The sequence below is a fragment of the Rhizobium laguerreae genome, assembly GCF_019778565.1.
In the GTDB taxonomy this organism is placed as follows: Bacteria; Pseudomonadota; Alphaproteobacteria; order Rhizobiales; family Rhizobiaceae; genus Rhizobium; species Rhizobium laguerreae.
Genome location: NZ_JAAXQT010000004.1, coordinates 287,108 through 400,659, shown reverse-complemented (window position 1 = coordinate 400,659; position 113,552 = coordinate 287,108). Strand labels below are relative to the sequence as shown.

Here is a 113,552-nt window from a genome sequence, read left to right as displayed (position 1 = left end):
GCGTGACAGCATCGGGAAAATTTGCCGAAAACAAGCTTGATTTCAACGCGGCAGTCAGCGGCGACAAAGAGCTCTCGCTGAAGGCCAAGGGCAATGTCGCATTGGCCGGAAATACGATCGACAGCATCAAGCTCGATGCCGAAATCATAAAGCTTCCGGCCAGTCTGGCAAATGCCTTCGTTCCCGAACTGGCGGCCGGCGGCACGATATCAGGCACCATGTCCGCCGCCGGGACAGCCACCGCACCGAAAGCCGACTTCAAGCTCGACTGGACGGATGCTGCAACCAGCCAGACGCGAAGCGCTCATCTCTCAGGCCTGGCACTTGCCGCATCCGGACGCTTTGCCGACAACCGGCTCGACTTCGATGCCAATCTCGCCGGCCAGGGCGGCCTTTCGCTGAAGGCCGCCGGCAACGTCGCGATTTCAGGCACGTCGGTTCGCAACCTTGACGTCAAGGCCGATCTTGCCAACCTGCCTGCAGGCCTCGCCAACAGCTTCGTCCCGGGTCTTGCCGCCGAAGGCACCGTCTCGGGGACGGCATCCGCTTCTGGCGCGCTTCCGAAGCCGGCGGTCGACTTCAAGCTCGACTGGAAGAACGCCGCGACCGCCCAGACCAAGAGCAGCGGCCTTTCTGGCCTGAGTGCTGCGGCTTCCGGCAAGTTCGTCAATGACAGGGTCGATTTCGACGCCAATCTCGCCGGCAAGGACGGCGTGCTGGCCAAGGCGACGGGCGGCGTGACGATCGCCGGAACGGCCATCCGGGACCTTTCGATCAATGCCGATATTCCGGCGCTGCCGGCAAATATCGCAAATGCCTTCGTTCCTGGTCTCGGCGCCGAAGGCACGCTTTCGGCAAACGCCGTGACGTCGGGAACCCCGGCAAATCCGATCGTCGATTTCAAGCTGAACTGGAAAGATGCCGCGACCAGCCACACCAAGGCTGCCGGCCTCTCCCGCCTTGCGTTGGCGGCGACGGGAAAATACGCCGGTGACAGGCTGGATTTCGATGCCGCCCTCAACGGCGGTGGCGGCATTGCGCTGAAAGCAGCCGGCAAACTTTCGATCGCAGGCACCTCGATCCGCTCGGTCGACGTCACGGCGAACGCCACCAATGTTCCGGCCGGCATCGCCAACGGCTTCGTTCCCGGCCTTGCCGCCGAAGGCGCAGTCTCGGCAACCGCAAAGGCCACCGGCGCGCTGTCGGCGCCCTCCGTCGACTTCAAGGTCGACTGGAAGAACGCAGCGACGAGCCAGACAAAAGGTGCCGGCCTTTCGCCGTTCAGCATCGGCGCATCAGGCAAACTTGCCGAAAACAGGCTGACGGTCGACACCAGCCTTGCCGGTGACGCTGGCATGTCGCTTAAGGGCGGCGGCAGCGTCGTCATCACCGGCGCTCGCGCCATCGACATGCGCTTCACAGGCAATCTTCCTTTCGCCGTGCTTGGCGCCCCGCTTGCGCAACAGGGCTTTGTCGCGGACGGCGTCGCCACCGTCAACCTGCAGATCAGCGGAACGGCCGCAGCACCCGTCATCAACGGCACTGTCTCGACCAATGGCGCAAAGCTGGTCGACGTCCGGCGCAATCTGGCCGTCAACAATCTGACGGCGACCGTGACCTTCAATGGCAACCAGGCCGTGATATCGCGCCTCAGCGGCAGCCTTGGCGGCGGCGGCACGATTTCTGTGAGCGGCACCATCGGCATTCAGCCGGCCGGAGGCTTTCCCGCCGACATTTCGATCAAACTCGACAAGGCGGTCTATGTCGATGGAACCCTTGTCGTCTCCACCGTCAACGGCACACTCGGCCTGCGCGGTCCGATCACCAATGCGACGCTGAGCGGCAAGTTGCGGCTGGACAAGACCTCGATCACCGTCCCGGAAAAACTGCCGACCTCGCTGAGAGAAATCGACATCCGCCATAAGAATGCGCCGCGCGCGGTGCTTGCGCAGTTGCGCGATGACGGCGAGCGTAAACCCGGCGAGAAATCCTCGGTGATCACGCTGGATCTCGAAATCGACGCGCCCTCGCATATCTTCGTGCGCGGCCGCGGCATCGATGCCGAGCTTGGCGGCCTGGTAACGATCCGCGGAACGGCGGCAGCGCCCATCGTCACCGGCGGGTTCACCATGCGACGCGGCCGCCTGACCATTCTGAACCGCCGCCTCGATTTCTCCGACAAGAGCAGGATAACCTTCGTCGGCGATCTGACGCCGGCGCTTGATATGGAAGCGACCTCGGCCTCCGGCTCGACGACGCTGACCGTCGACGTTGCGGGCCTTGCCACCGATCCCGCGATCACCTTCTCCTCCTCGCCCGAACTGCCGCAGGACGAAGTGCTGGCGCAGCTGATCTTCGGCCAGTCGATGTCGAAGCTCTCGCCGGTGCAGATCGCCCAGCTCGCCGACGCCGTCAGTCAGCTGGCCGGCAACCGCTCGACATCGCTTTTCGAAGGCCTGCGCAACCAACTCGGCGTCGACGATTTCGACGTCAGCACCGATTCCAAGGGCCAGACGAGCGTCAGCGTCGGCCGCTATCTCAACGACCGCACCTATTTCGAATTGCAGCAGGGCGGTTCGGCCGGCGCCAAGGCGGTGATCAACCTCGATGTCGGCCGCGGCGTCAAGCTGCGCGGAGGGGCCGGTGGCAACGGTGAGGGCGAAGCCGGGATTGTCTACGAACGGGAATACTGATGCATCTCGCCCGAAGCTGTGCAGCGGCTTTGGACCGACGGCATGCAAAAGCTCTAGCCCGGCTTAGAAACCGGTTTTGCTGGTCTTGAGAAGGATGTTGGTCTCGGTCGAATTGATGCCGTTGATCAGCCGGATGCGGCGCAGCGTCTCGTCGAAGGCGGCAAGGTCGCGGTCCTCGAGTTCGGCGACGAAATCCCATTTGCCGTTGGTGCTGTGAAGCGCGCGCACCTGCGGCAGGCCCCGCAACTGATCGGCCACCCTGTCGGCGAGCTTGCCGAGCACCTCGATCATCACGATGGCGCGCACGCCGGCGGAGCGCGTCTCATGGCCGGTGCGGATGGTGAAGCCGACGATGGTGCCGCTGGCCACCAGCCGGTCGATACGGGTGGCAACCGTTGCCCGCGATGCGCCGGTCATCGCTGCAAGCGAGGAGACGGAAATCCGGGCGTTATGGCGAAGTGCACTCAAAAGTTCGGTGTCGAGATCGTCCACGCTGATCACTTTGTCAAAAGTGGTTTATCAATCTGCGCAATCATAGTCCATTTCTGACACTTTTCCATCTTTTTGCCGCCAGCCCTTTATCCCACTATCGGTCGAAATAGGCCTCAACACGGAGCCCTCCAAAATGAATGCGCAATCGCGATCTGTCACCCTCATCGGCGCGCCGCTGGAAGAAGGCTCCGGCCGCAGAGGGGCTGCCATGGGCCCTGCGGCCCTGCGCATTGCCGGCGTCGACCAGACGCTGATCGAGCTTGGCCATGACGTTGCCGATCTCGGTGATCTCAGGATCGTACCGGCGATGGACCTGCCGAACCACCCGAAGGCCCATAATCTGAGGATCGTCGGCGCCTTCACCCGCGCGCTCGAAAGCAGCGTCCACGACGTCGCCGCCGCCGGGCGTTTCCCGCTCATTCTCGGCGGCGACCACAGCCTTTCCATGGGCAGCGTTTCCGGCATGGCCCGTTATGCCGCCAGCAAAGGCCGCCCGCTCTTCGTCCTCTGGCTCGATGCCCATGCCGATTTCAATTCTCCGGCGACGTCGCCCTCCGGCAATATTCACGGCATGCCGGTCGCCTTCTTCTGCGGCGAGGCGGAGTTCGCCGACATCCTGCCGAAGGACCGTCCGTTCGTCGACCCGAAGAATGTCTTCCAGGTCGGCATCCGTTCGGTCGATGCGCGCGAGCGCGAGGAAATCCACGAACACGGCGTCAACGTCTTCGACATGCGCGCAATCGACGAGCAGGGCATCGGCGCCATCATGCGTGAGATCCTCGATGTCGTCACCAAGGCGAACGGCCTGCTGCATGTCAGCCTCGACCTCGATTTCCTCGATCCCGAGATTGCCCCCGGCGTCGGCACGACGGTGCCTGGCGGTGCGACTTTCCGCGAGGCGCATCTGGTCATGGAAATGCTTTCGGACAGCGGCCTCGTCTCGTCGCTCGATCTCGTCGAGCTCAATCCGTTTCTCGACGATCGCGGCAAGAGCGCCCGCATCCTGGTGGAGCTGACGGCAAGCCTGTTTGGCCGCCGCATCTTCGATCGCCCGACACGCGCTGCATAAGAGCATGTCGAGCAAAAGTGTGCAGCGGTTTTGCGATAACGACATGCGTTGAAATAAGATTAGAGGGAGAACGGCCATGAACACTTCGGAAAAACTGATCGCCACTGAACAGCGGCTCGGCGCCCATAACTACAAGCCGCTCGACGTGGTGCTGACGCGCGGCGAAGGTGTTTATGTCTGGGATACCGACGGCAACCGTTATCTCGATTGCCTCTCGGCCTATTCCGCCGTCAACCAGGGCCATTGCCATCCGAAGATCCTCGCCGCCATGGTCGAGCAGGCGGGCAGGCTGACGCTCACCTCCCGCGCCTTCCGCAACGATCAGCTCGCCTATCTCTACGAAGAGCTCGCGGCTCTCACCGGATCGCACAAGATCCTGCCGATGAATTCCGGTGCCGAAGCGGTGGAGACTGCTATCAAGGCGGTGCGCAAATGGGGATATGAGGTCAAGGGCGTGCCGGAGGGCAAGGCGGAGATCATCGTCTGCGCCGATAATTTCCATGGCCGGACGCTGAGCATCATCAGCTTCTCGACAGATCCCGACGCCCGCAGCGGTTTCGGCCCCTACACGTCAGGTTTCCGCATCATTCCCTTCGGCGATGCCGAGGCTTTCGCCGCCGCAATCAACGGCAATACCGTGGCCGCCCTGATCGAGCCGATCCAGGGCGAAGCCGGCGTCATCATCCCGCCGGCGGGCTATTTCACCCGCATCCGCGAGCTTTGCACGACAAACAACGTCACCCTCATCCTCGACGAGATCCAGACGGGCCTCGGCCGTACCGGCAAACTGCTGGCCGAGGAGCACGAAGGCATCGAGGCCGACGTGACGCTGATCGGCAAGGCGCTGTCCGGCGGCTTCTATCCGGTGTCGGCCGTGCTTTCGAATTCCGAGGTTCTGGGCGTGCTGCAGCCCGGCCAGCATGGCTCGACCTTCGGCGGCAATCCGCTAGCCTGCGCAGTGGCGCGCGCAGCACTCAAGGTGCTGACGGAAGAGGGCATGATCGAGAACGCCGCAGTTATGGGCGACTATTTCCTCGAAGGCCTCAGGTCGATCCGCTCGAATATCGTCAGGGACGTGCGCGGCCGCGGCCTGATGATGGCCATCGAGCTGGAACCCGAAGCCGGCGGCGCACGGCACTATTGCCATGCGCTGACGAAGCGCGGTCTTCTCGCCAAGGACACCCACGACCACACGATTCGCCTCGCTCCGCCATTGGTCATATCAAGAGAGCAGGTCGATTGGGCGGTCTCGCAGATCGAAAAGACGATAAGCTGAGTAAATCGGCGCAATTCTTCTTTGGGATCACTGATAAGCCTGGAATACCCTGACTGCGAAAATATCGGCTCGAGGAGATCGGCAGCAAAACTGCCTCGCCTTCATCCGAGCTTAAAAACCTTCTCAATCTCGTCTTTCAATTTAGATTTGGGCAACACTCTTTCGCTAAAGTCATCGATAACCGTAACGATGCTTCGCCGAGCGCAAAGCCATCGCGTGGTATGAAGGCAAAGCTTGTCCGCGCCAATGGTGGCGCATCCGCTTCTGCCCTGGCTTACGATAGTTGGGAAGAATTCTAATGGCCACGATCAATTCGACTAACTTCAGCGGCGATACGCTCGAAATTATTGCCTTCCGCCTGCATGATCAGGAATTCTGCGTCAAGACCACGACCATCCGCGAAATCCGCGGCTGGGCACCATCGACGCCGATCCCGCATGCGCCGGCCGATGTCATCGGTGTCATGAACCTGCGCGGCTCGGTGATCCCGATCATCGATCTTGCTTTCAAGCTCGGCATGAAGAGCACGGTCGCCAACGAGCGCAGCGCCATCGTCGTTGCCGAAGTCCACAGCATGGTCATCGGCATGCTCGTCGACCGCGTCTCGGATATTCTCACCATCTCCTCCAGCCAGGTCCAGCCGGTGCCCGAGGTGACCGCCTCCTTCGACCGCGCCTATTGCGAAGGCATTATTGCTTCGGAAAATGGCATGATCTGCTTCCTGAACCTCGCCAAGATGTTCAAGGAAAACGAAACGGACGAACTGGTCGCCTGATCCGGCCAATATAATCTGGACATTTGCACAATTCGGATATTCGAAAACCGCCCGGTAACGGGCGGTTTTTTATTGCGGAACAAGCAGCAGGCTGCAGGAAAACGGCAGCCTCACTGGATTGGTTGTGCCGCCGCGAGGCGGCACTTTTGCTTATCCGAACAGCGCGAAAGTCGCCCTCAGCGTCACCCAGACACCCCACAGCAGCGGAATGCCGACGACGGCCCAGGCAAGCATCGCCTTGGCGTCCAGCCCGCCTGTGCCGATGCCGAAGGAACCGGTCGGCCCGGCATTGACAGCTGCCGACTTCGCCTGCAGCGCAGCGACCTCGTCATCCGACATGAACCATTTGTCCGAAAGCGGCTTGATCAGCGCATTGGCGATGAGCCCGAGCGCCAGCATTCCGGCGAGGATATACATGGTGCCGGTATAGAGGGTTGGCCCGGGCGCAACGCCGGCGGCGATCTGCGCTTCGCGGATATAGTTGACGACGACGGGGCCGACGATGCCTGCCGTTGCCCAGGCCGTCAGCAGCCGGCCGTGGATGGCGCCGACGAACTGCGTACCGAAAATATCGGCAAGATAGGCCGGGATCGTCGCAAAGCCGCCGCCGTACATCGACAGGATGATGCCGAAGGAGAGAACGAACAGCGCCTTGTTGCCCATGCCTGCGAAAGTGGGCGCCAGTGCATAGAGCACGATGCCGAGGACGAAGAAGCAATAATAGGTATTCTTACGGCCGATCTTGTCGGAGAGCGACGCCCAGAAGAACCGCCCGCCGATATTGAAGAGCGACAGCAAACCGGCGAAACCGGCGGCGATCGTGGCGATCGATGCCTTCTGCCCGGCGTCGAGCTGGGCGAAGCCGACATCCGGCAGGCCGATCAGCGAGCCGGCGAAGATCTCCTGCAGCATCGGCGAGGCCATGCCGAGAACGCCGATACCGGCCGAAACATTGAGGCAAAGCACCGCCCAGATCAGCCAGAACTGTTTTGTCCTGTGGGCATTGCGCAGGTGCACATGTTTGGTGGTGATCATCGTGCTCTTGGCTGCAGGCGGCGTCCAACCCTCGGGACGCCAGCCGGCCGGCGGAATGCGATAGCCGAAGGCGCCGCCCATCATGAAGACGAAATAGATCACCGCCATGACGATGAAGGTCTGCCAGACGCCGACCGAACTGTCGGTCTTGAAGGTATTCATCAACAGGTTGGCCAATGGGGCGCCGATCATCGCACCGCCGCCGAAGCCCATGATCGCCATCCCGGTCGCCATGCCGCGCCGGTCGGGGAACCATTTGATCAGTGTCGAGACCGGCGAGATGTAACCGAGGCCGAGACCGATGCCGCCGATGACGCCGGCGCCGAGCCACATCATCCAGAGCTGATGCGTGATGACGCCGATCGCGGCAAGAATGATGCCGCCGCACCAGCAGCAGGCGGAAACGACGCCCGCCTTGCGCGGACCGGCCCGCTCGAGCCAGCCGCCCCAGATGGCGGCGGACGAACCAAGCAGAACGAAGAACAGCGTATAGATCCAGCCGAGGTCGGCAACGCGCCAGTCGCAGGTCGTGGTGAACAGCGCCGAGGCAAGTGTCAGATCGGGGCAGGCCGTCGAGGCCGTGATCCCGAGCGACTTAGAAAGCGGCAGCCAGAAGACGCTGAAACCATAGGCCATGCCGATGCAGAGATGAATGGCGAGCGCCGCCGGCGGCACCAGCCACCGATTGAACCCGGGCCTTGCGACGATCCTTTCACGATCGAGCAGGCCGCCCCCCGCCAACGCCCCGTCTGTACGTGTTCCCGCTGCTGTCATGAACAACTCCTCCTTGATTCAGACCTGGCTTGATTCAGACTTAGTGTGACCGGCATACGCAGGCAGCTTGCTCCTGCCTCCCCTCCCGCATGGGCCCGATACTGGCTATGGGACCTGGTGTGTCACCGGCTCCGGTTTTCGGATCAGAGGAACGGCCTGAACCACGAGCGCGTCCAGGCCATTCTCCTCATTCTCCAGAATTTCGAACAATTGCCGCCGCATGCGCGGGTCCCAGAATTTATTGATATGGCTGGCGACCCCCAGCGCAGCCTCGCTTTCCGGCTGACTCTTGAAGAAGGTGGCGATTTGGTTTGCCATATAGACGAGCTTGGTCTTGGTATCATGCGACATCGGCAATGCTTCCGGGCGAGATGCGGTGCGGGTGGGTGAAAATCTCGAAATCCTCGCCACGCACCAGCGCGACGAGCGTCATGCCGGCTTCTTCGGCCGTGCGGATGGCGAGAGCCGTCGGCGCCGATATGGCGATGAGCACCGGGCTGCCGAGGATCGCCGCCTTCTGCACCATCTCGACGGAAAGCCGGCTGGTGACGACGACGGCGCCGTCCTCGCCTCTTTCGCTGGCGCCGATGACGGCGCCGCAGAGCTTGTCCAGCGCATTGTGCCGGCCGACATCTTCGCGCACGGCAATCAGCCCCCTGCCGGGAAGATAGAACCCGGCGCCATGCACCGCCCGCGTCTCACGATGCAGCGGCTGTGCCTCGTTCAGAAGCGAAATGGCCCGCACGATATCCGCATGCGACAGCGCCAACGGCGATGTCGAAACGTCAGGCACCGGCCGTACCGCCTGTTCGATCGATTCGATGCCGCAGAGCCCGCAACCGACCGGTCCCGCCATGCTGCGGCGTCGTGCCCGCAGCCGATCGGCGACGTCGTCGACCAGGCTCACCTGCACATCGATCCCTTGCTCGCCCTCGACCACCTCGATGCCTGATATCTCCGCCGGCCCGGCAATGATCCCTTCGGTCAGGCTGAAGCCGACGGCAAAATCCTCGAGATCCGCAGGCGTGGCCATCATCACCGCATGCGAACTGCCGCCATAGGAAAAGGCGATCGGCACCTCTTCCGGCACGATGCGCGAACCGGTCTGGAGGATGCCGTTGCGGCGGGTGGTCTCGGGAGCGTGCGCGGTGATCGTGAATTTTACCATGCGGCAATAGGATGAGAGGCATCCTCCTCCGCAGCTCGGCCCATCGGGAAGAGAACGTCAGCCGCTTGCGCCCTCTTCTCCCCAGCGGGGAGAAGTGCCGAGCAAAGCGAGGCGATGAGGGGGGCGAGCGACGGCAGGAGCGAGCGCACCGAGCGCAAACGAGGGGCAGCACCATATGCCGAACCGCCCTCCTCATCCGCCCTACGGGCACCTTCTCCCCGCTGGGGAGAAGAGGGAGCCTCGCCGACAATGCCAGACTGCCTCTCCACCATCACTCCGCAGCCTCGAGCTTGCCGGCGATGCGGCGCGATTGCCGCGCCTGCTCGTCATATTCCAGCTGCCATTCGCTCGGCCCGTTGGAGGGCGAGATCTGCACCGCCGTCACCTTGTATTCCGGGCAGTTCGTCGCCCAGTCGGAGAAATCGGTGGTAATGACGTTCGCCTGCGTCGTGGGATGATGGAAGGTCGTATAGACGACACCCGGCGCGACGCGATCGGTGATCAGCGCCCTGAGCGTGGTGTCGCCGGAACGGCTGCCGAGCTTCACCCAGTCGCCGTCGCGAACGCCGCGCTGCTCGGCATCATGCGGATGGATTTCCAGCCGATCTTCCGCATGCCAGACGACATTCTCGGTCCGCCGCGTCTGCGCCCCGACATTGTACTGGCTGAGGATGCGGCCGGTGGTGAGAAGCAGCGGGAAGCGCGGGCCGGTGCGCTCGTCGGTCGCCACATATTCGGTGCGGATGAACTTGCCCTTGCCGCGCACGAAGCCGTTGACATGCATGATCGGCGAGCCGAGCGGGTTCTTCTCGTTGCAGGGCCACTGCACCGAGCCCATTTTGTCGAGATAGTCGTAGGAGACCATCGCGAAACTCGGCGTCGTTGCGGCGATCTCGTCCATGATCTCCGACGGATGGGTGTAATTCCAGTCGAGCCCCATCGCCTGGGCAAGCTTCTGCGTCACTTCCCAGTCGCCATAGCCGTTGCGCGGCGACATCACCTTGCGCACGCGATTGATGCGGCGCTCCGCATTGGTGAAGGTGCCGTCCTTCTCGAGGAAGGTCGAGCCCGGCAGGAAGACATGAGCGTAATTGGCAGTCTCGTTGAGGAACAGGTCCTGCACGACGACGCATTCCATCGCCGCAAGCCCGGCCGCGACATGTTTGGTATCGGGATCGGACTGCAGGATGTCTTCACCCTGGATGTAAATGCCTTTGAAGGAGCCGTCGACTGCTGCATCCAGCATGTTCGGAATACGCAGGCCCGGCTCGTTGTTGAGCTTCACGCCCCAGAGCTTTTCGAAGATATCGCGCGTCGCATCGTCGGAAATGTGCCGGTAGCCCGGCAATTCGTGCGGGAACGAGCCCATGTCGCAGGAGCCCTGCACATTGTTCTGGCCGCGCAACGGGTTCACGCCGACGCCGGGACGGCCGATATTGCCGGTCGCCATCGCCAAATTGGCGATCGCGATGACCGTGGTCGAGCCCTGGCTGTGTTCGGTGACGCCGAGGCCATAATAGATCGCGCCATTGCCGCCCTTGGCATAGAGCCCTGCCGCGCCGCGCAGATCCGCCGCCGGCACGCCGGTGAAGATCTCGGTCTCTTCGGGACTGTGCTGCGGTTCGGCGACGAAGGCCGCCCAGTCCTCGAACTCCGACCAGTCGCAGCGCTCGCGGATGAACGCCTCGTCAAAGAGCCCTTCGGTGACGATCACATGCGCCAGCGCCGTCATGACCGCGACATTGGTACCGGGCTTCAACGGCAGGTGATAGGAGGCCTCGATATGCGGCGAGCGGACGATATCGGTGCGGCGCGGGTCGATGACGATGAGCTTGGCGCCCTGGCGCAGCCGCTTCTTCAGCCGCGAGCCGAACACCGGATGCCCATCGGTCGGATTGGCGCCGATGACGATGACGACGTCGGAATGCTCGACGCTGTCGAAATCCTGCGTGCCCGCCGACGTGCCGAAGGTCTGGCCGAGGCCGTAACCCGTCGGCGAATGGCAGACGCGGGCGCAGGTGTCGACATTGTTGTTGCCGAAGCCGGCGCGGATCAGCTTCTGCACCAGATACGTTTCCTCATTGGTGCAGCGCGACGAAGTGATGCCGCCAGTCGCCTCGCGGCCGTATTGATACTGGATGCGGCGGAACTCCAGCGCCACATGCGCGAAAGCCTCGTCCCAGCTCACTTCCCGCCAGGGATCGCTGACCTTTTCGCGGATCATCGGATTGAGGATGCGGTCCTTGTGGGTGGAATAGCCATAGGCGAAACGGCCCTTGACGCAGGAATGGCCGCGATTGGCCTGACCGTCCTTCCACGGCACCATGCGCACCAGTTCCTCGCCGCGCATCTCCGCCTTGAAGGAACAGCCGACGCCGCAATAGGCGCAGGTGGTGACAGCCGAATGCTCGGGCTGGCCGATCTGGATCACCGACTTCTCCGTCAGCGTCGCGGTCGGGCAGGCCTGGACGCAGGCACCGCAGGAGACGCATTCGGAATCGATGAAATGCTCGTGCATGCCGGGCGAAACGCGCGAGCCGAAACCACGGCCCTCGATCGTCAGCGCGAAGGTTCCCTGCACTTCCTCGCAGGCGCGCACGCAGCGCGAACAGACGATACATTTCGAGGGATCATAGGTGAAATAGGGATTGGACTCGTCCTTCGGCATCCATTTCAGATTGATGTCGCCATTGCTGCGCGCCTTGACGTGGTTGTCGCCCTCATAGCCGTAGCGCACGTCGCGCAGGCCGACGGCGCCCGCCATGTCCTGCAATTCGCAATCGCCGTTGGCCGCGCAGGTGAGACAGTCGAGCGGATGGTCGGAGATATAGAGTTCCATCACGCCGCGGCGGATATCCTTCAACCGCCCCGTCTGCGTGTGCACCACCATGTTCGCCGCCACCGGCGTCGTGCAGGAGGAGGGCGTGCCGTTGCGGCCTTCGATCTCGACGAGGCAAAGCCGGCAGGAGCCGAAAGCGTCGACCATATCTGTGGCACAGAGCTTCGGCACCTTTATGCCGGCCTCCATCGAGGCGCGCATGATCGAGGTGCCCTCCGGCACGCTGATCTGCTGACCGTCGATGGTAAGCGTCACCATGGCCTCTGACTTCGAAGCGGGGGTGCCGTAGTCGATTTCATGGATGAGAGACATGATTGGTCTCCTTGCTTGAGATGGTGAGGTCAGCGCAGGCGTTCCATGAAAAACGCGTCATTCCGCCGCCTCCACCAGAGGTGCCGGCGAAAAATCCTCCGGGAAATGCGTCATGGCGCTCATCACAGGATAGGGCGTGAACCCACCCAGCGCACAGAGCGAGCCGAACTTCATCGTGTTGCAGAGATCGGCAAGCAGCGCCCGGTTCTTCTCCGGCTCGATACCGTGAGCGATCTTGTCGGCCGTCTCCACGCCGCGCGTCGAGCCGATGCGGCAGGGCGTGCACTTGCCGCAACTTTCGACGGCGCAGAATTCCATGGCGAAACGCGCCTGCTTCAGCATATCGGCGGTGTCGTCGAAGACGACGATGCCGGCATGGCCGATCAGCCCGTCCCTGGCGGCGAAGGATTCGTAATCGAATGGCGTGTCGAACAGCGCCCGCGGGAAATAGGCGCCGAGCGGTCCGCCGACCTGTACGGCCTTGACCGGCCGTCCCGTCACTGTACCGCCACCGATCCTGTCGACGATATCTCCGAGCGAAAGACCGAAGGCCGTCTCAAAGAGGCCGCCATATCTGACATTGCCGGCAATCTGCAGCGGGATGGTGCCGCGTGAGCGGCCCATGCCGAAATCGCGATAGAAGGCCGCGCCCTTTTCCATGATGACGGGCACCGAAGCCAGCGAGATCACATTGTTGATGACGGTCGGACAGTTAAACAGCCCCTTATGCGCCGGCAGCGGCGGCTTGGCACGCACGATGCCGCGCTTGCCTTCGAGGCTGTTGAGCAGCGCGGTCTCCTCGCCACAGACATAGGCGCCGGCGCCGGTGCGCACTTCGATATCGAAGGCGCGGCCAGAGCCGAGCACCGATGGTCCGAGAATGCCGGCCTGGCGCGCAATGCCGACGGCCTCGGTCATGACTGAGATCGCATGCGGATATTCCGAACGCGTATAGACGAAACCCTTGGTCGCCCCGGTCGCGAGCCCTGATATCGCCATGCCCTCGATCAACACGAAGGGATCGCCCTCCATGATCATCCGGTCGGCAAAGGTGCCGCTGTCGCCCTCATCGGCATTGCAGACGATATATTTGCGTTCGCCGGCGGCATCGAGAACGGTCTTCCACTTGATGCCGGTGGGAAAGCCGGCGCCGCCGCGTCCGCGCAGGCCGGAATCGGTGATTTCCTTGACGATATCGACTGGTGTCATCGAGATGGCGCGACGAAGGCCGGCAAGACCGCCATGCGCCTCGTAATCGCCAAGCGAAAGCGGATCGGTGACGCCGCAGCGGGCGAAGGTCAGGCGGGTCTGTTCCTTGAGGAACGGGAGGTCTTCAACCTCCCCGAGACAGAGCCGATGCTCGCCTCCATCAATCATCCCGGCATCGAACAAACCAGGCACATCCTTCGCCTTCACCGACCCGTAGCCGATGCGCTTGCCGGCAACCTCGACCTCGACCAACGGCTCCAGCCAGAACATTCCGCGCGAGCCGTTGCGCACGATCTCGGCATCGAAGCCGCGGGCGGCGATCTCCTGGGCAATCGCCTTTGCCACCTTTTCGGCTCCGAGCGCCAGCGCTGCGGCATCGCGCGGAACATATATCCTGACCGTCATCGGCGTGCCTCCGCGACGAGTTCCGCCGCCGTCTGATCGTCCACCCGGCCATAGACCTCGCCGTCGAGCATCGCCGCCGGCGCGCAGGCGCAGAGCCCCAGACAATAGACCGGCTCCAGCGTCACGCCGCCATCGAGCGTCGTTTGATGAAAATCGATGCCGAGCAGCGCCTTGACGCGTTCGGCCAGCGCATCGGCGCTCATCGACTGACAGGCTTCGGCGCGACAGAGCTTCAGCACATGCCGTCCGGCGGGATGGTCGCGATAATCATGATAGAAGGTCACCACGCCATGCACCTCGGCACGGGAGAGGTTCAATTCCTCCGCGATAACAGGCATGGCTTCCTGCGGCACATAGCCGAATTCCTGCTGAACCTCGTGCAGAATTGGAAGCAGCGGCCCTTCGAGAAAGCGAAGATCGGCGACGATGGCTCGGGTGCGCTCTGCAATATCGCCTTCGGCGATATGAATGGTCATAAGGCAGCCCTCCCAGCGGCTTGCTCGTTGCGAAATAGCGGGCCTCCCCCGGCCGAGTGCTATTCCGTAACCACCATCTCAGGGAAGCAGCCGGCGATCAATAAAGCTATCTCGTTGCTTGATAGGTTTTTTCTATCAAAGTTCTTCATCTTGTACGAGCACTCTCGCTTCATGCAGCAAGGCCGAGACAAGCGGCGTGAAGGGCTCGCGATAAGGCGCAACAAGGCCGACCAGATGATGCGCCTCCGGCTCAACGATTGGAATCATGCGAATTTCCACTGGAAATCCGAAGGATTTGGCGACGTTGCGCGGCATGATGCTCGCCCAGCGTCCGGTCCTGACATGCGAGAACAGCACGATCATCGAGTTGGATTCGAGTGTCGGATGCGCTGTGGCGCCTGCTTCCGTCAAGTGGCGGTTGATGATCCGGCGGTTCTGCATGTCGGCAGTCAATAGACAAAGCCGAAGGTCGCCGATCTCCCGCCAGGTCACGTTGTCGCGATCGGATAGCGGGCTGCCGGCAGCCGTGATCAGATTATAGCGCTCGGCATAGAGGGGAACGGTCGTAACGCGGCCGAGCGGCTCGTTTTCGAGGTAGGTGACGCCTGCATCGATTTCGAGGTTTTCGAGCATGCTCAACACCTGCAGCGAATTCCGCGAGACGATCGAGAAGGTCACGCCGGGATGCCGCTCCTGAAAGGGCGTGGTGATGCGCGACAGCATGGCAAGGGCGGTCGGAATGGCGGCGAGGCGGATGTGGCCGGAAAGACCGCGGCGCGCGGCGCGCATCTCCTCGCGCATGGTGCGGGCATCGCCGACGATGCGCCGGGCCCATTCGAGCACCCGCTGCCCCTCCGGCGTCAGCCCCTGGAACCGCGAACCGCGCTGCACCAGCATGACGCCGAGCTGATCCTCGAGCTGCCGGATGGCCGCCGAAAGCGTCGGCTGCGAGATCCCGCACTCCTCCGCGGCACGGCCAAAATGCTTTTCATTGGCAAGGGCGATGAAGAATTCCAGCTTGTCGATCATCCGGTCTCCCGATCCGGCGTGACATCATCCGGGTCAGTTCATCTTTGACGCAGCAGCCGCGCGCCGCAAGGGCGATCTCTAGATCAGGATGATTTTAGGCCCGATCGGCCTAAAATCTGAATCCTGATCTAAATCAAAGAAATAGAGCATGATGTCGTCCGAAAACCGCGCACACTTTTCGGCATCATGCTCTAACTGTTTTCTGCAGCCGGAAAAAGATCGAACAGCGATTCGAGAAAGGCAAGCACGCTGACATTGCCGATGCTGTAATAGACCAGCCTGCCCTGGCGGCGCGTATGGACCAGGCTTTCGAGCCTTAACCGCGCCAGTTGCTGCGAGACCATTGCCTGCTGGATGATATGTCAAAAAACGTCCAAACAAATCAGCAGATAAGCTGACCTCCATTAATCTCGACCACCTGTCCGGTGATGTAGCCCGAGAGCGAGGGAGCCGCCAAGAACAGATAGGCGGGAGCACAGTCCTCCGCCGTGCCGAGCCGCTGCAGGGGGATGGATTTTCTCGTCTGCTCCAGCTTTTCGCGAGAGGAATAGCGCTCATGGAAATCCGTCTCGATCGTTCCCGGCGACACGCAATTGACGCGGATTCCGTCCGGTGCAAGCTCACGGGCAAGCGCCTTGGAATAGGTCGCAACGAAGGCTTTCGAGGCCGAATAGATCGAGGAACCGGGGCTGCCGCCGGTCAGCGCCGAAATCGAAACGGTGTTGACGATGGCAGCACCACCAGCCGCCTTCAATGCCGGCAGCAGCGCCCGCGTCAGCGCCACCACCGATGTCTGGTTGAGCCGCACGACCGCCTCATATTCTGCATCGGTGAGTGTGGCAGCGGGAAAACGACCAAGCATGGTGCCGGCGTTGTTGACCAGCACATCGACCTTATCGAAAAAGGCGAGAGTATCCTCGGCAAATTGCGCTGCCCCACCGACTGCAGAGAAATCGGCATTAAGCAGCAGCGCCCGTCTTTCGGATTCAGCCGTCAGCAGGAAATCCGGCAGGTCGCGTCCCGGCTTGCGCCCGGTATGGACGATCACCTTCGCGCCGCAGTCCAGGAACTGCCGGGCCACTTCAAGGCCGATGCCGCGGCCGGCGCCGGTCACCACGACATTGCGATTTTCGAACAGTCTGGGATGGAACACGAAGCCGTCCTCCTCGCGGACAGTGCCGCCGGTTGTGTCATTCGCCCTTAACATATGAGCGCGCCGACTGAAAGAAAGGCGCGCATCGATCTTTCCCGGCGAAAACAGGGGTTAGTTTTCGGTCTCCAGAAGCCGCGCGCCCGGCCCCTCCTTGCCGAGCCGGTCGCAGGGATTGCGCAACGGACAGCTTTCGATCGACAGGCAGCCGCAGCCGATGCAGCCGGTCAGACGGTCGCGCAGCAGGCTAAGCCGCCTGATTCGCGCGTCGAGATCATCCTTCCAGCGCGCCGAAAGCGTCTGCCAGTCGGCCACTGTCGGCGTGCGTCCCTGCGGCAGGGACTCGAACGCCGCCTGGATTTCCGAAAGCGGAATGCCGACACGCTGCGCCACCTTGATGATGCCGAGCCGGCGAAGCACATCGCGCCCATAGCGCCGCTGATTGCCGCGGGAGCGGATGCTTGAGATCAGCCCCTTGGTCTCGTAAAAATGCAGCGCCGAGACAGCCAGGCCGCTGCGCTCCGCCACTTCACCGACCGTCAGGAGCTTGCCGAGCGGCGCTGCCGGAATTGTATCCATGCCTCTTGACCTCAAGATTAGTTGAGGTTTTATAACCCTTGCTCCTGCAATCGTAAAGTCCAATCGCAATAAGGAGCGACGCATGCAAACACCCACCAGGCTGGCTGTCATCTACGGAAGCACGAGAGAGGGCCGCATCTGCGACCGGGTGGTCAAATGGCTGACTCAGGAGCTCATCCGCTTCCCACAATTTGATATCGACATCATCGACCCATTGGATTTCGCACTGCCGGCCAACCGTGACATGGCGCATCCCGAAGTCGACAGGCTCGCAGGACGGCTTGGCATGGCCGACGCCTTCATCATCGTCACGCCGGAATACAATCACAGCTTCACTGCCTCGTTGAAGTCGATCATCGATTTCTTCTTCGAGCCCTGGCAGGGCAAGCCGGTCGCCTTCGTTTCCTATGGCGGCATATCCGGCGGCCTGCGCGCCGTCGAACAGCTGCGGCTGGTCTTTGCCGAACTGCACGCCGTCACCATCCGCGATTCGGTGAGCTTTGCCGCACCTTGGAACCGCTTCGACCCAGACGGACAACTCGATAATCCCGCCGATACAATGCGTTTGCTCGATCGGATGATGGCGAGGCTGGAATGGTGGACGCAAGCGCTCGTCACCGCCCGCAGCGATCGTCCCTATGCCGACATGGAGCGCCGCGCGTCTTTTCAGACGTACGCATAAGCCAGAAAGCTCCGGTTCCGTTCCCGGCAGGTACGGAACCATTGGGAACACCCGGGCAGATCCTCCGCCCGGGTGTTTTCCCTCACATCCGGTTCATTCCGACCGCACGGACGGGTTCGCAATTTTGCTGTTGCGGGGAGAAAACCCCGGTGGTAGTTTCCGCGCAAATAACAGGGGAGCTCCGTATTGCCGGGGCTGAGATGTGAGGCGCAAGCCTCTGGACCCTTCAAAGCTGATCTGGGTAATGCCAGCGGAGCGAGGTTCAGATGTTCTCAGGCGCACAAGTGTCACTCTATCCGATGTCCGACAATTTCGTCGGCATCATTCTCGATGCCGTCACGGCGCTCGACCCCTATCGCGACCGGCTGCGCATCGAGACCGATGACATCTCCACTTTGCTGGTCGGCCCGCCTGACATTCTCTTCGCCGCCATGCACGATCTTTTCGTCGCCGCCACAAAGACCGGCGAGCATTGCGTGCTGTCCGCTGCCGTTTCACGCGGCTGCCCCGGCGAGCCCGACGACGCCATCTGCGGCGTCAACCCCTCCCTCGGCCAGGCGGAGCCGCTTGCCGAGCGTATAACAGCCGCACTTGCCGCCGTTGAAATCACCGCCGAAACTGGACAGCCGACCGCTGCGCAATTCTCGCTCAATGTCATGGGAACCGGTACCCATATGGACGAGATCTATGGCTGCATCGACTTTCTGAAGCGCTCCGGCACCTTCGACCGCGCCAAGAATTTCTGCACCAGGCTCTCTGGCGACGCTGGCGCCGTCTTCGCCACCATTCGTGAGGCCTTCTCGCGCTTCGGCGAACCCGAAGGGCATGTGACCCTCGACATCACGGTGTCGGCCAACAGCCCGACGAAAGCTTGAAATCGAACGCTGATGACACCGTCAAAACCATCGGAATCGCGCCTTGCCGCGCTCCGCGCCGCTCTCTACCGGGGCATACCCGCCTTGCTCGCCGGCTGCATCTTCTTGGCGGCATGGGAACTCTATGTCGATCTCTCCGGCATCAAACCGTCCATCCTGCCGGCGCCTTCGCGCATCGTCATCCAGGGTTGGCTGAACCGCGAGGCACTGATATCAAACACCTGGCCGACGCTCGGCGCGACACTCGGTGGTTTCGCCCTGTCGCTTGCCTTCGCCTTCGCCGCCTCGATCCTCATGGATTTCGTGCCCTTCATGCGCCGGGCATTGCTGCCGATCTTCATCGCCAGCCAGACCCTGCCGCTGGTGGCGATCGCCCCCCTCGTCGTCCTCTGGTTCGGCTTCGGCCTGTTGCCGAAGATCCTGCTGGTGGCGCTCGTCACCTTCTTCCCGCTGCTCGTCGCCTTGCTGCAGGGCTATGAATCGACCGACCGCGACATCGCCGAATTGCTGAATTCGATGAAGGCGAGCCGCTGGCGCATTTTCCGTCTGGCACGGCTTCCCTCCTCGCTGCCCTATTTCTTCGCCGGCCTGCGGATCTCGATCACCTATGCCGTCGTCGGCGCGATCTTTGCCGAATATGCCGGCGCCGCCCGCGGCCTCGGCATCTATATCCTCAACGCCAAGAACAACTTCCGCCCCGATCTCGTGCTCGCCGCCGTCGTCGTCAGCGCCGTGCTGACGCTCTGCCTCTTCGGGTTGACGCTGATGATCCAGCGCCTCGTCATGCCCTGGCAACAATCCGGGGAGCAGCGCCGATGAGCGATGGAATGGTTGAACTCACCAACATCTCGAAGTCCTTCGACGGCATGAAGGTGCTGGGCGATATTTCGCTCGCCGTCGCAGACGGCGAGTTCGTCTCGATCGTCGGCCCGTCCGGCTCCGGAAAATCGACGGTACTGAGATTGCTGACACAGGCGCTTCGGCCCGATTCCGGCACCATGCTCTTCAAGGGCGCGCCGCTGGAACAGGCGCCGCATTCCTTCGCCTTCATGCCGCAACGCGATGCGCTGATGCCCTGGCGCCGGATCATCGACAATGCCGCACTCGGCCTTGAGGTGCGCGGCATGAGCCGCCGCTCGGCCCGTGCCGCCGTCGCGCCTCTGTTCGAGCGCTTCGGCCTCGCAGGCTTCGAGCATCACTATCCCTCCGAACTGTCAGGCGGCATGCGCCAGCGCGCCGCGCTGCTGCGCACCGTCGTTCAGACCCAGGACATGCTGCTGCTCGACGAGCCTTTCGGCGCGCTGGACGCGCTCACGCGCACGCAGATCCAGGAATGGCTGCAGGGCATGTGGACCGAACACCGCTGGACGGCGCTGTTGATTACCCATGATGTTCGCGAGGCCGTGTTTCTCTCCGACCGTATCTACGTGCTCTCGGCTCGTCCGGCGCGTATCATCCGCGAATTCCGCGTTCCTCTGCCCCGTCCGAGAAGCATTGCCGATCTCGGCTCGCCGGCGGCCCAGGCGATCGAAACCGAAATCCTGCAAACCCTGCTTCATCCGCTAGAACAGGATGATTTTAGGCCGGTCGGCCTAAAATCTGAATCCTGTTCTAATTTAAAGAGTTAGAGCATGATGTCGTCCGAAAACAGCTCACACTTTTCGGCATCATGCCCTAGAGACCTGAGGAGGTCACCATGCTGCTTCTCACCCGTCGCCAGACGATCTTCGCCGCCATCGCGGCAAGCCTCGCCGGCCGCACCGCCTTCGCCCAATCGGCGCCCGCAAAGGTCCGCATCGCGCTCGACTGGACGCCCAACACCAACCATATCGGCATCTATGTCGCTAAGGAGAAAGGCTTCTATGCCGATGCCGGCCTCGATGTCGAAATTCTTCCCTTTGCCGATACCAGCGCCGGAACGCTGGTGTCCAACGGCGTTGCCGATTTCGGCATCAGCAGCGAGATCGAGACCCTCACGCAGCGCGCTGGCGGCGGTGACGTGAAGATGGTCTACGGCGTCGTCCAGACGGAAACCGCACGCCTGATCTTCAAGGGCGGACGTGACGACATCAAGAGCCCGAAAGACCTCGACGGCAAGACCTATGGCGGCTTTGGCGGCACCTGGGAGAGCGCGCTGATCTCCGCAATGATCCGCAATGATGGCGGCAAAGGCGACGTCAAGACCGTCACCCTCGGCACCTCCGCTTACGAGGCGCTGGACAATGGCTCGATCGACTTCACGCTGGAGATCTACACCTGGGAAGGCATCGCCGCCGAACTGGAAAACCGGAAAATCGGCCGCTTCCACTATTCCGATTATGGCATTCCCGACGAGCAGACGACGGTCATCGTCTCCAGCGACGCCTATCTCTCCGCAAGTCGGGAACACGCCCGCGCCTTCATCCAGGCGACACGAAAGGGTTATGCCTACTCCGTCGACCATCCCGACGAAGCCTGCGACCTGCTGATCTCTGGAAGCAACGGCGCACTGATGAATACGGAACTGGTGAAGGCCTCCCAGAAGGCATTGATCGAGGGGCACTTTCTGAAATCCGAGGCCGGCGTGATCGGTAGGCTCGACCCGGCAAAGGCCGAGGCCCTCGGCGGTTTCCTGATGGAGAATGGCATTCTGGTCGATGCCAATGGCGCCGCACTCAAGGAGAAGCCGGACTTTTCCACCTATTATACCAACGATCTTCTCGACTGAGCCCAACGCCTGCCTTGCCCGTCGCGGCTTTCCGCTGCAAAATCCGAGACCCGGAGCATGATGTCGTCCGAAAACCGCTCACACTTTTCGGCACCATGCTCTGGGCAGAGCGGGGAACAAGATGCGACAACAAGAGAGACTGGCCGGAGCGGACTTTCTGCGCGTAACGGCCTGTCTGCTGGTGCTCGCCCACCACTTCGCGCTGCGGCTGGATATGCACAGAATCCCTGATGAACTCGGACAGGCCGCAAACATCCTCCGCTTCGGCAATTTCGGCGTCGCCGTGTTCTTCGTGCTCAGCGGCTTTCTTCTTGCCCATCCCTTCTGGCGCGCGCTCGACGCGGGCAGCGACATGCCGAGCCTACGGCACTACACGATCCGCAGGATGGCCCGCATCGCTCCGGGCTTCTGGTTCGCCGCCACCATCGGCTTCGCCCTCAGCCTGACGCTGCTTGCCCTGCCGCTGACGCCTGAGCTTGTGCTCCGCTACGTCTCCGGGCTGCTGTTCATGAGCCAGTGGCATTGGCGCACCTTTTTTCCTGTCGAAGCCGACGGGCCGCTCTGGTCCATTCCCTTCGAGGTCACCAGTTATGTGCTCCTGCCGGTCTGCTTTCTCCTGCTGTTTCGTTTGCCATTCCTGAGGCAGCGCCCGTTGCTTGCCCGCTTCGCCTGGCTTTGCGTCATCACGAGCGTACTCCTCGCCCATCTGCTGATCCTGACCGTCTTTCCGCTCGACGACATCGAACGCGGCTGGCAGTACGGCCTGCAAGGCGGGGCGAAGGAGTGGATGCCGAGATATAATCCGATCGGCTTCTTCGCCGTCTTCGCGCTCGGCGCGCTTGCCGCCGGCGTCGAGGTCATGCTGCCAAGAAGGCGCTCCTCCTGGTTCGATGCCGCAGCGCTCCTCGGCCTCGCCATTGCCGCCTACCGCCTCGTCATATCGCCCGGCGGCTCCTCCGAAGCTTACGGCTGGCTCGAAATCCCCTATGGCTTTCCGGTCTTTCCGCTGGCGGTCGCAACGGCGCTCGTTTCGCTCAGTCATTCGCAACACCTGGGCAGGCTCCTCGACAATGCTCCGGTACGCTATATCGCGAAGATCTCCTTTGGCATCTATATCTGGCAGGAGATCATCCTGTTATTGATCCAGAGGCTCGATCGGGGCTCGTTCGGCTTTTCCTCTGAAAATGTGGTCACCGGCTGGCTGCAATCTTGCGGACTGGCGGCAGCGCTCATCCTACTCATCGCAAGCCTCAGCTACCACCTGTTGGAAAGACCGGCGATCCATTTCGGAAACCGGCTGACATCTCGTCAACCCAATCGGGCTACTCCTTTCAAAGTATAAATTCCCGGTAATCGCAACTACAGGCATTAAGGTTAACGCCGAATACTCCCATTTTTGGCGTCTTTAGGGTTATCAAATTCTTATTTATACCGATGACAAACGATACGTGACCATGTATTTGTCTCCATGTTGCTCAGTATCGCATATAAACTTGTGGACCTTGCGTAATGAATGCTTTTACTTCGAAGACGAATCCACGCTTCGATCCGTCTCAGCGTCACGACAAAACCAAGACCCTGGTTATAGCGAACTCCAACATTCGCCAGCCGGATAGCTTTTCCATTATCGAAAGAAAGATGGCTGTGCGGCTCGGCGTGAAGCGGTTGATCGACATCGTCGCCTCAGTCAGCGCTCTCATCGTGCTGGCGCCGCTTTTTCTGGCAATCGCTCTTTTCATCAAACTCGACGATGGTGGTCCGGTGTTTTTCCGCCAAATCCGCTGGGGGCTGAACGGTCGGAAGATCACAGTCTTCAAGTTCCGGTCGATGCGCGCGGAAGCTTGCGATCCGAGCGGCATTCAACAGACCGTCAAGGGCGACAGCCGGGTGACCGGCATCGGCGCGCTGCTCCGCAAGACCAATATCGACGAGCTGCCGCAGCTTTTCAACGTTCTCAGGGGTGAGATGTCGTTGGTCGGCCCGCGCTGCCACGCCATCAATATGCGGGCGGCCGGCCGGCTCTACGAGGAACTGGTGCCGGACTACCACCACCGCCACATCATGCGCCCCGGCATCACCGGTCTTGCGCAGACACGCGGCTGGCGCGGCCCGACGGCACGCCCGCTGGAAGCGCGCGCTCGCATTGCCTGCGATATTTATTATGTCAGGAATTTCAGCCTGCTGCTCGACTTGAAGATCCTGTTCAAGACGGTCGTCATCGAGCTGCGGGGTGGCACCGGCTTCTGAGACGATCCGGCACGTCGGCAAGCGGCCTATCGGCCGCTTCTTCATTTCATTTCAAGCCAGAGAAACAGACACAAAAAAAGGCGGCCGTGAAGCCGCCTTTCATCGTCGCAGCCGGTTGCGATCAATCCTGTTGAACGACGCCGCGCAGATGCGTCAGTTCCATGATGAAGTGCTCGAGCTTCGACTTGTGCTCGTGCAGTTCGGCATGTTCGAGTTCCTTGCGGGCGGCCTCGATGCGGCGCGTCAGTTCGTCCTTATGGAGTTCCTCGACCGGAACCGCGGATTCGGCAAGCAATGTGCAGCCGGTCGGCAGGATATCGGCAAAACCGCCGAATACCACGTAGTCCTGCTTCTTGCCGGAGGCCGAACGCACGCTCACGACACCCGGCTTGATCGTCGTCATCGTCGGCGCATGGTTTGCCATGACCGTCATCTCGCCTTCAGTCGCGGGGATGACGACCTCGGTCACCATCTCCGACAGCAGCAGACGCTCCGGCGAAACGAGCTCAAAGTTGAAATTGTCAGCCATCAGTGACTTACCTTCTCGGCTACGGCTTTCGCATCTTGCAATTTAGTCCCGCAGAACGGGCAGTGCATTATCGCTTGGTCGAGATAACCGAGGCCTTCCTCGCTTTGGACCAGACCCACCACCATCATCAGCACGCCATTATCGGCGCGATAGACGGTCGGCGCTGCTGGTTCCGGAAGATCCGCCACGACCCCTTTCAAGGAGTCGCAGCAGAATATCTCGTCTAGCGCATCGCTCATTAAGCAGCTGCGAGCTTCTTGGCCTTTTCGACCGCTTCTTCCATCGAGCCGACCATGTAGAAGGCAGCTTCCGGCAGATGATCGTATTCGCCGTTGACGAGGCCCTTGAAGCCCTTGATCGTGTCTTCGAGAGCAACCAGCTTGCCCGGCGAACCGGTGAAGACTTCGGCGACGAAGAACGGCTGTGACAGGAAACGCTCGATCTTGCGGGCGCGGGCGACGGCAATCTTGTCCTCTTCGGACAGTTCGTCCATGCCAAGAATGGCGATGATGTCCTGCAGGGCCTTGTAGCGCTGCAGCGTCGACTGGACCTTACGGGCGACGTCGTAATGTTCTTCCCCGACGACCATCGGATCAAGCATGCGCGACGTGGAGTCGAGCGGATCGACCGCTGGGTAGATACCCTTTTCCGCGATCGAGCGCGACAGAACCGTCGTTGCGTCAAGGTGAGCAAACGAGGTCGCCGGCGCCGGGTCGGTCAAGTCGTCGGCCGGAACGTAAATGGCCTGAACCGAGGTGATCGAGCCGGTCGTCGTCGTCGTAATGCGCTCCTGCATCTGGCCCATGTCGGTTGCAAGCGTCGGCTGATAACCGACGGCAGACGGGATGCGGCCGAGCAGAGCCGACACTTCGGAACCTGCCTGCGTGAAGCGGAAGATGTTGTCGACGAAGAACAGAACGTCCTGGCCTTGGTCGCGGAAGTGTTCGGCAACCGTCAGGCCGGTCAGGGCGACGCGGGCGCGGGCACCCGGCGGTTCGTTCATCTGACCGTAAACAAGTGCCGCCTTCGAGCCTTCGCCGCCGCCATGCTTGTTGACGTTCGATTCGATCATTTCGTGGTAGAGGTCGTTGCCTTCGCGGGTGCGTTCACCGACGCCTGCGAAAACCGAGTAACCACCATGCGCCTTGGCGACGTTGTTGATCAGTTCCATGATCAGAACGGTCTTGCCGACGCCGGCGCCGCCGAAGAGGCCGATCTTGCCGCCGCGTGCGTAGGGAGCCAGAAGATCGACGACCTTGATGCCGGTGACGAGGATCTGCGATTCCGTCGACTGCTCGACATAGGACGGCGCATCCTGGTGGATGGCGCGCTTGTGAGCGGTGACCAGCGGACCGGCTTCGTCGACCGGCTCGCCGATGACGTTCATGATGCGGCCGAGCGTCTCGTTGCCGACCGGAACCATGATCGGAGCGCCGGTATCAGCGACTTCCTGGCCGCGAACGAGACCTTCGCTCGAATCCATCGCGATCGTACGGACGACATTTTCGCCAAGGTGCTGCGCAACTTCGAGAACCAGGCGGTTGCCGTTGTTGCTGGTTTCCAGCGCGTTCAGGATCTTCGGCAGTTCGCCTTCGAACGCAACGTCGACGACGGCGCCGATAACCTGGGTGACTCTGCCGACAGAGCCGATCTTGGGGGTAGCTGCCTCAGCCATTTTCTGACCCTCTTTTCCTAGCCTCAGAGCGCTTCCGCGCCCGAAATGATTTCAATGAGTTCCTTGGTGATCTGCGCCTGACGCTGGCGGTTGTAGCTCAGCGTCAGCTTGTTGATCATCTCACCGGCATTACGCGTCGCATTGTCCATAGCGCTCATCTTGGCGCCCATCTCGCCCGCGACGTTCTCAAGGAGCGCGCGGAAGACCTGGACGGAGATGTTGCGCGGGATCAGATCTTCGAGGATCGATGCCGGATCCGGCTCGTATTCGTAGACGGCGCCTGCATGTGCGGCATCTTCGGTCTGCACAGCTCCCGTTGAAGCCGGGATGAGCTGCTGCGCCGTCGGAATCTGGCTGATCACCGATTTGAACTCGGAATAGAACAGCGTGCAGACGTCGAACTCGCCGGCAGCATACATCTCGATGACGCGCTTGCCGATCTGGTCCGCATTCTCGAAGCCGACGCGCTTGACGTCGCGCAATTCCTTGCGCTCGATGATCAGCGAGGCGAATTCGCGGCGAAGGATGTCGTGACCCTTCTTGCCGACGGTGAAGATCTTCACCGTCTTGCCTTCGGCAAGCAGCTTGCGGACATGTTCGCGTGCAAAGCGTGCGATCTGCGAATTGAAACCGCCGCAAAGACCACGTTCGGCCGTGCAGACCACCAGCAGATGGACCTTGTCCTGGCCGGTGCCGGTCATCAGCGTCGGTGCGCCGTCGGCATCGGTGACGGCCTTGGCGATGTTCGCCAGAACCGCACCCATGCGCTGCGAATAAGGCCGGGCGGCCTCGGCCGCCTCCTGCGCACGCCGAAGCTTCGCCGCGGCGACCATTTTCATCGCCTTGGTGATCTTCTGCGTCGCCTTGACGGAGGCGATCCGGTTTTTCAGATCCTTAAGTGAAGGCATCCGTGATCCGTCCTAACTTAGGGCCTGATTATGAGAAAGACTTTGCGAAGCTATCGAGAGCAGCGGTGAGCTTGCCCTTGGTATCGTCGCTGATTGCCTTTTCCGTGCGGATCGCGTCGAGGATGGCGGAGCCTTCCGAACGCAGATATGAGAGGAAGCCCTGCTCGAACTTGCCGACCGAAGCGACCGGCAGCTTGTCGAGATAGCCGTTGACGCCAGCAAAGATCACGGCGACCTGCTCTTCCGTCTTCAGCGGCGAGAACTGCGGCTGCTTCAGGAGTTCGGTCAGGCGTGCGCCGCGGTTCAGCAGGCGCTGCGTCGCAGCGTCGAGGTCCGAACCGAACTGGGCGAAGGCGGCCATTTCGCGATACTGGGCGAGTTCGCCCTTGATCGAGCCGGCAACCTGCTTCATCGCCTTGATCTGCGCCGACGAGCCGACGCGGGAAACCGACAGACCGACGTTCACGGCCGGGCGGATACCCTGGTAGAACAGGTCTGTTTCAAGGAAGATCTGGCCATCGGTGATCGAGATGACGTTGGTCGGAATGAAGGCCGACACGTCGTTGCCCTGCGTTTCGATGACCGGCAGAGCGGTTAGCGAACCGGCGCCCTTGTCGTCGTTCATCTTCGCAGCACGCTCGAGCAGACGCGAGTGCAGATAGAAAACGTCGCCCGGATAGGCTTCGCGGCCCGGCGGGCGGCGCAACAGCAGCGACATCTGGCGGTAGGACACGGCCTGCTTGGACAGGTCGTCGTAACCGATCAGCGCATGCATGCCGTTGTCACGGAAATATTCGCCCATGGCGCAGCCGGCAAACGGAGCCAGGAACTGCATCGGCGCCGGATCGGAAGCGGTGGCGGCAACGATGATCGAATACTTCAGCGCGCCGCGCTCTTCGAGCACCTTGACGAACTGGGCGACGGTCGAACGCTTCTGACCGACGGCGACGTAGACGCAGTAAAGCTTTTCGCCTTCCGGACCGTTGTCGTGAATGGCCTTCTGGTTGAGGAAGGCATCGAGAAGGATCGCGGTCTTGCCGGTCTGGCGGTCACCGATAACCAGCTCGCGCTGGCCGCGGCCGACCGGGATCAGCGCGTCGATGGCCTTGAGGCCGGTCGACATCGGCTCATGAACCGACTTGCGCGGAATGATGCCGGGAGCCTTGACGTCGACGCGCGAACGGCGCGTCGCGTTGATCGGGCCCTTGCCGTCGATCGGATTGCCGAGCGCGTCGACGACGCGGCCGAGCAGTTCCGGACCGACCGGAACGTCAACGATGGCGCCGGTCCGCTTGACGGTGTCGCCTTCCTTGATGTCGCGGTCGGAGCCGAAGATGACGACGCCGACATTGTCGGATTCGAGGTTCAGCGCCATGCCGCGGATGCCGCCCGGGAACTCGACCATTTCGCCGGCCTGGACATTGTCCAGACCATAGACACGAGCGATACCGTCACCGACGGAGAGAACCTGGCCGACTTCCGAGACTTCTGCCTCTTTGCCGAAATTTTTAATCTGGTCTTTGAGAATTGCGGAAATTTCCGCGGCGCGGATATCCATCAGCCAACCTCTTTCAATGCGAGCTTAAGGGTAGAGAGTTTGGTACGAAGAGACGTATCAATCTGACGGGACCCGACCTTCACGATCAGACCACCAAGAATTGACGGATCAACCGTGACGGCAATCGTCACGTCTTTGCCGGTAACGCTCTTGAGTGCCACCTTCAATTCGGTTTCCTGCGCTTGCGAAAGCGCATGCGCCGAGGTGACCTCGGCGGAGATTTCACCGCGATGGTTCGCGGCGATGATGCGGAAGGCCTTGATCATGCCCGGCAGGGCGAACAGGCGGCGGTTACGCGCCACGACCTTCAGGAAATTGGCGAAGAAACCGCTGATGCCGGCCTTCTCGCTGATGGCGACGATCGCCTTCAGCTGGTCTTCAGCGGAAAAAACCGGGCTTGCGACGAAGCGCTTCAGATCGGCGCTCTCATCCAGCATCGCCTGGAAACGGTCAAGATCGGCGGTGACGCTATCGACGGCGCCCTGCTCGAGCGCCAATTCGAAAAGCGACGAGGCATAGCGCTCTGTAACACCAGAAGTAAGCTGGGACGTGTCTGCCACTGGCACAAATTTCCCTGATTTCAACCCAAAATCCGGCTCTCGGCGGGCGCCGAACCTATGATCTTGAATTCGTTTTGATTTCCCCCAGAAATCACAAGAGAAGCCTCTTGCTTCTTCCGAAATTCGGGGTCCGTCTAACATAGGATGTTCGGACTCGCAACACGCGTAATGCCCGAATACGCCTTTCACATGAATTTCTGTCTGCAAAATCGCGCAATGGCCTGAAAGCAGGCCGAAGACGCCGTCTGCCGGCAGCGAGAGTCACGTCTGGATGAAGCCGAAAACGTAGAGCAGCGGTAGCGCGGCCAAAGCGATCTGTACAACCAGGAGTAAATAGTTGACGAGATTACTCCCCTTATCGGACAGGATCGAGATGACGCGGGCAAAGGCAGCCATCGCGAAGGAGGCGCCGAGCGCCATATAGATCCAGTCCTGGGCGAGCATGATCGCCGACAGCCCGAAGCCGAGATAGAAACCGCCCATCGAGCGCCCCTCGCCGAAGCCTTCCGGCCGCCCCTCCTGCGCCTGCAGACCGAGAAGACGGAAAGCCTGGCCCGGCGCGAACATCATGATGAAGCCGGCGAGCGCCGTGAAAGCGGCGGAGCAAAAGGCAAGCTGCTCGCCAAACTCGGTCGGAAAGTAAAACTCCATGCATCAGCCCCAAATCACCCGGATGAATCAGTGTTTTATGGCATGCGCCGAAAAAGGAGGGAATGGCGGCCTTATTTGATTTAGAGAAAACTCTGCGGATCGATATCCAGCTGCACCTGCACCGATCCGCGCTCTTTGGGCGATTGCGACAGCATCGCCCGCAGGAACCCTTGCATGTCAGAGTTCCGCCGGCCGTGCACTAATAGACGGAAGCGGTGGCGGCCGCGCACCAGCGCGAGCGGCGCTTCGGCCGGGCCGAGCACCGAGATGCCCGACACCTGCGGCGCGGCGTTGCGCATGCCGCGCGCGTGGTTTTCGGCGTCGTGGCGGGTTTCGGCCGAAACGATGATCGAGGCGAGCCTGCCGAAGGGCGGCAACAGGGCGCGTTCGCGTTCGGTGATCTCGCGCTCGTAGAAAGCGTCGGAATCGCCGGAAACGATCGCCTGCATGACAGGATGCTGCGGCTGGTAGGTCTGCAGCAACCCATGACTCTTGAGGCCGGTGCGCCCGGCCCGGCCCGTCACCTGCGATAAAAGCTGGAAGGTGCGCTCGGCCGCGCGCGGGTCGCCATTGGCAAGGCCGAGATCGGCATCGACGATGCCGACCAGCGTCATCAGCGGAAAATTGTGGCCCTTGGCGACGAGCTGGGTGCCGATGACGATATCGGCCTCGCCCTTGGCGATCGCTTCCAGCTCCAGCCGCAGCCGCTTCACCCCGCCCATGATATCGGACGAGAGAACGATCGTTCGCGCCTCCGGGAAATGCCGTTCCACCTCCTCGGCGATGCGCTCGACGCCTGGCCCGCAGGCGACGAGATGGTCGAGCGTGCCGCATTCCGGGCAGGCCTCCGGCGTGCGCTCGGCATGGCCGCATTGATGGCATTGCAGCTGCTTGCGGAAACGATGCTCCACCAGCCAGCTCGAACATTGCGGGCATTGGAACCGGTGGCCGCAGACCCGGCAGAGCGTCAGCGGCGCATAACCGCGCCGGTTGAGAAACAGCAGCGCCTGTTCGCGCTTTTCCACCGTCTTGCCGATCGCCCGGATCAGCACCGGCGACAGGAAGCCGCCCCGCTCCGGCGCGTGCCTGCGCATATCGACCAGATGCAGGTCCGGCATCGCCGCATCGCCGAAACGCGTCGGCAGGTGGACGGTGCTGTAGCGGCCGCTCTGGCCGTTGACCTGACTTTCGACCGACGGCGTCGCCGACACCAGGATGACGGGGAAATCGCCGATGCGGCCGCGCACGACGGCCATGTCGCGAGCGTTGTAGAAGACGCGATCCTCCTGCTTGTAGGCGGGATCGTGTTCCTCGTCGACGATGATCAGGCCGAGATCCTCGAAGGGCAGGAAGAGCGCCGAGCGGGCGCCCGCCACGACGCGCACTTCGCCGGTCACCGCCTGGCGCCAGACCTTTTCGCGCATACGCGGCGCAAGATCGGAATGCCATTCGGCCGGCTTTGCCCCGAAGCGGTCCTGAAAGCGCTCCATGAAACTGGCCGTCAGCGCGATCTCCGGCAGCAGGATCAGCACCTGCTTGCCGCGTTTCAGCGTCTCGGCAATCGCCTCGAAGTAGACCTCGGTCTTGCCGGAGCCGGTTACCCCGTCGATCAGCGACACCGAAAATTCGCACTTGCGGACGTCGGAAACGATCTCCTCGGCCGCTTGCCTTTGCGGCCCTTCGAGACGTGCTGCCGCAAAATCCGGATCCGGCATCGCAACCACCGGGGGCGGCGGCAGGAATATCGCCTCAAAAATGCCGAGCGTGATCAGCCCGTCGACGACACTCGTCGAGACACCCGCCGCATGCGCAAGGCCGCTGCGTGTCCAGGAAAAGCCGTCGGAGGCCGTATCGAGCACCCGGGCGCGCGCCGGCGTCATCCGCTCCGGTTCGCCGCCGACGAGCTTCAACCCCTCCACCATCGGTTCCGGTTCGAAAGCGTTCGGCGCCCGGAGCGCCATGCGCGCGACGAGGCCGGGCGGCGAGAGCGTATAGGTCGCCACCCAATCGATGAAATCCCGCATTTCCCTGGCAAGCGGCGGGCAGTCGAAGACATGGCTGATCGGCCGAAGCTTCTTCGGATCGACGCCGTCCTCGCCGCCGTCCCAGACGACGCCGATCACCTGCCGCGGCCCGAGCGGCACCTGCACGACCGAGCCGGGCTCGACCGCCATGCCATCCGGCACCGAATAGGAATAGGGTTTTGGCGCCGGCATCGGCACCAGCACGGGAACCGTTCGGTTCGCGGGCGGTGCCTCGAAAAGCGCGCCAAAGAGATCGGACGAATCTGTGCTCATCGCGCGAGACCATGCCCGCAAATTGACGGAATTGGAACCGCAAAGACGCAGCGACGCGTTCCGGGTCGTCTCGACGATTTAAACAGTGAAGGTCAGGAATTGCGCTTCACCTGGCAAGGCGGGCGCCACTGCCGGAAGTGGCTTCACTTGTCTCGGCGTTGCGCTGCCGCAGTCGCAGGATCGCCGATGCCTCGCGCGGATTGGGCGGCAGGACAGCGTTCTTCAACGCGATCGAATAGGCGTGTTTCGGATGTTCGAGCACGTCCCTGGCATCGCCGCTCTCCACCACCACGCCCTTGCGCATGATCACCACGCGGTCGGAAATGTAATAGGCGGTCGCAAGATCATGGGTGATGTAGACGATCGAAACGTTGAGAGCATCACGCAGATCGCGGAAGAGATTGACGATCGACATGCGAAGCGATGCGTCGACCATCGAGACCGGCTCGTCCGCCACGATCAGCTTCGGCTCGGGTATCAGCGCACGGGCGACGGCGATGCGCTGCAACTGCCCGCCTGAAAGCTCGTGCGAGAAGCGGCCTTTTATCTCCGCCATCGACAGGCCGACGCGTTGGAGGGCAATGTCGGCAAGCGCCTCTTTCTCGGCGCGGCTCTTTGCTCCCTTGAAGCGATGGGCGGTGGCCAGCAGATACTCGTCGATCCGCGTCAGCGGATTGAAAGCTTCAAACGGATTTTGAAAGACCGGCTGGACCTTGGCCATGAAAGCCTCGCGATCCCTGCGGGAACGCACCGCCTTCACATCCGTACCGTCGAAATGAATGCTTCCCCGGTCGGCCTTTTCGCTGCCGAGGATCATCTTCGCCAGCGTCGATTTTCCGGAGCCGGATTCGCCGACGATCGTGAATATCTCAGGCTTGTCGGCGGTAAGGGCAAAGGTGACATCGTCGACCGCTTTCATCTTTTCGCGCGAGAAGAAACCGCCGATCGGAAAGAGCTTGGTGACATGGTCGAGTTCGAGAAGGAAATGGCTGCTCATTGGATCTGATACTCCCCGGCACGGAAGCACGCGACCCGCCCTCCCGTGGCGCTCGGCAGCATGGCCGGCACTTCACGTGCGCATTTGTCGATCGCGATCGGACAGCGCGGATGGAAACGGCATCCCGAAGGCGGATCCGAAAGTGCCGGCGGCTTGCCCCTGAGGCTCTTTCGCGTCGAGACGTCGCCAATGCGCGGCAGGCTGCCGATCAGGTGGACGGTGTAGGGATGCTGGGGATTGTCGAAGATCGCCTGCGTCGGTCCCTCCTCCGCCAGCCGTCCCGCATACATGATGGCCAGCCGGTCGGTGATGGCGGCATGCACCGACATGTCGTGGGTCACGAAGATGACCGAGGACTGCAGGCGGGCCTGCACTTCCTTGATCAGCGCCAGAACGTCCTGCTGCACGAGCACGTCGAGCGCCGTCGTCGGCTCGTCGGCGATGATAAATTCCGGCTCGCAGACAGTGGCCAGAGCAATCGTCAGACGCTGGCGCATGCCGCCGGAGAGCTGATGCGGAAAGGCTTCGAGCACATGCGGATCGAGATGCAGCCTGGCAAGATGCGCCTCGACGCGCGCCCGGAAGGCGGCGGGATCGAGGTTCATATGGCGGGAGGCGAAATCGGTGAAGGCGTGTTTGACCCTTCTGACCGGGTTCAGCACGTTCATCGAGCCCTGCATGATGTAGGAAAGGTGACGCCAGCGTGCCGCCTTCATCTTCGCCGGTTCGCCATAGACATCGATCGGACCGCCGGCAAAATTGAATTTCACCGTTCCGCCGACGACGCGCATCGGCGGACGGATGGCGCCGGCAAGCGTCTTGATCAGCGATGTCTTGCCGCTCGAGGACTCGCCGGCAATGCCGTAGATCTCGTTCCTGCGGATGGTCAGGCTGATATCGTCGACGGCACGGATCTCCCGCCGCACGCCGAAATAATCATTGACGTAATAACATTTCAGCCCGTCGATCGTCAGCGCGTCCGTGGCGTTTTCGGCAAGGGTCAAAGGCTGCGTCCTCATCAGGTTCTGCATTTCCTCAAGCTCCCATGCGGGCGAGCCGCGAGCGCGGGTCGATATATTCGTTCACCGACATGGCGAGCATGAACAGGCCGAGGAACAGGATGACGACGAAGAGCATCGGAAAGGCGACCCACCACCATATGCCCGATACCATCGCGGAATGCGCATTGGCCCAGTAGATCATGCCGCCGATCGTCGGCCGGTTGATGTCGGAAAATCCGAGCACCGAGAGCGTCACCTCGAGACCGATCGCCCAGATCATGTTGTTCATCGTCGTGAAGAAGACGATCGGCATGACATAGGGCAGGTGTTCGCGGATGAGGATCTGCGGTGTGCGCATGCCCGAAAAGACCGCGTGCCGGGTGAATTCCCGCTGACGGAGAGACAAGGCGACGGAACGGATCAGGCGGCTGTCGTGTGTCCATCCGAGCAGCGCTGCGGTGATCGCCAGCATGAACCACGTCATCTGGTCGCGGAGCACGAAGACCAGAAGCAGCAGGATCGGAATGTTCGGCAGTGCGCCGAGCGTATCGTTGACCGCCATGATGATCTGGTCGGTTCGCCCACCGATATAGCCGGAGATCAGCCCGACGGCGATGGCGATGATGCGGCTGACGAAGGCGACGATGATACCGAAGAACAGCGTATTGCGCATCGAGGCGGCGATCTGCCAGAAAACCTCCTGGCCGCGCGAGGTGGTGCCGAGCCAGAATTCGGCCGAAGGGGGCATGTCGGGCGCAACGACATAGATAGCATTCTCGTCATAGGGCGAGAAGAACGACGCCACGATCAGCGCCAGGATGATAGCGATCAGGATGGTTCCGAGCAGGAACTCCTTGTTGTAGCGCAGCAGGTCTCTGAGGACTTTGAACATCACGGATTACCCCAGTTTCACGCGTGGATCGATCAGCGGATAGATGATGTCGATCACGAAGACCGCGGCGGCAACCGCGATGATGGCGATGGTGGTGACACCGAGCACGAGGCTGTAATCGCCGGAATAGATGCCGGAGATCAGAAGCTTGCCGATCCCTGGATAATTGAAGACGAACTCGACGATGACGGCGCCGCCAAAGACGTTTCCGAGACTGAGCGCCAGGCCGGTGACCTGCGGCAGCATGGCGTTGCGCGCCACATATTGCGAAAAGATGCTGCGCGAGCGCACGCCGCCAAGTTCGGCATAGACGACGTGGTCGTCGGTGACGATGTTGGAAACCAGAGAGCGCATCGAGATGAACCAGCCGCCGATGCCGACGAGCACGAGGGTCAGGGCCGGCAGGATGCCGTGTTCGATCACCGAGCTGATGAAGGCCCAGTTGAAGGCCGGCGCGAGGTTGACCTGCGCGCCGTCGCTGATCGGCAGGATCGGCCAGATGAAACCGAAGAGGATCACCAGGCTGAGACCGATGATGTAGGTTGGGATCGGCTGCAGCGCCATGATGACGATGCCGGTAACCTTCAGCAGCCTGCTGCTGCGGAAATAGCCGGCAAGCGCGCCGAGAAAATTGCCGATGATCCAGGAAATGATCGTTGCGAGCGTCAGAAGCCCGACGGTCCAGGGCAGTGCACGGCCGATGACGGTCATGACGGGGGTCGGAAAAGAGGAAAGCGACGGGCCGAAATCGCCGGTCAGGACGCGGCCCCAGAAGGTGAAATACTGGTCGAGCAGCGGTCCGCCGGTGCCGTAGAGCTCGCGCAGCGATTCGCGAAGGATTTCGACGGCCTGCGGATCGGTAGAGCCGAAGCTCGTCAACAGCGATACGGTCTGCTCGATCGGATCGACCGGCGAAAAATGCGCGATCAGGAAGGCCAGCGTGATGCCGGTGAAGACCACGAAGAGAAATTGCAGAAAGCGTTTTGCCGCATAGATCAGAAAGCCGTTCATGACATCGACCTTTCAATAGCAGAACGGGAACAGCCGGCGGCCGGCTGCTCCCTTTGTAGTGCCTCGATCAAGGCTTCGGCGCGTCCGGATTGGCCTTCAGACCGACCACCATGTAGCGGATGTTGGACCAGTTCGGACCCGAGGCCGAATAGGGATTGTCGGCGCTCGGATAGTTGGTCCAGTAGGTCGTATCGAGCGGCGCGAACTTGTTGTAGGCCATCAGCGGGATCATCGGCATTTCCTCTACGGCAAGCTTCAGGAAGTCCTGGCCGAGCTTGGCGACATCGGGCGAATCGAAGGCGATCGACCGATTGCGCTCGATCATCTGGTCGAGACGCGGATCCTGCCAGCGCTGCAGATTGCGCGGCGGCTGGATCTGCCCGACCGGCTTGATGAACTCCGAATGATAGCTGTCAAGGAAGAAGGAGAGGTCGGGATGACCGCCCCAGGTCTCGATGCTCCAGTAGATCGCCGCCTCGAAGTCGCCGGTGCTGAGGCGCTGGCCATTGGTCGGGCCGGCGACATCGACCTTGGTGGCGATGCCGGCTTGCGTCCATTGCTGGGCAATCACCGTGCCGGCGCGGGCAAGCGTCGGGATGGCATCGCCTTCCACCTGCAGGCGGATCGCAAAGGGCGTGCCGTCAGGCTTCACCCACTGGCGGCCGCTTTTCTTGAAGCCTGCCTTCTGCAGCAGCTCGGTTGCAGCCTGAACGTCCTTTTTCCACCAGCCGAAGCCGAATGTGCGCTGCAGCTTGGCCGGATCGGTCGGGATCTGATCGGCCCATTGGCTGCGCACCATATTGGCGATCTGCGCCGAGATGTTCGGATCGTAGGGCTTGATCTTCCGGGATCCGGTGTCGAGCTCGAAATTCGTCAGCCAGTCCTGCATCGGTGCATAATAATCGTCCGGGGCAGAACCCGTCGGTGGCGTGGCAAGGGCGGCGATATTGGCCGCGCCGCGGTAGGAGCCGAGGGCCACTTCGCGGATATCGATCAGCAGAGCGAGAGCCCAGCGCACGTCCTTGCTGTCGAAGGGCGCCTTCTTCGTATTGAAGAGAACGGAAGGCAGCGTCGGGTCCGGATGCGCGAAAGGAAAGCCCTTTAGCCAGGAGGCCGTGCTCTTGCTGTCGCGCATGATCGAGAACATGCCCTCGGGCGCCATGTCGTTGATGACGTCGAGATTGTGGTTGCGCTGTTCGATGACGCGAGCTTCCGGATTGCCGGCCGCACGATAGACGACGTATTTGACCTCGGGTGGTTGTGCCGCAGCCAGGCCGATCGACGTGCGCTGCCAGTCGTCGCGCAGCTTCCAGATCGTCCAGTTGCCGCCCTTGTCATAGCTTTGCAGCTGGTAGGGCCCGAGCGAAACCGGCGGATTGTTGTTGAAGGACAGCGGATCTGCGGCCTTCTCGAAGACATGCTTCGGCATGATCCAGGCAGCATTCCAGCGCACGGTAAACAGCGTGTGGAAACGCGAATTCGGCTTCTTCAGATGAAAGACGACCGTCTGCGGATCCGGATTTTCGATGCTCGCGACATTGACGGTGAAGGGCGCGCTCCAGGCCATGCCGGGATGATCGATCTGCGTCTGCACTGTATAGACCACGTCGTCGCTGGTGAATTCGACGCCGTCGCTCCAGAAGATGCCCTTGCGCAATTTCACCGTCATCTCGGTGAAATCGGCGTTGTAGCTCGGCGGTTCGCTGGCCAGCGCATTCTGCCAGGCATCCTTGCCGCCCTCTGGATTGATGAACCACAGCGTATCGGTGGTCAGCTGCTGCAGACCGTTGAGGTTTGCCGCCGCCCCGCCGCCCGGAGCCCAGAGGTTGAACCAGTCGGCATTCTGCTGCGGCGTGCCCTGGATGATCAGCGTTTCATTGCGCGGTATGCCGGCAATGAAATCCTGCGCAAATGCCGGAAGGGCCATGAGCGACAATAAGGCAATGGCTGCATATTTACGGAACTTCATCGGATGTTCCTCCTCCTCAACTCGCTGCGGCGAGCACTTCCCGTAATCAATTGACGATGGCGTCCAGCGAACCCCTGCCTGCACGTGCCGCAGGGACACATGCACTCCTCGGCGGCGGGCGAACTCACGCCATAGTTATCGACAATATTTTGAGAAACGGCAACTGATAATTTTGACAGGCGTAAAAAATAGCGCATTTTCAGGCATTCTTGACCCGTTGTGACGATGGGCTTTTTTATATTATTGACAAAGCGAGCATTTCGCTTAGCTTTTGCGGCGAGCGCGGCGCGCCCTCCCAAGAGGCCGCACTTCATCACCAGACAGGTCAGCTGCTTTCGGGAGGAGGCTTTGGCATGACCGTTCAAGAGGACACCAGGATGAGCAGCCCCTATGACGTGACAATCTCCGTTCACGCCAACCGGCCGACCGGCAAGTACGAGCCCTTGTGGAACTGGTTCGGCTACGACGAGCCGAACTACACTTACTCCCCGCACGGCAGGAAGCTGCTCAAAGAACTCACAGAACTCAGCCCCGAGCCGCCCCGCATCCGCGCGCACAATCTTCTGACCAGCGGCGATGGCCTGCCTGCCCTCAAATGGGGTTCGACCAATGCCTATGCCGAGGATGCGTACGGCAATCCGGTCTACGACTGGACGATCATCGACAAGATCTTCGACACCTATGTCGAAGCCGGCAACATTCCGCTGATTCAGATCGGCTTCACGCCCGAAGCGCTATCCGATTTCGACGGTCCCTATCGCCACCAATGGGAGCCGGCCGACAAATACGCAACGATCACCACCGGCTGGACGGCCCCGCCGACGGACCTGAAGAAATGGGGCGACCTGATCGAAGCATGGGCGCGCCATCTGGCCGAAAGATATGGCGAGGACGTCGTTTCAAGCTGGCCATGGGAAGTGTGGAACGAGCCGGACGGCCACTACTGGACCGGCACCATCCCGCAATTTTGCGAAATGTATGACGTCAGCGCCAAGGCCTTGAAGCGCGCGCTTCCGAAGGCCCGCGTCGGCGGGCCGCATACCTGCGGCGCCTTTGCCAATGAAAAGGCCCAGACCTTCCTGCGCGCCTTCCTCAAGCATGTGGTCGACAACAAGTCGCCGATCGATTTCCTCGCCTTCCACGCCAAGGGCAATCCCGTGATCTACGAGGGTCACGTGCGGATGGGCCTGCACAAGCAGCTCCGCGACATCGAGACGAACCTTGCCATCATCAATGAGTTTCCGGAACTCCGCCACCTGCCCGTGGTGATCGGCGAATCCGACCCGGAAGGCTGTGCTGCCTGCTCTGCACGCGTCCATCCCCAGAACGGTTATCGCAACGGCCCGCTCTACGGCGTCTATGTCGTCGAAAGCATGATCCGCACCTATGAGCTCGCAAGACGCGCCAACATCCACATCGAAGGCGCGGTCACCTGGGCCTTCCTCTTCGACGACCAGCCCTATTTCGACGGCTTCCGCGATCTTGCCACCAACGGCGTCGACAAGGCTGTTCTCAACGGCTTCCGCATGCTCGGCAAACTCGGCGGCGAATGGCTGGAATCGGAAAGCGATTATCGCCGTGATATCGAAGATATCATGAGCCATGGCGTTCGCGGCAAGCCCGATGTCAATGTCGTGGCGACCCGCGACGACAAGGGTGTTTCCATTCTGCTCTGGCACTACCACGACGATGATGAAGCCGGGCCGTCCGCAGACATCACGGTCAATCTCGATGGCTGGGGCGACATGTCCGCCTCGCTCAAGCATTTCAGGATGGACGAGGAGCATTCCAACGCCTTCGGCGTCTGGAAGACAATGGGCAAGCCGCAGAATCCGACCGGCGAAGACTATGCCAGACTGGAAGCCTCGGGAAAGCTCGCCGAGATCGACGGTCAGGCGTCGGTCAAGGTTGATGACGGCAAGATCGCCCTCAAGGTCTCCCTACCGCGTCAGGGCGTGTCTCTCCTGCGCCTCGATTGGTGAGCCGGTAGGCGAAGGGAGCGCAATCGAAAGTTTGCGCTCCCTTTCAAACGACCCGGTCAACTCTCGCTGACATAGGCGAGATAACGTTTCTTGCTCGGCTGCAGATGGTCGACGCAGAGCTGGGCGAGAACCCAGTTATCCTCACCGCGCAGCATCTCAATCATCAGCCGGTGGTGCTCGTGCGAAATGCGCAACGAGCCCTTGCTCGACATCGAATTGGCGCGCACCGGCAGGCTGAGCCGCATATAGAGCTCGATCGATTGCACCAGATGCGCATTGCCGCAGGCGCCGAAGAGCGTCAGGTGAAATTTGTCGTTGGCCTCGTGCACACCCCTGAGATAGCCGGATTCGACGTGGCGACCATGCTCATCGTGCAGCGCCAGCAGTTCCTCGATCAATGCCTCGGGCGCCGGCAGCTTTATCCACAGCGCTGCCTGTCGTTGCAGCAATTCACGCACATCGTAGATTTCCTGGACCTGGCGGGCCGTCAGCGAACGCACGGTCGCCCCCTTGTTGCGCTCCCGAACGACGATGCCCATCGTCTCGAGCTGCACGATCGCCTGCCGGGCGAAATGGCGCGTGACGTGAAAGCGGGCAAGAAGCGCGTCTTCAGTAAGGCGGGTTCCGGGCGCTAGCCGCCCGAAAATGATGTCCTCCTCCACCGCGCGGGCAATGCTTAGATCATCATGCTCTATGCCGTCTTCGCGGCTTTCGTTGAGCGTCTGCAAATGTCATCTCCTCTGACGGCGGCAGGCCATGTTACAGTGGATTGCGTTCCGGGTCGAACCGGCTCAGGCGATAGATATCCTCGACAAGAGCAAGCGTCTTGATGTTATCGCCCGGCGATGTCTCCATCGCCACCTTTCCATCGAGGCTGTCGAGGAAATGCGCGATGGTCGCGTCATAGGCGCCCTGGTAGGTCTCGTCAGGATCGAAGCTTTCCCGGCGCTGCTGCGCACCCTCAGCCGAGAGCAGATTGCCATCAAGTTCGAGCGTGCCGCGCGCCCCGAAGATGCGTAAGTGATCGCGCGGCGACGGCGGCGCGCCATGCACCGCGAGATTGGCATTGATGGTGACGAGAATGCCATCGCTCGTCCGGCGCAGGACGACGCTTGCGACATCCTCCGCGACGATATCGCGATTGCTCCTCTCAAGCCGCGCAGTGACCACCTCCAACTCGCCCAGAAGATATCTCAGCGTATCGAGATGATGGATCATGACTTCCATGACCAGCAATCGCTGCTGCGTCCGGAAAAACGGCTGGCGTATCAGCGCCGGCCTCTTTCCCTCCGCATCCGCGATCATGCCGCTGGACAGGAATTCGAACCGCACCTGGCGGATCTCGCCGGCAAGCCCCTCGTCGAGCCATGCCTTCATCCGCCGATAATAGGCGCGGAACCGCCAGTTCTCGTGGATCATCAACCTGCCCATGTTGGGAAGGCTTGCCAGCAGATCGATCGCCTCGCCATAGGAGGGTGCCAGCGGCTTCTGGCAGATGATGTCGAGGCCCTTTGCCGCCGCCAGCCGGACCAACTCGACATGGAATTCCCGCGGCGCGCAGATATCAACGGCATCGAGCTGCTCGGCATCCAGCATCGCCTGCGCACTTGTATAGTGGTGCGCGATATCGAAGGCGGCAAGCCGAGCTTCGATGGCGCTCGGCGACGGATCGGCAATCGCCACGAGCTCGGCTCGTTCCGATTGCCGCATCCATGCAGGCAGATGGTAGGCACTGACCCAGCCGGCGCCGATAATGCCGATACGCCGTCGCCCCATTCCCATCACGGCGCTTCCTCTATGTTCAATTCAATTTATCAATAATCTACCCTGTTTCACCGCAAAAGCCAATCACCTGACTGCCGAGCGAAAGCACGAATTTCGGAGATTTTCATTATATTCTATGGCGATCACGGAAGAAATCGAAAAACACGATACAATGGCGCCATCTTATTTATTGACAATCATCGGTATCCCTCTACCCTGACGCCACGGCCATGGATCAATTTGGCGAGGGAGGAACAGCTTTGTCGAACGGTCTTCGCCGCAAGCTGACGAGTTATGGCGATCAGGGATTCTCCCTTTTCCTGCGCAAAGCATTCATCAAGGCCATGGGTTATTCGGACGATGCGCTCGACCGTCCGATCGTCGGCATCGCCAATACCTACAGTGATTTCAATCCCTGTCACGGCAATGTGCCGCAACTCATCGAGGCAACCAAACGCGGCGTGATGCTGGCGGGTGCGATGCCCATGGTGTTTCCGACGATCTCGATCCACGAGAGCTTTGCCTCGCCGACCTCGATGTATCTGCGCAATCTGATGGCGATGGAAACGGAAGAGATGATCCGCGCCCAGCCGATGGATGCCGTCGTCCTGATCGGCGGCTGCGACAAGACCCTGCCGGCCCAGATCATGGCGGCCGCCAGCAGCGAGATACCGGCGATCTTCCTGCCGACCGGCCCGATGGCCGTCGGCCACCACAAGGGCGAACGGCTTGGCGCCTGTACGGATTGTCGCCGTTTCTGGGGGCGCTTCCGCGCCGGAGAGATCGACGAGGCCGAGATCGCCGAGTTCAACAACAAGCTGGCCAGCTCGATCGGCACCTGCACGGTGATGGGCACGGCGAGCACCATGGCGAACCTGACCGAGGTCATGGGGCTCTGCCTTCCCCGCGCCGGTTCGGCACCCGCCGTCGAATCCGAACGGGTCCGCCTTGCCGAGGAGACGGGCCGTGTCGCTGCACGTCTCGCCATGGATGAGGCTTCCCCAACCGTGCGCGATATCCTGACGCCGCAGGCAATCCGCAACGGTCTCGTCGCGCTGCAGGCGATGGGCGGCTCGACCAATGCCGTCGTCCATCTTGCCGCAATCACCGGCCGCCTCGGCCTGCGCCTCGACATGGCCGAACTCGACCGCCTGGGCCGAAGCATTCCCCTGCTCGTCGACCTGCAGCCCTCCGGGCAGCACTACATGGAGCAGTTCCACGAGGCGGGCGGCGTCCCGGCTCTGTTGAAGGCGGTGCGCCATGAAATCGACGGCAGCGCCCCGACGGTCTATGGTAGAACGATCGGCGAAATCATCGACGATGTCGTCGACGAACCTGGCCAGACCATCATCCGCACCGTCGAGAAACCGCTAAAGCCGATCGGAACGATCGCCGTCCTGCACGGCAATCTTGCGCCGCGCGGCGCCGTCATCAAACAATCGGCTGCATCCAAGGACCTGCTCCAGCATATCGGACGCGCCGTGGTCTTCGATTCCGTCGAGGATATGACGCTGCGCATCGACAGCGACGATCTCGACGTCCATGCCGATGACATCCTGGTCCTGCGCAATGCCGGACCAAAGGGTGCGCCCGGCATGCCGGAAGCCGGCTATCTACCCATCCCCCGCAAGCTCGCGCGGCAGGGTGTGAAGGACATGGTGCGGATTTCCGATGCTCGCATGAGCGGCACGGCCTTCGGCACGATCATCCTCCATATCGCGCCTGAGGCGGCCGATGGCGGGCCTCTGGCGATCGTCCGCACCGGCGATCGCATTCGCCTCGACGTCGAGGGCCGGCGCATCGATCTCGATATCGACCAGGCGGAATTCGATCGCCGCATGCTTGATGTCGTCAATCGGCCCTCCCCGGCCCCGGCGCGCGGCTATGCCAAGCTCTACCAGGAGCGCGTGCTCCAGGCTGACGAAGGCGCCGATTTCGACTTCCTGCAAAGCGAGGAGCTCGACGCGCGATGAGCGCCGCTGATATGGAGGCACCGCTTTGCCTGCCCCGCCGGCCGCTGACGCGGCTGCCGCGGGCGGCACTGCCGCAAGGCACGGTCGATACGCATTTCCACGTCTTTCGCGCCGGCGCCCCGCTCAACACCCCACGCAGCTACACGCCTGACATCGCGACGATTGCCGACTGGATCGAATTCTCCGGCAGCTTTGGCATCGCCAGGGGCGTATTGGTGCAGCCAAGCGTCTATGGCCTCGACAACAGGGTGCTGCTCGAGGCGCTGGCCGCCTATCCAGATCGTCTGCGTGGCATCGTCGTCATCGATCCCGAAACCGCAGAAACCGAGATAGAACGGCTCGACCGGCTCGGCGTGCGCGGCGTGCGGATCAATACGCGCAACAAGGGCGGCCTCCCACTCGCCGCCGCCAGGACACTGGCGGAAAGCATTGCCCCTCTCGGCTGGTCGCTGCAGTTGCAGATCAATCCCGAACAACTTCCCGATATTGCGGCAACGCTGTCCGGCATCCGCCTGCCCATCGTCATCGACCATCTCGGCTTCATTCCGCTTGCCAGAGAGACGAGATCATTGCATGTCGATGCGCTGAAAAGACTGATGGACAGAGCCGAGGCCTACGTCAAAGTCACCGCGCCCTATCGTCTGACGAAGGACGTGAATTACGACGGTTTTGCCGAGGTCACCTGCGCTCTTGCCGCCAGCCATGCGGAGAGGCTGCTCTGGGGCAGCGATTGGCCGCACACCGAATTGTGGGAAGGCATGCCCGATGACGCCGAGCTGGTAGAGACCATGCATGCCGCCATCGACAACCCCGCGATTGCTGAGAAGATTTTTGTTCGAAATGCCGAAGCGCTGTTCTTCGGCCGCTGAATTGGAGAGCACCAATGGCCAGACTGACTGAAGATGCCAAGGGCGTCTATGTGATCGCCGTAACCCCCTTCACCGATGACGGCGCGCTCGATCTCGCCAGCATCGACAGCATGGTCGATTTCTACGAGGGCGCCGGCGTCACCGGCCTGACGGTGCTTGGTCAGCTCGGCGAGGCTCCGAAGCTGACCGCCGAGGAATCGCGGACAGTCGTCGAACGGGTGTTGAAGCGCCTCGACGGGCGCCTTCCCGTCGTCGTCGGCGTTTCGGCGCCAGGGCTTGCGCCGATGAGCGAACTCGCCGAAGCCGTCATGGGTGAGGGTGCCGCCGGCGTCATGGTCGCGCCACCCTGGACCGTCAAGACCGACGATCAGGCTTTCGCCTTCTACCAGTCGGTCGGCGAGGCCCTGGGCAATACGCCCTTCGTGCTGCAGGATTACCCGCTCACCACCAATGTGACGATCGCGCCCAAGGTCATCGAGCGCATCGTCAACGAGGTGCCGAATTGCGTCATGCTCAAGCACGAGGATTGGCCGGGTCTTTCGAAAATCTCGGCACTTCGCGCCGCCAGCGACAAGGGCGCCATGCGGCGCATCTCCATCCTCTGCGGCAATGGCGGGCTTTTCCTGCCCGAAGAGATGGGCCGCGGCGCCGATGGCGCCATGACCGGCTTTTGTTATCCCGAGATGATGGTTGGCGTCGTCGAGGCCTATGCAGCCGGAAATCCCGATCGCGCCCATGCGATCTTCGATGCCTATCTGCCGCTCGCCCGCTACGAACAGCAGCAGGGCATCGGCCTTGCCTCGCGCAAATATGTGCTTGCCAAGCGCGGCGTGATCAAGTCCGCCACCCTGCGCAAGCCGGGCGCCAAGCTCTCGGCGCTCGATATTGCCGATGTCGAGCGCTTGCTGGCGCGCCAGGCCATCCGCCTCAAGGAGATCGGGGCGTAACGAACCGATGCAAATCCGAAGCCGCTGGATCATCGCTGCGGATATCGATCGTCATGGCAATGCCGGTGGTTAGACTGCAGGAACCGGAATCTCGCGGCGCGGCGCCGCAACCGGCAGGCCGACCGGCACGAAACTCGCGTCACCATCGACTGCCATGTCATGCACCGTATGTTTCTCCAGCGCCTTCGTCACCTCGTTGAGGTCGCCGTCCAGCTGTTCGGCCGGAATGAGGTTGCCGATGACGAAATCGAAGCGGTCGCCACGTTTGTTCAGCAGTTCGTGGAACACGGTCATGTCGCGAAGCTCCGTCGACCATTTCGCCAGCCAGTAGAACAGGCCGGAATTGCGTGCGGTCATATGGACGGGAAGGATCGGCAGATTGTATTTGCGCGCCAGCCCGACGGCCGAAGTCTTCCACGGACGTTCATTCAGCCGGCCGTTCGCCCAATAGGCGATGCGGCCTGAGGGAAAGAGCACTGTCGCCTTGCCTTCCTTCACCGCATGGTTGGTCAGCTGCAGCGTTTCGCGCGCTTTCAGCTTGCTCTTGTGCTCCTCCCGCCATTCGACCGGAATGATCATTTCGGCAAAGCGCGGATTGACGCGGATGGCATCGCGATTGGCAAAGAACATCATGTCCGGCCGTCGCGCCTTCAAAAGATCGAACACGGCAACGCCGTCGGCGATGCCGGTCGGATGGTTGCTGACGAGGATGAAGCCGCCGGTATCGGGAATGCGTTCGCTATTGGTGATGCCGATGTCGAGTTTCAGCACGTCGCTCAGATATTCGAACGACTGGAAGCCCGGCATTTTGGCGACCGCATTGGCGAACTCGAGCGCCTTGTTGTAGCGCAGCAGCGTATAGAGGAACGGCCGCATGACCGGCCAGAGCGGATTTTTCACGATCCTCTGGCCGCGTTCGGCAATCAGCGTATCGACGATATGACCGGGCTTTCCCTGTGAAACGAGAGCGATCGCTTCCGCGAGCTGTCCGAAAGCCGTCATGGAATCGCGCCGTGCCATGAAAGATCCTGTCTATGGGGTATAAGCTATCGCAGTAGAATATGATCGAAGGATGACAATGGCTTGGCCGGCATTAGCAATTCCATAACTGTTCCTGCTCCAAATTGGCGGACTTGAAGGCAAAATCAAGGCGCGCAACGTGAACGAACTGCTTGTTATCGCCGATCAGCGCCTGATGGCGGAACGGGCTGCGTGGCTCGAAAACCTCGCCGGTGAGCGCCGTCTTTCCGAGCATACGCTCGACGCTTACGAGCGTGATACCCGCCAGTTTCTGACCTTTCTGACCGGCCATCTCGCCGGCCCGGTGACGCTTGGCGATATCAGGGAGTTGCGCTCCGCCGATTTCCGCGCCTTCCTGGCGGCCCGGCGCAAGCAGGGGTCCGGTGCCCGATCGCTCGGCCGCAATCTCGCCGGTCTTCGCTCGCTGCTGCGCCATCTCGAAAAAAAGGGCCTGGTCAACGCCGCCGGCGCTGCCGCGGTGCGCTCGCCGAAACAGCCGAAATCACTGCCCAAGCCGCTGTCGGACACGCAGGCGATCACCGTCGTCAGCGACGACGCCCAGCTCCATGACGAACCCTGGATTGCTGCGCGCGATGCGGCTGTCATGACGCTGCTCTACGGCTGCGGCCTGCGCATCTCCGAAGCGCTGGATCTTACTCCCGCCGACCTGCAGAAGGGCGCGACGACGCTGCGCATCACCGGCAAGGGTAACAAGACGCGGCTGGTTCCGCTGCTCTCCGTGGTCTTCGACGCGGTCGAGAAATACCGCACGCTCTGCCCATATCATCTCGAAAGCGGAGAACCGCTGTTTCGCGGCGCCCGCGGCGGCAAGCTGCAGGCAGCGATCATCCAGCGCACCATGCAGAAGATGCGCAGCGCCTTCGGTCTGCCGGAGACGGCGACACCCCATGCACTGCGCCACTCCTTCGCCACCCATCTGCTTGCCGGCGGCGGTGATCTGCGCACCATCCAGGAATTGCTCGGCCATGCCAGCCTTTCAACGACGCAGGTCTATACCGGCGTCGATGCATCGCGGCTGCTCGAGGTGTATGATCGCGCGCATCCGCGAGCGTAATGGATGTCGCCCAAAAGCGCGCAGCGATTTTGGGAGCAACGACATACATAAACGATAGGCTTAAAGCGCATCGCATGGATGCGATTGAATGTGAGGCGCTTTAAGCTCTCGTTAAGGCATTCTCTTAAAGGAATATGCGCAAGCCGGGCGTAGAGCATGAAGCCTCTAGGATGTGATCGGAACACCCATCATGACGACATCAATCGGCCGCCGGACGTCTTACCTCGCAGTGCCGGCCAATCTGTTGCTCTGGCTGATCGCAGCCTTTCACGTGCTGCTTCTTGCCGCCCTGTTTGCCGCCTTCATGACTGCAAGGCCGGCAGCGGCCGAAGACGTCACCTGCACCGGCCGCAACCTGATGGTCGAGCTGCAGCAGAACGACCCAGCCCGCTACGCAGAGGCGCTGAAGGAAGCCGACGCCACGCCGAACGGCAAGGGCATCTTCTGGAAGATCGAGAAGCCGGGATTGGCACCCTCGTGGCTGCTCGGCAGCATGCATGTCACCGATCCGCGCGTGCTGGCCCTGCCGCCGCGCGCCCAGGCAGCCCACGATGCCGCCGACACGATCATCATCGAATCCGACGAGATCCTCGATGAGCGGAAGGCGACCGCCGCCCTGCTCGCAAAGCCGGAACTGACGATGTTCACCGACGGCACGACGATCGACAAGCTGCTTTCTCCCGAGGACTACAAGCGTCTCGAAACCGGCCTCAAGCAGCGCGGTATCCCGATCAGCGCCGTTTCCCGGATGCGGCCCTGGATGATTTCCAGCGCCGTCGCCTTGCCGGCCTGCGAAATCGCCCGCAAGGCAAAAGGCGCGCAGTTCCTCGACCAGAAGATCGCCACCGATGCCATTGCTCAGGGCAAGCAGGTCAAGGGGCTGGAAACCCTTGCCGAGCAGATCCAGGCCATGGCCGATCTGCCGATCGAATTCCATCTGAAATCGCTGATCCAGACGCTGGAACTCGGCGACAAGATGAGCGACGTCGTCGAGACGATGACCGACCTCTACCTCTCCGGCGACATCGGCACGACCATGCCGATGCTGAAAACCGTGACACCGGAGGAGGAAGGCGAAAACAGCGATTATGCCGCCTTCGAGCAGCGCGTCATCCTTGACCGCAACAAGGTGATGGCCGAGCGCGCAGCGCCCATCCTCGACATCGGCAACGTCTTCATGGCCGTCGGTGCCCTGCATCTGCCCGGCAAAGACGGTGTCATCGAACTGCTGCGCCAGCAGGGCTTCACCGTGACTGCGGTGAACTGAGGCCGCCGGAGGCCAGCTGGTCGTCATTCGACCGGGCACGCTGCTTTCCAAAAGCGCCGATACGCACCCAATAAAACAGCCGCCTGCCTTACGACAAGCGGCTGCATGCGTTGTTGCGAAATATGTAAGATCACATATGGATCGGCTTGAAGAAGGTTGCGAGCGCAGCCTCTTTCACCGCTTCCGACATGGTCGGATGCGCGTGGCAGGTACGGCCGAGATCTTCCGACGAACCGCCGAATTCCATCAGCACTGCGATCTCGTGGATCATCTCGCCGGCGCCGAAGCCGACGATATGGCCGCCGAGCACCCGGTCGGTTTCCTTGTCGGCAAGGATTTTGACGAAGCCATCGGTCGCGAGCATCGCGCGAGCGCGGCCGTTCGCCGTGAAGGGGAACTTACCGACCTTGTAGGCGACGCCTGCCGCCTTCAGCTCTTCCTCGGTCTTGCCGACGGAAGCGATTTCCGGTTGGGTGTAGACGACGCTCGGAATGACCTCGTAGTTCACATGCCCATGCTGACCGGCGAGGATTTCGGCAAGCGCCACGCCCTCGTCTTCCGCCTTGTGCGCCAGCATCGGACCCTTGACCACATCGCCGATCGCATAGATGCCGTCGACATTGGTCTTGTAGTGGCCGTCGATCTCGACACGGCCACGATTGTCGAGCGTAACACCGACTTCTTCGAGGCCGAGGCCCGCCGTATAGGGCTTGCGTCCGGTGGCAATCAGCACGACCTCGGCGTCGAGCGTCACCTTGTCGCCGCCCTTGACCGGCTCGAAGGTGACCTTGGCGCCCTTGTCCCCCTTCTCGACGCCTGTGACCTTGGCGCTGAGATTGAAATCGATGCCCTGCTTGGCGAGCATGCGCTGGAACTGCTTGGAGACTTCGCCGTCCATGCCGCCAAGGATGGTGTCGAGATATTCGACGACGGTGACTTTGGCGCCGAGGCGCGACCAGACGGAACCGAGCTCGAGCCCGATGACGCCGCCGCCGACGACGATCAGCGTTTCCGGCACCTTTTCCAGCGCGATGCCGCCGGTGGACGAGATGATGGTCTTTTCGTCGATCTCTACCTGCACGCCGGGAATGCCGGCGACGTCGGAACCGGTGGCGATGACGATGTTCTTGCCTTCGATCTCCTGCACCTTGCCGTCATCGGCGGTGACGGAGACCTTGCCGGCCGAGACGATCTTGCCGGTGCCCTGGAAGGCATCGATCTTGTTCTTCTTGAAGAGGAAGGCGACGCCGTCGACATTCGACTTCACCGTCGCATCCTTGTGGGCCATCATATTGCCGAGATTGAGCGTCGGCGCCGAAACGTCGATACCGAGCGCGCTCATCCCGTGGCCGGCCTGATGGAACATTTCGGAGGCATGCAGCAGCGCCTTCGACGGAATGCAGCCGACGTTCAGGCAGGTGCCGCCATAGGTCGCCCGCCTTTCGACGACGGCGACCTTAAGGCCAAGCTGGGCCGCCTTGACGGCGCAGACATAGCCGCCCGGACCGGTTCCGATAATGATCACATCGTAGGACATTGCTTCTTTCCCTTTGGATTTTTGTTTAATCGGCCGCGCGCGATATCAGGCCGAGGAATTCGATAATATACTGCATGCTGTTTTTCGCCCGTTGCTCTAGCGGCCGCCGCTCACATTGAGGATCGCGCCGGTGATATAGGAGGCCGAAGGTGACAGAAGATAGAGGACCGCATCGGCCACCTCCTCGGGCGTGCCCGCGCGCTGCATCGGGATCGAGGGCGCCAGTTCGCGCGGCCGATCCGGCAGGCCGCCGGAGGCATGAAGGTCGGTTTCGATGACGCCGGGCCTTATCGCATTCACGCGGATACCCTCGGCTGCGACCTCACGCGCCAGCCCGACGGTGAACGTGTCGATCGCCGCCTTCGAGGCGGCATAGTCGACATACTGCGTCGCCGAACCGAGGATCGCCGCCATCGACGAGATGTTGACGATCGCCCCGCCCTTGCCGCCATGCCGGCTCGACATGCGGCGTATGGCCTCTGCCGCGCAGAGTATCGACCCGGTCACATTGACGCGCAGCATGCGCTCGATCCGCTCTACCGACATCTCGTCGACGCGCTGGGGATAATCGACGATGCCGGCATTGTTGACGAGCCCGTCGAGCCGGCCGAATTGCCCATCGACCGCCGCAAACATCGAGACGATATCCGCAGCCTTACCGACATCGCCCTGGATCGCCACGGCCTCGCCGCCATCCGCGACAATCGCAGCCACGACAGCATCCGCGGCTTGACGGTTGGCGGCGTAGTTCACCGCAACGCGCCAGCCCTGGCGCGCGGCGAGCCGTGAAGCCGCGGCGCCGATACCCCGGCTTCCGCCGGTAATGAGAACAACAGGTGCATCGCTCATGTCGCACACTCCTTAAATGTCAGCACGTCCCAGGGTGCCACCACGGCCTTGCCCTCGCCCCAGGCGCTGGATTCGCGGATGGCAGGACCAAGTCCGGGAAGCACGAGTTTTTCGGCCGCCGCCGCACCTTCGGGCTGTAGATTGTCCATCTCGCCCTCGGCATCCATGCCATAGACGGCGCCCTGCCAGACCGTGCAGGCATTGAGATCGGCGCCGGTCGCATCACCCTCGGGGCAGTTGAACATCAGGATGCCGATGGCGCGCACCGGATCTTCCGATGGCATGACATAACCTTCCATCACGACAGGTGTCTTCAGCGCGCTGAACTTGAACTGGTTGCTGGCGGCGGCCGATGGAGAATTCAGCGGTGCAAAGCGCAATTCATAGGCACCGTCGCGATCGACGTAAACGGCCTGCTCCTGCTTGCATGCGGCAGCGAAGGTGGATGCCGGAACGACGAAAAACGCGGCGGCTGCGATTGCAGCCACGCCTGTCCGTCTCGTCATGATCCCGGTCCTTCCCCTCATTGCAGCTTCGGCTCCTTGCGCCCGTCCGCATTCTCGACAACGCTGAAATCCGTCAGCAGCACCAGCGCGCGGCCATGCCTGTCGAGCCCCCAGAAGACAGGATAGAAACCGTCACCCCAGCCGCTCCAGAACACCGCGACATTGCCTCGTCTGCCGGCGACCGGCCGGTGCAGCGCATAGATGCCCTTGCTGGCGTCGAGGTCCGACGCCAGCACGTCGTCGTAATAGTTGACGTCGGAATCCGCTTTCTGCGCCTGCACCTGGGCCTCGCGCTCTTCGATCAAATCAAGCGTATCGGCATCCATGTAGCAGCCGAGACCGGCATCGACGGGATAGCCGAAAATCTCGCCGTCCTTCAGCGTCGCCGGCTCCTGCCCTGGCAGGACCGCAAGCTCCCAACGATCCGGCTTGCCCTCGGCAAACCGCATGCTGGCAGCGGCGATGCGCCCGAAGGCCTGGTAGAGCGTCACCGGATATTCGCCCGGCGCGACCGTTCTTGCGAGTGCCGGACGGTCGGGCTGGGCCAGCGGATCGGCGGCAACGATGCGCCCCGAGGTCAGTTCGACATTGCCCATATGGATGACGCCGATCGACCGCCCGGAAAGCTCGGCATCGCCAAGCGCCACCAGCTCGAAATTGCTGCTTGCCTTGCCGATATCCCAGCCGGCAGCCGATGCGGAGACCGGGACATGCGCGGCGGCAGCGCAAAAAAGAAGGCGCGCCGCTCGCATGATCCGGTTCCGCATCGAAAGCGCTCCCTTAGAGATCGAGAACCAGACGTTCCGGATCTTCCAGGCTTTCCTTGACGCGCACGAGGAAGGTGACCGCTTCCTTGCCGTCGACCATGCGGTGATCGTAGGACAGCGCCAGATACATCATCGGACGGATGACCACCTGGCCGCCGATCGCAACCGGCCGCTCCTGGATTTTGTGCATGCCGAGAATGCCGGACTGCGGTGCGTTGAGGATCGGCGAAGACATCAGCGAACCGTAGACGCCGCCATTGGTGATGGTGAAGGTGCCGCCCTGCATGTCGGCCATGGAGAGCGAGCCATCACGGGCTGCCTTGGCAAGACGGCCGAGCTCCTTCTCGATTTCGGCGATCGACATCTGGTCGGCGTCGCGGATGACGGGAACCACGAGACCTTTGTCCGTGCCGACGGCCATGCCGACATGGCAGTAGTTCTTGTAGATGACGTCGGTGCCGTCGATTTCGGCGTTGACGGCCGGCAGTTCCTTCAGCGCATGCGTCACCGCCTTGGTGAAGAAGCCCATGAAGCCAAGCTTGACGCCGTGCTTCTTCTCGAAAATGTCCTTGTACTTGTTGCGCAGATCCATGACCGCCTTCATGTCCACCTCGTTATAGGTGGTCAGCATGGCGGCAGTATTCTGCGCATCCTTGAGGCGCTTGGCGATCGTCTGGCGCAGGCGCGTCATCTTCACGCGCTCTTCGCGCGAGGCATCCTCGACCGTCGACGGGCCACGCGCGGCGGCAGGCGTCGCCGCCGGTGCGGCCGCCGGAGCGGAAATGCCCTTGGCAACGGCGGCGATGACGTCGCCCTTCAGCACCTGGCCGCGCTTGCCGCTACCGTCGACCTGATCGGCGGAAAGGTTGTTTTCAGCAAGCATCTTCGAAGCTGCCGGTGCCGGCGGCATGGTGGAGACGGAGGCGCTCGACGACGACGCAGCAGCGGCGGCAACCGCCGGCTGGGCCGGAGCAGCAGCGGCCGGTTGGGCGGGAGCCGGAGCAGCAGGCGCGGCGGCAGCGGCTGCACCTTCGGCGATCTGGCCGAGCAATGCGCCAAGGCCGACGGTCTCGCCGGCAGCGACAACGATTTCCGAAAGCGTGCCGGAGGCGGGTGCTGGAACTTCGATGGTCACCTTATCGGTTTCAAGCTCGAGAATCGGCTCGTCGGCCTTGATGGCGTCGCCGACCTTCTTGAACCAGGTGCCGACGGTTGCCTCGCTGACGGATTCACCGAGAGTTGGAACGCGGATTTCTGTGGCCATTGTTCAGATCCTGATTTCGTGTGTTTTCGTTTTATGCGTTTCAGACGGCGGGCGGCCGCGAGATGATCGAGGGCATCGGCAGGATATCGAAGCGGAAACCGAGGCCGGAAGCGATGATCGGATCGCCGTCGGCAAGAACCTGCGCCGCCGCCTGATCCTCGACCTCGACGATCGCCATGCCCCAGGCGCCTTCACCCTCGAAGACGGGCCCGACGATAATCGCCGATCCCGCAAGAGCGTTCTGATGCCAGTATTCGGTATGGCGTTTCATCGCCGCCATTTCCTCCCCGGTCCCGTCATGCGGGAAAGTGGGGCGCGGCGGCTGCAGTCTCAGAAAGAAATAAGCCATTGCGCCCCCCTTGTTTTAACCGCCCAATGCATCCTCGAGGAATGCGGCGAGCTGCGACAGATGCTTGGACATCAGGCCCGTCGCCGGCGAGGCGGCGGCCGGACGGCCGGTATAGCGGACGCGCTGGTATTTCGCGTCGATATGGGCGAGCACCCATTCGAGGAAGGGGTCGATGAACGACCATGCGCCCATGTTCTTCGGCTCCTCCTGGCACCAGACCATCTCGGCATTGCGGAAGCGCGACAGCTCGTTGATCAGCGCCTTTGCCGGGAATGGATAGAGCTGTTCGACACGCAAGAGATAGATATCGTCGATGCCGCGCTTTTCACGCTCTTCGAGAAGATCGTAATAGACCTTGCCGGAGCACATGACGACGCGACGGATCTTGTTGTCCTTCTGCAGCTTGATCGGACCATCCTTGATCACCTCGGCATCGTCCCAGAGCAGGCGATGGAAGGCGGATTCGCCGGCCATTTCGGCAAGCGTCGAGACTGCCCGCTTGTGGCGCAGCAGCGACTTCGGCGTCATCAGGATCAGCGGCTTGCGGAAGTCGCGCTTCAGCTGCCGGCGCAGGATGTGGAAGTAGTTCGCCGGCGTCGTGACGTTGGCGACCTGCATGTTGTCTTCCGCGCAAAGCTGCAGGAAACGCTCGAGGCGGGCGGAGGAGTGTTCCGGACCCTGACCTTCATAGCCGTGCGGCAGCAGGCAGACGAGGCCCGACATGCGCAGCCACTTGCGTTCGCCCGACGAGATGAACTGGTCGAAGACCACCTGCGCGCCGTTGGCGAAATCGCCGAACTGGGCTTCCCAGAGCGTCAGCGCATTCGGGCGGGCGAGCGAATAGCCATATTCGAAACCGAGCACGGCCTCTTCCGAAAGCATCGAATTGATGACTTCGTAGCGCCCCTGCGTCGGCGAAAGATTGGCAAGCGGGATGTAACGCTCTTCGTTTTCCTGATCGTAGAGAACCGAGTGACGCTGCGAGAAGGTGCCGCGTTCGCAATCCTGGCCGGAGAGGCGGATCTTGCTGCCTTCGACGCAGAGCGCACCGAAGGAGAGCGCTTCGGCCATAGCCCAGTCGATACCCTCGCCGGTGGTGATCATGTTGGCGCGGTTTTCCATGAAGCGCTGGATCGTGCGGTGCGCGTTGAAGCCCGCCGGGATCTCAGAGAGCTTGCGGCCGATCTCCTTCAGCGTTTTCATCGGCACGGCGGTCTTGCCGCGGCGCTGCTCGTCGGCATTGTCGGCCGTGCGCAGGCCCGACCACTCACCATCAAGCCAGTCGGCCTTGTTCGGCTTGTAGTGCTGGCCGGCCTCGAACTCCTGCTCGAGATGCGCGCGCCAGTCGGCCTTCATCTTCTCGACTTCGCCTTCGGTAAGCAGACCCTCGGCAACGAGGCGGGCTGCGTAGAGCTGCAGCACGGTCTTGTGGCCGCGGATCACCTTGTACATCTTCGGCTGCGTGAAGGACGGTTCGTCGCCTTCATTGTGGCCGTAGCGGCGGTAGCAGAACAGGTCGAGCACAACAGGCTTGTGGAACTTCATGCGGAATTCGGTGGCGATCTTCGCCCCATAGACCACCGCTTCCGGATCGTCGCCGTTGACGTGGAAGATCGGCGCCTCGATCATCTTGGCGACGTCGGACGGATAAGGCGACGAGCGCGAGAAGGCCGGGTTGGTCGTGAAACCGATCTGGTTGTTGATGATCACATGCATGGTGCCGGCGACGCGGTGGCCGCGCAGACCGGAAAGGCCGAGGATTTCGGCAATGACACCCTGGCCGGCAAAGGCCGCGTCGCCGTGGATCAGCAACGGCAGCACCTTGGCGCGTTCGGAAAGCGGGATGATGTCGCCGTCCCAGACGGTGGCGGTCATATCCTGCTTGGCGCGGGCCTTGCCCATGACGACCGGGTCGACGATTTCGAGATGCGACGGATTCGCCGTCAGAGAAACGTGGATCTTGTTGCCGTCGAATTCGCGGTCGGAGGAGGCGCCGAGATGGTACTTGACGTCGCCCGAGCCCTCGACCTCGTCGGGAGCGGCCGAGCCGCCCTTGAACTCGTGGAAGATTGCGCGGTGCGGCTTGCCCATGACCTGGGAGAGCACGTTCAGGCGGCCGCGATGGGCCATGCCGAACAGGGCCTCCTTGAGGCCGAGCTGGCTGCCACGCTTGAGGATCTGCTCCAGCGCCGGGATCAGCGATTCGCCGCCGTCGAGGCCGAAGCGCTTGGTGCCCTTGAACTTGACGTCGAGGAACTGCTCGTAGCCTTCGGCTTCCGCGAGCTTGGCGAGGATTGCCTTCTTGCCTTCCGGCGTGAAGGCCACACCCTTGTCCGGCCCTTCGATGCGCGCCTGAATCCAGGCCTTCTCTTCGGGATTGGAGATGTGCATGAATTCGACGCCGAGCGTCGAGCAATAGGTGCGCTCAAGGATCTCGATCATCTCGGGGATGGTCGCGTATTCGAGGCCGAGCACGTTGTCGATGAAGATCTTGCGGTCGTAATCGGCGGCCGTGAAGCCGTAATTCTCCGGCGAGAGCTCGTGGTAGTCCTCAACGGCAGCAGCGATGCCGAGCGGGTCGAGCTTGGCATGCAGGTGGCCGCGCATGCGGTAGGCGCGGATCATCATGATGGCGCGCACGGAATCGCGCGTCGCCTGCAGCACGTCGATGCCGTCGGCAGGCTTGCCCTGAGCTTCGGCCTTGGCCTTCACCTTGGTCTCGATGACCTTCTCGACGATGCCCCAATCGCCGTCGAGAGCCGATACCAAATCGCCGCTTGCCTGAAGCGGCCAGTTCTTCTTGCGCCAGGAAGCGCCCTTGGCCGCCCTCTTCACATCGCTGGGATCCTCTTCCAGCGCCTTGAAGAAGGACCGCCACTGATCGTCGACCGATGCCGGGTCTTCTTCGTACCGCGCGTAGAGCTGCTCGATATAGGCAGCGTTGGCGCCATCCAGAAACGAGGTGATCTGAAACTGCTCGTTGGCTTCTTGCCGTGCCATGGTGATATGCGGACGCTTCCGTCCGCCTCCTGACTTTGATGAATTTGCCAGCTTGATGGCCGGCTGCCGCATTCCGATTGCCGCCTGTCCGCGGCGCATCTGCTGGTCTGGTGTTGTCGAGGCCGGGCGGAAGGCGCAGATGCCGTTCCTCCGCCCGGTCTATATAGGTGGCTTAGCCCTTGAGGACTTCAACCAGCGTCTTGCCGAGGCGGGCCGGAGAGGGCGACACCTTGATGCCTGCCGATTCCATCGCCGCGATCTTCGATTCCGCATCGCCCTTGCCGCCGGAAACCACAGCACCGGCATGGCCCATGGTGCGGCCCTTCGGGGCCGTACGGCCGGCAATGAAGCCAGCCATCGGCTTCTTGCGGCCCTTCTTGGCTTCGTCCTTGAGGAACTGCGCTGCGTCTTCTTCAGCCGCCCCGCCGATTTCACCGATCATGATGATCGAGGTCGTGGCTTCGTCAGCGAGGAACATTTCCAGGACGTCGATGAACTCGGTGCCCTTGACCGGATCGCCGCCGATGCCGACAGCCGTCGTCTGGCCGAGACCTTCATTGGAGGTCTGGAAGACGGCTTCATAGGTCAGCGTGCCCGAACGGGAAACGATACCGACGGAACCCTTGCGGAAGATCGAGCCCGGCATGATGCCGATCTTGCATTCTTCCGGCGTCATGATGCCTGGGCAGTTCGGCCCGAGCAGGCGCGACGTGGAACGCTCGAGGCGAGCCTTGACGCGAACCATATCCAGGACCGGGATACCTTCGGTGATGCACGTGATGAACGGAATCTCGGCGTCGATCGCTTCGATGATAGCATCGGCGGCTCCTGCCGGCGGAACATAGATGACGGTCGCGTCGGCGCCGGTCTTTTCCTTGCCCTCGGCAACAGTTGCGAAAATCGGCAGGCTTTCGCCCTTTGCGCCGGTCCAGGTTTCGCCACCCTTCTTCGGATGGATACCGCCGACCATCTGGGTGCCGTAGTAAGCAAGCGCCTGTTCGGTGTGGAACGTGCCGGTCTTGCCGGTCAGACCCTGAACGAGGATCTTGGTGTCTTTATTGACGAGAATAGACATTCTTTCAGATCCTTCAAAATTAGCCGTTGACCGCCGCGACGATCTTCTTGGCCGCATCGTCCAAGTCGTCAGCCGCCGTGATCGCCAGACCCGACTCGTTCAGGATCTTCTTGCCGAGCTCGACATTGGTGCCCTCAAGGCGCACCACGAGCGGAACCTTGAGGCCAACTTCCTTGACCGCGGCAATCACGCCCTCGGCAATGACGTCGCACTTCATGATGCCGCCGAAGATGTTGACGAGAATGCCTTCGACCTTGGGGTCTGCGGTGATGATCTTGAAAGCTGCAGCAACCTTCTCCTTGCCGGCGCCGCCGCCGACGTCGCAGAAGTTAGCCGGCTCCTTGCCGTAAAGCTTGATGATGTCCATCGTCGCCATGGCAAGGCCTGCACCATTGACCATGCAGCCGATGTTGCCGTCGAGAGCGACATAGGCGAGGTCCCACTTCGAGGCCTCGATTTCCTTGGCGTCTTCTTCGGTCTCGTCGCGCAGCACCTTGACGTCGTCGTGACGGAAGAGCGCATTGCCATCGAAAGACATCTTGGCATCGAGGACGCGCAGGTGGCCGTCCTTCATGACGATCAGCGGGTTGATCTCCAGCAGAGCCATGTCCTTCTCGCCGAAGGCCTTGTAGAGCATCGGGAATAGCGTCTTGGCGTCCTCGGCGGCAGCACCCTCGAGCTCAAAAGCCTTCGAGATCGCAGCAACGTCGGCAGCCGTCACGCCGGCTTGCGGATCGATGGCGATCGTCTGGATCTTCTCAGGCGTGTCGTGGGCGACAGCTTCGATGTCCATGCCGCCTTCGGTGGAGACCACGAAAGCCACGCGACCGACCGAACGGTCGACCAGCAGCGAGCAATAGAGCTCGCGAGCGATGTCGGCGCCGTCTTCGATGTAAAGGCGGTTGACCTGCTTGCCGGCTTCGCCGGTCTGCGCCGTCACCAGCGTGTTGCCCAGCATTTCCTTGGCATGGGCGACGACTTCGTCGATCGACTTGGCGAGACGCACGCCGCCCTTGGCTTCCGGCGACAGTTCCTTGAACTTGCCCTTGCCGCGGCCGCCGGCATGGATCTGGCTCTTGACCACGTAAAGCGGACCGGGAAGCGACTTGGCGGCAGCTTCGGCTTCTTCAACCTTGAGAATAGCCACACCTTCGGCAACCGGCGCGCCATAGCCCTTCAGCAGAGCCTTGGCCTGATATTCATGAATGTTCATGGGTGTATCCCTGTTTCGATTACTTCAGCCCGTCGACTACTTGAGGGCAGGCGCGATGTTGATGCAGGCTTCGCAGAGACCGGCGACGGCGCCGACGGACTTGTCGAAGGCTTCCTTCTCGGTCTTGTTGAGATCGATCTCGATGATGCGCTCGACGCCGCCGGCGCCGATGACGGTGGGAACGCCGACATACATGTCCTTGACGCCGTACTGACCGGAGAGGTGGGCTGCGCAGGGCAGGACCCGCTTCTTGTCCTTGAGGTAGGATTCGGCCATCTCGATCGCCGAGGCGGCCGGGGCGTAATAGGCCGAGCCGGTCTTCAGCAGGCCGACGATTTCCGCGCCGCCATCACGGGTGCGCTGGATGATCTCTTCGAGGCGCTCCTTGGTGACCCAGCCCATGGTGACGAGATCGGTGAGCGGAATGCCGCCAACCGTCGAATAACGGGCGAGCGGCACCATCGTGTCGCCGTGGCCGCCGAGAACGAAGGCCGTGACGTCCTGGACGGACACGTTGAATTCCTTGGCGAGGAAAAGACGGAAGCGCGAGGAGTCGAGAACGCCGGCCATGCCGACGACCTTGTTGGCGGGGAGGCCGGAAAACTTCTGCAGCGCCCAGACCATGGCGTCGAGCGGGTTGGTGATGCAGATCACGAAGGCGTTGGGGGCATATTTCTTGATGCCGGCGCCGACCTGCTCCATGACCTTGAGGTTGATGCCGAGAAGATCGTCGCGGCTCATGCCGGGCTTGCGGGCGACGCCCGCCGTGACGATGCAGACGTCAGCGCCTTCGATCGCGGAATAGTCGCTGGCGCCCGTCAGATTGACGTCGAAGCCTTCGACCGGCGACGACTGCGAAATATCGAGACCCTTGCCCTGGGGAATGCCGTCCGCGATGTCGAAGAGAACGATGTCGCCCAGTTCCTTCAGGCCGGCGAGGTGCGCCAGCGTGCCACCAATCATGCCAGAACCAATGAGTGCGATCTTGTTACGCGCCATTTTCGCTGTTTCCTTTGCGATCAAATTCTTCGAACGGACGCGCAAGGCACCGCCCAATGACGCAATCGCATAGACCCAAAGCCCAAAAATGGCAATCCATTATTTTTGATGCAGCGTTTTCAATCGTTTAGATACAAAAATTCTTACGTAAACGTAAGGTATTCTGTCACCAAATTGTTACTCTGCGGCGCGTTTTTCATGGTGCAGCGCAAGATATTCCGCGCTGCGCATCTCGAACAGGCGCGATGCCGTGCGGTCGAATTCGAAGCCCTCGGTGCCCCGGCGATGCAGCAGCAGTTCCTCCGGCATGGCCGCCGCGGAAATGTAAAGCCGCACGGCATGATCGTAGAACGTATCGACCATAATGATGAACCGTTTGATCTGGTTCCGCTTTTCCGGCCCGAGCAAGGGAATGTGATCGACGAAGACCGTATCGTAGCGCTCGGCGATGGCCAGGAAGTCAACCGCCCCGAGCGGTTTGTCGCAAAGATCGGTGAAAGAGAACCGCGCCATGCGGTCGACGGCGAGCGGCACATGGATGTGGCGCCCCTTCATCGGAATATCCAGCGGCTGCGCCTTGCGCCCATGCAGCGCCTGCGTCCAGGACGCATCCATCGCCATGTCGTTATGCTCGTTGATCGGCACCAGATAGACCGGCTGGCTGCTCAGCTTCTCCATCCGGTAGTCGGTCGGCGAACCCAGGGTGACGACATCGACATGCTGCTTGAGCAACGCGACGAAGGGCAGGAAAAGGCCGCGATTGAGACCATCCATGTAGAGATTGTCGGGCTCGACATTCGAGGTCGCGACCAGCACACATCCGCGCGCGAAAAGCTCGGAGAACAACCGTGACAGGATCATCGCATCGGCGATGTCGGTGACCGTGAACTCGTCGAAGCAGAGCAGTTCCGCCTCGTCGTAGAGCGCTGCGGCGACCGGCGGCATCGGATCGGCCTGCCTGGTCTCGCCGTTCTTGAGCTTCACCCGGTGCGCCGCGATGCGGTTATGCACATCTGCCATGAATTCGTGGAAATGCGCCCGGCGTTTCTTCCGGCACGGCGCCATGGCGAAAAACATGTCCATCAGCATGGTCTTGCCGCGCCCGACGCTGCCGTGGATATAAAGCCCCTTGATGCCGTCGGCGGATTTCTTCTTGGCGGCAAACAGCCAGCCAAGCGCGCTCGATTTTGCCGCCGGCCGCCGCTGCTTCAGCCCGGCGAGCACCCGGTCGAGGTTCTTTGCCACGTCCATCTGGGCAGAATCGACCTGGAGCGCGCCCGATGCGGTCAGCGCTTTAAGCTGTTCGCAGACGCTGAGCGCATAATCCGGCATTGGTTGCATGAGGGCATATCCGCCTGTCAGTCAACGGCGGAGACCCGCCGGAACATTTACCGGCTGAGGCTGATCGACTGGCCCGTGCTCGTCTGTCCCTCAAAGCGGTTGTCGGCCGTCTTGTAGACGCTGCCGAGCTGGTTGCCCGAGCGGTCCTTGAGCAGCACCTGCTTGCCGGCGACCTCCCAGGAGCCCATCGCCGTCAGCTCGCCGACGCAGCCGCGCGTTCCACCGCGCGAACCGCTGCCGAGATTGGTCAGCGTCAGGAACATGTCGCAGCTGCCGTTGACACGCCAGCTTCCGACCATCGATTCCTTGGTGATATCGAGCGCATTCGCGGCCATTGCGCCGGGCTGGACGCCCGGCATCGGCGCCGTCGACGCTGGTGCAGCCGGAAACTGCGAGCTGCCGGTCGGCGGTGGAAGCTGCCCACCCTGCACCGAGGGAACCGGCTGCGCCGTCAACGGCGCCGGGCCGGCACTGGCGTTGGAGCTGTAATCATATGCCGTACGCTGACAACCGGCTAGCGCGAGAGCCACCACCAGACCTGTCATCGCATATCGCAACTGCATCATCATACTCCTGAATTCGGCCATCGCCGTAGAGAAACGGGCGTGAGACAAGTCCGATTATCGTAATTCGCTTTGGTTAATCAAGTCGGGCGGCATAAATTGCCCGTGACAACAACTAACCGAAAAACGATACAGTTCAACTGTCCCGCTGCAAAACTTCCTGCACATAGAATTTGTCAGCAAGGTGTTGCGCGTGTTCATCTCTGTCAGGATCGCTGTCGAACGCGCGCAATGTCTCGGAATAGTGCATCACTGCATGATTGCACCGGGACCGATGCGCATTCGCTGTTCGCGTACCGCGACCTGATCTCGGTGACGGCTTCGGGATCGAAGCCGTCTATACCGCCATCGGTATGCATGCTGATCAAACCCGGCGCTCGACCATCATCTTCTTGATTTCGGCGATCGCCTTGGCCGGATTGAGGCCCTTCGGGCAGGTCTGCGCACAGTTCATGATCGTGTGGCAGCGATAGAGGCGGAATGGATCCTCGAGATTGTCGAGGCGCTCACCGGTCGCCTCGTCTCTGGAATCGATCAGCCAACGATAGGCCTGCAGCAGAACGGCCGGACCGAGATAGCGGTCGCCGTTCCACCAGTAGCTCGGACAGGAGGTCGAGCAGCAGGCGCAGAGGATGCATTCATAGAGGCCGTCCAGCTTCTGCCGGTCCTCGTGGCTCTGCTTCCATTCCTTGGCCGGCGCCGGCGACACCGTCTTCAGCCACGGCTCGATCGAACGATGCTGGGCATAGAAGTTGGTGAGGTCTGGAACCAGATCCTTGACGACGGGCAGATGCGGCAGCGGATAGATCTTCACCGCGCCCTTGATATCGTCGAGGCCCTTGGTGCAGGCCAGCGTGTTCGTGCCGTCGATATTCATCGCGCAGGAGCCGCAGATGCCCTCGCGACAGGAACGGCGCAGCGTCAGCGTCGGGTCGATCTTGTTCTTGATGTAGAGCAGACCGTCGAGCACCATCGGTCCGCAATCGTCGATATCGATGTAGAAGGTATCGATAGACGGGTTCTGACCATCGTCCGGGCTCCAGCGGTAGACGCGGAATTCGCGGGTGTTCTTGGCACCCGCCGGCTTCGGCCAGACCTTGCCTTCGCGCATCTGAGAATTCTTGGGGAGAGCGAGTTCAACCATGTCCGGTTCCTCTTGAGATCAGTACACGCGAGCCTTCGGCTCGATCTTGTGCGGATCGATGCCTTCGGCAATGAGCTCGGTGTGAACCGGCCGGTAGTCGAGTTTCACGTCGCCGGCCTCGTTCACCCAGGCGAGCGTGTGTTTGCGCCAGTTGACGTCATCGCGGCCGGCGAATGCACCCTCGGTATAGTCTTCTCGGGCATGCGAACCGCGGCTCTCCTTGCGGGCCTCGGCGCCGTAGATCGTCGTGATGGCGTTTGCCATCAGGTTCTGCAGCTCCAGCGTCTCGACCAGATCCGAGTTCCAGATCATCGAGCGGTCGGTGACCTTGATGTCCTTCATCTCACCCCAGATCGCCGAGATACGCCGGCAGCCGGATTCCAGCGATTCCTGCGTGCGGAAGACGGCGGCGTCTTCCTGCATGGCGCGCTGCATCTTCTCGCGCAGTTCCGCGGTCGGCGTGCCGCCACTGGCGTGCCGCAGACCGTCGAAACGGTCCATGATCTTGTCGCAGGCGGCGACGTTGAGATGCGGGATCGGCGCTGCGCGGTCGATGACCTCGCCGGCGCGGATCGCAGCGGCCCGGCCGAAGACCACGAGGTCGATCAGCGAGTTGGAGCCGAGGCGGTTGGCGCCGTGCACCGAGGCGCAGCCGGCTTCGCCCACAGCCATCAGGCCGGGGATGATCCGTTCCGGATTGGCGCCGTCGGCGTTCAGCACTTCGCCCCAATAATTCGTGGGAATGCCGCCCATATTGTAGTGAACTGTCGGCAGAACCGGGATCGGCTCGCGCGTTACGTCGACGCCGGCAAAGATCTTGGCGCTCTCGGAAATCCCCGGCAGGCGCTCATGAAGGACGGCCGGATCGAGATGATCAAGATGCAGGAAGATGTGGTCCTTCGCCTTGCCGACACCGCGGCCCTCGCGGATTTCCAGCGTCATGCAGCGCGAAACGACGTCGCGCGAGGCTAGGTCCTTGGCCGAAGGAGCGTAACGCTCCATGAAGCGCTCGCCCTCGGAGTTGACGAGGTAGCCGCCTTCGCCGCGCGCGCCTTCGGTGATCAGACAGCCCGAACCGTAGATGCCGGTCGGATGGAACTGGACGAATTCCATGTCCTGCAGCGGCAGGCCGGCACGCGCCACCATGCCGCCGCCGTCGCCGGTGCAGGTGTGGGCGGATGTGGCCGAGAAATAGGCGCGGCCGTAGCCGCCGGTCGCCAGCACCACCATCTTGGCGGCGAAGCGATGGATCGTCCCGTCATCGAGGCACCAGGCAACGACGCCGACGCAGCGGCTGCCGTCTTCCGACATGATCAGGTCGAGTGCGAAGTACTCGATGAAGAATTCGGCATTGTTGCGCAGCGACTGGCCGTAGAGCGTATGCAGGATGGCGTGGCCGGTACGGTCGGCAACGGCGCAAGTGCGCTGTACCGGCGGGCCTTCGCCGTAATTCTGCATGTGGCCGCCGAACGGGCGCTGATAGATCTTGCCTTCCTCGTTGCGCGAGAACGGCACGCCGTAATGTTCGAGCTCATAGACCGCCTTCGGCGCTTCCATGGTGAGATACTGCATGGCGTCGACGTCGCCGAGCCAGTCGGAACCCTTGACGGTGTCGTAGAGATGCCACTGCCAGCTATCCGGCGTCATGTTGCGCAGCGAGGCGGCGATGCCGCCCTGGGCCGCGACCGTGTGCGAGCGGGTCGGGAATACCTTGGTGATGCAGGCCGTGCGGAAACCCTGCTCGGCCATGCCGAGCGTGGCGCGCAGCCCGGCGCCGCCGGCGCCGACGACGATCACGTCGTAGGAGTGATCGACATACTTGTAGGCTTTGCCATTCTGGGCGGGTGAAGTCGGTGCCATATCAGCTTATCCTACGAATGCGATTTTCAGAATGGCGAAGAGACAGAGGCCGGCGATCAGGATCGCAAAGAACGTGTTCAGCATCAGGAGAGCGACCTTGCCGAATTCGCCATGCACATAATCCTCGATGATGGCCTGCATGCCGAGCCTCATGTGAATGACGCCGGAGATCACCATCAGCCCCATGACGACCGCGACGAAGGGGTTCGACAGCGCGCGAACCACATCCGCATAAGGCGCGCCGGCATAGGCGAGCATGAAGATGACGAAGAAGAGGATGAGCGGAACATTGGCGACGGCCGTCAGTCGCTGACGCCAGAAATGATCCGTGCCGTCCTTGGCGGAGCCGAGCCCGCGAACCTTGCCGAGGGGGGTGCGCATATCCATGAGAGGACCTTCAGAAGCGAATGAGGAAGCCGATCACCCAGACCAGCACGGTCAGACAGAGCGACCCGATGATGTTGGCGATGGCGAGCTTGGTCGAGAACTCTTTCCCGAAGCCATAGCCGAGGTCCCACATGAGATGGCGGAAGCCGCCGAGCATGTGGTGCAGCAGCGCCCAAGTGTAGCCGAGAAGCACGAGCTTGCCGAGAAGGCTGCCGAGCACCCAGTTGGCCCAGTCATAGGAGCCCTGGCCGCTTGCCGCCGCGATCAGCCACCAGGCGACGAGCAGCGTGCCGACGTAGAGCGCGCTACCGGTAATGCGGTGAACGATGGACATGACCATGGTGGGAATAGGTTTGTAGATCTGCAGATGCGGCGATAGGGGCCGGTTATTTGTCACGTTCGCCATCAGAACCTCGCGGCGGCTTCTCTGCGCTCCCGGATTTCGGAGCATGCTCAGTCAACCACACGAATGACAAAATTCTCTGTGTGCGTTGCATCAATTGCGACGTTTAATCACCGGGAACGCCGACGACAAGCACAATCGCTGTCTGCTTTTAATTTAATCGATTCGCGTTACCGGGAAGTTTGCAGGCTAAAGAAACTGGTTTTTTCCGCTCAAATTTTGTGCCGGTTGTCCGAGCTGAATGGACAAGCTCCGGCTTTTGGCGCAATCTGGCGTTAACGATTTGTTAGGGATCGGAATTCCGGAGGCCGGTCACCCATGTTTCGCAGTCTGTCCGCAGTCGCCCTGCTTGCCCTGTCCGCGCTTGCTGCACTTCCCGCCGAAGCCGGCGACCGCCGTCATGATCGCCGCTTTTCCGACCACCGCCACGCTTTTCATGGCGGACTGCTTCTCGGCGAACGTGTGAACTGGCGCAATCGCAGCATCCGTTTCGACAATGCCTATCGAGCTCGGAACCGCAAAGAACGGATGCCGTTCCTGAAACATTTTTCCTCGCCGGCGACCAACCGCGTCACCCGCAACAATATCGTTGTCGTCGTACCCCAGGCGCAGCGCGACGTCGGCGACACCTATGCCGGCACGTCTTACGTCTATCAGGCCGATGGCGGAACCTATGTCGGCGGCGAGGGCTATGGCTTCTATCCCCCCGCACGGCGTGAGCCGCTAGCCCCAAAGGCCAAAGTCATCGATATTGCAGTGCAGGACGATCCCTGCACCTATGAGGCCAATGTCTGCGTCATCCGGCCTTAGCGCATGATGCCGAAGGGCGCAATTCCGGTCCGGCTTCGCTGACAAGGGTAGGAAGATGACGAACGCAGGCGGCTCAAATTTGCCCGGCCCCACTCTTTCGCGACGCGGCTACGTCAATACGGATGGCGCACATCGGCGGGAGATTCTTGTCCTCAAACGTCGCCCGCCGTGGCGTTCCGCTATTCGGCATCCAAGCATCCCAGGCTCCGTTCATTTCTTCGAATGAGGCAAGGTCCCTGAGCCAGATGTTGGCGAGAATGATCTCTGACTTGTCGGTACCTTCGCGCAGCAGCATGTCATCGATGCGCTCCAGTATTTCGTTGGTTTGCGCCGTCACGCTCGCTCCCCTCGTGAGGTTTGCGACCTGGCCGGGCAGATAGGCGGCAGCCGCGAGGAGAGTTTCGTCAACTTTGGCTTGCCCCATCATCGTATTCGCAGACTTCCATGAATGCTTGAGATTGGGTCGTCGACCCTTCATGGATCACTGTGGGGCTTCGCTCGCCAGTCCGGTAGAGCGAATTAAATTGACCCGATATAATGGAAGCTGAACGCTCCTCGAGCAGAATGTTGTCCGAAAACCGATCACACTTTTCGGCATCATGCTCTAGCTGGACAATATGGCCGTATGCCGCGAAATGAAGTCCACAAGGTAGCGCGCGCCTTCGGCCGTCTCGGGTTGAGCATAGAGACCGATCTCGATGCGCACCGGACCGGGCAGGTCCGCCGATCTGTCAAGCGTCCGGCAGCCCTCCGGTTTCGTGTTGAGCATCATTGGCGCGATACCGATACCGACGCGAACCGCGGTCGCCATAGCGACCAGCGTCGATGCGACGCACGCCGTCTTCCACTTGACGTTCCGCTGGGACAGCGCCGCAATCGTCGGGAGCGTCCAGGGGCACTCCTCCTCGAACATAATGATGGGAAGCGGCTTTTCCGCATCCGCCACGAAGTCGGATCTGACCGTCCACATCAAATATTCGGTCCAGATCAGGGTCGGTTTTCGCGAGAGGCAGGTGATGTCGCAAACCACGAGATCCAGCTTCCTGTCTTCAAACAGTTTGGCGAGGCGGCGATTCGGCTCGACAATGATGTCGATCTCGACTTTCGGGTTCTGGGCTCTGAAGGCACTAAGAATGTCGATCAGGTGGCCGGCTGCGAAGTCCTCAACGACGCCGAGGCGAATGCGGTCCTCGATCATCTTGCCTGTCAGCCTTTTCCCGACCTCGTCGCTGAGGGCGACCATTTCGCGGGCATAAGCCAGCATGATCTGCCCATGGCTCGTGAGCTCGAGGCCTTTTGACGAACGCGAAAACAGCGTAACGCCGACAAGCTCCTCCAGCTTGCGGATCTGCATGCTCACGGCCGCCTGCGTTCTGTTCAGCTTGACGGCTGCTCCATTGACGGTGCCGATCTCCGCGACGGTCAGAAATGCACGAAGCAGATAGGAATCAAGATCAAGCATCGGAAGCCGCATTCTATACTTTGTGGCGATCGAGAGGCGAGGGCCTCTCTGCCCGTAAGTGGATATTGGACGAACCATGTCCTTCCGGCAACTGGTGACCCTTAGCCCCGGCGCAGCGCAAGCTGCGCCCGGTCGATGCCAGCTTATCGCGCAAAGAGAACGCATGCCTCGGGGGGAATGGAAACGCTGATCTCCTGCCCGCGCGCGAAGGCTATGTCTGGACGGTTCGGGCAAGCCGAGATTATGCGGTCGCCACTGACGAGGTCCAGAACGACATGCCTGAAGGCACCGAGTGTCACGACGTCGGCAACGCGTCCGGTCATGGCTCCGGCACCCGGAGCGCCGGACGATATCTCGACGCTTTCCGGCCTCACGCAAATCTCGGCAGCGCCTGAGGTTGCGAACCGCGGTAGTGGAAAATTCTCGCCGGCTTATAAAATTTTCTGAACATACCGCAGAACGCATTGCCCGCATCGCGGAGCCTCGGCGGATCCGAGCTATCAGGAATCGTTATATCCCCTCTCGAATTTTCGCGGTTCCAAGAGAAGCGGGCGGCCCCGATGATGATGCCAGCATCAATACCGTGGGAGCCTGTCTTGACCATTGACCGGGATTTTCTGGAAGACTTAAGAAAGCGCTTCGGCAGCGCTGCAGGCGGGGAGATGGAAGATCCGCACTTCCGCGCCGTGGCGGCGAGCGTATTCAAGGACGGCGACAGCCGCAAATGGCCCTTCGCCGATCCTGCGACCTTTCTGGATGCCAGTTTCATCGAGAACGGTTTACGGCCCGAGGTGCTTGAGGCGCTTGACGTGGCTCTGATCGGCGTGCCGATGGACCTCGGCGTCACCAATCGCGCCGGCGCGCGGCTGGGGCCGCGGGCCGTCCGGGCTGTCGAGCGTATCGGTCCCTACGAACATGTTCTGCGTGTCGCGCCGATGGGAGGGCTAAAGGTCGCCGATGTCGGCGACGTGCCGATGCGCAGCCGGTTCGGCCTGGCCGAATGCCATGCCGACATCGAGGCCTGCTACCGGATGATCGCGGCGACCGGAGTTATCCCGCTGTCGGTCGGCGGCGACCATTCGATCTCCGGCGCCATTCTCAAGGGCCTGGCGGCTAGCCAGCCGGTCGGCATGATCCACATCGATGCTCATTGCGACACCGCCGGTCCCTATGAGGGCTCGAAGTTCCATCACGGTGCGCCCTTCCGCGAGGCGGTTCTGGCAGGCGTGCTCGATCCGAAGCGTACGATCCAGATCGGCATCCGCGGCGGCGGCGAATATCTCTGGGAGTTCTCCTTTGCCTCCGGCATGACCGTCATCCACGCCGAAGAGGTGGCGGAGATGGGCCTCAAGGCGGTGATCGCAAAGGCTCTGGAGGTCGTCGGCGCCGGTCCGACCTATCTAAGTTTCGACGTGGACAGCCTCGATCCAGCCTTCGCTCCGGGAACCGGCACGCCGGAAGTCGGCGGGCTTCAGCCGAGGGAGGCCCTGACCCTGCTGCGCGGCTTCAAGGGCATCAACCTCGTCGGCGGCGACGTCGTGGAAATCGCGCCGCAATACGACAACACCACCAACACCGCGCAGATCGCCGCTCAGGTCCTGTTCGAACTCCTGTGCCTCGCGATGTTCAGTCCCGCGGTCAGGACAAAAGTGACCTGAGAACCAGCTCCACACGGGCAGCGTGCCTCTTGCCCGCTGCCATCCATCACCTGTCGCACAACACGTCTCAAAAAGGGGAACGACATGACTGCTCTTATGAAATTACGCTACATCGCCACCGCGGCAATTGCCGTGTTCGGCATCCTGGCAGGGGCCGCGCAGGCCGACGAACTTGCCGATATCAAGGCCGCAGGCGAGATCAACATCGGCATCTTCTCCGATTTCCCGCCCTTCTCTTCGGCAAGCGCCGATATGAGCATCAAGGGCTATGACGTCGACGTCGCCCAGAAGATCGCCGATGGGCTCGGCGTGAAACTCAATCTGGTCAGCGTTACCGGCCAGAACAGGATCGCCTACCTGAACGACGACCGCGTCGACCTGCTGATGAGCGTCGGTTATTCGAAGGAGCGCGCCGAGGTTATCGATTTTGCCGCCCCGTACGCCCCCTACTATATCGCCGTCATCGGTCCGGCTGCGCTGAAGGTGAGCGGCAAGGAAGACCTCGCCGACAAGACCGTTGCCGTTAATCGCGGGACGCTCGAAGACACGTCGCTGACGGCCGTCGCCCCCGGCTCGGCTGCGATCCAGCGTTTCGAGAACTATAATTCGGTCATCCAGGCCTTCATCTCCGGCCAGACCCAGTTGATGGTCGTCGGCAACGATGTCGGCGCGCAGGTTCTGGCACGACAGGACGAGCTGAAGCCGGAGCAGAAGTTCCAGCTCCTCAGCTCCCCCTCGCACATCGCGCTCCGCAAGGGCGAGGAAGGCCTGAAGAAGGTCGTCAATGACAGCGTCGCCGCAATGATCGCCGATGGGTCGCTCGATGCAAGCTCGAAGAGCTGGCTGAAAGCGTCGCTCAACACTGAAAACCTGAAGGACTGACGAGGAAGGCCTCCCACGCACCCGAGTATGATGCCGAAAACTGCAAGCGTTCAAGCGGCATCATGCTCCAATTCTTTGGTTGAGAGGCGGATCCAGATTTCAGGGCCGGCCCCACCCGGACTATCCGGCTTCAAAGGACAAGCGATGAGATACAGCCTCGACTTCAATTGGCTTTGGGACGGAATGGGAGCTCTGGCGTATGGCGCAGGCACGACGCTTGCCCTGACTGTCTCCACATCGGTCCTCGGGATCGTTCTCAGCATTCTCGGCGCAGCCGCGCGCCGGGGACCTTATCCTTGGTTGCGCAAGGCCGTCGGCCTCTATGTGGAGATCATGCGCAACACGCCATTCCTGGTGCAGCTGTTCTTCATCTTCTTTGGCTTGCCTAGTCTCGGCATTCGCCTCGATCCGATCACTGCCGCCGTCCTTGCCATGACCCTCAACATGGCGGCCTACACGATCGAGGTGGTCGGGGCCGGGCTCGATGCCATACCGAGAGGCCAGAAGGAGGCGGCGCAGGCACTCGGTCTCAGGCCTCGGCTGGTGTTCTTCAAGATCATTCTGCCGCAGGCGATCGCCATCATCTTTCCGGCGCTGACCAGCCAGATCATCATCATGATGCTGGAATCGGCGGTGGTTTCGCAAATATCCGTCCGCGAGCTGGCGCAGGAGGCCGATCTGCTTCAATCGCGCACCTTCCGCTCCTTCGAGACCTATCTGGTGGCGACGTTGATCTACCTTTCGATGTCTGCCGCACTTCGCCGGCTCCTTTTCGCCGGGAAGCGCCGTTTTCTGGGAGCCGGTCTGGCATGATTGAGTTCACCTTCTGGGACATTCTGCGCAATCTTGTCTTCGCGACACGCTGGACCCTGCTGCTTTCGCTCGCAGCTTTTGCCGGCGGCGCCATCGTTGGCCTGGCGATCCTGTCTGCGCGGATATCGAAAACACGCTGGCCGCGCAGCTTCGCGTCCGGCTACATTGCCCTGTTTCAGGGAACGCCGCTCCTGATGCAGCTGTTTTTGATGTTCTTCGGCCTGCCGATGCTCGGCTTCCGGATCGAGTCATGGACCGCCGCCGTCTGTGGCCTGACGTTCTACGCCAGCGCTTATCTTGCCGAAATCTGGCGGAGCGGCGTCGAGGCGGTGCCGCGCGGGCAATGGGACGCCGCAGCCAGCCTGGGCTTGCATCGTCTCCTCGAACTTCGCCTTATCATCCTGCCGCAGGCTTTCCGGATCACCCGCGCGCCGACCGTCGGGTTCTTGGTCCAGTTGATCAAGAGCACCGCACTGGCCTCGATCCTCGGCTTCGACGAACTGCTGAAAACCGCAAACGCCATCAACAACGCGACCTTCGAACCTTTCAAGGTCTACGGTCTCGTCGCGGTGATCTTCTTCGCCCTGTGCTATCCGCTGACGCAATACGCCAGAATGCTGGAGAAGAAAGCGGCGTTTGCCTGAGCGGTGCTCAAGGCTCCGTATTCCGATCGCAACGAAGTTTTTTCCAAAGGGCGATGCCGGTTGAAGCTGGTACGCCGCGCAGAGGCGACGCGCTCTCGTTCAATCACACAGAACTCGCTTTATCCAGCAGTCAGAAATTACTGGGAGATCGCTTCAATGACCGACACACAAATCCGTATTCTCGATGCCCGGACAACGGGCGAGCTCCTCCCTTTCGGCCCGCTGGTCGCGACCCTGCGGCAAGCATTTGCCGAAGGCTGTGTCGTGCCGGTGCGGCTTCACCACACGATAGCCAATAGCGGCGAGCCGGATGCGACGCTGCTTTTGATGCCGGCCTGGCATGAAACGCACCGGTCGGAGCGCTACCTTGGCATCAAGATCGTCACCGTCTTTCCCGGCAACACGCTGAGCGGCATTCCCGGTTTGACCTCGACCTACATGCTCTATGATGGCCGGACCGGGATGCAGCTTGCGCTCCTTGACGGAAACACGATCACCGCGCGCCGCACGGTAGCGGCATCGGCCCTTGCCGCGGATTATCTTGCTCGAAAAGACGCACGCCGTCTGCTGGTGATCGGCGCAGGCCGCGTCGCGAGCCTCATACCCGATGCCTACCGCGCCGTCCGGCCGATCGCGCATGTCGATATCTGGGATATCGATCCCGCCAGCGCCGAACGGCTGGCGCAGAGCCTCCGGCAACGTGGGCTCCAGGCCACTGCCGTCACGGATCTGGAAGCAGCAGTGCGGCAGGCCGATATCGTCAGCGCGGCGACGCTGGCGACAGCACCGCTTATCCGCGGCGAATGGCTGCGGCCGGGCATCCATGTCGATCTGATCGGCGGCTTCACCCCGGCGATGCGCGAGGCCGATGACGAGGCCTTTCGGCGCTCATCTGCCTATATCGACACGCACGAAGCCCTTCACGAAGCGGGCGATCTGGTCCAGCCGATCAAAACCGGCGTCATTTCTGCAGATGCGGTGCGTGCGACACTTGACGAGCGTGCCGCCGGGATGTTCCAGCGCGGACGTCCAACGATGAGATCACTCTCTACAAGGCCGTCGGAACGGCGTTGGCCGATCTTGCCGCCGCGACGATGGTGTATGAAGCCGTTTTGATCGCCGGCTGACGCCTTTTTGGTCCGGATGATCGCGAATGATCGGAACGCGCCTGTCGCCCTGCTCCGGTAGTCCTGGACCTGCGCCGGAGACAAGAACTATTCGTGCTTCCCTCCCCTGACGGCGTTCCTTACAATCTCGCCAGTTCTCCCCCGAGCCCTGGAAATGAGGTTTACATGAGCACGCTTACCCGCTTCTCCGTTCAGCCGCTCTCGACCATGACCCGCCGCCTTGCCGATGTCGCCTCCGCTCGTCGCGAACCAGACCTGGTCATCCAGGGCGCACGCGTCTTGTCCACCTATTCGGAGCGCGTTCTCGACGGACGCGAAGTCTGGATTTCCGGGGGCCGCATTGCGGCCGTGAAGCTGGCCGGCAGCTACAGAGGCGGGAGCGCCAAGCTCTACGACGCCAGGGGCGGCATCATCGCCCCAGGCCTGGTCGATCCGCATATCCATATCGAATCCTCGATGGTGACGGCCTGCGCCTATGCCGAAGCCGCGCTCCTCAACGGCACGACGACGATCTTCTGCGACAGCCACGAGATCGGCAATGTCATGGACGTCGTTGGCGTCGAGGCCATGCTCGAGGATGCACGGCAGGCGCCGCTGTCGATCTTCCTGACCGTGCCGAGCACCGTGCCGGCGACGACGCCGGATCTGGAAACGGCCGGCGGCGACCTGACGCCGGACAAGATCGCCGCCCTGTTCGACAAATGGCCGGAAGCCGTGGCTCTCGGTGAGAAAATGGATTTTGTCCCTGTTGCGATGGGCGACGAGCGCAGCCATGCGATCCTGGCCGCAGCGCTCGAGCGCGGCAGGCCGGTGTCGGGCCATGTCTACGGACGAGAGTTTGTTGCCGCCTATGCCGCATCCGGCGTCACCGACACGCATGAAGCCATCGACCGCGACATTGCCGACGACCTGCTGGAAGCTGGCGTGTGGATCTTCCTGCGCGGCGGCCCGCCGACGACTCCCTGGCATTCCCTGCCGCAGGCGATCAAGACGATCACCGAGCTCGGCGCCTCCCACAAGCGCGTCGCCGTCTGCACCGACGACCGCGATGCCGAAGATCTGCTCGCCTTCGGCCTGGACTGGGTAACGCGCGAAGCCGTGAAATACGGCATGAGGCCGGAACAGGCCTGGGCGATGGGGTCGCTGCACGGCGCGACGCGGTTCGGCATGGAAGGCGAAATCGGCGGTCTGGGCGGCGGGCGGCGCGCCGACCTGGTGCTTCTCAGCGACGACCTTACGCCGGTCAGCACCTGGTATGGTGGCGAACTCGTCGTCGACAGCAAGAAGATCACGCCGATCCTCGACGAAGCCCTGTCGAAACCGTACCGCTATCGGGATGCCGCCTACCACACGGTCAAGCTGCCCAAAAATCTCAGGCTGACGCCGGACCTGCCGACGGAGACGGTCGTCGCTCATACGATCAGGACGGAGCTGCCTGGCATTACCCTCGGCCATGTCACCGTCACGCTGGACCCGGCCAATGACTGGCAAGCCCATTTCGACAAGCACGATCTCTGCTTCGTGACAGTGGTGGAACGTCACGGCAAGTCTGCCGGCAATGTCGCCCACGGGCTGCTCAACGGCTTCGGGCTCAGACAAGGCGCTGTCGCATCCTCGGTCGGCCACGACAGCCACAACATCATCGTCGCCGGCACGAATGCCGCGGACATGCAGGTGGCGCTCGACGCGATCGAAGAAAAGCAGGGCGGCGTCTGTGTAGTCATGGACGGCAAGGTGACGGCCATGGTGCCGCTGCCGATCGCCGGGCTTTTGTCCGACAAGCGCGTGCACCAGGTTGCGGACGAGGTAAAGGCCTTGAAGCTCGAATGGGAAAGGGCAGGCTGCACCATCGCCTATATGGGCTTCAACCTCATCCCGCTGTCGGTCATCCCGGAAATCCGGATAACCGACAAGGGCCTGGTGCTGGTGCCGGAAATGGTGATCTCACCGCTCTTCGAAAAGGCCTGAACGCTGGCAATCCGATGGTGAAAGAGGCGCCGATCCTTCGCTGTGGCGGGGCAAGAAAACCTAACGTTACGCATCGAGTGCACCTCGTTTGGCAATCGAGATCAGCTCCTTGAAGTGCGTAACAATCCTACCTTCGCGGCTGGCGTCCTCCGCTTCCCAACCGAACTTCCACGCGTCGTGACGCGCAAGCCAATCTCCGAGGGCACTGGTATCACCAGTCGGCATCCTATGGGCGGCGAGGTATGGGTTTTCGTGAGCCTTCAGGCCGAGCACCCGCGCCCTCGAGCCTGCTTCCTGTAGATCGATCAGCTCTTCAATTGTCATACGCGATCCCCCACGATGTGGGCGACGGTAGCATCGCAGTCCGCGCATGCAAGTGAATGCTAATTAATGGGTTAATTAGGGACAGTTGCTGTGACAAGCGGCGCAGCATAACGATCTGATATAGCAACATAACGCTTCTGATAGAAGCCGTTGCTTTACCGATTGTACCCCTGAGAAAGACCGCACATACTCTTGGTCATAACAATTACAAAGAGGGTAACATGTTAGAATGCAATATCATGCGGGCTCACGCCGGTCGCTTCCGGCTGAGACCACAGCATGCCTTGCTTTGCTTTGCTTTGCTTTGCTTTGCTTGAGAAGGGTCCGGTGATCGCGAATGATCGAGTCCTAAAGTCGATCCGACCTAGGAAGCGAACCGCCACACCGTCGTCTTCTTGATTTCGCTGTCCTCCAGCGCGCGTGTTACCGGCACCTCATAAACCGCGCAGAATTCCAGCCGATCCCGAGGCAGATAGCTGCGTCCGGGATCGCCGACCAGCACCGGCTTGCCGTCGGCTGCCAGCTTGGCGAACCAGGGAGCGAGCGCATCGGCGAAAGCGCGGTCGTAGAAGACGTCGCCGGCAAGCACGATATCGGCATCGACGGCTTGCCCGATCAGATCGGCGCCGGTAAATCCGAGCGAAACACGGTTGGCCTCGGCATTCAGCCGGACGGCCGCTTCCGTCCAGGGATCGATATCACAGGCAGTGACCTCCCGGGCACCGGCGATCATCGCCGCAATGCCGACAAGGCCGGAACCGCTGGCGAAATCGAGCACGCGCTTGCCGCGCACCGTTTCCGGATGATCGAGGATGTAGCGCGCCAGTCCCTGCCCGCCTGCCCAGGCAAAAGCCCAGAAGGGCGGCGGCAGGCCGATCGCCTCCAGTTCCTCCTCCGTCTTCAGCCAGAGCTCATGCGCCTCGTTCGCCAGATAGAGCGAAATCTCCGGCACATGCTGCGGCGGCATCAGGCTGGTATTGGCGCGGATGAAGGCTTGCGGATCGGTCTTCAACGCGGCGGATTGTCCAGCCCGCCCATCCGGCAGACTTCGAGATATTCTTCCTCGGTCACCGGCTGCACCGAAAGCCGCATCGAGGTGACGAGCGCCATCTTGGCGAGCTTCTCGCTCGCCTTGACATCCTTCAGCGTCACCGGCTTCGGTACGTCCATGACGGCGCGGATATCGACGCAATCCCACTTCGGATCGCCCTTGGCGGAAGAATCGGGATGCGACAGGGCGCAGACTTCGACGATGCCGACGATCTCCAGCCCATCATTGGAATGATAGAAGAACCCTTTGTCGCCGATCTGCATCGCCCGCATGTTGTTGCGCGCCAGATAGTTGCGGACGCCGGTCCATTCAGTGCCCTTTTCGCCGGCAGCCTTCTGCTGCTCCCAGGACCAGGAGGCGGGTTCGGATTTATAGAGCCAGTGCGCCATGCTCACGCTTCCGGTTTGTTGAAGACCCAGTTGTAGGCCTTGACGTCGACGCTTTCGAATAGTCCGGCCTTGGCATAGGGATCGGCATCGGCAAGCGCACGCGCCGCCTCTTTCGATTCCGCTTCGACGATGATCAGGCTGCCGCAGGGCTTGCCGTCGTCATCGAGAAACGGCCCGGCGATCTTCAGCGTGCCCTCGGCATTCAGCTTGTTCAGATGCTCGATATGCGTCGGACGCGTATCCATGCGCACGTTCAGATGTCCCGGTTTGTCCTTGCAGAGAAGGGCGAAAAGCATGTCTGTCTCCTATTCGGTGGTGATCGGACGCGTCATCAGCTGCTCTATCGCTTCTGATATGTCGAGCTTGCCGTCGATGATGGCGGAAATGGCGTCTGTGATCGGCATGCTGACCTTCAACTCCGCCGCAAGCCGCGAGGCGACAGAGGCGGCAAACGCGCCTTCCACCAGCGCACCCTGCAGAGGATCGGTCTTTTCGCCGCGCCCGAGCGCGATGCCGAAGCGCAGGTTTCGCGATTGATGGCTCGTTGCCGTCAGTACCAGATCGCCGAGGCCGGAAAGCCCGCGCACCGTATCCGCCTGCCCGCCCTTGGCGACGACGAAACGCGACATTTCCGCAAGCCCACGTGCAATCAGCGCCGCGCGCGCGGAATCGCCGATGCCACGGCCTTCGACGATGCCGCAGGCGATCGCCAGCACATTCTTCAGCGCGCCGCCGAGCTGCACGCCGATCCGGTCGTTGGAAGCGTAGAGCCGGAAAGTCCGCCCGGAAATCGCCTGAGCGAGCCGCTCGGCAATTTCCATGTCGGCTGCAGCAATTGCCATCGCCGTCGGCAGGCCCTTGGCGATATCGGCGGCAAAACCTGGGCCAGAGAGCACGGCGATGGGATGATCCGGCAGCTCCCGTTCCAGCATGTCGGTCAAAAGATGGCCGGTCGCCCGTTCGATACCCTTGGCACAGGTAACGACGACAGCATCCTTGGAAAGATAAGGTCCGTATTGCCGCGCCGCATCAGCCTGCGCCTGCGACGGCATCGCAAACAGCACGATGGGGGCACCAGTGATCGCATCCGCCTCGGCGGAAAATTCCAGCGTATCGGGCAGGAGAATGCCGGGCAGCACCGCATCGTGCAGCCGTTCGGCCTTCAGATCGGCAATCAGTGACGGATCGCGCCCGACGAGGGTCACGGTGCTGCGGCCGGCAAGCGCGATGACGGCGGCAAGCGCCGTGCCGAAAGCCCCCGATCCGACGACGGCGATGTTTTCGCTCATGCCTTGGCCCCTCGTTTTCCGAAACCGATCAGCGTTTCCGCATTGGAATCGAGCGGCCAGCGCGAGCGCGGCTGCACGTCGAGCGCATCCGGCGCGGCGCCGGTCGCCATCCGCTCCAGTCCCGCCCAGGCGATCATCACGGCATTGTCGGTGCAGAGCCTGAGCGGCGGCGCGACGAAGCGGAAACGGTTCTTGTCGCACAGCGCCTGCAGCGTGCCGCGCAGTTCAAGATTGGCGGCGACACCGCCGGCAACGACGAGCGCCGGCTTTTCGCCAGTCGCTGAGAATGTCGCCGGAAACTCCGTCTTGAACCGCTGCAGGCCGCGGCCGATACGGTCCTTCAGCGTCCGCGAAACCGCCTTCTGGAACGAGGCGCAGATATCCGCGACGTCCTGATCGCTGAGCGGCGCGATATCCTGCGCCGCCTGCCGCACCGCCGTCTTCAGGCCAGAGAAGGAGAAATCGAGCCTCGCCTCGCCGACCAGTGGCCGCGGAAAATCGAAGCGATCGGGATTGCCGTCCCGCGCCATCCGCTCTACCGCCGGGCCGCCGGGATAGGGCAGGCCGAGCAACTTTGCCGTCTTGTCGAAGGCTTCGCCGAGCGCATCGTCGATCGTGGTGCCCCAGCGCTCGTACTGTCCGACGCCCCGCACCAGGATGAGCTGGGTATGGCCGCCGGAGACGAGCAGCATCAGATAGGGAAAGGAAAGCCCGTCCGTCAGCCGCGCCGTCAGCGCATGGCCTTCGAGATGGTTGATCGCATAGAGCGGCTTGCCGGCGGCTCTGGCGATCGCCTTGCCGGTCATCAATCCCACCAGCAGCCCGCCGATCAGCCCCGGGCCCGACGTGGCGGCGATGGCGTCGACGTCGTTGAGCGACACATTGGCGCGCTTCAGCGCTTCCTCGATCAGCTCGTCGAGTGCCTCAACATGGGCGCGTGCGGCGATCTCTGGCACCACGCCGCCATAGGCGCTATGCTCGTCGAGTTGGGAAAGCACGACATCCGACAGCACGTTGGAATGCCCCTCAGCATCGCGCTCGACGACCGCGGCGGCGGTCTCGTCGCAGCTCGTTTCGATGCCAAGGATGCGCAGAAAGGGAACCATGAAGCCTGTTCGTTGATTGCGATGGGATGGAAACCCGTTTACGAGAACTCCGGTAACAACGGAATAGAGCGGATGCAAACAAAACCTTTCCGGATCGGCACGCGAGGCAGTCCGCTGGCGCTTGCCCAGGCGCATGAGGCCCGCGACAGGCTGATGGCGGCGCATCATCTGCCCGAGGACATGTTCGAGATCGTCGTGCTGACCACCAAGGGCGACCGCATCACCGACCGGTCGCTGGCCGAGATCGGCGGCAAGGGCCTGTTCACCGAAGAGCTCGAACAGAAGCTTGCCGCCGGCGAGCTGGATTTCGCCGTGCATTCCGCCAAGGACATGGCGACGAAGCTGCCCGAGGGGCTTTATCTCTCCGCCTACCTGCCGCGCGAGGATATCCGCGACGCCGTCATCGGCCGCACCGCCCGAAAGCTGATCGACCTGCCGCATGGCGCCACCGTCGGTTCCTCGTCGCTCCGCCGCCAGGCGCTGATCCGCCGGATGCGGCCGGATATCAATGTCGTCACCTTCCGCGGCTTGGTCGAAACGCGCCTGCGCAAGCTCGAAGCGGGCGAGGTTGATGCGACCCTGCTGGCGCTTGCCGGTCTGAAGCGTCTCGGCAAGGTCGACGTTCTGACCGATATCCTCGACCCCGACACCTTCCCGCCGGCGCCGGCGCAAGGAGCGATCTGCATCGAAAGCCGCATCGGCGACGCCCGGGTCGACGATCTGCTGGCGCCTGTTAACGATGGCCCGACCTTCGACACCGTCTCCTGCGAACGCGCCTTCCTCGCCGCGCTCGACGGCTCCTGCCGCACGCCGATCGGCGGTTATGCCGTCTGCGAAGGCGACCTGATCCGGTTCTCCGGCCTCATCATCACCCCCGACGGCCGCAGCCAGCATGCAGTGACGACCGACGGCCACCGCCGCGATGCGGCAGCACTCGGCACCCGCGCCGGCCAGGACGTGCGCGCCAGGGCCGGCAGCGCCTTTTTCGACGACTGGCACTGAAGCGGCCATGCGCGTGCTCGTCACCCGCCCCGCGCATTCGGCGACGAGAACCGCACAACGTCTGCGCGATATGGGCCACGAGCCGCTGCTGCTGCCGCTGCGTCAGCCGCTGCACGACAGCAATGCCGCCGCAGACGCGCTCGCCATCACCAGTGGCGCAATCGCGGTGACCAGCGCCGAAGCCATCAGGGTCCTCTCCGCGCTCGGCGAGAAACTTCCCCCGCATCTTGCCCGTCCGCTTTTTGCGGTCGGCGAAACGACGGCGGAAGAGGCGCGCAGCCTCGGCTTCCGATCGGTCGCCTCATCTCAGGGCAACGGCCGTGATCTCGCCGATCTCGTCGCGGCGCGGGGCGCCGACGGGTTGCTCTATCTTGCCGGGTGGCCCCGCGCCGAAACTTTCGAATCAGGTTTGCGCGAACTCGGCATCCGCTTTTCCGTCGCCGAATGCTATCGCATGCAGCCGATCGTTCCCGGCTCGGCCGAGATCGAAGCGATTTTCTCAAGGTCTGGCCCTGACGCCATTCTCTTCTATTCCCGGCAGACGGCCGAGGATTTCTTTCGCGTGCCGGAACTGCGATCCGCCCTGCCGGAACACAGCGGAATCCGCCTTTTCTGCCTTAGCGAGGCCGTGGCCGAGGCCGTTCCGGCGGCACTTCGAAAAAGCGTAGTGATTTCGCAGATGCCGGAAGAGAAAAGCCTTTTGTCGCTGCTTTGAAGGCTCTAGCTGCCCAAATTTGATCTAACCTCTTCCCTTAACTGGCATCACTGTCTAGTTTCGTTGCAATGCAGGATAAAGAGGACCTCATGGTATCGGGAAACCCGCCACGCCATTCGAAGAGCGCCGACGAACCGGTCACGATCGACCTCGATGCACAGGAATTCGCCGCTGCAGCCGATACCGAAAAACCGGTAGACAATGAAACCGGCGAGGCCGACAGCACTACCGCCGATGCCGGCCTGGCGCCCGAAACCGAGACTGCGTCGCATGCCGAAGATGAAGAGAAGCCCGTGATGGATGCGCCGGAGGAGGAACCGGCAGCTCCAGAACCTTCCTTCACCCCTCCTCCTGAACAGCCCGCGCCGAAGAGCGCCGGCACCTCCGGCCTGATTGCCGCCGGCATCTTCGGCGGCCTCGTGGCGCTGCTTGGCGCCGGCGCCATCCAGTATGCGGGTTACCTCCCGGGCTCCTCCACGCCGCAGACGACATCGCCGGAGACGGCCGATCTTGCCGGCGAGATCGACGGCCTGAAACAGACCGTCGCCAACCTTGCCGCCAATCCGGCGGGCACGGACGACGGCGAGCTTGCGAAACGCGTCGCTGCGCTGGAAACGGCTGCAAAGGCCCCCGCAGTCGCCGCACCGGCCGATTCTGCTAACGTCGATGCACTCAATCAGAAGATTGCGGAACTGACCGGTCAGGTCGACCAACTGCGCTCGACGCTTGCCCAGTCTTCCGAGCAGCAGACGACGAACGGCGCCGATATCGCCAAGCGCCTCGAAGAGGCCGAAAAGAAGCTGAACGAGCCGCGCGAGGACGTCGCCGTTGCCCGGGCGATCGCGGCCGCCGCCCTGAAGGCGGCGATCGATCGCGGTGGCCCGTTCCTGGCCGAGCTCGACACCTTCGCCGGCGTTGCCCCCGACGATCCAGCCGTCGCTGACCTCAGAGCCTTTGCCCAAACCGGCGTTCCCTCACGCACCGAGCTGGTGGCCGAGGTTCCCGATGTCGCCACCGCGATCGTCGGAGCCGTCAACCAGCCGGATTCGAACCAGAGCTGGTCGGACCGGCTGATGTCGAGCGCCAAATCGCTGGTGAGCGTTCGTCCCGTCGGCAATATCGAGGGTGAAAGCGTCGAAGCCATCGCCGCCCGCATGGAGGAGAAGGTGAAGAACGGCGACCTGCCCGGCGCTTCCGCCGAATGGAACAGCCTGCCCGCCCCCGGCAAACAGGCGTCCGCCGCCTTCAAGCAGTCGCTCGAAGCGCGCATACGCGTCGAGGAACTGGTCGGCGGGGCGCTGTCGAAGGCGGTCTCAGGCACCGGCAAGGAGGGATGAGACCATGCTGATCCGTCTTGTCGTCTTCGCCCTCTTCGTGCTGCTCCTTGCCTATGGCTTCTCCTGGCTCGCCGATCGTCCCGGTGACCTCTCGCTGATTTGGGAGGGCCAGATCTACCAGACAAAGCTTATCGTCGCCGCCAGCGCAATCATCGCGCTGGTCGCCGCCATGATGATCGCCTGGTGGTTCGTCCGGCTGGTCTGGACCTCGCCGCATTCGGTGACGCGTTATTTCCGCGCCCGCAAGCGGGACCGTGGGTATCAGGCGCTGTCGACCGGCCTGATCGCCGCCGGCGCCGGCAATGCGCTGCTCGCCCGCAAGATGGCCGCCCGCTCGCGCGGCCTGATCCGCGCCGATCAGGAACCGCTGATCAACCTGCTCGAGGCCCAGGCCGCCCTGATCGAAGGTCGCCATGATGAGGCGCGCGCCAAGTTCGAGGCCATGGCCAACGATCCCGAGACACGCGAACTCGGTCTGCGCGGCCTCTATCTGGAAGCCCGCCGTCTCGGCGCCAACGAGGCCGCCCGCCAATATGCCGAAAAGGCAGCCGACAACGCGCCCTATCTGCCCTGGGCCGCACAGGCGACGCTCGAATATCGCAGCCAGGCCGGCCGCTGGGATGATGCGATCCGCCTGCTCGAACAGCAAAAGGCCGCCCGCGTCGTCGAAAAGGCCGAAGCCAACCGTCTGCACGCCGTCCTCCTGACGGCACGTGCCGGCGAGAAGCTGGAAAGCAACCCGACAGGCGCCCGTGACGACGCCCTGCAGGCGCTGAAGCTTGCCTCCGATTTCATTCCGGCAGCCCTCATCGCCGCAAAGGCGCTGTTTCGCGAAGGCGGCGTCCGCAAGGCCGCCTCGATCCTCGAACAGGCATGGAAATCGGCACCTCATCCCGAGATCGGCCAAGCCTATGTCAGGGCTCGCAGCGGCGATTCGACGCTCGACCGGCTGAAGCGCGCCGAGCGGCTGGAAGGGCAGCGCCCGAACAACGTCGAATCCCTTCTCGTCGTCGCCCAGGCAGCCCTCGACGCGCAGGAATTCGCCAAGGCTCGCGCCAAAGCGGAAGCAGCGGCGCGCATGCAGCCGCGTGAAGCCGCCTATCTGCTGTTGGCCGACATCGAAGAAGCCGAGACCGGAGACCAGGGCCGCGTGCGCCACTGGCTGGCCCAGGCGCTCAAGGCGCCGCGCGATCCGGCCTGGGTGGCAGACGGCTTCGTGTCGGACAAATGGCTGCCGGTATCCCCCGTGACCGGCCGCCTCGACGCCTTCGAATGGAAGGCGCCCTTCGGCCAGATCGAGGGTGCGCTCGAAGACGGTTCGACGCCTGCCTCGATCGAAACGGCTTTGAAGACATTGCCGCCGCTGCGTGACGTCAGGCCGGAAAGCCCGGTCAACGACCATCGCATCATTGAGCTGGAACGCGCCGCGACGATTGCCGAGGCTGTGCGCCCCACGCCGGCACCGGCACCGCCATCGGCAAAACCAAAACCCGCCGAACCGGCCGTGAGCGATAAAGCGCCGGCGCCAAGCGAGGCGAAACCTTTCTTTGGCGGACTGCCGGATGATCCGGGCGTTCGCGACCCCAGGGTGGAACCGGAACCCAAGACACGGCTCCGCCTTTTTTGAAATGGAACGAAAACCGCATGTTCGAACGCTTTCAGGCATTCTTCCAGAAGCTCACCGCCGACAGTCCTAAGAAAGGTTTCGCCCCTGATGATCCGCGCATCACGGTGGCAGCGCTCTGCATGCAGGTGATGGAGGCCGACGGTCAGATCAAAGCCAGCGAGAAGAAGCGGCTGCGCAAACTCCTGAAGGAGCAGTATGCGCTCGACGGCAAGCAGCTCGATGCTCTGATGGCGGCGGGTCTCGAGGCCGAAAGCTCCGCTGTCGACTATTATCGCTTCACCGCCGATCTGAAGCGTCATCTCAATACCGAGCAGCGGCTGGAGCTGATCGGCATCCTCTGGGACATCGTCTATGCCGATGGCGAGCGCAGCGAGATGGAAGACCATGTGATCTGGCGTATCGCCGATCTGCTCGGCGTCTCCTCACGCGAGCGCATCCAGAAGCGGCAGGAGGCCGCCGCCAGGGTGACCGATGTCCAGGTTGCACAAGATGATGCCGACTGAGCAAATCAAGAACCGCGACAGGCGCCCGATCCTCATCGTCCTGCATCAGGAGCGGTCGAGCCCCGGCCGTGTCGGCCAATTGCTCGTCGAAAAGGGCTACCGCCTCGATATCCGTCGCCCGGTTCTGGGCCAGCCCCTTCCGACAACACTTGAAGACCATGCCGGCGCCGTCGTCTTCGGCGGGCCGATGAGCGCCAATGATCCCGATGACTTCGTCAAGAAGGAGATCGACTGGCTCGACATTCCGCTCCGGGAAAAGCGCCCTTATCTCGGTATCTGCCTCGGCGCGCAGATGCTGGTGCGTCATCTCGGCGGCAAGGTGCAGTCGAATGCCGACGGCTCGACGGAGATCGGTTGGTATCCGCTGCACCCGACCGAGAAGGGCCGCCTGCTGATGCACTGGCCGAAGATGGTCTATCATTTCCACCGCGAGGGCTTCGAGCTGCCGCGCGGCGCCGATCTGCTCGCCGAAGGCGATGCCTATCCGAACCAGGCCTTCCGCTACGAGGGCAACGCCTGGGGCCTGCAGTTCCATGCCGAACTGACTCGGGTGATGATGCATCGCTGGGTCGTGCATGGCGCCCATCGCTTCATCCTGCCGAATGCCCAGCAGGGCCGCGAACATCTCGAAGGCCGCATGTTGTTCGACGCGCCGCTGAAAGCCTGGCTGACGGAATTTCTCGACATCGTCTTCGAGGGAAAGACGGCGAAGGCGACGTCCTCTATCGCTCTTCGCGCCTAAAGAGCATCGCGCTTTAGGGCCTTTCCTTAAACCGCTTCCGACGATGCGCTGGGCGCGTCGAGCGTATCGATCCTGCGCAGTTTGGGGAAACTCGACGCCCAGATCGCCGCCACGACAAGCGTCCCGACCCCACCGATGACGACCGCCGGAACCGCGCCGAAGATCGCCGCCATCGTGCCCGCCCTGAATTCCCCGAGTTCGTTCGAAGCGCCGACGAAGACCATGTTGACCGCATTGACGCGGCCGCGCAGCTGATCCGGCGTCCAGAGCGCAATGAGGCTCTCGCGCACATAGACCGACACCATGTCGGCCGCTCCCATCAGCGCCAGCGCCGCGATCGAGACCTCGGTGTTGGTCGAGACGCCGAAGATGATCGTTCCAATGCCGAACAGGGCGACGCCGATGAACATGTAGATGCCGGCGCGATGTTTGAGCGGATAGGCGGCAAGGAAGATTGCCATGACGATGGCGCCAAGTCCCGGTGCGGCGCGCAGCAGTCCGAGGCCCCAGGGACCGAGAGTGAGGATATCGCGCGCAAAAATCGGCATCAGCGCCGTGGCCCCGCCTAGCAGCACGGCGAAGAGGTCGAGCGAAATCGCCCCCAGCACCACCTTTTCGGCGCGGATGAAACTGAAGCCGCCGAGGATCATCGCCCAGTTCTTGGTCTCGCCGGTCGTCTTTTGCACCGGTTTCGGGATCATGTAGAGAAGGACCGCACCGAGCACGGAAAAAATCACCGCCACCGTATAGGCAGTCGGCGCACTGACACCGTAAAGCAGACCGCCGAGCACCGGCCCGGTGATTGCCGCGAGCTGCCAGGACGACGAATTCCAGGCGATCGCATTGGAGAGTGCCTCCTCCGGCACGAGATTGGGCGCCAGCGACTGCACTGCCGGCGACATGAAGGCGCGCTCAATGCCGAAGATCAAAAGCACCGCGAAGACAGGCAACGGCGTAAAGCTTCCCATCAAAGTCATGACAAGCAGTGCCAGCGTGCAGAGCGCGCTCACCAGCGAGCAGAGTGCGGCGATCGCCCGGCGATTGTACCGGTCGGCCACCGAACCGGTGACGAGGATGAGCAGCAGCGACGGCAGGAACTGCACGAGACCGATCAAGCCGAGATAGATCGCGCTGCCCGTCTGGTCGTACATCTGCCAGCCGACCGCGACGCTGACGATCTGCTGCGAGAAGGAAAGCAGGAAGCGCGCGAAGAAGAACCGCGTGTAGGACGAATGCCGGAACGCGGCAAAACGGTCTCCGGTGGGCGAAAACGACATGGATGTTTTCCGAGGAGACGGGCGCCGGAAGAGCTGCAAAGCCGCCCGTTAAACATGATTCACCGTGCGTTTCCACACGGCACTTGCCCGTTTAGTCGCCAATGTCTACATGTCTGTCAACAACGAATTGGAGACGATGATGTTTGCGCTGTTTCAAACCATTGATTTGGCTTTGAATATTTACACCTGGATCCTGATTGCCAGTGCCATTTTTTCCTGGCTCTATGCTTTCAATGTTATCAATTCCAGCAATCAGTTCGTCAATTCGGTCGGCACATTCCTCTATAATGTCACCGAACCGGTGCTGAAGCCGATCCGCCGCCTGCTCCCGAACCTTGGCGGCATCGACATTTCGCCGATCATCCTGCTGCTGATCATCTTCTTCCTGCGCACCCTGCTTTGGACCACAGTGTACCCGCTGGTCGCTTGAGCCGTCCCTGGAGCCTTTTCGATGACCATCTGCGCCTCGCCGTCCGGCTGACGCCGAATGGCGGGCGTGATGCTCTCGACGGCATTGAGGCCGACGGCAAGGGTGAAGCTTTCCTGAAGGCACGCGTCACTGCCGTGCCCGAGAAAGGCAAGGCCAACAAGGCGCTCATCCTTTTGATCGCAAAATCCCTGCGCATTCCCAAATCCAGCGTCAGCCTCATCTCGGGTGAGACCGCGCGCAAAAAAATCCTCCGGATCGACGGCGATCCGGAGGATTTGGTAAAAAAGCTCGAGATATTTTTAGGCTGAGCGATCAGCCTTTCTTCTTGGCGCGCTCGACGGCTTCGAGGATGAGTTCGCCTGCTTCCTTGGAGTCGCCCCAGCCGAAGATCTTCACCCACTTGCCGGGCTCCAGATCCTTGTAGTGCTCGAAGAAATGCTCGATCTGCTTCAGCGTGATCTCGGGAAGATCGGTGTGGTTCTTCACCTTCTCATAGCGCAGCGTCAGCTTCGGCGACGGCACGGCAATGATCTTCTCGTCCTTGCCGGAATTGTCTTCCATCTTCAGGACGCCGATCGGGCGCACATTGATGACGCAGCCGGGAACCAGCGGGCGGGTGCTGGCGATCAGGACGTCGATCGGGTCGCCATCTTCCGACAGCGTGTGCGGCACGAAACCATAATTGCCCGGATAGGTCATCGGCGTATAGAGGAAACGATCGACCACCAGCGTGCCGGCTTCCTTGTCCATCTCATACTTGATGGGATGACCGCCGACCGGAACCTCAACGATGACGTTGACGTCCTCAGGTGGATTATGACCGATTGAAATAGCGTCGATGCGCATAGAAAACTCCCGCGAGGTTGAATGTGCTGGCAGCCAGATAATCAGTTTCATGCGGCAACGCAACATGGCACAGCACCAATGCTTGACTGCACCGGCGCACATTCACATCTAATGGGAGATAGCCGAACGCCGACTCCAGCGTCGCGCGTCCTTTCAGACGCCAAAGGACGTCGTGGCACTTTGAATGGCCGTTCAGCTCCAGATGAAGCCGATCTTCTTCAACTGCCTGTGGTCGAAACTTTCCATGCCTTCGCAGAAATCGACGCCGCCATGATTGCGGTAGAAGTGGCTGGCGGTCTCGTTATCCTCGAGGCACCAGACGACCAGCCCGTTGCAGCCCAGCGACTTCAAGAGACGGCGCGCTTCGCCGAACAGCATCCTGCCAAGGCCTATGCCCTGATACTCGGGCCGAAGATAAAGCTCGTAAATCTCGCCTTCCTGCGGCAGAGCGCGGGCACGGTTGAGGCCGAGCGTCGCATAGCCGGCGACTGTGCCGGCAACATCGAGAACCAGCAGCGTCGCCGGTCCGCGCGTTGCCTTGCGCCACCAGCTTTCGCCGCGCCGCTCGATCATCTGCGTCAGTGCGCGATGCGGAATGATGCCTGCATAGGTGTGTTGCCAGGCAAGCCTGTGTGTTTCCGATATGGCTCGGGCATCTTGCGGCTCGGCCCGCCGGACATCGATCGACAACGTCTTCATAACGTTTACTCTGGTCCCGCTAGAGGCAACTAACCATATGCACAGAGGCATTGTGATCGATTGCCCACAGACTTGATATGTGGACGACGATCAAAAGTTAACGCTTTTTTAACGATTGTCACAAGACGGAATCGACGCGGCGCACAATAAAAAACCCCGGCGCGAGGGCCGGGGTTTTGAAGGATTTCTCTCCAGCGCCGCGCCTCTTTTCGAGAGACCCAAAACGCTGCAGCACTTTGAATGGCGCTCAGAGCGCCGCCTTCGTCTTTTCGAAACGCTTGCGATCGTTCGCGTCGAGATACATCTTGCGCAGACGAATATTCTTCGGTGTCACTTCCATCAGCTCGTCATCCTGGATCCAGGAGAGCGCGCGATCAAGCGTCATGCGGATCGGCGGCGTCAGCTTCACCGCTTCGTCCTTGCCGGCGGCGCGGATGTTGGTCAGCTGCTTGCCCTTCAGCACGTTGACTTCAAGGTCGTTGTCGCGCGAATGGATGCCGATGATCATGCCGGCATAAACCTTTTCGCCCGGCTCGATGATCATCGGGCCGCGATCTTCCAGGTTGAACATCGCATAGGCGACGGCTTCGCCGGGAGCGTTGGCGAGCAGCACGCCGTTGACGCGGCCACCGATCACACCCTTGTAGGGCTGGTAGTCGTGGAACAGGCGGTTCATGATCGCCGTGCCGCGGGTATCCGTCAGCAGCTCCGACTGGTAGCCGATCAGGCCACGGGTCGGCGCGTAGAAACGCAGGCGAAGACGGTTGCCGCCCGACGGACGCAGCTCGACCATTTCGGCCTTGCGCTCGGACATCTTCTGCACGACGACACCGGAATGCTCTTCGTCGACGTCGACGACGACCTCCTCGATCGGCTCCAGAAGCTGGCCGTTTTCATCCTTGTGCATCACGACGCGCGGACGCGACACGGCAAGCTCGAAGCCTTCGCGACGCATGGTTTCGATGAGAACGGCGAGCTGAAGTTCGCCACGGCCGGACACGTAGAACGAATCCTTGCCTTCGGCTTCTTCGATCTTCAGGGCGACGTTGCCTTCCGCTTCCTTGAAGAGACGGTCGCGGATGACGCGTGAGGTCACCTTGTCGCCTTCGGTGCCGGCCAGCGGGCTATCGTTGACGATGAAGGACATGGTGACGGTCGGCGGATCGATCGGCTGCGCCTGCAGCGGCTCGGTGATCGAGGGATCGCAGAAGGTGTCGGCGACCGTGCCCTTGGAAAGGCCGGCGATCGCGATAATGTCGCCCTGATGCGCTTCGTCGATTGCCGTGCGCTCGATGCCGCGGAAAGCGAGAATTTTCGAAATACGGCCGGTTTCGACCGTCTTGCCGTCGGCGTGGAGAACCTTCACGGCCTGGTTCGGCTTGATCGAACCGGAATTGATACGACCGGTGATGATGCGACCGAGGAAGGGGTTGGCTTCGAGGATCGTGCCGATCATCGTGAAAGGACCTTCGTGGACGGTCGGCTCCGGAACATGCTTGAGCACCAGGTCGAGAAGCGGCGTAAGACCCTGATCCTTCGGACCTTCCGGATTGACGTTCATCCAGCCGTCGCGGCCGGAACCGTAGAGGATCGGGAAGTCGAGCTGCTCGTCGGTCGCGTCGAGATTAGCGAAAAGATCGAAGACTTCGTTGATAACTTCTTCGTGGCGTCCATCAGGACGGTCGATCTTGTTGATCGCCACAATCGGACGAAGACCGACCTTCAACGCCTTGGAGACAACGAACTTCGTCTGCGGCATCGGGCCTTCAGACGAGTCGACGAGAACGATCGCGCCATCCACCATCGAGAGAATGCGCTCGACTTCACCGCCAAAGTCGGCGTGGCCGGGGGTGTCGACGATGTTGATGCGGACACCCTTCCATTCCACCGAGGTCGCCTTGGCGAGAATGGTGATGCCGCGTTCTTTTTCGAGATCGTTCGAGTCCATCACGCGTTCAGCGACACGCTGATTTTCGCGGAACGAGCCGGACTGCTTGAGAAGCTCATCCACCAGGGTCGTTTTGCCATGGTCAACGTGCGCGATGATCGCGATATTGCGAAGTGCCATATGTGAAATCTCTGAGGCTGGGGCGCACGCTCTAGAGGACGCGCCTATTAGTTTGGGGCGTCCATACAGTTTTTTTTGCGTTTGCGAAAGGGGGGAACGCGCAAAAGCTGCGGCAAGGCTGTCGCCCCGCCGCATCATAGCGTGTCATCAAATTGTCTTAGGCGTCGCTGCCTGTCAATTCCTCGAAGGTCGAAAGTCCCTTTTTGACAAGCATTGCATCCGGGCTCGGCAGCTTGCCGCGGAAGGCCTTGTAGGCGTCCTCCGGATCGACCGAACCGCCGACGGAATAGATATTGTCCTTGAGCTTGCGCGCCATCTCGCCGTTGAAGGCGTCTCCCGTCTCCTCGAAGGCGGCAAAGGCGTCGGCGTCGAGCACCTCCGACCACATGTAGGAGTAATAGCCGGCCGAATAGCCTCCCGAAAAGATGTGCTGGAAGTGCGGCGTCGCATGGCGCATGACGATCGACTTCGGCATGCCGATCTCGGCCAGTACCTCGGCCTGCACCGCCATCGGGTCCTCGACGGCCGTTCTCGTGTGAAACGCCATGTCGACCAGCGCCGACGAGGTGAACTCGACGGCATTGAAGCCGGCATTGAAGGTCCGGGCGGCAAGCACCTTGTCGAGCAGGGCCTGCGGCATCGGCTCGCCGGTTTCGACATGCACGGCGTAACGCTTCAGAATAGCGGGCACCGTCAACCAGTGCTCATAGAGCTGCGACGGCAACTCGACGAAATCGCGAGAGACGCCGGTGCCCGCAACCGAGGGATAGGTGACGTTCGAAAGCATGCCGTGCAGCGCATGGCCGAATTCATGGAACAGCGTGCGGGCATCGTCGAGCGACAGCAGCGCCGGCTTGCCTTCCGCGGGCTTGGCGAAGTTGCAGACATTATAGATGATCGGCAATTCGCCGTGGCGGCCGTTCTTCAGTTCCAGCCTGTGCTGCGATTGCAGCGAGCTCATCCAGGCGCCTGATCGTTTCGAACTGCGGGCGAAATAATCGCCGAGGAACAGGGCGACGAGCTTGTCCTCGCGGTCCCTGATTTCGAACACCCTAACGTCAGGGTGATAGGCGGCCACGCCCTTCTTCTCGACAGCCCGGATGCCGAACAGTCGGCCGGCGACGTCGAAGCAGGCTTCGATGATCTTCTCGAGCTGCAGATAAGGCTTGAGCTCGGTTTCGGAGAAGTCGAACTTCCGCGCCCGGATCTTTTCGGCATAGTGGCGCCAGTCCCAGGGCATGACCTCGTGGTTCCGGCCCTCCTCGGCAATCATTGCCGCGATATCGATCTCCTCCTCGCCGGCGCGTTTCACCGCTCGCGCCCAGACAGCCCTCAGCAGGCCGTTCACCGCCTCCGCCGTCTTCGCCATCGTGTTGTCGAGCTTCAGCTCGGCGAAGTTGCCGTAGCCAAGCAGTGTCGCCACCTGATGGCGCAGCGCCAGCGTTTCCCTGATGACGGCGCGATTGTCCGTCTCACCATCATTTTCACCGCGCGCCACCCACGCCTTGAAAGCCTGCTCGCGTAGATCACGGCGCTCCGAAAAGGTGAGGAACGGCTCGATGATCGAGCGTGACAGCGTCACCGCATATTTGCCCTCCTCGCCGCGTTCGCGCGCTGCCCCCGCCATCGCGTCGCGAAGGAATTCCGGCAGGCCCTCGAGCTCGGCGCCATCGGAAAGCACCAGTGCCCAGGCCTTTTCGTCGGCCAGCACGTTCTGGCCGAATTGCGTCACGAGGCCGGCAAGCTTTTCATTGATCGTGGCGAGTTTTTCCTGCTCGGCCTTCTCAAGCTTGGCGCCCGATTTGACGAAGCCTTTCCAGTGGCGTTCCAGCACCCGTGTCTGTTCGAGCGTCAGGTCCAGGCTGTCGCGGCTCTCCCAGAGCGTGTCGATGCGGGCAAAAAGCGCTGCATTCATCCCGATCTTCGAATAGTGGCGCGACATCTTCGGCGAGATCTCCCGCTCCAGCGCCTGGATCACATCATTGGTATGGGCGCCTGCCTTGTTCCAGAACAGCGCCGAGACACGCGACAGCGCGTCGCCGGCAATCTCCAGCGCCACGACCGTATTGTCGAATGTCGGCGCATCGCCGTTTCCGGCGATCTCGTCGATCTCTCTTTCATGCGCGGCAAGTGCGGCTTCGAAGGCGGCGGCGAAATCGCCGTCATCCAGGGCATCGAAACGCGGCAGGCCGTGAAGACCGTCCCAGGTTACCAGCGCCGGATTGAAATCATGTGGAGAAGGCATCGGAGAATTCCCTTTTGGCATGCAGATGGATCGTCAATATAGGAGAGCCGGCATAGAATTGGTATGTTGCCGGGAAGGACCTTTTGCCTCGCCAGCCAAATCCGGTGGGCAGCTGCCAATCCGGTGGACAACAATTGATACGTGAAAATTAACCAATCGTTAACGATTGACGCGAATCACGCGCGAGCGCTAGTTTCATAGGTGATCTTCTTGTAAGGGGACATGCGCCATGGAAGTTTTTTCTGTGCGGTCTTCTCAGAGTTTGCTTTTTAAAAACAATCCTAATAACGCAAAAAGTTCGAAGACCTCTGATATTCAAATCGAGACCAGAGCTCCCGCCCCGGCCTCGTTCCAGATCGAAGATGATGTTGGCGAAGGCCCGGATTTCACCGCGGTCAGCCCTGGAGAACTGCGCAATTACGCACGCCAGGGTTTCGACAGTGGCCTGATCGATCAAAACACCTACGCCGCGATCTCCGAACCGCTGCCGATGCATGCGATCGATCCGCTCGGCAACATCGTCGATCTCTCCAGCGTCACCGACGGCACCAGCTTCAATTTCCTCGATTATTACCAGAACCAGCTGCAGATCGCCATGTCGATCGGCGATTCTGACGAGGTCCAGACGCTGAAATCGATCGTCAGCTTCCTGAATACCTGACCTTACGCATGTCGCCCAAAAGTGCGCAGCGGTTTTGGAATGACGACATGCATAAATCCAAGAACAAGCGCGTTGCACGTTTGGCGCGACGCGCTTTAATCAGGCCTTGCGCCAGCCGAGCAGGCCGGGCGTTGCGTGCCAGAGCGCCTGGGCAGCAAATCCCATGAAAAGCACGCCGGAGCAGCGCACGATCAACCGCTCATGAGCACGATAGAAACGCCGCACCGTACCGGCGCCGATGATGCCGATCAGGATGATGTCGGCAGTCACGAAACCGACGAACGACACGACGAGCAGCACCGGCAACGCCTCGAAATCGAGCGCGCCGGCCGAGCCTGCAACCAGCGCGGTGAAGGTGGCGAGCGCCACCGGATAACCCTTCGGATTGGTGACGCCGAAGATCAGACCGCGACGAAACGGCCGCTCGACCACAACAAGCGCCTGCCCCTCCCCTTTCGGCTTTGCATTGACGGCGCTCCAGCCGATCCAGGCGAGGTAGAAACCGCAGGCAAGGCCGAGCAGGTCGAAGACTAAGGTTCCGATCGTCTTTGCGCCGACGATCGCGATCAGCGCCAGCGACGACCAGATGAGATCGCCGACCAGATGCCCCATCATGAAGAAGGCGCCGGCCTTGCGGCCCTGCCCGGCGCCGATGCCGAGCAACTGCAGGAAGGCGGGTCCCGGAATGAGCACGTAAAAGAGCGCCGCCAGAAAAGCGCCGAAGAGCAGGGACTGCGTCATGGAAATGCTCCGGAGGATGATGAGGGCAGACTAAGCGATCACGGCCATCCGTCAAGGGTGGTGCAGTGCCACGAAGAGTGGGATCAGGCAGCAAACGCTACCGGAGGCGGCTTTCGGCCCGAGGCGGACATCTGTCCGTTGTTGAAGGATGCGGCTTGCGCTCCAGGTCGGCTGTTAAGGTGATCTTTGCCGTCCCTTGATAGCAGACGTTGCCGGAGACCACCTTGAACAGTAACTGGAGCGGCTACCGCTGGCGTCCGACGGCGGCCTATCGCTGCCGGGTCAGTCCTGATGAAAGTCGACGTCTTGTTCTCTGCTCCTGCTACGATTGGCTTTGGCGGTGCCCATGCGTTTTCGACGATCGGTGCTAACGCGGCCGGTGCGATCTTCTTCACGGATTTTACCGCTGCTTGAGCTAGTTATGAGCGACAAGCGCCAGCTCGGCTCGCGTCCACCTAGTGGTCATATTGCCGGCGCGCCTCCTCGATCACATGCCGATTTGAATCTGCCCAGGTCACCAAGGCCATGACGGGGGCGAGAAGCGACCTGCCGACTGCAGTCAGCTCGTAATCCACGCGCGGTGGGATCGTCGGAAAGTGGGTGCGGCTGATCAAACCGTCGCGTTCCAATTGACGAAGCGTAATCGTGAGCATCCGCTGCGAGATGCCGTCGATCTGCCGTCGCAATGCATTGAAGCGGACCGGCCCATCCTTCAGGGCCACGAAGATGTAAAGACTCCATTTATCGGCAATGCGATCGAGGATCTCCCGAACCGGACGGCAGTCTGCGTCTTCGCTTGGGGTAGGAAACTCTATGTCATTGAGTGTCATGAATGTGCCTTCTTGCGAACAGTCAAATAGTTACCTTAATAGTGTTGGTCACAAATTGATACTACTCTATTCTCCCAGGAGCCACCAATGACCAACATCCTCCTCGTTACCTCTAGCCCACGCGGTCCTCAGAGCCTTTCGACCCGGTTTGCCCGTGACATTGCTGAAAGCCTCAATGCCCGTTCTGCCGGCACAATTGTCAAACGCGATCTTGGGGCGGCACCTCTGCCGCATATCACAGCAGCCTATATCGACGGCCGCATTGCGCCGCCCGCGACACGTACACCCGAACAGATCGAAGCCGTCAATCTCGCTCAAAGCCTCGTTGATGAGGTTCAGGCTGCCGAGGTGATTGTCATTGGCTCGGGCATGATCAACTTCGGCCCGTCGACGCAGCTCAAGGCTTGGTTTGACTATATCACCTGGCCTGGCGTCACCTTTCGCTACGACGCAACCGGTCTGATGGGATTGTTGCCAGCCAAGAAAGTCTATCTCGTGACGGCAACCGGCGGCGTCTTTTCGGAAGGCAAGAATGTTCCGTTCGACTTCCAGACCACCTATCTCGCGCATCTTCTCGGTTTTATCGGACTGACGGATATCGAAGTGGTCCGCGTGGAAGGAACACTCGTAAGCCCGGACGCAGCCAAGGCTGCGATCGCCTCCACCGAAGCACAGATCCGGGCTGCACTAGAGCGTGCCGCCTGACCCACAAACCATCAGTCCGCTACCCGAGAAATCGGCGAATGGCCTGATGCGAGCGGGTATGGCGATGGTAGGTCCGCACCGAGTCAGCTCGCGACAACGCACGCAGAGTGTTCCGCAATCCGGCCATCCAAAGTGCTCTAAGAATTTGGTGGCGTACCTCACTCCACAAAAAAGCCCGCGCGGCGATGCCGGCGGGCTCATATCCGGTTCGAAGCGGAACCGTGATTACTTCACAAGGTTGCGCTTGGCGAGCGTGCGCAGGCGCAGCGCATTGAGCTTGATGAAGCCGGCCGCATCCTTCTGGTCGTAGGCGCCCTGATCGTCCTCGAAAGTGACGAGCTTGTCGGAATAGAGCGACTTGTCGCTTTCGCGGCCGATGACCATGACATTGCCCTTGTAGAGCTTCAGCGTCACTTCGCCTTCGACATGCTCCTGGCTCTTGTCGATCAGCGCCTGCAGCATCTCGCGCTCCGGTGAGAACCAGAAGCCGTAATAGATCAGCTCGGCGTAACGCGGCATGATGTCGTCCTTGAGATGGGCGGCACCGCGGTCGAGCGTGATTGATTCGATGGCGCGGTGCGCCGAAAGCAGGATGGTGCCGCCTGGTGTCTCGTAGACGCCGCGCGACTTCATGCCGACAAAGCGGTTCTCGACCAGGTCGAGACGGCCGATACCGTTGTCACGGCCGTAATTGTTGAGCGCAGCCAGCAGCGTCGCCGGGCTCATGCGCACGCCGTTGATCGAAACCGCATCACCCTTTTCGAAGCCGACCTTGATGGTCGTTGCCTTGTCGGGTGCGGCCTCAGGCGAAATGGTGCGCATATGCACATATTCAGGCGCCTCCTGGGATGGGTCCTCGAGAACCTTGCCTTCGGAAGAGGAATGCAGAAGGTTGGCGTCGACGGAGAACGGCGCCTCGCCCATCTTGTCCTTGGCAACAGGGATCTGATGCTGTTCGGCAAAGGCCAGCAGGTCGGTGCGGCTCTTGAACGCCCAATCGCGCCAAGGCGCGATGATCTTGATGTCGGGGTTCAGGGCATAGGCGGAGAGCTCGAAACGGACCTGATCGTTGCCCTTGCCGGTTGCGCCGTGGGCAATCGCATCGGCGCCGGTCTTCTTGGCGATATCGATCAGATGCTTGGAAATCAGAGGACGGGCGATCGAGGTGCCGAGCAGATAGACGCCCTCGTAGACGGCATTGGCACGGAACATCGGGAAGACGAAATCGCGCACGAATTCTTCGCGCACATCCTCGATGTAGATCTCCTTGATGCCGAGCATCTCGGCCTTCTTGCGCGCCGGCTCCAGCTCTTCGCCCTGGCCGAGATCGGCGGTGAAGGTGACGACTTCGGCGCCGAGCTCCGTCTGCAGCCACTTCAGGATGATCGAGGTGTCGAGGCCGCCGGAATAGGCGAGAACGACTTTCTTCACGTCTTTGTATGATGCCATGATGATGAGGTCCGTTGCATAAAAGGCCGGCAAAACCCGGTGTCGCGGCACTTTTAGCGAGATTGGCGCGTGACGCAAGACCAAGTGCGACGCTGATGGTGCCGATACCGTTTGACAGCGTCAAAGCGGAGCCCATATTCGCCAGCGTCCGCAAACGCTCGAGGAGAGGTTGCCCCCGTGACGAATATTCAAGACATTTTCAAGAAATCCAATGTTGCCGTCATCACCGGCGGCGCCTCCGGCATCGGTCTTGCCGCGGCGAAATATTTCGCCGGACGCGGCATGAGCGTCGCCATCGCCGATCTCGGCGGCGATCGGCTGGCCGACGCCGCCAATGAGCTCAAGGCCATTGCCGGCGAGGAAAATGTGATGGCGGTCGAGACCGACGTCGCCACCAGAGATTCCCTGGAAGCGCTCGAGCGCGCCGTGCTCCAGCGTTTCGGCCGCGTGCACGTGCTGATGAACAATGCCGGCATCGGCCCGGAAACATCGATCTTCAGCCCGCAGGCGAACTGGGATAATATCTTCGCCGTCAACCTGATGGGCGTGATCAACGGCACGCGCACCTTCGGCCCGAAGATGCTGTCGCATGGCGAGCCGGGCCTGATCATCAACACCGGCTCCAAGCAGGGTATCACCACGCCACCCGGCAACCCCGCCTACAATATCTCCAAGGCTGGTGTGAAAGTCTTCACCGAAGCGCTGGAGCACGAGCTTCGCAACATCGAAGACGGAAAGATCTCCGCCCATCTTCTGATCCCCGGCTTCGTCTTCACCGGCCTCACCAAGGGCGACCGCGCCGAAAAACCGGCCGCGGCCTGGACGCCGGAACAGACCGTCGATTTCATGGTCGAAAGCCTCGAACGCGGCGATTTCTATATCCTCTGCCCCGACAATGACGTCGCGCGTCCGGTCGACGAGCGACGCATGCTCTGGGCAGCCGGCGATATCGTCGAGAACCGCCCGCCGCTGTCGCGCTGGCACAAGGATTATGCCGACAAGTTCAAGGCCTTCCTCGAACAGAAGTAATCGGTACCATCAGAAGGTTTGATTGGTAATTTTCTGAAAGCCGAGTAGGAGATCCCTAAAGCGCGTCGCGATCTTTCAGATTCGCTCCTCGCACTTTAGGTCTTTGTTCTTACGCATGTCGTTGTCGCAAAACCGCTACACACTTTTGCGCGACATGCTTTAGATCCTTTCCGGCTTTCGGAGTGTGTCATGGATTTCCTGCCCAGCCTGCCGACCCTTCTCGCCTTTGCCGCCGCGACGCTGCTGCTTGCGGCAACCCCAGGCCCCGATATGACGCTGTCGATCAGCCGCGCGCTCGCCCAGGGCAAAAAGGCGGCGCTCTTCGTTGTCGTCGGCACCAGCCTCGGCATCGTCGTCCACACCATGCTGGTCGCTTTCGGCATTTCGGCGCTGATCACCGCCTCGCCGACCGCCTTCCTGATCCTGAAGACCGGCGGTGCCGCCTATCTGCTCTGGCTGGCGGTGCAGGCGATCCGTTTCGGCTCGAAGCTCACCGTCGCCAAGGTCGAGGAGCAGAAGGGCACCGCCCTCTCGAACATCTCGTCGGGCTTCTGGGTCAATCTTCTGAACCCCAAGGTCATCATCTTCTTCATGACCTTCCTGCCGCAATTCGTCAGCGCCGGCGATCCAGCCGTCACCCAAAAGCTGCTTTTCCTCGGCTTCTGCTTCATCCTGATCGGCATGCCGGTCAATGCCAGCGTCGTCTTTGCCGCCGACTGGCTGGCCTCCTGGCTGCAGAACAACAAAAAAGTGCTGCGCGGCATGGACTACACCTTCGCCGGCGTCTTCTCGATCTTTGCCGCGAAGATCCTGCTCACCCAATCGAGATAGCCGCGGTTGCGCAGCAATCCCACGGTTGCGCAGCAATCCGCCCGCGGTCAGCTTATCGATCCGCCCGCGGTCGTGAAACGATCCGCCGCCAGCTGCACCAATATTCGCGAGACGCCACGCCGGAGCAGGCAGTGACCGCGAATTTCGTCGTCTTCCAAAATTATTCCATGCCTTTCGCGCGATCACTTGTGATCAACATATGATCGTAAGTCGGCAATTGTGGCTAGGCCACGCCACCTTCTCCGCCCACATATCCTTTACGGCTCACGAAGAGCTGCCTTGAAAGGATAAGTCAATGATTACGTTCCGCAATATCATAACAGCAGGAGTTGTTGCGCTGACGTTTGCCGCCACGTCCCTGACAGCGACAACACCTGCCTTAGCGCACGGCGGCGAAGGCCATGGCGGTGGCGGCTTCTCGCGTAACGGCGGCCACTTCGGCGGTGGTGCGCATATGGGCGGCAGCAATTTCGCCGATCGCGGCTTCGGAGCGCATCATTTCGGCGGAGCCGGCCATTTTGGCGGACACCGCGACGGCCGTTTCGCCTTCCATGATAGGAATCGTCTGTTCTTCGGCGATGACGACTATGACCCGGAACAGTGCCAGCCGGAATGGCTCAACCAGTACGGCCATCGCGTGCTGGTGGAAGTCTGCTCTTGATGACGGTCCCCCTGGCCTCTGAGGAGTCGTGAAACGATCGGCTGCCCGCTAACCGATCAGCAGCGCATCGTCATCCAGCGTCTGGCCGCGCATCTTGCGGAACATTGCAATCAGATCCTCGACCTGCAATGTCCTGCGGCTGTCGCCGGCGACATCGAGCACGATCTCGCCGCCATGCAGCATCACGGTCCGGTGGCCATAATCGAGCGCCTGGCGCATTGAATGCGTCACCATCAGCGTCGTCAGCTTGCGCTCGGAAACGATCTTCTGGGTCAGGCCCATGATGAATTCCGCCATGCCGGGGTCAAGCGCCGCCGTATGTTCGTCGAGCAGCAGCACTTCCGAGCCCGCCAGCGTCGCCATGACGAGCGAGACGGCTTGGCGCTGGCCGCCGGAGAGCAGGTCCATGCGGTCCTTCATGCGGTTCTCCAGCCCGAGATTGAGTTCGGCGATCCTCTCGCGAAAATGGTCGCGCCGTTTCGCGCCAAGCGCCGAAACAAGCCCGCGCCGTTTGCCGCGTCGCGCCGCAAGCGCCAGGTTTTCCTCGATCGACAAGGCGCCGCAGCTTCCGGTCAGCGGGTCCTGGAAGACACGGGCAACGAGCCCGGCCCGCGCCGCCGTCGTCTTGCGGGTGACGTCGGCACTGCCGATTAGCACCTGTCCTTCGCTTGCCAGCACATCGCCGGCGAGCACGCCGAGCAGCGTCGATTTGCCGGCGCCGTTCGAGCCGATGACGGTAACGAAGGAGCCTTCCTCGATCGTCAGGCTGACACCCGAGAGCGCCTGCTTCTGCAGCGGCGTGCCGCGCCCGAAAACGACCTTGATGTTCTTGAGGTTGATCACGACGCGGCACCTCCGCGCAAACGGGGAAGGATGAGCGCCACGGTTACCAGCACGGCCGTGACGAAATTGAGGTCGGACGCCTGCAGGCCGATGACGTCGCTCGAAAGCGCCAGCTGGATGGCGATGCGATAGAGGATCGAGCCGAGCACGCATCCAACAAGCGCGATCAGCAGACCGCGGCGCCCGAGCAGCGTCTCGCCGATGATGACGGCAGCCAGACCGACGACGATCGTGCCGACGCCCGAGGTAACATCGGCAAAGCCGTTCGTCTGGGCAAACAGTGCGCCGCCGAGCGCCACCAGCGCGTTGGAGATCGCCATGCCGAGATAGATCTGCCGGCTGGTATCGACGCCCTGCGCCCGCGCCATCCTTGCATTGGCGCCGGTAGCCCGCATTGCCAGCCCGGCATCGCTTTCCAGGAAACGCCAGACCAGGATGAGCGCGATGACGACCAGAACACCGACGAAGAGCGGCCGCACGTAGAAATCGCGAAGGCCATGGCCGAAGAACGGGCTGATCATCGTGTCGGCATTGATGAGGGCGACATTGGGTTTGCCCATTACGCGCAGATTGACGGAAAACAGCGCGATCATCGTCAGGATCGAGGCAAGCAGATTGAGGATCTTGAAGCGCACGTTGAGCAGCGCCGTCACCATGCCCGCGGCGGCACCCGCCGCCATGGCGATCAGCGCCGCAAGCCAGGCATTGACGCCGGCAATGATCAGCACGGCCGTCACCGCCGCGCCAAGCGGAAAGGAGCCGTCGACCGTCAGGTCGGGAAAGTCGAGAACTCGAAAGGCGAGATAGACCCCAAGGGCGACGAAGGAATAGACCAGGCCGAGCTCGACGGCCCCCCAGAATGCGATTTGGCTCAAGGCTTTCAGCCCCTTTTTTGTCCGTTCCGCCCGTCGCGAAACGCAGCCTTTTAATACAAACAACCGCTCCCGTGCAAACGAGAGCGGCTGAATACGATGAAGGAGCTAGAAGTGCCGGCCAACTATTCGATGACTTTGTTAGCGCGGGAAAGCACGCTCTGCGGCAGCGTGACCCCCATTTTCTCGGCCGCCGCCTTGTTGACGACGAGGTCGCTGCCGGCGGCAGTCTTGACCGCGATGTCGCCCGGGTTCTCGCCCTTTAGCACACGCACGACGATGTCGCCGGTCTGCTTGCCGACATCATAATAGTTGAAGCCGAGGGCGGCGATCGAACCGCGCGAAACCGAATCCGTATCGGCGGTAAAGAGCGGCAGCTTGCTCTCCTCGGCAACCGCGACAGCGCCTTCAAGCGCCGAGATGATGGTGTTGTCGGTTGGAATGTAGATCGCATCGGCGCGGCCGACGAGCGCACGCGCCGCACCCTGAACCTCGGCCGATTTGGTGGCGGCCGATTCGACCACCTTCAGGCCAGCCTTTTCGGCTTCAGCCTTCAACACGGCGAGCAGCGAAACGGAATTCGCCTCGCCGGAGTTGTAGAGATAGCCGATGGTTTTCAAATCGGGCAGGATTTCCTTGATCAGCGCAAGGTGCTCGGCGACCGGCGACATATCGGAGAGGCCGGTGACGTTACCGCCTGGCTTGTCCATGTTCTTGACGAGTTGGGCGCCGAGCGGATCGGACACGGCCGTGAAGACGACAGGAATGTCGCGCGTCGAGGAAACGACGGCCTGGGCTGATGGCGTCGAGATCGGCACGATGACATTGGGCTCGTCGCCGGCAAACTGGCGGGCGATCTGGGCTGCCGTCGCCGGATTGCCCTGCGCCGATTCGAACACGAACTTCAGGTTTTCGCCCTCTTTATAGCCGGCCGCCGTCAGCGCATCCAGAACACCCTTGCGCGCCGCATCCAGCGCCGGATGTTCGACGATCGCCGTCACGGCGACGGTGACGTCATCAGCCTTCGCGGGCAGGGAAAGGGCCAAACTGGCGGCAAGAGCGAGTAAAATCGGGCGCATGGGGATCCTCCTGAATGATTTTGGGGGCACTTTTAGGAAAAGCGCCCCCTGAAATCAATCGCGGAGAATTGTAGCGAGGATCAAACTTGCTGATCAGTCGTCGGCGCCGTGATTGGCGATCATCATCGCCTCGAAGGCCAGGCGTTCGGTCTTGCGCATGCGTTCCGATTCCGACTTCAGCTGGCCGCAGGCGGCAAGGATGTCGCGGCCGCGCGGCGTACGGATCGGCGAGGCATAACCTGCCGAATTGATGAAATCGGCGAACTTCTCGATCTGCTCCCAGTCGGAACACTGATAATTGGTGCCGGGCCAGGGATTGAAGGGGATGAGGTTGATCTTTGCCGGCACGCCCTTCAGGAGCTTGATCAGCCCCTTGGCGTCTTCCAGGCTGTCGTTGACATCCTTCAGCATCACATATTCGAAGGTGATGCGCCGCGCGTTGGAAAGGCCCGGATAGGTCCGGCAGGCTTCGATCAGCTCCTTCAGTGGGTACTTCTTGTTGATCGGCACCAGAATGTCGCGCAGATCGTCGCGTACCGCATGCAGCGAAATCGCCAGCATGACGCCGATTTCCTCGCCGGTGCGGAAGATCTCCGGCACGACGCCGGAGGTGGACAGCGTCACGCGGCGCCTGGACAGCGACAGGCCGTCACCATCCGTGGCGATCAGCAATGCCTGTTTGACGGCATCGAAGTTATAAAGCGGCTCGCCCATGCCCATCATGACGATGTTGCTGACCTTGCGGCCCTCGGCCGGCATGATCGTACCCTGCGGCGCTTCACGGTCTGGGAAATCCCCAAGCCGGTCGCGGGCAAGCAGCAGCTGCGAAAGAATTTCCTCCGCCGTCAGGTTGCGCACCAGACGCTGCGTCCCGGTATGACAGAAGGAACAGGTGAGCGTGCAACCGACCTGGCTCGATATACAGAGCGTGCCGCGGCCCTCTTCCGGAATGTAGACGGCCTCGATCTCGACGGGACGCCCGGCACCGCGGGCGGGAAAGCGCAGCAGCCATTTGCGCGTGCCGTCGTTGGAGACCTGCTCCTCGACGATCTCGGGACGTTCGATGGTGAAATGCTGCTTCAGCATCTCGCGCATGTCCTTGGCGACATTCGTCATATGGTCGAAGTCGGAGACCCCGCGCACATAGATCCAGTTCCAGAGCTGCGAGACGCGCATCTTGATCTGCTTCTCGGCCACACCCTTTTCCCGGAGTGCCGCCCCCATCTCCTCGCGCGACAGGCCGATCAGGGACGGCTTCTCGAGGCTGGCGGACGTGCGCGCCTGCGGCTTAGTGACAACGATCGCATCCATGACGGACATAGGCATTCATCCCGAATTCAAACATGTGGCTGCTCCTCGCAACCCCGCGGGCTTCAGCGGTAAGCCGGAAGACCTGTGGGCGCATGACAGCACATCGGCAGAAATTGAATGGCGGAACGGCGACTGAAATCGCGATCTGTCCGCTGTTGGCGCCGGCTTTAGCATCATTTTGCCCGCGCGTCACCATCAAGCATGTCGCGCAAAAGTGTGCAGCGGTTTTACGTAACGACATGCGTAAAAACAAAGACCTAAAGCGCGAGGAGCGTATCTGAAAGATCGCGACGCGCTTTAGATGGAAACGGCATGGGCCGGCGCAAGGCCGGCCCATGAAATTCTTCGGCCTAAAGGACCGCTTACTTGCAGGTTTCGATCTGCTTCAGCGCAGCCGAGATACCCGAGAGCGAATAGCTGTAGGAGGTGCCGGTACCCTTGCGCGAAACGGCGTTGACCGTCATCGAATGACCGGTTTTCATCGCGGCGACGAGGGCCGGCTCCTGCGCCGCGTTCTCGACCCAGCCGGCCTTGTCCTTGGTGAACATTACGAAGGTCTTGTTGTCGATGACGACGTTGATCTTCGAACTTTCCTTGACCGTGTAGCCCATCATCGCCTGCGGCTCGTAGGAGATGTTCTGGCCCGGGCGCTGGGAGACGATGAAGAAATTGTCGCCGTGGTCGACGCTTGCCGGCTGCTTTGCCGTCGGAACGGACAGCACGTAGCAGACGGTGCTGTTGCCCGACTTGTAGGAGTAGGCGCCCCATGCCTGGAACTGCTGGATGCGGTTCGGCGCGGCCTGCTGCGCTGTCGCAACTCCGGCCATAACAAGGGTGAGTGCGAGAGCGGATACGATACTTTTTACAAACATGGATTCCTGCCGGTTCTTGCGATTCAAGGCCCGAAGCGATCATAGCGGGCGCCGCATAATCACCATCTGCTTTATTTTGACTTAATTCAGGTTACCAAATGGTCAACAATAGCTGCGATTTGTATGTGCCTGTGTCGTTTCAGCTCGGGTGCCAATTTTCGTTCCTTTGACGGTATCGGCCGCGACACCCTGCCCCAATGGCACTGGCCCTCCGTTCGGCTGAATTTAAGACACAAAGATTCAGGCAAGAGTTTGACCTTTCCCAAATCCGTTGTACCTCAGTAAGACTTGGAAATCCGGGACGAAATTATTGTCGCAGGGGGCTGGTGAGGGGATATGGATGCCGAGGAAAGACAGCGTTTCGCTGCCCTCGCCAAGGCCGTCGCGGACGATCGCGACCAGCAGGCCTTTTCCATCCTGTTCGACTATTTCGCACCCCGCCTGAAGGCCTGGCTGATGCGCCAGAGGATGACATCAGGCGAGGCCGAGGAACTGGTCCAGGAGATCATGATCGTGCTCTGGCACAAGGCAGAGCTTTACGATGCCACGCGATCTTCCCTCTCGACCTGGCTTTTCCGCATTGCCCGCAACCGCCGCATCGACATGCAGCGGCGCGCCAACACCCGCATCTTCGACGAGACCGATCCGGCCCTGCAGCCGCCGGCCGATATCGGCGCGGAAGAAATCATCGCCAATGACGATCGCGACGCCAAGATACGCGCCGCCGTCGGCCAATTGCCGGAGGAACAGCGCGACATGCTGCGCGCCGCCTTCTTCCTCGGTCAATCGCATTCGGAGATCGCCGAAGCGACCGGTCTCCCGCTCGGCACGATAAAATCGCGTATCCGGCTTGCCTTCGGCAAGCTTCGCAAGGTGCTGGAACGCGAAATCGCCTGATGCAATGTTGCCCAAGAGGAAGCAGCGCTTTGGGGATGACGACACGCATGAAACAAGCTGTCGCATCCCGGTTGGACGGGACACGCGTTAAATCGTCTTCATCGCTTCTTCCGGTCGATCGGCGAGAACGCGGTCGGCTGCTTCGTAGTGGCCCGGCCGGATGTGACCGCGCACCATGGCGAAGGCCGCCGAAAGCACGGCGATGTCATCGGAAAAGCCGATGACGGCGAAAATATCCGGGATCATATCGACCGGCATGACGAAATAGGCGAGTGCTGCAAGCAACACGCCGCGCACCTTCGTCGGCGTCTTCGGATCGAGCGCGCAATAGAAACCGGCGACCACATCGCGCGAGAACGGGATCTGCCGCACCGCCCGCCGAAACGTCGGCCAGAATTTCTGCCTGACGGTTTTCTCGCGCCGACTTTGGGTATCCTCGTCGCCCGGCAACAGGATTTCCCCGAATTTGACCTCGTCCATCCCTGCATCCCTTTCGTCCAAGCGAACATATGGTGACGGCGCCCAGTCTTTCAATCGGCCCCTTTCAATCGGCCCAGCTTTCAAACAACACGGCGCGCCGCAGCCTTCTCCATGGCTTTGGCGAGCTTGAAATCCAACTCCGTCAGTCCGCCGGCATCATGCGTGTTCAGCGTCACATCCACCTTGGAATAGACATTGAACCATTCGGGATGATGGTTGAGCTTCTCGGCCGCAAGCGCAGCCTCCGTCATGAAGCCGAAAGCCTCGACGAAATTTGCGAACTTGTACGTCTTCGATATCGAAGAGCCCGCATCATTGAGCGCCCAGCCCGAAAGCTCGGTCAGCTCAGCCTCAACCGCCGTCCGTTCCAGTCTTTCCATTTTCATGCCATGCTCCTCTTCTCTGTCGACAGGTTACCGATGAAACGCATCAGCATCCTCTTCGTTTGCATGGGCAATATATGCCGTTCTCCACTCGCGCAGGGAATTTTTGGCCATCTCGTGGCCGAGGCAGGCTTGACCCGCGATTATGCGATCGATTCCGCCGGCACCGGCGGCTGGCATGAGGGCGAGCCGCCAGACCGGCGTTCGATCGCCACCGCGACAAGCCACGGCATCGACATATCGGGACAGCGCGCCCGGCGCATCAGGTCGAGTGACTTTAGGGATTTCGATCTGATCCTTGCCATGGACCGCGACAATCTGGCCGCACTCGAAGAGAGCGCACTGCCTGGGGCGAATATCCGTCTGTTTGGTGATATCGCGCTGGGAACCGGAGAGGATATCCCCGATCCCTATTATGGCGTCCCTGAAGGTTTCGAGCTGGTCTACACCAGGCTCTTGACCGGCTGCTGCAGGCTGCTCGAAACGCTGGGCGCCGAGCGCACCTCGTGCAGCGGGAATACTTCCTCGGTGAGGTAAGGCCCGCCGCCGACCGATTCGCGCGACGAAAGCAGCACGAAGCGCGGTGCGGTGAAGGTTGCGGTGTGGAAGTTGCCGCGTCCCGCCAGATATTGCACGACATCGTCGAGCCGCGAAGATTTGAGCCGCGCCAGCGTCACATGCGGCATGAATTTGCGGGGATCCGGCGGCAGGCCGATGCGCTGGCAGATGCGCTCGATCTCGCCCTGCAGGGCATACATCTCAGGCGATTGCGAGACGCCGGCCCAGACCGAATGCGGTTTCTTCGAGCCGAAGGAACCGATGCCTTCCAGCCGGAACTGGAATTCCGGCCGGTCGATGCGGTCGAGGCGTTCAACGATTTCATCGGCCGTCCGGCCGTCGACATCACCGATGAAGCGCAGAGTGATGTGGTAATTCTCCACATCGATCCATCGTGCTCCGGGGAGGCCACCGCGCAGCAATGAAAGACTCATCGCCGCATTGCGCGGAATTTCGAGGGCGGTAAACAGTCTCGGCATCACGAGCACTCCCCGAATCTTTTGCAGGTGCTCACACGGAATCATGCAATCAACAACCGCGCAAGCCCCTAATTCTTCACAGAAGAAATCGCTTCGACGAAATTTGTGACAGCAGGCTCCATCTTTTCGACCATGACGTCGACCCCTCTCGCATTCGGATGCATGCCGTCGTCGAGCTTCAACCCCGCCTCCAGCGCAACGCCGTCGAGGAAGAAAGCATAGAGTGGAAGCCCATGTTTTTCCGAGAGTTGCTGATAGATCGGGTTGAATCGTCCGGCATAATCCGACCCCATGTTCGGCGGCGCCATCATGCCGGCGAGCAGTACGGCAATGCCGCGTTCCTTCAGCCGGATAATCATCTGGTCGAGATTCTTCTCGCTCTCCTCCGGCGGAATACCGCGCAACGCATCATTGGCGCCAAGCTCCAGAATGACCCCATCGGTGCCGTCGGGTACCGACCAGTCGATGCGCGCAAGACCCCCTGTCGTCGTGTCTCCGGAAACCCCGGCATTGGCGATAGTGACGTCGAGGCCCTTCGCCTTCAGGGCCGCCTGCAGCTTTTCGGGAAAGCCGTCGCCGGGCGGCAGCTGATAGCCCGCCATCAAACTGTCCCCAAAACCGACGAGATTGATCGTCCGGGCATCGGCTGCAGTGGCAAAGATCAGCGAGACGGCGATGACGGTGAATTGAAGGGCGGCAACTTTAAATCTCATCGTGTCTTCCCTAGATTGGCGAAGTGCTGTCATGCGGCCATTCGATTACGAACTTTATATAGGGCGATTCCTGTTGGCAAAAACCATTATCGAGTTGAAGAGCGCCGATCTGACCCTTGGCAGCGCAGCCGCTTCCGTCCATGTGCTGAAGGGCATCGATCTCGATATCGCTGCCGGCGAATCCGTCGGCATCGTCGGCCCTTCCGGTTCCGGCAAATCCACCTTGCTGATGGTGCTTGCCGGGCTGGAGAAACTCGACAGCGGTGAAATCAACATCAATGACACGCCGCTCCATAGTCTCAGCGAGGACCAGGTCGCCGATTTCCGCGGCCGCAACATCGGCATCGTCTTCCAGTCCTTCCACTTGATCGCCAACATGACGGCGCTGGAAAACGTCGCCGTGCCGCTCGAACTCGCCAATGTCGGCAACGCCTTCGAGATCGCTCATCGCGAGCTGAAATCGGTCGGCCTCGGCGAACGGCTGAACCACTATCCCGGTCAGCTTTCCGGCGGTGAACAGCAGCGCGTGGCGATCGCCAGGGCGCTCGCCCCATCGCCGGCCCTGCTGATCGCCGATGAGCCGACCGGCAATCTCGACACCGAGACCGGCCGCCAGATCGCCGATCTTCTGTTCTCCAAGCAGGCTGAACGCGGCACGACCCTGCTTCTCGTCACCCATGACGTCTCGCTCGCAAACCGGTGCTCGCGCCAGATTCGCGTCCGCTCCGGCCGGATCGAAGGCGACAGCGCCGCCCGCCGCAGTGAAGCGGCGATCGCATGAGGATCATCACGCCACGCGTTTCGTTGGCTTTTCGACTGGCGCTGCGCGAGCTGCGCGGCGGCATCCGCGGCTTCTACATCTTCCTTGCCTGCATCGCGCTCGGCACCGGCGCGATTGCCGCCGTCAATTCCGTTTCGCAGTCGATCACCGACACGATCGCCTCGCAGGGACAGGAACTGCTGGCCGGCGACGTCCGCTTCGAACTCAATAACCGGGAAGCCACGCCTCAGGAAATAGGTTTCCTCGAAGGCCTCGGCAGCGTTTCGCTGTCGACAGGGCTGCGCTCGATGGCGCGCAAACCTGACGGTTCCGATCAGGCGCTGGTAGAGGTCAAGGCCGTCGACGACGCCTACCCGCTCTACGGCAAGTTCGTCGCCGAGCCGGACTATCCGCTTGCAGCACTGCTTTCGGGCCAAGGCGGCACCTATGGTGCGGTCGCAGCCCCCCTCCTTCTCGATCGGCTCGGGCTTGCGATCGGCGACGAATTGCTGCTCGGCAACGTCAAGCTCAGCATCACCGGTACGGTGAAAACCGAGCCGGATGCACTGTCGGAAGGTTTCGGCTTTGCGCCTCGTCTGCTCGTCAGCCGCCAGGCGCTCCAAGCCTCCGGGCTGATCCAGACCGGAAGCCTGGTCGAACACGCCTATAAGATCCGGCTGGACGACAAGGGCTCGATGTCGGGCATCCAGGCACGCGCCTCCAAGGAGTTCCCCTCCGCCGGCTGGGCGATCCGCACAAGCGACCGCGCCGCGCCCTCGCTCACCGAAAACATCACCCGCTTCTCGCAGTTCCTGACGCTGGTCGGCCTCACAGCGCTGATCGTCGGTGGCGTCGGCGTCGCCAATGCCGTGCGCGCCTTCCTCGATTCCAAGCGCACCACCATCGCCACCTTCAAATGTCTCGGCGCGCCGGCGCAGGTCGTCGTTCTGATCTATCTCTTCCAGATCGCCATCATCGCTCTCGGCGGCATCCTGATCGGCCTCGTGATCGGCGCCCTGTCACCGATGCTTGCCGCGCAGTTCCTGGCGCAGTTCCTGCCTGTCTCGACGGCGCCGACCCTCTATCCCGGCGCGCTGCTGCTCGCCACGCTCTTCGGCATCCTGACGACGCTCGCCTTCGCCATCCTGCCGCTCGGTCACGCCCGCGAAGTGCCGGCGACGGCACTCTTCCGCGAGCAGGGCTTCGAAGCCCGCCACTTGCCCTCCTGGCCCTACATCCTGCTTGCCGCGCTGTTCATGGCCGGCCTTGCCGGGCTTGCCATTCTCACCGCCTATGACCGCTTTATCGCCGTCGTCTTCGTCGGGGCGATCGTCTTCGCCTTCGTCGTCCTGCGCCTGGTCGCCGCGCTGATCGCCTGGCTCGCGCGCCGCAGCCCACGCGTCAATTCGCCGGCATTGCGGCTTGCGATCGGCAACATCCATCGTCCCGGCGCACTGACGCCCTCAGTCGTGCTCTCGCTCGGCCTTGGCCTGGCATTGCTGGTGACGCTGACCCTGATCGACGGGAACCTGCGCCAGCAGCTGACCGGCCGCATGAACGAGGGTGCGCCGAACTTCTTCTTCGTCGATATCCAGAGCGTCGAGGTCGGCGCCTTCCGCGATCTCGTCCAAGGCCAGGCGCCGAAGGGCAAACTCGTCGAAGTGCCGATGCTGCGCGGCCGGATCATCGCCTTCAACGGCGAGGACGTCACCAAGATGAACGTGCCGGCGGCCGGCCGCTGGGTGCTGAACGGCGATCGCGGCATCACCTATGCCGAAACCCTGCCGGAGAACGCCGCCCTCACCGAAGGCAAATGGTGGGACAAGGATTACAGCGGCGAGCCGCTCGTCTCCTTCTCCTCGGAAGAGGCGCATGAACTCGGCCTCAAGCTCGGCGATAAGGTGACCGTCAACGTGCTCGGCCGCAACATCACGGCGAAGATCGCCAATCTGCGCCGCGTCGAGTGGGAATCGCTGTCGATCAATTTCGTCATGGTTTTCTCGCCGAATACCTTCCGCGGCGCCCCGCATGCGTGGCTGGCGACGCTGACCGATCCCTCCTCGACACCGGCCGAAGATGCGGCGATCCTGAAATCGGTCACCAACACCTATCCGACGATCACCAGTGTGCGCGTCAAGGACGCGATCGATATCGTCAACCAGCTGGTCGCACAGCTGGCGACCGCAATCCGCGCTGCGGCCTCGGTCGCCCTGATCGCCTCGATCCTCGTCCTTGCCGGCGCGCTTGCCGCCGGAAACCGGGCGCGCACCCACGACGCGGTGGTGCTGAAGACGCTCGGTGCCACGCGCGCCATGCTGATCCGCGCCTTCAGCTACGAATATCTGATCCTCGGCCTCGCGACTGCGATCTTCGCGCTGATCGCCGGCAGCGCCGCCGCTTGGTTCATCGTCGCCCGCATCATGCGTCTGCCCTCGGCCTTTCTGCCCGACGTGGCGGGACTGACGCTTGTTACCGCGCTCGTCCTGACCGTCGGCATCGGCCTCATCGGCACCTGGCGCATCCTCGGACAGAAGGCAGCCCCCGTCTTGCGCGAGCTTTGACCGGGCAGCGGCACCCAAACCCTTCACCTTACGGCGATTTAACCGAGCGAGCCTATGCAAGCCTCTTGTTTGCAAAGGGCGAAAGCCTCATATTATCCGCAGGCATGCTGGAGCTCCGCAGCGGCGCCCGGGTCGAAAACCCCGACACCGTATTTCCATCGGAGCTTGTAAGAGGAAACTATGGCTGATCTTCGTAACTATCAAAGCCGCGCTCAGACCGGCGAGATGATTGATCAAGGCCTGCGCGCTTATATGCTCAAGGTTTACAACCTGATGGCGCTGGGTCTGGCGATCACCGGCGTGGCCGCATATCTGTCGTTCCAATTCGCCTTCGCCAATGGTGAGCTGACCGCTTTCGGTCAGGCGATCTATGTGAGCCCACTGAAGTGGGTGGTCATTCTGGCGCCGCTGGCTCTGGTGTTCTTCCTGAGCTTCCGGATCCATAGCATGACGGTGGCCGCCGCGCAGACGACCTTTGCGGTCTACGCCGCGCTCGTCGGCCTGTCGCTCTCGTCGATCTTCCTGATCTACACGGGCCAGAGCGTCGTTCAGACCTTCTTCGTCACCGCCGCCTCCTTCGGCGCGCTGTCGCTTTACGGCTACACGACGAAGCGTGACTTGTCGGCGATGGGCTCGTTCCTGATGATGGGTCTTTTCGGCCTGATCATCGCTTCGCTGGTCAACATCTTCCTGGCCTCGTCCGCCGTGCAGTTCGCGATCTCGGTACTCGGCGTGCTGATCTTCGCAGGCCTCACCGCCTACGATACGCAGCGGATCAAGGAACTGTACCTGGAAGCCGATGACGTCGCCGTCGCCGGCCGCAAGGCGATCATGGGTGCGCTGACGCTCTATCTCGACTTCATCAACCTCTTCATGTTCCTGCTGCAGTTCATGGGCAACCGTAAATAAGCAGGGCAGACTGGGATCGAAAAGGCGGCTTCGGCCGCCTTTTTTGTTGCGCAGGCTTTCATGGAATGGTTTTAGAAAGCCCTTGCCGCCTTTATGGATCTGCTGCTGAAATGTCCTTCCTCCTGCGCGATGCTTCGAATGCCGATATTCCCGCCATTGCGGATATCTATCGCGAATCGGTCCTGAACGGCGCAGCGAGCTATGAGATCGTCCCGCCCTCCGAGGCCGAGATGGCACTGCGTTTTTCGGCGATCGTCGGCCAGCAATATCCCTATATCGCAGCCATCGGCGCGGACGGGACTCTCCTCGGCTACGCCTATGCCTCGGCCTTCCGCACGCGTCCTGCCTATCGCTGGCTGGTCGAGGATTCGATCTATCTGGCGCCTGAAGCCCGTGGCCGCGGCATCGGCAAGGCGCTGCTCGCCGAACTGGTCATCCGCTGCACCACCCTCGGCTTTCGGCAGATGGCGGCCGTCATCGGCGGCGCCAGCCCCGCATCGATCGCGCTCCATCGCACGGCCGGCTTCGAGGAGGTCGGACTGATGAAGGGCACCGGCTACAAACACGGCCGCTGGCTGGATACGATGTTCATGCAGCGCGCGCTTGGCGAAGGCATGAGCACCGATCCGGACCCGTCGACCTATCCCGGCGTGCTGTTTAACGGCTGATATGGCTTATTTGTCGACGAGCTTCAGGGCCTTGTCGAAGACCTTCAGCACTTGGTTCAGCTCGTGACCGCGCTTCAGGATCGTGCCGTTGACGCTGATTACGGAATAGGCGCCCTGCTTGGCGGCAAGCTTCGGGTTTTTCTCGATGCGGAAGAGCGGCATTTCGCCGGAACGCTTGAAAACGGAAAAGACGGCCCTGTCCTTCAGGTGATCGATGGCGTAGTCGCGCCATTCACCATCACCGACCATCCG

112 protein-coding genes, 3 pseudogenes and 1 riboswitch (2 of these 116 running past the window's edge) are annotated in these 113,552 nt (G+C 61.6%); of the genes and pseudogenes, 45 read left to right on the top strand and 70 right to left on the bottom strand.

What is annotated here, in order from left to right:
• Positions 1–2,693, top strand: partial view of a translocation/assembly module TamB domain-containing protein gene (locus HFO71_RS15915; RefSeq protein ID WP_077977799.1) — the final stretch only. The gene continues 3,730 nt to the left of window position 1, outside the view; 2,693 of the gene's 6,423 nt are visible here — the last part of the coding sequence; its start codon lies beyond the left edge, outside the window; its stop codon occupies positions 2,691–2,693.
• Positions 2,694–2,756: 63 nt separating this feature from the next.
• Here HFO71_RS15915 and HFO71_RS15910 read toward each other — a convergent pair whose 3' ends face one another.
• Entirely contained in the window at positions 2,757–3,194 is a 438-nt protein-coding gene (locus HFO71_RS15910; RefSeq protein ID WP_011653765.1) for an Lrp/AsnC family transcriptional regulator, read from the bottom strand.
• Between the two features lie 124 nt (positions 3,195–3,318).
• Between HFO71_RS15910 and rocF the strand changes: the two genes are divergently transcribed.
• The 3 genes from rocF to HFO71_RS15895 all read left to right on the top strand — a co-directional run bounded on the left by rocF (position 3,319) and on the right by HFO71_RS15895 (position 6,305).
• Entirely contained in the window at positions 3,319–4,254 is a 936-nt protein-coding gene (rocF, locus tag HFO71_RS15905; protein ID WP_027666841.1) for an arginase, read from the top strand.
• Between the two features lie 76 nt (positions 4,255–4,330).
• On the top strand, positions 4,331–5,530 hold the full coding sequence (rocD, locus tag HFO71_RS15900; RefSeq protein ID WP_221988218.1) for an ornithine--oxo-acid transaminase: 1,200 nt from the start codon (positions 4,331–4,333) through the stop codon (positions 5,528–5,530).
• Between the two features lie 298 nt (positions 5,531–5,828).
• Entirely contained in the window at positions 5,829–6,305 is a 477-nt protein-coding gene (locus HFO71_RS15895) for a chemotaxis protein CheW (RefSeq protein WP_077977802.1), read from the top strand.
• 150 nt (positions 6,306–6,455) lie between these two features.
• Here the strand turns inward: HFO71_RS15895 and HFO71_RS15890 are convergent, their stop codons facing one another.
• The 10 genes and pseudogenes from HFO71_RS15890 to soxR all read right to left on the bottom strand — a co-directional run bounded on the left by HFO71_RS15890 (position 6,456) and on the right by soxR (position 17,281).
• The gene (locus HFO71_RS15890; RefSeq protein WP_077977803.1) at positions 6,456–8,114 is read right to left on the bottom strand and encodes an OFA family MFS transporter; all 1,659 of its coding nucleotides are present in this window, start codon (positions 8,112–8,114) and stop codon (positions 6,456–6,458) included.
• A gap of 105 nt (positions 8,115–8,219) precedes the next feature.
• Positions 8,220–8,465: a formate dehydrogenase subunit delta gene (locus HFO71_RS15885; protein WP_221988217.1), complete on the bottom strand. Its 246-nt coding sequence runs from the start codon at positions 8,463–8,465 to the stop codon at positions 8,220–8,222.
• Positions 8,455–9,282: a formate dehydrogenase accessory sulfurtransferase FdhD gene (fdhD, locus tag HFO71_RS15880; protein WP_077977805.1), complete on the bottom strand. Its 828-nt coding sequence runs from the start codon at positions 9,280–9,282 to the stop codon at positions 8,455–8,457. The genes HFO71_RS15885 and fdhD overlap by 11 nt, the downstream gene beginning before the upstream one ends.
• A gap of 271 nt (positions 9,283–9,553) precedes the next feature.
• Positions 9,554–12,433 carry a formate dehydrogenase subunit alpha gene (gene fdhF, locus HFO71_RS15875; protein WP_077977807.1) on the bottom strand — a complete coding sequence of 960 codons (2,880 nt, stop codon included), beginning with the start codon at positions 12,431–12,433 and terminating at the stop codon, positions 9,554–9,556.
• Between the two features lie 57 nt (positions 12,434–12,490).
• The gene (locus tag HFO71_RS15870; RefSeq protein WP_077977808.1) at positions 12,491–14,047 is read right to left on the bottom strand and encodes a formate dehydrogenase beta subunit; all 1,557 of its coding nucleotides are present in this window, start codon (positions 14,045–14,047) and stop codon (positions 12,491–12,493) included.
• Positions 14,044–14,523 (bottom strand): formate dehydrogenase subunit gamma, encoded by a 480-nt coding sequence (locus HFO71_RS15865; RefSeq protein ID WP_221988215.1) that lies wholly within the window; start codon positions 14,521–14,523, stop codon positions 14,044–14,046. The genes HFO71_RS15870 and HFO71_RS15865 overlap by 4 nt, the downstream gene beginning before the upstream one ends.
• A 135-nt stretch (positions 14,524–14,658) precedes the next feature.
• On the bottom strand, positions 14,659–15,552 hold the full coding sequence (locus tag HFO71_RS15860; protein ID WP_020051954.1) for a LysR family transcriptional regulator: 894 nt from the start codon (positions 15,550–15,552) through the stop codon (positions 14,659–14,661).
• 191 nt (positions 15,553–15,743) lie between these two features.
• Positions 15,744–15,908 (bottom strand): annotated as a pseudogene (locus tag HFO71_RS15855) (ArsR/SmtB family transcription factor); the annotation flags it as partial.
• 26 nt (positions 15,909–15,934) lie between these two features.
• Positions 15,935–16,705, bottom strand: a complete 771-nt coding sequence (locus HFO71_RS15850; protein WP_077978073.1) for an SDR family NAD(P)-dependent oxidoreductase — start codon at positions 16,703–16,705, stop codon at positions 15,935–15,937.
• A 111-nt stretch (positions 16,706–16,816) separates the two neighbouring features.
• Positions 16,817–17,281 (bottom strand): redox-sensitive transcriptional activator SoxR, encoded by a 465-nt coding sequence (soxR, locus tag HFO71_RS15845; protein ID WP_017995352.1) that lies wholly within the window; start codon positions 17,279–17,281, stop codon positions 16,817–16,819.
• 82 nt (positions 17,282–17,363) lie between these two features.
• On the opposite strand from soxR, the gene HFO71_RS15840 reads away from it, so the two are divergent.
• The 7 genes from HFO71_RS15840 to HFO71_RS15810 all read left to right on the top strand — a co-directional run bounded on the left by HFO71_RS15840 (position 17,364) and on the right by HFO71_RS15810 (position 23,792).
• A complete protein-coding gene (locus tag HFO71_RS15840; RefSeq protein ID WP_077977810.1) occupies positions 17,364–17,963 on the top strand; it encodes an NADPH-dependent FMN reductase in 600 nt (199 codons plus the stop codon).
• Between the two features lie 162 nt (positions 17,964–18,125).
• Positions 18,126–18,239: riboswitch (TPP riboswitch) on the top strand.
• Positions 18,230–18,838, top strand: a complete 609-nt coding sequence (locus tag HFO71_RS15835) for a YkoF family thiamine/hydroxymethylpyrimidine-binding protein (RefSeq protein WP_131640827.1) — start codon at positions 18,230–18,232, stop codon at positions 18,836–18,838. It overlaps the preceding riboswitch by 10 nt.
• Positions 18,839–18,850: 12 nt before the next feature.
• Entirely contained in the window at positions 18,851–19,657 is an 807-nt protein-coding gene (locus HFO71_RS15830) for an ABC transporter permease (protein ID WP_077977812.1), read from the top strand.
• Entirely contained in the window at positions 19,654–20,466 is an 813-nt protein-coding gene (locus HFO71_RS15825; RefSeq protein WP_077977813.1) for an ABC transporter ATP-binding protein, read from the top strand. Before HFO71_RS15830 ends, HFO71_RS15825 begins: the two co-directional genes overlap by 4 nt.
• Positions 20,467–20,534: 68 nt before the next feature.
• Positions 20,535–21,545, top strand: a complete 1,011-nt coding sequence (locus tag HFO71_RS15820) for an ABC transporter substrate-binding protein (RefSeq protein WP_077977814.1) — start codon at positions 20,535–20,537, stop codon at positions 21,543–21,545.
• Positions 21,546–21,666: 121 nt separating this feature from the next.
• Complete coding sequence (locus tag HFO71_RS15815) at positions 21,667–22,887, top strand: acyltransferase family protein (RefSeq protein WP_077977815.1); 1,221 nt, start codon at positions 21,667–21,669, stop codon at positions 22,885–22,887.
• A gap of 167 nt (positions 22,888–23,054) precedes the next feature.
• Positions 23,055–23,792, top strand: a complete 738-nt coding sequence (locus HFO71_RS15810) for a sugar transferase (protein WP_027666858.1) — start codon at positions 23,055–23,057, stop codon at positions 23,790–23,792.
• A gap of 121 nt (positions 23,793–23,913) precedes the next feature.
• On the opposite strand, the gene HFO71_RS15805 is transcribed toward HFO71_RS15810, so the two are convergent.
• From HFO71_RS15805 to HFO71_RS15745, 13 genes are all read right to left on the bottom strand, one after another.
• Positions 23,914–24,321, bottom strand: a complete 408-nt coding sequence (locus tag HFO71_RS15805) for a F0F1 ATP synthase subunit epsilon (protein ID WP_012759246.1) — start codon at positions 24,319–24,321, stop codon at positions 23,914–23,916.
• Positions 24,321–24,560, bottom strand: a complete 240-nt coding sequence (locus tag HFO71_RS15800) for a hypothetical protein (protein WP_077977816.1) — start codon at positions 24,558–24,560, stop codon at positions 24,321–24,323. Before HFO71_RS15800 ends, HFO71_RS15805 begins: the two co-directional genes overlap by 1 nt.
• A complete protein-coding gene (atpD, locus tag HFO71_RS15795) occupies positions 24,560–25,996 on the bottom strand; it encodes a F0F1 ATP synthase subunit beta (RefSeq protein WP_025396265.1) in 1,437 nt (478 codons plus the stop codon). The genes HFO71_RS15800 and atpD overlap by 1 nt, the downstream gene beginning before the upstream one ends.
• A gap of 23 nt (positions 25,997–26,019) precedes the next feature.
• Entirely contained in the window at positions 26,020–26,904 is an 885-nt protein-coding gene (locus HFO71_RS15790) for a F0F1 ATP synthase subunit gamma (RefSeq protein WP_062941232.1), read from the bottom strand.
• 28 nt (positions 26,905–26,932) lie between these two features.
• Positions 26,933–28,462 (bottom strand): F0F1 ATP synthase subunit alpha, encoded by a 1,530-nt coding sequence (gene atpA, locus HFO71_RS15785; RefSeq protein ID WP_003589851.1) that lies wholly within the window; start codon positions 28,460–28,462, stop codon positions 26,933–26,935.
• Positions 28,462–29,028, bottom strand: a complete 567-nt coding sequence (locus HFO71_RS15780; RefSeq protein WP_221988228.1) for a F0F1 ATP synthase subunit delta — start codon at positions 29,026–29,028, stop codon at positions 28,462–28,464. Before HFO71_RS15780 ends, atpA begins: the two co-directional genes overlap by 1 nt.
• 255 nt (positions 29,029–29,283) lie before the next feature.
• Positions 29,284–29,673 carry an AGROH133_08824 family phage infection protein gene (locus tag HFO71_RS15775; RefSeq protein ID WP_077977817.1) on the bottom strand — a complete coding sequence of 130 codons (390 nt, stop codon included), beginning with the start codon at positions 29,671–29,673 and terminating at the stop codon, positions 29,284–29,286.
• Between the two features lie 80 nt (positions 29,674–29,753).
• Positions 29,754–31,970, bottom strand: a complete 2,217-nt coding sequence (locus tag HFO71_RS15770; protein WP_077977818.1) for a primosomal protein N' — start codon at positions 31,968–31,970, stop codon at positions 29,754–29,756.
• A gap of 106 nt (positions 31,971–32,076) precedes the next feature.
• Positions 32,077–32,967, bottom strand: coding sequence for an ABC transporter ATP-binding protein (locus tag HFO71_RS15765; RefSeq protein ID WP_077977819.1), 891 nt, complete (start codon positions 32,965–32,967; stop codon positions 32,077–32,079).
• Entirely contained in the window at positions 32,964–33,986 is a 1,023-nt protein-coding gene (locus tag HFO71_RS15760; protein WP_376774970.1) for an ABC transporter ATP-binding protein, read from the bottom strand. Before HFO71_RS15760 ends, HFO71_RS15765 begins: the two co-directional genes overlap by 4 nt.
• Before the next feature lie 16 nt (positions 33,987–34,002).
• Positions 34,003–34,860, bottom strand: a complete 858-nt coding sequence (locus HFO71_RS15755; RefSeq protein ID WP_077977821.1) for an ABC transporter permease — start codon at positions 34,858–34,860, stop codon at positions 34,003–34,005.
• A 6-nt stretch (positions 34,861–34,866) separates the two neighbouring features.
• Positions 34,867–35,871, bottom strand: a complete 1,005-nt coding sequence (locus HFO71_RS15750) for an ABC transporter permease (RefSeq protein WP_077977822.1) — start codon at positions 35,869–35,871, stop codon at positions 34,867–34,869.
• A 67-nt stretch (positions 35,872–35,938) separates the two neighbouring features.
• Entirely contained in the window at positions 35,939–37,840 is a 1,902-nt protein-coding gene (locus HFO71_RS15745) for an ABC transporter substrate-binding protein (RefSeq protein WP_077977823.1), read from the bottom strand.
• A 353-nt stretch (positions 37,841–38,193) separates the two neighbouring features.
• Between HFO71_RS15745 and HFO71_RS15740 the strand changes: the two genes are divergently transcribed.
• On the top strand, positions 38,194–39,822 hold the full coding sequence (locus tag HFO71_RS15740; protein WP_077977824.1) for a GH39 family glycosyl hydrolase: 1,629 nt from the start codon (positions 38,194–38,196) through the stop codon (positions 39,820–39,822).
• A 56-nt stretch (positions 39,823–39,878) separates the two neighbouring features.
• On the opposite strand, the gene HFO71_RS15735 is transcribed toward HFO71_RS15740, so the two are convergent.
• Both HFO71_RS15735 and HFO71_RS15730 read right to left on the bottom strand, forming a co-directional pair.
• Positions 39,879–40,550 (bottom strand): GntR family transcriptional regulator, encoded by a 672-nt coding sequence (locus HFO71_RS15735; protein ID WP_131640828.1) that lies wholly within the window; start codon positions 40,548–40,550, stop codon positions 39,879–39,881.
• A 31-nt stretch (positions 40,551–40,581) separates the two neighbouring features.
• Complete coding sequence (locus HFO71_RS15730; RefSeq protein ID WP_077977826.1) at positions 40,582–41,607, bottom strand: Gfo/Idh/MocA family protein; 1,026 nt, start codon at positions 41,605–41,607, stop codon at positions 40,582–40,584.
• Between the two features lie 239 nt (positions 41,608–41,846).
• On the opposite strand from HFO71_RS15730, the gene HFO71_RS15725 reads away from it, so the two are divergent.
• The 3 genes from HFO71_RS15725 to HFO71_RS15715 are packed head-to-tail and all read left to right on the top strand — an operon-like array spanning position 41,847 to position 45,375.
• On the top strand, positions 41,847–43,559 hold the full coding sequence (locus tag HFO71_RS15725; RefSeq protein WP_221988214.1) for an IlvD/Edd family dehydratase: 1,713 nt from the start codon (positions 41,847–41,849) through the stop codon (positions 43,557–43,559).
• Positions 43,556–44,428, top strand: a complete 873-nt coding sequence (locus HFO71_RS15720; RefSeq protein ID WP_077977828.1) for an amidohydrolase family protein — start codon at positions 43,556–43,558, stop codon at positions 44,426–44,428. The genes HFO71_RS15725 and HFO71_RS15720 overlap by 4 nt, the downstream gene beginning before the upstream one ends.
• A 14-nt stretch (positions 44,429–44,442) precedes the next feature.
• The gene (locus HFO71_RS15715) at positions 44,443–45,375 is read left to right on the top strand and encodes a dihydrodipicolinate synthase family protein (RefSeq protein ID WP_077977829.1); all 933 of its coding nucleotides are present in this window, start codon (positions 44,443–44,445) and stop codon (positions 45,373–45,375) included.
• A gap of 69 nt (positions 45,376–45,444) precedes the next feature.
• Here the strand turns inward: HFO71_RS15715 and HFO71_RS15710 are convergent, their stop codons facing one another.
• Positions 45,445–46,395, bottom strand: coding sequence for a GNAT family N-acetyltransferase (locus HFO71_RS15710; RefSeq protein ID WP_077977830.1), 951 nt, complete (start codon positions 46,393–46,395; stop codon positions 45,445–45,447).
• Positions 46,396–46,534: 139 nt separating this feature from the next.
• Between HFO71_RS15710 and HFO71_RS15705 the strand changes: the two genes are divergently transcribed.
• Positions 46,535–47,470, top strand: a complete 936-nt coding sequence (locus HFO71_RS15705; RefSeq protein ID WP_027666875.1) for a tyrosine recombinase XerC — start codon at positions 46,535–46,537, stop codon at positions 47,468–47,470.
• 190 nt (positions 47,471–47,660) lie between these two features.
• Positions 47,661–48,737: a TraB/GumN family protein gene (locus HFO71_RS15700; protein ID WP_221988212.1), complete on the top strand. Its 1,077-nt coding sequence runs from the start codon at positions 47,661–47,663 to the stop codon at positions 48,735–48,737.
• 130 nt (positions 48,738–48,867) lie between these two features.
• Here HFO71_RS15700 and lpdA read toward each other — a convergent pair whose 3' ends face one another.
• The 16 genes from lpdA to sdhC form a co-directional block, all read right to left on the bottom strand.
• Positions 48,868–50,274 (bottom strand): dihydrolipoyl dehydrogenase, encoded by a 1,407-nt coding sequence (gene lpdA / locus HFO71_RS15695; RefSeq protein WP_077977832.1) that lies wholly within the window; start codon positions 50,272–50,274, stop codon positions 48,868–48,870.
• 96 nt (positions 50,275–50,370) lie between these two features.
• Entirely contained in the window at positions 50,371–51,123 is a 753-nt protein-coding gene (locus HFO71_RS15690; protein WP_077977833.1) for an SDR family oxidoreductase, read from the bottom strand.
• Entirely contained in the window at positions 51,120–51,650 is a 531-nt protein-coding gene (locus tag HFO71_RS15685) for a hypothetical protein (RefSeq protein WP_077977834.1), read from the bottom strand. The genes HFO71_RS15690 and HFO71_RS15685 overlap by 4 nt, the downstream gene beginning before the upstream one ends.
• Positions 51,647–52,396, bottom strand: coding sequence for a DUF4241 domain-containing protein (locus HFO71_RS15680; protein ID WP_077977835.1), 750 nt, complete (start codon positions 52,394–52,396; stop codon positions 51,647–51,649). The genes HFO71_RS15685 and HFO71_RS15680 overlap by 4 nt, the downstream gene beginning before the upstream one ends.
• Before the next feature lie 13 nt (positions 52,397–52,409).
• Positions 52,410–53,660 (bottom strand): 2-oxoglutarate dehydrogenase complex dihydrolipoyllysine-residue succinyltransferase, encoded by a 1,251-nt coding sequence (gene odhB, locus HFO71_RS15675; RefSeq protein ID WP_077977836.1) that lies wholly within the window; start codon positions 53,658–53,660, stop codon positions 52,410–52,412.
• Positions 53,661–53,700: 40 nt separating this feature from the next.
• Positions 53,701–54,009, bottom strand: a complete 309-nt coding sequence (locus tag HFO71_RS15670) for a YciI family protein (RefSeq protein WP_077977837.1) — start codon at positions 54,007–54,009, stop codon at positions 53,701–53,703.
• Between the two features lie 15 nt (positions 54,010–54,024).
• Entirely contained in the window at positions 54,025–57,009 is a 2,985-nt protein-coding gene (locus HFO71_RS15665) for a 2-oxoglutarate dehydrogenase E1 component (protein ID WP_077978074.1), read from the bottom strand.
• A 172-nt stretch (positions 57,010–57,181) separates the two neighbouring features.
• Positions 57,182–58,084 (bottom strand): succinate--CoA ligase subunit alpha, encoded by a 903-nt coding sequence (gene sucD, locus HFO71_RS15660; protein WP_077977838.1) that lies wholly within the window; start codon positions 58,082–58,084, stop codon positions 57,182–57,184.
• Between the two features lie 19 nt (positions 58,085–58,103).
• Positions 58,104–59,297, bottom strand: a complete 1,194-nt coding sequence (gene sucC, locus HFO71_RS15655; protein ID WP_003543513.1) for an ADP-forming succinate--CoA ligase subunit beta — start codon at positions 59,295–59,297, stop codon at positions 58,104–58,106.
• 36 nt (positions 59,298–59,333) lie between these two features.
• Positions 59,334–60,296 (bottom strand): malate dehydrogenase, encoded by a 963-nt coding sequence (mdh, locus tag HFO71_RS15650; RefSeq protein WP_003543522.1) that lies wholly within the window; start codon positions 60,294–60,296, stop codon positions 59,334–59,336.
• A 177-nt stretch (positions 60,297–60,473) separates the two neighbouring features.
• Positions 60,474–61,637: a cell division protein ZapE gene (gene zapE, locus HFO71_RS15645; RefSeq protein ID WP_131640830.1), complete on the bottom strand. Its 1,164-nt coding sequence runs from the start codon at positions 61,635–61,637 to the stop codon at positions 60,474–60,476.
• A 47-nt stretch (positions 61,638–61,684) separates the two neighbouring features.
• On the bottom strand, positions 61,685–62,200 hold the full coding sequence (locus tag HFO71_RS15640; protein ID WP_077978075.1) for a protease inhibitor Inh/omp19 family protein: 516 nt from the start codon (positions 62,198–62,200) through the stop codon (positions 61,685–61,687).
• 364 nt (positions 62,201–62,564) lie between these two features.
• Positions 62,565–63,344, bottom strand: coding sequence for a succinate dehydrogenase iron-sulfur subunit (locus HFO71_RS15635; RefSeq protein ID WP_017989667.1), 780 nt, complete (start codon positions 63,342–63,344; stop codon positions 62,565–62,567).
• A gap of 18 nt (positions 63,345–63,362) precedes the next feature.
• Entirely contained in the window at positions 63,363–65,204 is a 1,842-nt protein-coding gene (gene sdhA / locus HFO71_RS15630) for a succinate dehydrogenase flavoprotein subunit (protein ID WP_077977840.1), read from the bottom strand.
• Positions 65,205–65,210: 6 nt separating this feature from the next.
• Positions 65,211–65,591: a succinate dehydrogenase, hydrophobic membrane anchor protein gene (gene sdhD, locus HFO71_RS15625; RefSeq protein ID WP_025396295.1), complete on the bottom strand. Its 381-nt coding sequence runs from the start codon at positions 65,589–65,591 to the stop codon at positions 65,211–65,213.
• A 10-nt stretch (positions 65,592–65,601) separates the two neighbouring features.
• Positions 65,602–65,997, bottom strand: coding sequence for a succinate dehydrogenase, cytochrome b556 subunit (sdhC, locus tag HFO71_RS15620; protein ID WP_025396296.1), 396 nt, complete (start codon positions 65,995–65,997; stop codon positions 65,602–65,604).
• A gap of 315 nt (positions 65,998–66,312) precedes the next feature.
• On the opposite strand from sdhC, the gene HFO71_RS15615 reads away from it, so the two are divergent.
• Complete coding sequence (locus tag HFO71_RS15615; RefSeq protein WP_077977841.1) at positions 66,313–66,804, top strand: hypothetical protein; 492 nt, start codon at positions 66,313–66,315, stop codon at positions 66,802–66,804.
• A gap of 73 nt (positions 66,805–66,877) precedes the next feature.
• Here the strand turns inward: HFO71_RS15615 and HFO71_RS15610 are convergent, their stop codons facing one another.
• The 3 genes and pseudogenes from HFO71_RS15610 to HFO71_RS15600 all read right to left on the bottom strand — a co-directional run.
• Positions 66,878–67,231: a RidA family protein gene (locus HFO71_RS15610; protein ID WP_077977842.1), complete on the bottom strand. Its 354-nt coding sequence runs from the start codon at positions 67,229–67,231 to the stop codon at positions 66,878–66,880.
• A 177-nt stretch (positions 67,232–67,408) separates the two neighbouring features.
• Positions 67,409–68,278: a LysR substrate-binding domain-containing protein gene (locus HFO71_RS15605; protein WP_170268951.1), complete on the bottom strand. Its 870-nt coding sequence runs from the start codon at positions 68,276–68,278 to the stop codon at positions 67,409–67,411.
• A 131-nt stretch (positions 68,279–68,409) separates the two neighbouring features.
• Positions 68,410–68,667: pseudogene (locus HFO71_RS15600) on the bottom strand (TOBE domain-containing protein); the annotation flags it as partial.
• A gap of 195 nt (positions 68,668–68,862) precedes the next feature.
• On the opposite strand from HFO71_RS15600, the gene speB reads away from it, so the two are divergent.
• The 6 genes and pseudogenes from speB (at position 68,863) to HFO71_RS15570 (ending at position 75,358) form a co-directional block, all read left to right on the top strand.
• Complete coding sequence (speB, locus tag HFO71_RS15595) at positions 68,863–69,924, top strand: agmatinase (RefSeq protein WP_183594561.1); 1,062 nt, start codon at positions 68,863–68,865, stop codon at positions 69,922–69,924.
• A gap of 84 nt (positions 69,925–70,008) precedes the next feature.
• The gene (locus HFO71_RS15590; protein WP_077977844.1) at positions 70,009–70,806 is read left to right on the top strand and encodes a transporter substrate-binding domain-containing protein; all 798 of its coding nucleotides are present in this window, start codon (positions 70,009–70,011) and stop codon (positions 70,804–70,806) included.
• A gap of 144 nt (positions 70,807–70,950) precedes the next feature.
• Entirely contained in the window at positions 70,951–71,619 is a 669-nt protein-coding gene (locus HFO71_RS15585) for an amino acid ABC transporter permease (protein WP_077977845.1), read from the top strand.
• Positions 71,616–72,263, top strand: coding sequence for an amino acid ABC transporter permease (locus HFO71_RS15580; RefSeq protein WP_025396304.1), 648 nt, complete (start codon positions 71,616–71,618; stop codon positions 72,261–72,263). Before HFO71_RS15585 ends, HFO71_RS15580 begins: the two co-directional genes overlap by 4 nt.
• Before the next feature lie 156 nt (positions 72,264–72,419).
• Positions 72,420–73,390, top strand: a pseudogene (gene lhpI, locus HFO71_RS15575) (bifunctional Delta(1)-pyrroline-2-carboxylate/Delta(1)-piperideine-2-carboxylate reductase).
• 165 nt (positions 73,391–73,555) lie between these two features.
• A complete protein-coding gene (locus HFO71_RS15570) occupies positions 73,556–75,358 on the top strand; it encodes an adenine deaminase (RefSeq protein WP_077977846.1) in 1,803 nt (600 codons plus the stop codon).
• Positions 75,359–75,424: 66 nt separating this feature from the next.
• Here HFO71_RS15570 and HFO71_RS15565 read toward each other — a convergent pair whose 3' ends face one another.
• The 6 genes from HFO71_RS15565 to tsaD all read right to left on the bottom strand — a co-directional run bounded on the left by HFO71_RS15565 (position 75,425) and on the right by tsaD (position 79,517).
• Entirely contained in the window at positions 75,425–75,682 is a 258-nt protein-coding gene (locus HFO71_RS15565) for a CrpP-related protein (RefSeq protein WP_025396307.1), read from the bottom strand.
• A 364-nt stretch (positions 75,683–76,046) separates the two neighbouring features.
• The gene (locus HFO71_RS15560) at positions 76,047–76,694 is read right to left on the bottom strand and encodes a class I SAM-dependent methyltransferase (RefSeq protein ID WP_077977847.1); all 648 of its coding nucleotides are present in this window, start codon (positions 76,692–76,694) and stop codon (positions 76,047–76,049) included.
• Positions 76,691–77,122, bottom strand: coding sequence for an EVE domain-containing protein (locus HFO71_RS15555; protein WP_003543603.1), 432 nt, complete (start codon positions 77,120–77,122; stop codon positions 76,691–76,693). Before HFO71_RS15555 ends, HFO71_RS15560 begins: the two co-directional genes overlap by 4 nt.
• A 2-nt stretch (positions 77,123–77,124) precedes the next feature.
• Entirely contained in the window at positions 77,125–77,418 is a 294-nt protein-coding gene (locus HFO71_RS15550; protein ID WP_003543605.1) for a YciI-like protein, read from the bottom strand.
• 9 nt (positions 77,419–77,427) lie between these two features.
• The gene (locus HFO71_RS15545) at positions 77,428–78,411 is read right to left on the bottom strand and encodes an NAD(P)H-dependent glycerol-3-phosphate dehydrogenase (RefSeq protein WP_131640833.1); all 984 of its coding nucleotides are present in this window, start codon (positions 78,409–78,411) and stop codon (positions 77,428–77,430) included.
• Entirely contained in the window at positions 78,408–79,517 is a 1,110-nt protein-coding gene (gene tsaD / locus HFO71_RS15540; RefSeq protein ID WP_077977849.1) for a tRNA (adenosine(37)-N6)-threonylcarbamoyltransferase complex transferase subunit TsaD, read from the bottom strand. Before tsaD ends, HFO71_RS15545 begins: the two co-directional genes overlap by 4 nt.
• Before the next feature lie 72 nt (positions 79,518–79,589).
• On the opposite strand from tsaD, the gene hemC reads away from it, so the two are divergent.
• The 6 genes from hemC (at position 79,590) to HFO71_RS15510 (ending at position 85,443) form a co-directional block, all read left to right on the top strand.
• The gene (gene hemC, locus HFO71_RS15535) at positions 79,590–80,519 is read left to right on the top strand and encodes a hydroxymethylbilane synthase (RefSeq protein WP_077977850.1); all 930 of its coding nucleotides are present in this window, start codon (positions 79,590–79,592) and stop codon (positions 80,517–80,519) included.
• A 7-nt stretch (positions 80,520–80,526) separates the two neighbouring features.
• Positions 80,527–81,234: a uroporphyrinogen-III synthase gene (locus HFO71_RS15530; protein WP_221959485.1), complete on the top strand. Its 708-nt coding sequence runs from the start codon at positions 80,527–80,529 to the stop codon at positions 81,232–81,234.
• Between the two features lie 68 nt (positions 81,235–81,302).
• Positions 81,303–82,571 carry a COG4223 family protein gene (locus tag HFO71_RS15525; RefSeq protein ID WP_077977852.1) on the top strand — a complete coding sequence of 423 codons (1,269 nt, stop codon included), beginning with the start codon at positions 81,303–81,305 and terminating at the stop codon, positions 82,569–82,571.
• 4 nt (positions 82,572–82,575) lie between these two features.
• Positions 82,576–84,198 (top strand): heme biosynthesis protein HemY, encoded by a 1,623-nt coding sequence (locus tag HFO71_RS15520; RefSeq protein WP_077977853.1) that lies wholly within the window; start codon positions 82,576–82,578, stop codon positions 84,196–84,198.
• Positions 84,199–84,215: 17 nt separating this feature from the next.
• Positions 84,216–84,701, top strand: a complete 486-nt coding sequence (locus HFO71_RS15515) for a tellurite resistance TerB family protein (RefSeq protein ID WP_077977854.1) — start codon at positions 84,216–84,218, stop codon at positions 84,699–84,701.
• Entirely contained in the window at positions 84,670–85,443 is a 774-nt protein-coding gene (locus HFO71_RS15510) for a glutamine amidotransferase (RefSeq protein ID WP_077977855.1), read from the top strand. Before HFO71_RS15515 ends, HFO71_RS15510 begins: the two co-directional genes overlap by 32 nt.
• Positions 85,444–85,469: 26 nt before the next feature.
• Here the strand turns inward: HFO71_RS15510 and HFO71_RS15505 are convergent, their stop codons facing one another.
• Positions 85,470–86,720 carry an MFS transporter gene (locus tag HFO71_RS15505; protein WP_131640835.1) on the bottom strand — a complete coding sequence of 417 codons (1,251 nt, stop codon included), beginning with the start codon at positions 86,718–86,720 and terminating at the stop codon, positions 85,470–85,472.
• A 139-nt stretch (positions 86,721–86,859) separates the two neighbouring features.
• On the opposite strand from HFO71_RS15505, the gene HFO71_RS15500 reads away from it, so the two are divergent.
• On the top strand, positions 86,860–87,150 hold the full coding sequence (locus HFO71_RS15500; RefSeq protein ID WP_026158917.1) for a YggT family protein: 291 nt from the start codon (positions 86,860–86,862) through the stop codon (positions 87,148–87,150).
• On the top strand, positions 87,147–87,458 hold the full coding sequence (locus tag HFO71_RS15495; RefSeq protein WP_077977857.1) for a DUF167 domain-containing protein: 312 nt from the start codon (positions 87,147–87,149) through the stop codon (positions 87,456–87,458). The genes HFO71_RS15500 and HFO71_RS15495 overlap by 4 nt, the downstream gene beginning before the upstream one ends.
• 4 nt (positions 87,459–87,462) lie before the next feature.
• Here the strand turns inward: HFO71_RS15495 and ppa are convergent, their stop codons facing one another.
• From ppa to HFO71_RS15475, 4 genes are all read right to left on the bottom strand, one after another.
• Positions 87,463–87,996, bottom strand: coding sequence for an inorganic diphosphatase (gene ppa / locus HFO71_RS15490; RefSeq protein ID WP_025396319.1), 534 nt, complete (start codon positions 87,994–87,996; stop codon positions 87,463–87,465).
• Between the two features lie 192 nt (positions 87,997–88,188).
• Positions 88,189–88,695, bottom strand: coding sequence for a GNAT family N-acetyltransferase (locus HFO71_RS15485; protein ID WP_003543622.1), 507 nt, complete (start codon positions 88,693–88,695; stop codon positions 88,189–88,191).
• A gap of 247 nt (positions 88,696–88,942) precedes the next feature.
• Positions 88,943–90,763, bottom strand: a complete 1,821-nt coding sequence (gene typA / locus HFO71_RS15480) for a translational GTPase TypA (RefSeq protein WP_077977858.1) — start codon at positions 90,761–90,763, stop codon at positions 88,943–88,945.
• A 157-nt stretch (positions 90,764–90,920) separates the two neighbouring features.
• A complete protein-coding gene (locus tag HFO71_RS15475) occupies positions 90,921–93,008 on the bottom strand; it encodes a M3 family metallopeptidase (protein WP_077977859.1) in 2,088 nt (695 codons plus the stop codon).
• Between the two features lie 229 nt (positions 93,009–93,237).
• On the opposite strand from HFO71_RS15475, the gene HFO71_RS15470 reads away from it, so the two are divergent.
• On the top strand, positions 93,238–93,669 hold the full coding sequence (locus HFO71_RS15470; RefSeq protein WP_077977860.1) for a hypothetical protein: 432 nt from the start codon (positions 93,238–93,240) through the stop codon (positions 93,667–93,669).
• Positions 93,670–93,768: 99 nt separating this feature from the next.
• On the opposite strand, the gene HFO71_RS15465 is transcribed toward HFO71_RS15470, so the two are convergent.
• Positions 93,769–94,410, bottom strand: coding sequence for a LysE family translocator (locus tag HFO71_RS15465; RefSeq protein WP_077977861.1), 642 nt, complete (start codon positions 94,408–94,410; stop codon positions 93,769–93,771).
• 291 nt (positions 94,411–94,701) lie between these two features.
• On the opposite strand from HFO71_RS15465, the gene HFO71_RS36200 reads away from it, so the two are divergent.
• Positions 94,702–94,824 (top strand): hypothetical protein, encoded by a 123-nt coding sequence (locus HFO71_RS36200; protein ID WP_260684646.1) that lies wholly within the window; start codon positions 94,702–94,704, stop codon positions 94,822–94,824.
• 41 nt (positions 94,825–94,865) lie between these two features.
• Here the strand turns inward: HFO71_RS36200 and HFO71_RS15460 are convergent, their stop codons facing one another.
• Positions 94,866–95,240, bottom strand: a complete 375-nt coding sequence (locus tag HFO71_RS15460; protein WP_077977862.1) for a winged helix-turn-helix transcriptional regulator — start codon at positions 95,238–95,240, stop codon at positions 94,866–94,868.
• A gap of 87 nt (positions 95,241–95,327) precedes the next feature.
• On the opposite strand from HFO71_RS15460, the gene HFO71_RS15455 reads away from it, so the two are divergent.
• Entirely contained in the window at positions 95,328–95,945 is a 618-nt protein-coding gene (locus tag HFO71_RS15455; protein WP_077977863.1) for an FMN-dependent NADH-azoreductase, read from the top strand.
• Positions 95,946–96,170: 225 nt separating this feature from the next.
• Here HFO71_RS15455 and HFO71_RS15450 read toward each other — a convergent pair whose 3' ends face one another.
• Positions 96,171–97,394, bottom strand: coding sequence for an argininosuccinate synthase (locus tag HFO71_RS15450; RefSeq protein WP_003543630.1), 1,224 nt, complete (start codon positions 97,392–97,394; stop codon positions 96,171–96,173).
• 177 nt (positions 97,395–97,571) lie between these two features.
• Here HFO71_RS15450 and HFO71_RS15445 point away from each other — a divergent pair, with 177 nt between their 5' ends.
• The 3 genes from HFO71_RS15445 to HFO71_RS15435 all read left to right on the top strand — a co-directional run bounded on the left by HFO71_RS15445 (position 97,572) and on the right by HFO71_RS15435 (position 99,915).
• The gene (locus HFO71_RS15445) at positions 97,572–98,423 is read left to right on the top strand and encodes an SDR family NAD(P)-dependent oxidoreductase (protein WP_077977864.1); all 852 of its coding nucleotides are present in this window, start codon (positions 97,572–97,574) and stop codon (positions 98,421–98,423) included.
• A 189-nt stretch (positions 98,424–98,612) separates the two neighbouring features.
• Positions 98,613–99,254: a LysE family translocator gene (locus HFO71_RS15440; RefSeq protein WP_131640836.1), complete on the top strand. Its 642-nt coding sequence runs from the start codon at positions 98,613–98,615 to the stop codon at positions 99,252–99,254.
• Between the two features lie 295 nt (positions 99,255–99,549).
• The gene (locus HFO71_RS15435; protein WP_077977866.1) at positions 99,550–99,915 is read left to right on the top strand and encodes a hypothetical protein; all 366 of its coding nucleotides are present in this window, start codon (positions 99,550–99,552) and stop codon (positions 99,913–99,915) included.
• A gap of 48 nt (positions 99,916–99,963) precedes the next feature.
• Here HFO71_RS15435 and HFO71_RS15430 read toward each other — a convergent pair whose 3' ends face one another.
• The 4 genes from HFO71_RS15430 to rlmN form a co-directional block, all read right to left on the bottom strand.
• Positions 99,964–100,758 (bottom strand): ABC transporter ATP-binding protein, encoded by a 795-nt coding sequence (locus HFO71_RS15430; RefSeq protein WP_077977867.1) that lies wholly within the window; start codon positions 100,756–100,758, stop codon positions 99,964–99,966.
• Complete coding sequence (locus tag HFO71_RS15425) at positions 100,755–101,633, bottom strand: ABC transporter permease (protein ID WP_017989717.1); 879 nt, start codon at positions 101,631–101,633, stop codon at positions 100,755–100,757. The genes HFO71_RS15430 and HFO71_RS15425 overlap by 4 nt, the downstream gene beginning before the upstream one ends.
• A 122-nt stretch (positions 101,634–101,755) precedes the next feature.
• The gene (locus HFO71_RS15420) at positions 101,756–102,709 is read right to left on the bottom strand and encodes an ABC transporter substrate-binding protein (protein WP_077977868.1); all 954 of its coding nucleotides are present in this window, start codon (positions 102,707–102,709) and stop codon (positions 101,756–101,758) included.
• 93 nt (positions 102,710–102,802) lie between these two features.
• Positions 102,803–104,029 carry a dual-specificity RNA methyltransferase RlmN gene (gene rlmN, locus HFO71_RS15415; RefSeq protein WP_077977869.1) on the bottom strand — a complete coding sequence of 409 codons (1,227 nt, stop codon included), beginning with the start codon at positions 104,027–104,029 and terminating at the stop codon, positions 102,803–102,805.
• An 83-nt stretch (positions 104,030–104,112) separates the two neighbouring features.
• Between rlmN and HFO71_RS15410 the strand changes: the two genes are divergently transcribed.
• On the top strand, positions 104,113–104,301 hold the full coding sequence (locus tag HFO71_RS15410) for a hypothetical protein (protein ID WP_131640837.1): 189 nt from the start codon (positions 104,113–104,115) through the stop codon (positions 104,299–104,301).
• A gap of 81 nt (positions 104,302–104,382) precedes the next feature.
• On the opposite strand, the gene HFO71_RS15405 is transcribed toward HFO71_RS15410, so the two are convergent.
• The gene (locus HFO71_RS15405; RefSeq protein WP_011653884.1) at positions 104,383–104,892 is read right to left on the bottom strand and encodes an invasion associated locus B family protein; all 510 of its coding nucleotides are present in this window, start codon (positions 104,890–104,892) and stop codon (positions 104,383–104,385) included.
• Between the two features lie 336 nt (positions 104,893–105,228).
• On the opposite strand from HFO71_RS15405, the gene HFO71_RS15400 reads away from it, so the two are divergent.
• Entirely contained in the window at positions 105,229–105,789 is a 561-nt protein-coding gene (locus HFO71_RS15400) for a sigma-70 family RNA polymerase sigma factor (protein WP_077977870.1), read from the top strand.
• Positions 105,790–105,876: 87 nt separating this feature from the next.
• Here HFO71_RS15400 and HFO71_RS15395 read toward each other — a convergent pair whose 3' ends face one another.
• Complete coding sequence (locus HFO71_RS15395) at positions 105,877–106,269, bottom strand: YkvA family protein (RefSeq protein ID WP_077977871.1); 393 nt, start codon at positions 106,267–106,269, stop codon at positions 105,877–105,879.
• 80 nt (positions 106,270–106,349) lie between these two features.
• Entirely contained in the window at positions 106,350–106,655 is a 306-nt protein-coding gene (locus HFO71_RS15390) for a 4a-hydroxytetrahydrobiopterin dehydratase (protein ID WP_077977872.1), read from the bottom strand.
• Between the two features lie 33 nt (positions 106,656–106,688).
• On the opposite strand from HFO71_RS15390, the gene HFO71_RS15385 reads away from it, so the two are divergent.
• Positions 106,689–107,189 (top strand): low molecular weight protein-tyrosine-phosphatase, encoded by a 501-nt coding sequence (locus tag HFO71_RS15385; RefSeq protein ID WP_077977873.1) that lies wholly within the window; start codon positions 106,689–106,691, stop codon positions 107,187–107,189.
• Here HFO71_RS15385 and thpR read toward each other — a convergent pair.
• Positions 107,096–107,689, bottom strand: a complete 594-nt coding sequence (gene thpR, locus HFO71_RS15380; protein ID WP_026158922.1) for an RNA 2',3'-cyclic phosphodiesterase — start codon at positions 107,687–107,689, stop codon at positions 107,096–107,098. The genes HFO71_RS15385 and thpR overlap by 94 nt on opposite strands.
• A gap of 68 nt (positions 107,690–107,757) precedes the next feature.
• Positions 107,758–108,402, bottom strand: a complete 645-nt coding sequence (locus HFO71_RS15375) for an arylesterase (RefSeq protein WP_077977874.1) — start codon at positions 108,400–108,402, stop codon at positions 107,758–107,760.
• 73 nt (positions 108,403–108,475) lie between these two features.
• On the opposite strand from HFO71_RS15375, the gene HFO71_RS15370 reads away from it, so the two are divergent.
• From HFO71_RS15370 to HFO71_RS15355, 4 genes are all read left to right on the top strand, one after another.
• On the top strand, positions 108,476–109,183 hold the full coding sequence (locus HFO71_RS15370) for an ABC transporter ATP-binding protein (RefSeq protein WP_026265496.1): 708 nt from the start codon (positions 108,476–108,478) through the stop codon (positions 109,181–109,183).
• On the top strand, positions 109,180–111,723 hold the full coding sequence (locus HFO71_RS15365) for an ABC transporter permease (RefSeq protein ID WP_077977875.1): 2,544 nt from the start codon (positions 109,180–109,182) through the stop codon (positions 111,721–111,723). The genes HFO71_RS15370 and HFO71_RS15365 overlap by 4 nt, the downstream gene beginning before the upstream one ends.
• 180 nt (positions 111,724–111,903) lie before the next feature.
• The gene (locus HFO71_RS15360; RefSeq protein WP_077977876.1) at positions 111,904–112,632 is read left to right on the top strand and encodes a Bax inhibitor-1/YccA family protein; all 729 of its coding nucleotides are present in this window, start codon (positions 111,904–111,906) and stop codon (positions 112,630–112,632) included.
• 110 nt (positions 112,633–112,742) lie between these two features.
• Positions 112,743–113,300 (top strand): GNAT family N-acetyltransferase, encoded by a 558-nt coding sequence (locus HFO71_RS15355; RefSeq protein ID WP_221977376.1) that lies wholly within the window; start codon positions 112,743–112,745, stop codon positions 113,298–113,300.
• Positions 113,301–113,306: 6 nt separating this feature from the next.
• Here HFO71_RS15355 and HFO71_RS15350 read toward each other — a convergent pair whose 3' ends face one another.
• A protein-coding gene (locus HFO71_RS15350; protein WP_020052035.1) for a DUF2794 domain-containing protein crosses the window boundary here: on the bottom strand, positions 113,307–113,552 show its 3' portion. 156 nt of this gene lie beyond the right edge of the window; the window shows 246 of its 402 coding nt (coding positions 157–402); the start codon falls outside the window, past its right edge; it ends in the stop codon at positions 113,307–113,309.

Coding starts and splice junctions, on each gene's coding strand:
- rocF (WP_027666841.1), top strand. CDS start 3,319: ATGAATGCGCAATCGCGATCTGTCACCCTCATCGGCGCGCCGCTGGAA.
- rocD (WP_221988218.1), top strand. CDS start 4,331: ATGAACACTTCGGAAAAACTGATCGCCACTGAACAGCGGCTCGGCGCC.
- HFO71_RS15895 (WP_077977802.1), top strand. CDS start 5,829: ATGGCCACGATCAATTCGACTAACTTCAGCGGCGATACGCTCGAAATT.
- HFO71_RS15890 (WP_077977803.1), bottom strand. CDS start 8,114: ATGACAGCAGCGGGAACACGTACAGACGGGGCGTTGGCGGGGGGCGGC.
- HFO71_RS15885 (WP_221988217.1), bottom strand. CDS start 8,465: ATGTCGCATGATACCAAGACCAAGCTCGTCTATATGGCAAACCAAATC.
- fdhD (WP_077977805.1), bottom strand. CDS start 9,282: ATGGTAAAATTCACGATCACCGCGCACGCTCCCGAGACCACCCGCCGC.
- fdhF (WP_077977807.1), bottom strand. CDS start 12,433: ATGTCTCTCATCCATGAAATCGACTACGGCACCCCCGCTTCGAAGTCA.
- HFO71_RS15870 (WP_077977808.1), bottom strand. CDS start 14,047: ATGACGGTCAGGATATATGTTCCGCGCGATGCCGCAGCGCTGGCGCTC.
- HFO71_RS15865 (WP_221988215.1), bottom strand. CDS start 14,523: ATGACCATTCATATCGCCGAAGGCGATATTGCAGAGCGCACCCGAGCC.
- HFO71_RS15860 (WP_020051954.1), bottom strand. CDS start 15,552: ATGATCGACAAGCTGGAATTCTTCATCGCCCTTGCCAATGAAAAGCAT.
- soxR (WP_017995352.1), bottom strand. CDS start 17,281: ATGGATACAATTCCGGCAGCGCCGCTCGGCAAGCTCCTGACGGTCGGT.
- HFO71_RS15840 (WP_077977810.1), top strand. CDS start 17,364: ATGCAAACACCCACCAGGCTGGCTGTCATCTACGGAAGCACGAGAGAG.
- HFO71_RS15835 (WP_131640827.1), top strand. CDS start 18,230: ATGTTCTCAGGCGCACAAGTGTCACTCTATCCGATGTCCGACAATTTC.
- HFO71_RS15830 (WP_077977812.1), top strand. CDS start 18,851: ATGACACCGTCAAAACCATCGGAATCGCGCCTTGCCGCGCTCCGCGCC.
- HFO71_RS15825 (WP_077977813.1), top strand. CDS start 19,654: ATGAGCGATGGAATGGTTGAACTCACCAACATCTCGAAGTCCTTCGAC.
- HFO71_RS15820 (WP_077977814.1), top strand. CDS start 20,535: ATGCTGCTTCTCACCCGTCGCCAGACGATCTTCGCCGCCATCGCGGCA.
- HFO71_RS15815 (WP_077977815.1), top strand. CDS start 21,667: ATGCGACAACAAGAGAGACTGGCCGGAGCGGACTTTCTGCGCGTAACG.
- HFO71_RS15810 (WP_027666858.1), top strand. CDS start 23,055: ATGAATGCTTTTACTTCGAAGACGAATCCACGCTTCGATCCGTCTCAG.
- HFO71_RS15805 (WP_012759246.1), bottom strand. CDS start 24,321: ATGGCTGACAATTTCAACTTTGAGCTCGTTTCGCCGGAGCGTCTGCTG.
- HFO71_RS15800 (WP_077977816.1), bottom strand. CDS start 24,560: ATGAGCGATGCGCTAGACGAGATATTCTGCTGCGACTCCTTGAAAGGG.
- atpD (WP_025396265.1), bottom strand. CDS start 25,996: ATGGCTGAGGCAGCTACCCCCAAGATCGGCTCTGTCGGCAGAGTCACC.
- HFO71_RS15790 (WP_062941232.1), bottom strand. CDS start 26,904: ATGCCTTCACTTAAGGATCTGAAAAACCGGATCGCCTCCGTCAAGGCG.
- atpA (WP_003589851.1), bottom strand. CDS start 28,462: ATGGATATCCGCGCCGCGGAAATTTCCGCAATTCTCAAAGACCAGATT.
- HFO71_RS15775 (WP_077977817.1), bottom strand. CDS start 29,673: ATGGAGTTTTACTTTCCGACCGAGTTTGGCGAGCAGCTTGCCTTTTGC.
- HFO71_RS15770 (WP_077977818.1), bottom strand. CDS start 31,970: ATGAGCACAGATTCGTCCGATCTCTTTGGCGCGCTTTTCGAGGCACCG.
- HFO71_RS15765 (WP_077977819.1), bottom strand. CDS start 32,967: ATGAGCAGCCATTTCCTTCTCGAACTCGACCATGTCACCAAGCTCTTT.
- HFO71_RS15760 (WP_376774970.1), bottom strand. CDS start 33,986: ATGAGGACGCAGCCTTTGACCCTTGCCGAAAACGCCACGGACGCGCTG.
- HFO71_RS15755 (WP_077977821.1), bottom strand. CDS start 34,860: ATGTTCAAAGTCCTCAGAGACCTGCTGCGCTACAACAAGGAGTTCCTG.
- HFO71_RS15750 (WP_077977822.1), bottom strand. CDS start 35,871: ATGAACGGCTTTCTGATCTATGCGGCAAAACGCTTTCTGCAATTTCTC.
- HFO71_RS15745 (WP_077977823.1), bottom strand. CDS start 37,840: ATGAAGTTCCGTAAATATGCAGCCATTGCCTTATTGTCGCTCATGGCC.
- HFO71_RS15740 (WP_077977824.1), top strand. CDS start 38,194: ATGACCGTTCAAGAGGACACCAGGATGAGCAGCCCCTATGACGTGACA.
- HFO71_RS15720 (WP_077977828.1), top strand. CDS start 43,556: ATGAGCGCCGCTGATATGGAGGCACCGCTTTGCCTGCCCCGCCGGCCG.
- HFO71_RS15715 (WP_077977829.1), top strand. CDS start 44,443: ATGGCCAGACTGACTGAAGATGCCAAGGGCGTCTATGTGATCGCCGTA.
- HFO71_RS15710 (WP_077977830.1), bottom strand. CDS start 46,395: ATGGCACGGCGCGATTCCATGACGGCTTTCGGACAGCTCGCGGAAGCG.
- HFO71_RS15700 (WP_221988212.1), top strand. CDS start 47,661: ATGACGACATCAATCGGCCGCCGGACGTCTTACCTCGCAGTGCCGGCC.
- lpdA (WP_077977832.1), bottom strand. CDS start 50,274: ATGTCCTACGATGTGATCATTATCGGAACCGGTCCGGGCGGCTATGTC.
- HFO71_RS15690 (WP_077977833.1), bottom strand. CDS start 51,123: ATGAGCGATGCACCTGTTGTTCTCATTACCGGCGGAAGCCGGGGTATC.
- HFO71_RS15685 (WP_077977834.1), bottom strand. CDS start 51,650: ATGAGGGGAAGGACCGGGATCATGACGAGACGGACAGGCGTGGCTGCA.
- HFO71_RS15680 (WP_077977835.1), bottom strand. CDS start 52,396: ATGCGGAACCGGATCATGCGAGCGGCGCGCCTTCTTTTTTGCGCTGCC.
- odhB (WP_077977836.1), bottom strand. CDS start 53,660: ATGGCCACAGAAATCCGCGTTCCAACTCTCGGTGAATCCGTCAGCGAG.
- HFO71_RS15670 (WP_077977837.1), bottom strand. CDS start 54,009: ATGGCTTATTTCTTTCTGAGACTGCAGCCGCCGCGCCCCACTTTCCCG.
- HFO71_RS15665 (WP_077978074.1), bottom strand. CDS start 57,009: ATGGCACGGCAAGAAGCCAACGAGCAGTTTCAGATCACCTCGTTTCTG.
- sucD (WP_077977838.1), bottom strand. CDS start 58,084: ATGTCTATTCTCGTCAATAAAGACACCAAGATCCTCGTTCAGGGTCTG.
- sucC (WP_003543513.1), bottom strand. CDS start 59,297: ATGAACATTCATGAATATCAGGCCAAGGCTCTGCTGAAGGGCTATGGC.
- mdh (WP_003543522.1), bottom strand. CDS start 60,296: ATGGCGCGTAACAAGATCGCACTCATTGGTTCTGGCATGATTGGTGGC.
- zapE (WP_131640830.1), bottom strand. CDS start 61,637: ATGCAACCAATGCCGGATTATGCGCTCAGCGTCTGCGAACAGCTTAAA.
- HFO71_RS15640 (WP_077978075.1), bottom strand. CDS start 62,200: ATGCAGTTGCGATATGCGATGACAGGTCTGGTGGTGGCTCTCGCGCTA.
- HFO71_RS15635 (WP_017989667.1), bottom strand. CDS start 63,344: ATGGTTGAACTCGCTCTCCCCAAGAATTCTCAGATGCGCGAAGGCAAG.
- sdhA (WP_077977840.1), bottom strand. CDS start 65,204: ATGGCACCGACTTCACCCGCCCAGAATGGCAAAGCCTACAAGTATGTC.
- sdhD (WP_025396295.1), bottom strand. CDS start 65,591: ATGGATATGCGCACCCCCCTCGGCAAGGTTCGCGGGCTCGGCTCCGCC.
- sdhC (WP_025396296.1), bottom strand. CDS start 65,997: ATGGCGAACGTGACAAATAACCGGCCCCTATCGCCGCATCTGCAGATC.
- HFO71_RS15615 (WP_077977841.1), top strand. CDS start 66,313: ATGTTTCGCAGTCTGTCCGCAGTCGCCCTGCTTGCCCTGTCCGCGCTT.
- HFO71_RS15610 (WP_077977842.1), bottom strand. CDS start 67,231: ATGATGGGGCAAGCCAAAGTTGACGAAACTCTCCTCGCGGCTGCCGCC.
- HFO71_RS15605 (WP_170268951.1), bottom strand. CDS start 68,278: ATGCGGCTTCCGATGCTTGATCTTGATTCCTATCTGCTTCGTGCATTT.
- HFO71_RS15590 (WP_077977844.1), top strand. CDS start 70,009: ATGACTGCTCTTATGAAATTACGCTACATCGCCACCGCGGCAATTGCC.
- HFO71_RS15585 (WP_077977845.1), top strand. CDS start 70,951: ATGAGATACAGCCTCGACTTCAATTGGCTTTGGGACGGAATGGGAGCT.
- HFO71_RS15580 (WP_025396304.1), top strand. CDS start 71,616: ATGATTGAGTTCACCTTCTGGGACATTCTGCGCAATCTTGTCTTCGCG.
- HFO71_RS15570 (WP_077977846.1), top strand. CDS start 73,556: ATGAGCACGCTTACCCGCTTCTCCGTTCAGCCGCTCTCGACCATGACC.
- HFO71_RS15565 (WP_025396307.1), bottom strand. CDS start 75,682: ATGACAATTGAAGAGCTGATCGATCTACAGGAAGCAGGCTCGAGGGCG.
- HFO71_RS15555 (WP_003543603.1), bottom strand. CDS start 77,122: ATGGCGCACTGGCTCTATAAATCCGAACCCGCCTCCTGGTCCTGGGAG.
- HFO71_RS15550 (WP_003543605.1), bottom strand. CDS start 77,418: ATGCTTTTCGCCCTTCTCTGCAAGGACAAACCGGGACATCTGAACGTG.
- HFO71_RS15545 (WP_131640833.1), bottom strand. CDS start 78,411: ATGAGCGAAAACATCGCCGTCGTCGGATCGGGGGCTTTCGGCACGGCG.
- tsaD (WP_077977849.1), bottom strand. CDS start 79,517: ATGGTTCCCTTTCTGCGCATCCTTGGCATCGAAACGAGCTGCGACGAG.
- hemC (WP_077977850.1), top strand. CDS start 79,590: ATGCAAACAAAACCTTTCCGGATCGGCACGCGAGGCAGTCCGCTGGCG.
- HFO71_RS15530 (WP_221959485.1), top strand. CDS start 80,527: ATGCGCGTGCTCGTCACCCGCCCCGCGCATTCGGCGACGAGAACCGCA.
- HFO71_RS15525 (WP_077977852.1), top strand. CDS start 81,303: ATGCAGGATAAAGAGGACCTCATGGTATCGGGAAACCCGCCACGCCAT.
- HFO71_RS15520 (WP_077977853.1), top strand. CDS start 82,576: ATGCTGATCCGTCTTGTCGTCTTCGCCCTCTTCGTGCTGCTCCTTGCC.
- HFO71_RS15515 (WP_077977854.1), top strand. CDS start 84,216: ATGTTCGAACGCTTTCAGGCATTCTTCCAGAAGCTCACCGCCGACAGT.
- HFO71_RS15510 (WP_077977855.1), top strand. CDS start 84,670: ATGTCCAGGTTGCACAAGATGATGCCGACTGAGCAAATCAAGAACCGC.
- HFO71_RS15505 (WP_131640835.1), bottom strand. CDS start 86,720: ATGTCGTTTTCGCCCACCGGAGACCGTTTTGCCGCGTTCCGGCATTCG.
- HFO71_RS15500 (WP_026158917.1), top strand. CDS start 86,860: ATGTTTGCGCTGTTTCAAACCATTGATTTGGCTTTGAATATTTACACC.
- ppa (WP_025396319.1), bottom strand. CDS start 87,996: ATGCGCATCGACGCTATTTCAATCGGTCATAATCCACCTGAGGACGTC.
- HFO71_RS15485 (WP_003543622.1), bottom strand. CDS start 88,695: ATGAAGACGTTGTCGATCGATGTCCGGCGGGCCGAGCCGCAAGATGCC.
- typA (WP_077977858.1), bottom strand. CDS start 90,763: ATGGCACTTCGCAATATCGCGATCATCGCGCACGTTGACCATGGCAAA.
- HFO71_RS15475 (WP_077977859.1), bottom strand. CDS start 93,008: ATGCCTTCTCCACATGATTTCAATCCGGCGCTGGTAACCTGGGACGGT.
- HFO71_RS15470 (WP_077977860.1), top strand. CDS start 93,238: ATGGAAGTTTTTTCTGTGCGGTCTTCTCAGAGTTTGCTTTTTAAAAAC.
- HFO71_RS15465 (WP_077977861.1), bottom strand. CDS start 94,410: ATGACGCAGTCCCTGCTCTTCGGCGCTTTTCTGGCGGCGCTCTTTTAC.
- HFO71_RS36200 (WP_260684646.1), top strand. CDS start 94,702: ATGAAAGTCGACGTCTTGTTCTCTGCTCCTGCTACGATTGGCTTTGGC.
- HFO71_RS15460 (WP_077977862.1), bottom strand. CDS start 95,240: ATGACACTCAATGACATAGAGTTTCCTACCCCAAGCGAAGACGCAGAC.
- HFO71_RS15455 (WP_077977863.1), top strand. CDS start 95,328: ATGACCAACATCCTCCTCGTTACCTCTAGCCCACGCGGTCCTCAGAGC.
- HFO71_RS15450 (WP_003543630.1), bottom strand. CDS start 97,394: ATGGCATCATACAAAGACGTGAAGAAAGTCGTTCTCGCCTATTCCGGC.
- HFO71_RS15440 (WP_131640836.1), top strand. CDS start 98,613: ATGGATTTCCTGCCCAGCCTGCCGACCCTTCTCGCCTTTGCCGCCGCG.
- HFO71_RS15435 (WP_077977866.1), top strand. CDS start 99,550: ATGATTACGTTCCGCAATATCATAACAGCAGGAGTTGTTGCGCTGACG.
- HFO71_RS15420 (WP_077977868.1), bottom strand. CDS start 102,709: ATGCGCCCGATTTTACTCGCTCTTGCCGCCAGTTTGGCCCTTTCCCTG.
- rlmN (WP_077977869.1), bottom strand. CDS start 104,029: ATGTCCGTCATGGATGCGATCGTTGTCACTAAGCCGCAGGCGCGCACG.
- HFO71_RS15410 (WP_131640837.1), top strand. CDS start 104,113: ATGACAGCACATCGGCAGAAATTGAATGGCGGAACGGCGACTGAAATC.
- HFO71_RS15405 (WP_011653884.1), bottom strand. CDS start 104,892: ATGTTTGTAAAAAGTATCGTATCCGCTCTCGCACTCACCCTTGTTATG.
- HFO71_RS15400 (WP_077977870.1), top strand. CDS start 105,229: ATGGATGCCGAGGAAAGACAGCGTTTCGCTGCCCTCGCCAAGGCCGTC.
- HFO71_RS15395 (WP_077977871.1), bottom strand. CDS start 106,269: ATGGACGAGGTCAAATTCGGGGAAATCCTGTTGCCGGGCGACGAGGAT.
- HFO71_RS15390 (WP_077977872.1), bottom strand. CDS start 106,655: ATGAAAATGGAAAGACTGGAACGGACGGCGGTTGAGGCTGAGCTGACC.
- HFO71_RS15385 (WP_077977873.1), top strand. CDS start 106,689: ATGAAACGCATCAGCATCCTCTTCGTTTGCATGGGCAATATATGCCGT.
- thpR (WP_026158922.1), bottom strand. CDS start 107,689: ATGCCGAGACTGTTTACCGCCCTCGAAATTCCGCGCAATGCGGCGATG.
- HFO71_RS15375 (WP_077977874.1), bottom strand. CDS start 108,402: ATGAGATTTAAAGTTGCCGCCCTTCAATTCACCGTCATCGCCGTCTCG.
- HFO71_RS15365 (WP_077977875.1), top strand. CDS start 109,180: ATGAGGATCATCACGCCACGCGTTTCGTTGGCTTTTCGACTGGCGCTG.
- HFO71_RS15360 (WP_077977876.1), top strand. CDS start 111,904: ATGGCTGATCTTCGTAACTATCAAAGCCGCGCTCAGACCGGCGAGATG.
- HFO71_RS15355 (WP_221977376.1), top strand. CDS start 112,743: ATGTCCTTCCTCCTGCGCGATGCTTCGAATGCCGATATTCCCGCCATT.